99 protein-coding genes, 1 tRNA gene and 3 pseudogenes (1 of these 103 running past the window's edge) are annotated in these 115,343 nt (G+C 70.7%); 40 read left to right on the top strand and 63 right to left on the bottom strand.

Annotation, left to right across the window (positions count from 1 at the left end):
* On the bottom strand, window positions 1-786 hold the 5' portion of the coding sequence (locus tag AB0M26_RS01640) for a cytochrome P450 (RefSeq protein ID WP_365252727.1). The gene continues 507 nt to the left of window position 1, outside the view; 786 of the gene's 1,293 nt are visible here — the first part of the coding sequence; the start codon lies at window positions 784-786; the stop codon falls past the left edge of the window.
* Window positions 787-1,072: 286 nt separating this feature from the next.
* On the opposite strand from AB0M26_RS01640, the gene AB0M26_RS01635 reads away from it, so the two are divergent.
* Window positions 1,073-1,414: a chaplin gene (locus AB0M26_RS01635; RefSeq protein WP_365252725.1), complete on the top strand. Its 342-nt coding sequence runs from the start codon at window positions 1,073-1,075 to the stop codon at window positions 1,412-1,414.
* A 181-nt stretch (window positions 1,415-1,595) separates the two neighbouring features.
* On the opposite strand, the gene AB0M26_RS01630 is transcribed toward AB0M26_RS01635, so the two are convergent.
* The 4 genes from AB0M26_RS01630 to AB0M26_RS01615 all read right to left on the bottom strand — a co-directional run bounded on the left by AB0M26_RS01630 (window position 1,596) and on the right by AB0M26_RS01615 (window position 4,319).
* On the bottom strand, window positions 1,596-2,357 hold the full coding sequence (locus tag AB0M26_RS01630) for a lysoplasmalogenase (RefSeq protein ID WP_365252722.1): 762 nt from the start codon (window positions 2,355-2,357) through the stop codon (window positions 1,596-1,598).
* Between the two features lie 119 nt (window positions 2,358-2,476).
* Window positions 2,477-2,893, bottom strand: a complete 417-nt coding sequence (locus tag AB0M26_RS01625) for a DUF6479 family protein (protein ID WP_365252720.1) — start codon at window positions 2,891-2,893, stop codon at window positions 2,477-2,479.
* Between the two features lie 28 nt (window positions 2,894-2,921).
* Window positions 2,922-3,926, bottom strand: a complete 1,005-nt coding sequence (locus tag AB0M26_RS01620; RefSeq protein WP_365252717.1) for a nucleoside triphosphate pyrophosphohydrolase — start codon at window positions 3,924-3,926, stop codon at window positions 2,922-2,924.
* A gap of 21 nt (window positions 3,927-3,947) precedes the next feature.
* Complete coding sequence (locus tag AB0M26_RS01615; RefSeq protein WP_365252714.1) at window positions 3,948-4,319, bottom strand: helix-turn-helix domain-containing protein; 372 nt, start codon at window positions 4,317-4,319, stop codon at window positions 3,948-3,950.
* Window positions 4,320-4,490: 171 nt separating this feature from the next.
* Here AB0M26_RS01615 and AB0M26_RS01610 point away from each other — a divergent pair, with 171 nt between their 5' ends.
* Window positions 4,491-5,471, top strand: coding sequence for an NADP-dependent oxidoreductase (locus AB0M26_RS01610; protein WP_365252711.1), 981 nt, complete (start codon window positions 4,491-4,493; stop codon window positions 5,469-5,471).
* 173 nt (window positions 5,472-5,644) lie between these two features.
* On the opposite strand, the gene AB0M26_RS01605 is transcribed toward AB0M26_RS01610, so the two are convergent.
* From AB0M26_RS01605 to mfd, 3 genes are all read right to left on the bottom strand, one after another.
* A complete protein-coding gene (locus tag AB0M26_RS01605; protein ID WP_365253015.1) occupies window positions 5,645-6,286 on the bottom strand; it encodes a SurA N-terminal domain-containing protein in 642 nt (213 codons plus the stop codon).
* A gap of 165 nt (window positions 6,287-6,451) precedes the next feature.
* Window positions 6,452-7,120: an HNH endonuclease family protein gene (locus AB0M26_RS01600; protein WP_365253012.1), complete on the bottom strand. Its 669-nt coding sequence runs from the start codon at window positions 7,118-7,120 to the stop codon at window positions 6,452-6,454.
* A gap of 195 nt (window positions 7,121-7,315) precedes the next feature.
* Entirely contained in the window at window positions 7,316-11,029 is a 3,714-nt protein-coding gene (mfd, locus tag AB0M26_RS01595; RefSeq protein WP_365252708.1) for a transcription-repair coupling factor, read from the bottom strand.
* Between the two features lie 494 nt (window positions 11,030-11,523).
* On the opposite strand from mfd, the gene AB0M26_RS01590 reads away from it, so the two are divergent.
* Together AB0M26_RS01590 and AB0M26_RS01585 are read left to right on the top strand one after the other, a co-directional pair.
* On the top strand, window positions 11,524-12,639 hold the full coding sequence (locus AB0M26_RS01590; RefSeq protein ID WP_365252705.1) for a CapA family protein: 1,116 nt from the start codon (window positions 11,524-11,526) through the stop codon (window positions 12,637-12,639).
* Entirely contained in the window at window positions 12,639-13,010 is a 372-nt protein-coding gene (locus AB0M26_RS01585; RefSeq protein ID WP_365252702.1) for a hypothetical protein, read from the top strand. The genes AB0M26_RS01590 and AB0M26_RS01585 overlap by 1 nt, the downstream gene beginning before the upstream one ends.
* Here the strand turns inward: AB0M26_RS01585 and AB0M26_RS01580 are convergent.
* From AB0M26_RS01580 to AB0M26_RS01525, 12 genes and pseudogenes are all read right to left on the bottom strand, one after another.
* Window positions 12,953-13,252: a hypothetical protein gene (locus AB0M26_RS01580; protein ID WP_365252700.1), complete on the bottom strand. Its 300-nt coding sequence runs from the start codon at window positions 13,250-13,252 to the stop codon at window positions 12,953-12,955. The two genes, AB0M26_RS01585 and AB0M26_RS01580, sit on opposite strands and share 58 nt — an antisense overlap.
* A gap of 135 nt (window positions 13,253-13,387) precedes the next feature.
* Complete coding sequence (locus AB0M26_RS01575) at window positions 13,388-14,344, bottom strand: hypothetical protein (RefSeq protein WP_365252697.1); 957 nt, start codon at window positions 14,342-14,344, stop codon at window positions 13,388-13,390.
* A gap of 68 nt (window positions 14,345-14,412) precedes the next feature.
* The gene (locus tag AB0M26_RS01570) at window positions 14,413-15,066 is read right to left on the bottom strand and encodes a hypothetical protein (protein ID WP_365252694.1); all 654 of its coding nucleotides are present in this window, start codon (window positions 15,064-15,066) and stop codon (window positions 14,413-14,415) included.
* A 569-nt stretch (window positions 15,067-15,635) separates the two neighbouring features.
* Complete coding sequence (locus tag AB0M26_RS01565; protein ID WP_365252692.1) at window positions 15,636-17,018, bottom strand: hypothetical protein; 1,383 nt, start codon at window positions 17,016-17,018, stop codon at window positions 15,636-15,638.
* Window positions 17,019-17,041: 23 nt separating this feature from the next.
* A complete protein-coding gene (locus tag AB0M26_RS01560; protein WP_365252689.1) occupies window positions 17,042-17,506 on the bottom strand; it encodes a hypothetical protein in 465 nt (154 codons plus the stop codon).
* Between the two features lie 161 nt (window positions 17,507-17,667).
* Window positions 17,668-18,219, bottom strand: coding sequence for a hypothetical protein (locus AB0M26_RS01555; protein ID WP_365252686.1), 552 nt, complete (start codon window positions 18,217-18,219; stop codon window positions 17,668-17,670).
* 50 nt (window positions 18,220-18,269) lie between these two features.
* On the bottom strand, window positions 18,270-18,830 hold the full coding sequence (locus tag AB0M26_RS01550; RefSeq protein WP_365252683.1) for a putative T7SS-secreted protein: 561 nt from the start codon (window positions 18,828-18,830) through the stop codon (window positions 18,270-18,272).
* Window positions 18,827-19,126, bottom strand: a complete 300-nt coding sequence (locus tag AB0M26_RS01545; RefSeq protein ID WP_365252680.1) for a hypothetical protein — start codon at window positions 19,124-19,126, stop codon at window positions 18,827-18,829. The genes AB0M26_RS01550 and AB0M26_RS01545 overlap by 4 nt, the downstream gene beginning before the upstream one ends.
* Before the next feature lie 16 nt (window positions 19,127-19,142).
* Window positions 19,143-20,186, bottom strand: a pseudogene (locus tag AB0M26_RS01540) (hypothetical protein).
* Complete coding sequence (locus AB0M26_RS01535; protein WP_365252677.1) at window positions 20,174-20,680, bottom strand: hypothetical protein; 507 nt, start codon at window positions 20,678-20,680, stop codon at window positions 20,174-20,176. Before AB0M26_RS01535 ends, AB0M26_RS01540 begins: the two are co-directional and overlap by 13 nt.
* A 396-nt stretch (window positions 20,681-21,076) precedes the next feature.
* A complete protein-coding gene (locus tag AB0M26_RS01530) occupies window positions 21,077-23,650 on the bottom strand; it encodes an FtsX-like permease family protein (RefSeq protein WP_365252674.1) in 2,574 nt (857 codons plus the stop codon).
* Entirely contained in the window at window positions 23,647-24,435 is a 789-nt protein-coding gene (locus AB0M26_RS01525; protein ID WP_365252671.1) for an ABC transporter ATP-binding protein, read from the bottom strand. Before AB0M26_RS01525 ends, AB0M26_RS01530 begins: the two co-directional genes overlap by 4 nt.
* A 757-nt stretch (window positions 24,436-25,192) precedes the next feature.
* Here AB0M26_RS01525 and AB0M26_RS01520 point away from each other — a divergent pair.
* Window positions 25,193-26,758, top strand: coding sequence for an MDR family MFS transporter (locus AB0M26_RS01520; RefSeq protein ID WP_365253009.1), 1,566 nt, complete (start codon window positions 25,193-25,195; stop codon window positions 26,756-26,758).
* A 154-nt stretch (window positions 26,759-26,912) separates the two neighbouring features.
* Here the strand turns inward: AB0M26_RS01520 and AB0M26_RS01515 are convergent, their stop codons facing one another.
* Entirely contained in the window at window positions 26,913-27,872 is a 960-nt protein-coding gene (locus AB0M26_RS01515) for a cellulose-binding protein (RefSeq protein WP_365252668.1), read from the bottom strand.
* A gap of 165 nt (window positions 27,873-28,037) precedes the next feature.
* On the opposite strand from AB0M26_RS01515, the gene AB0M26_RS01510 reads away from it, so the two are divergent.
* Entirely contained in the window at window positions 28,038-29,459 is a 1,422-nt protein-coding gene (locus tag AB0M26_RS01510; protein ID WP_365252665.1) for a histidine kinase, read from the top strand.
* Window positions 29,460-29,787: 328 nt separating this feature from the next.
* Here the strand turns inward: AB0M26_RS01510 and AB0M26_RS01505 are convergent, their stop codons facing one another.
* Window positions 29,788-30,291, bottom strand: a complete 504-nt coding sequence (locus tag AB0M26_RS01505; protein ID WP_365252662.1) for an SUKH-3 domain-containing protein — start codon at window positions 30,289-30,291, stop codon at window positions 29,788-29,790.
* A gap of 1 nt (window position 30,292) precedes the next feature.
* Window positions 30,293-30,832, bottom strand: coding sequence for a YwqJ-related putative deaminase (locus tag AB0M26_RS01500; protein WP_365252659.1), 540 nt, complete (start codon window positions 30,830-30,832; stop codon window positions 30,293-30,295).
* A 149-nt stretch (window positions 30,833-30,981) separates the two neighbouring features.
* Between AB0M26_RS01500 and AB0M26_RS01495 the strand changes: the two genes are divergently transcribed.
* The 11 genes from AB0M26_RS01495 (at window position 30,982) to AB0M26_RS01445 (ending at window position 43,011) form a co-directional block, all read left to right on the top strand.
* Window positions 30,982-31,815: a hypothetical protein gene (locus AB0M26_RS01495; RefSeq protein WP_365252656.1), complete on the top strand. Its 834-nt coding sequence runs from the start codon at window positions 30,982-30,984 to the stop codon at window positions 31,813-31,815.
* 204 nt (window positions 31,816-32,019) lie between these two features.
* Window positions 32,020-32,994 (top strand): SMI1/KNR4 family protein, encoded by a 975-nt coding sequence (locus AB0M26_RS01490; RefSeq protein WP_365252653.1) that lies wholly within the window; start codon window positions 32,020-32,022, stop codon window positions 32,992-32,994.
* 6 nt (window positions 32,995-33,000) lie between these two features.
* A complete protein-coding gene (locus AB0M26_RS01485; protein WP_365252650.1) occupies window positions 33,001-36,024 on the top strand; it encodes an SUKH-4 family immunity protein in 3,024 nt (1,007 codons plus the stop codon).
* Between the two features lie 143 nt (window positions 36,025-36,167).
* The gene (locus AB0M26_RS01480) at window positions 36,168-37,013 is read left to right on the top strand and encodes a helix-turn-helix domain-containing protein (protein ID WP_365252647.1); all 846 of its coding nucleotides are present in this window, start codon (window positions 36,168-36,170) and stop codon (window positions 37,011-37,013) included.
* A 34-nt stretch (window positions 37,014-37,047) separates the two neighbouring features.
* Window positions 37,048-37,121 (top strand) — tRNA-Gln (locus AB0M26_RS01475).
* A gap of 121 nt (window positions 37,122-37,242) precedes the next feature.
* On the top strand, window positions 37,243-38,793 hold the full coding sequence (glmU, locus tag AB0M26_RS01470; RefSeq protein WP_365252644.1) for a bifunctional UDP-N-acetylglucosamine diphosphorylase/glucosamine-1-phosphate N-acetyltransferase GlmU: 1,551 nt from the start codon (window positions 37,243-37,245) through the stop codon (window positions 38,791-38,793).
* A 132-nt stretch (window positions 38,794-38,925) separates the two neighbouring features.
* Complete coding sequence (locus tag AB0M26_RS01465) at window positions 38,926-39,903, top strand: ribose-phosphate diphosphokinase (protein ID WP_365252642.1); 978 nt, start codon at window positions 38,926-38,928, stop codon at window positions 39,901-39,903.
* A gap of 245 nt (window positions 39,904-40,148) precedes the next feature.
* On the top strand, window positions 40,149-40,763 hold the full coding sequence (locus tag AB0M26_RS01460) for a 50S ribosomal protein L25/general stress protein Ctc (RefSeq protein ID WP_365252639.1): 615 nt from the start codon (window positions 40,149-40,151) through the stop codon (window positions 40,761-40,763).
* A gap of 258 nt (window positions 40,764-41,021) precedes the next feature.
* Window positions 41,022-41,612: an aminoacyl-tRNA hydrolase gene (gene pth, locus AB0M26_RS01455; RefSeq protein WP_365252636.1), complete on the top strand. Its 591-nt coding sequence runs from the start codon at window positions 41,022-41,024 to the stop codon at window positions 41,610-41,612.
* 70 nt (window positions 41,613-41,682) lie between these two features.
* Window positions 41,683-42,195 carry a hypothetical protein gene (locus AB0M26_RS01450; protein WP_365252634.1) on the top strand — a complete coding sequence of 171 codons (513 nt, stop codon included), beginning with the start codon at window positions 41,683-41,685 and terminating at the stop codon, window positions 42,193-42,195.
* A gap of 174 nt (window positions 42,196-42,369) precedes the next feature.
* Entirely contained in the window at window positions 42,370-43,011 is a 642-nt protein-coding gene (locus AB0M26_RS01445) for an LPXTG cell wall anchor domain-containing protein (RefSeq protein WP_365252631.1), read from the top strand.
* A 104-nt stretch (window positions 43,012-43,115) separates the two neighbouring features.
* Here AB0M26_RS01445 and ppc read toward each other — a convergent pair whose 3' ends face one another.
* Window positions 43,116-45,851: a phosphoenolpyruvate carboxylase gene (ppc, locus tag AB0M26_RS01440; protein ID WP_365252628.1), complete on the bottom strand. Its 2,736-nt coding sequence runs from the start codon at window positions 45,849-45,851 to the stop codon at window positions 43,116-43,118.
* Between the two features lie 189 nt (window positions 45,852-46,040).
* Between ppc and AB0M26_RS01435 the strand changes: the two genes are divergently transcribed.
* Window positions 46,041-47,039, top strand: coding sequence for a fatty acid desaturase (locus AB0M26_RS01435; protein ID WP_365252625.1), 999 nt, complete (start codon window positions 46,041-46,043; stop codon window positions 47,037-47,039).
* Between the two features lie 7 nt (window positions 47,040-47,046).
* Complete coding sequence (locus AB0M26_RS01430) at window positions 47,047-47,721, top strand: TetR/AcrR family transcriptional regulator (protein ID WP_365252623.1); 675 nt, start codon at window positions 47,047-47,049, stop codon at window positions 47,719-47,721.
* A gap of 18 nt (window positions 47,722-47,739) precedes the next feature.
* On the opposite strand, the gene AB0M26_RS01425 is transcribed toward AB0M26_RS01430, so the two are convergent.
* Together AB0M26_RS01425 and AB0M26_RS01420 are read right to left on the bottom strand one after the other, a co-directional pair.
* Window positions 47,740-47,913: a hypothetical protein gene (locus tag AB0M26_RS01425; RefSeq protein WP_365252620.1), complete on the bottom strand. Its 174-nt coding sequence runs from the start codon at window positions 47,911-47,913 to the stop codon at window positions 47,740-47,742.
* Window positions 47,913-48,809, bottom strand: coding sequence for a trans-aconitate 2-methyltransferase (locus AB0M26_RS01420; protein WP_365252617.1), 897 nt, complete (start codon window positions 48,807-48,809; stop codon window positions 47,913-47,915). The genes AB0M26_RS01425 and AB0M26_RS01420 overlap by 1 nt, the downstream gene beginning before the upstream one ends.
* A gap of 130 nt (window positions 48,810-48,939) precedes the next feature.
* Between AB0M26_RS01420 and AB0M26_RS01415 the strand changes: the two genes are divergently transcribed.
* Window positions 48,940-49,437 (top strand): MarR family transcriptional regulator, encoded by a 498-nt coding sequence (locus AB0M26_RS01415; protein ID WP_365252614.1) that lies wholly within the window; start codon window positions 48,940-48,942, stop codon window positions 49,435-49,437.
* On the opposite strand, the gene AB0M26_RS01410 is transcribed toward AB0M26_RS01415, so the two are convergent.
* From AB0M26_RS01410 to AB0M26_RS01395, 4 genes are all read right to left on the bottom strand, one after another.
* Window positions 49,396-50,181, bottom strand: a complete 786-nt coding sequence (locus AB0M26_RS01410) for a response regulator transcription factor (protein ID WP_365252612.1) — start codon at window positions 50,179-50,181, stop codon at window positions 49,396-49,398. The two genes, AB0M26_RS01415 and AB0M26_RS01410, sit on opposite strands and share 42 nt — an antisense overlap.
* Window positions 50,182-50,537: 356 nt before the next feature.
* Entirely contained in the window at window positions 50,538-51,737 is a 1,200-nt protein-coding gene (gene galK, locus AB0M26_RS01405; RefSeq protein WP_365252609.1) for a galactokinase, read from the bottom strand.
* The gene (gene galE / locus AB0M26_RS01400) at window positions 51,734-52,798 is read right to left on the bottom strand and encodes a UDP-glucose 4-epimerase GalE (protein ID WP_365252607.1); all 1,065 of its coding nucleotides are present in this window, start codon (window positions 52,796-52,798) and stop codon (window positions 51,734-51,736) included. The genes galK and galE overlap by 4 nt, the downstream gene beginning before the upstream one ends.
* The gene (locus AB0M26_RS01395; RefSeq protein ID WP_365252604.1) at window positions 52,795-53,886 is read right to left on the bottom strand and encodes a galactose-1-phosphate uridylyltransferase; all 1,092 of its coding nucleotides are present in this window, start codon (window positions 53,884-53,886) and stop codon (window positions 52,795-52,797) included. The genes galE and AB0M26_RS01395 overlap by 4 nt, the downstream gene beginning before the upstream one ends.
* A 189-nt stretch (window positions 53,887-54,075) precedes the next feature.
* Here AB0M26_RS01395 and AB0M26_RS01390 point away from each other — a divergent pair, with 189 nt between their 5' ends.
* The gene (locus tag AB0M26_RS01390; RefSeq protein ID WP_365252602.1) at window positions 54,076-55,749 is read left to right on the top strand and encodes a sodium:solute symporter family protein; all 1,674 of its coding nucleotides are present in this window, start codon (window positions 54,076-54,078) and stop codon (window positions 55,747-55,749) included.
* Between the two features lie 31 nt (window positions 55,750-55,780).
* A pseudogene (locus AB0M26_RS01385) lies at window positions 55,781-56,044 on the top strand (hypothetical protein); the annotation flags it as partial.
* Between the two features lie 324 nt (window positions 56,045-56,368).
* Here the strand turns inward: AB0M26_RS01385 and AB0M26_RS01380 are convergent.
* Both AB0M26_RS01380 and AB0M26_RS01375 read right to left on the bottom strand, forming a co-directional pair.
* Complete coding sequence (locus AB0M26_RS01380; protein ID WP_365252599.1) at window positions 56,369-57,106, bottom strand: LuxR C-terminal-related transcriptional regulator; 738 nt, start codon at window positions 57,104-57,106, stop codon at window positions 56,369-56,371.
* A gap of 319 nt (window positions 57,107-57,425) precedes the next feature.
* On the bottom strand, window positions 57,426-58,895 hold the full coding sequence (locus AB0M26_RS01375; protein ID WP_365252596.1) for a PQQ-binding-like beta-propeller repeat protein: 1,470 nt from the start codon (window positions 58,893-58,895) through the stop codon (window positions 57,426-57,428).
* A gap of 42 nt (window positions 58,896-58,937) precedes the next feature.
* Here AB0M26_RS01375 and AB0M26_RS01370 point away from each other — a divergent pair, with 42 nt between their 5' ends.
* Window positions 58,938-59,294 carry a hypothetical protein gene (locus AB0M26_RS01370; RefSeq protein ID WP_365252593.1) on the top strand — a complete coding sequence of 119 codons (357 nt, stop codon included), beginning with the start codon at window positions 58,938-58,940 and terminating at the stop codon, window positions 59,292-59,294.
* 335 nt (window positions 59,295-59,629) lie between these two features.
* Here the strand turns inward: AB0M26_RS01370 and AB0M26_RS01365 are convergent, their stop codons facing one another.
* From AB0M26_RS01365 to rsmI, 8 genes are all read right to left on the bottom strand, one after another.
* Window positions 59,630-61,459, bottom strand: coding sequence for an ABC-F family ATP-binding cassette domain-containing protein (locus AB0M26_RS01365; protein ID WP_365252590.1), 1,830 nt, complete (start codon window positions 61,457-61,459; stop codon window positions 59,630-59,632).
* A 134-nt stretch (window positions 61,460-61,593) separates the two neighbouring features.
* Complete coding sequence (locus AB0M26_RS01360; RefSeq protein WP_365252588.1) at window positions 61,594-63,012, bottom strand: acyltransferase; 1,419 nt, start codon at window positions 63,010-63,012, stop codon at window positions 61,594-61,596.
* Between the two features lie 573 nt (window positions 63,013-63,585).
* Entirely contained in the window at window positions 63,586-64,623 is a 1,038-nt protein-coding gene (locus tag AB0M26_RS01355) for a 4-(cytidine 5'-diphospho)-2-C-methyl-D-erythritol kinase (protein ID WP_365252585.1), read from the bottom strand.
* A complete protein-coding gene (gene rsmA, locus AB0M26_RS01350; RefSeq protein WP_365252582.1) occupies window positions 64,620-65,501 on the bottom strand; it encodes a 16S rRNA (adenine(1518)-N(6)/adenine(1519)-N(6))-dimethyltransferase RsmA in 882 nt (293 codons plus the stop codon). Before rsmA ends, AB0M26_RS01355 begins: the two co-directional genes overlap by 4 nt.
* Complete coding sequence (locus tag AB0M26_RS01345; RefSeq protein WP_365252579.1) at window positions 65,498-66,943, bottom strand: ubiquitin-like domain-containing protein; 1,446 nt, start codon at window positions 66,941-66,943, stop codon at window positions 65,498-65,500. The genes rsmA and AB0M26_RS01345 overlap by 4 nt, the downstream gene beginning before the upstream one ends.
* Before the next feature lie 189 nt (window positions 66,944-67,132).
* Complete coding sequence (locus AB0M26_RS01340) at window positions 67,133-68,101, bottom strand: TatD family hydrolase (RefSeq protein ID WP_365252576.1); 969 nt, start codon at window positions 68,099-68,101, stop codon at window positions 67,133-67,135.
* Between the two features lie 134 nt (window positions 68,102-68,235).
* A complete protein-coding gene (locus AB0M26_RS01335) occupies window positions 68,236-68,733 on the bottom strand; it encodes a hypothetical protein (RefSeq protein WP_365252573.1) in 498 nt (165 codons plus the stop codon).
* Window positions 68,734-69,148: 415 nt separating this feature from the next.
* Window positions 69,149-70,000 carry a 16S rRNA (cytidine(1402)-2'-O)-methyltransferase gene (rsmI, locus tag AB0M26_RS01330; protein WP_365252570.1) on the bottom strand — a complete coding sequence of 284 codons (852 nt, stop codon included), beginning with the start codon at window positions 69,998-70,000 and terminating at the stop codon, window positions 69,149-69,151.
* Between the two features lie 189 nt (window positions 70,001-70,189).
* Here rsmI and AB0M26_RS01325 point away from each other — a divergent pair, with 189 nt between their 5' ends.
* The gene (locus AB0M26_RS01325; protein WP_365253007.1) at window positions 70,190-71,914 is read left to right on the top strand and encodes a phospholipid carrier-dependent glycosyltransferase; all 1,725 of its coding nucleotides are present in this window, start codon (window positions 70,190-70,192) and stop codon (window positions 71,912-71,914) included.
* Between the two features lie 208 nt (window positions 71,915-72,122).
* Here the strand turns inward: AB0M26_RS01325 and AB0M26_RS01320 are convergent, their stop codons facing one another.
* Window positions 72,123-72,701 carry a hypothetical protein gene (locus AB0M26_RS01320; protein WP_365252567.1) on the bottom strand — a complete coding sequence of 193 codons (579 nt, stop codon included), beginning with the start codon at window positions 72,699-72,701 and terminating at the stop codon, window positions 72,123-72,125.
* Window positions 72,702-72,924: 223 nt separating this feature from the next.
* Here AB0M26_RS01320 and AB0M26_RS01315 point away from each other — a divergent pair, with 223 nt between their 5' ends.
* Both AB0M26_RS01315 and AB0M26_RS01310 read left to right on the top strand, forming a co-directional pair.
* Window positions 72,925-73,338: a hypothetical protein gene (locus AB0M26_RS01315; protein WP_365252561.1), complete on the top strand. Its 414-nt coding sequence runs from the start codon at window positions 72,925-72,927 to the stop codon at window positions 73,336-73,338.
* Between the two features lie 184 nt (window positions 73,339-73,522).
* Entirely contained in the window at window positions 73,523-74,422 is a 900-nt protein-coding gene (locus tag AB0M26_RS01310) for an FkbM family methyltransferase (protein ID WP_365253004.1), read from the top strand.
* 218 nt (window positions 74,423-74,640) lie between these two features.
* On the opposite strand, the gene AB0M26_RS01305 is transcribed toward AB0M26_RS01310, so the two are convergent.
* From AB0M26_RS01305 to AB0M26_RS01295, 3 genes are all read right to left on the bottom strand, one after another.
* Window positions 74,641-76,125: an FG-GAP-like repeat-containing protein gene (locus tag AB0M26_RS01305; protein ID WP_365252558.1), complete on the bottom strand. Its 1,485-nt coding sequence runs from the start codon at window positions 76,123-76,125 to the stop codon at window positions 74,641-74,643.
* A gap of 278 nt (window positions 76,126-76,403) precedes the next feature.
* Window positions 76,404-77,189, bottom strand: coding sequence for a glycosyltransferase (locus AB0M26_RS01300; RefSeq protein ID WP_365252555.1), 786 nt, complete (start codon window positions 77,187-77,189; stop codon window positions 76,404-76,406).
* Window positions 77,186-77,974, bottom strand: coding sequence for a GntR family transcriptional regulator (locus tag AB0M26_RS01295; protein ID WP_365252552.1), 789 nt, complete (start codon window positions 77,972-77,974; stop codon window positions 77,186-77,188). The genes AB0M26_RS01300 and AB0M26_RS01295 overlap by 4 nt, the downstream gene beginning before the upstream one ends.
* A 383-nt stretch (window positions 77,975-78,357) precedes the next feature.
* On the opposite strand from AB0M26_RS01295, the gene AB0M26_RS01290 reads away from it, so the two are divergent.
* The 6 genes from AB0M26_RS01290 (at window position 78,358) to AB0M26_RS01265 (ending at window position 84,523) form a co-directional block, all read left to right on the top strand.
* Entirely contained in the window at window positions 78,358-80,022 is a 1,665-nt protein-coding gene (locus AB0M26_RS01290; RefSeq protein ID WP_365252549.1) for a penicillin-binding transpeptidase domain-containing protein, read from the top strand.
* Between the two features lie 152 nt (window positions 80,023-80,174).
* Entirely contained in the window at window positions 80,175-80,693 is a 519-nt protein-coding gene (locus tag AB0M26_RS01285) for a YbaK/EbsC family protein (RefSeq protein WP_365252546.1), read from the top strand.
* A complete protein-coding gene (locus AB0M26_RS01280; RefSeq protein ID WP_365252543.1) occupies window positions 80,690-81,541 on the top strand; it encodes a DMT family transporter in 852 nt (283 codons plus the stop codon). The genes AB0M26_RS01285 and AB0M26_RS01280 overlap by 4 nt, the downstream gene beginning before the upstream one ends.
* Before the next feature lie 158 nt (window positions 81,542-81,699).
* Entirely contained in the window at window positions 81,700-82,944 is a 1,245-nt protein-coding gene (locus tag AB0M26_RS01275; RefSeq protein WP_365252541.1) for a hypothetical protein, read from the top strand.
* 216 nt (window positions 82,945-83,160) lie between these two features.
* The gene (locus AB0M26_RS01270; protein ID WP_365252538.1) at window positions 83,161-84,048 is read left to right on the top strand and encodes a hypothetical protein; all 888 of its coding nucleotides are present in this window, start codon (window positions 83,161-83,163) and stop codon (window positions 84,046-84,048) included.
* 178 nt (window positions 84,049-84,226) lie between these two features.
* A complete protein-coding gene (locus AB0M26_RS01265; protein ID WP_365252535.1) occupies window positions 84,227-84,523 on the top strand; it encodes a hypothetical protein in 297 nt (98 codons plus the stop codon).
* Between the two features lie 46 nt (window positions 84,524-84,569).
* On the opposite strand, the gene AB0M26_RS01260 is transcribed toward AB0M26_RS01265, so the two are convergent.
* Both AB0M26_RS01260 and AB0M26_RS01255 read right to left on the bottom strand, forming a co-directional pair.
* A complete protein-coding gene (locus AB0M26_RS01260) occupies window positions 84,570-86,126 on the bottom strand; it encodes an MFS transporter (RefSeq protein ID WP_365252533.1) in 1,557 nt (518 codons plus the stop codon).
* 357 nt (window positions 86,127-86,483) lie between these two features.
* Window positions 86,484-87,755, bottom strand: a complete 1,272-nt coding sequence (locus AB0M26_RS01255; protein WP_365252530.1) for a serine hydrolase domain-containing protein — start codon at window positions 87,753-87,755, stop codon at window positions 86,484-86,486.
* 191 nt (window positions 87,756-87,946) lie between these two features.
* On the opposite strand from AB0M26_RS01255, the gene AB0M26_RS01250 reads away from it, so the two are divergent.
* Window positions 87,947-89,254 (top strand): haloacid dehalogenase-like hydrolase, encoded by a 1,308-nt coding sequence (locus AB0M26_RS01250; RefSeq protein ID WP_365252527.1) that lies wholly within the window; start codon window positions 87,947-87,949, stop codon window positions 89,252-89,254.
* A 99-nt stretch (window positions 89,255-89,353) separates the two neighbouring features.
* On the opposite strand, the gene AB0M26_RS01245 is transcribed toward AB0M26_RS01250, so the two are convergent.
* From AB0M26_RS01245 to AB0M26_RS01225, 5 genes and pseudogenes are all read right to left on the bottom strand, one after another.
* On the bottom strand, window positions 89,354-90,154 hold the full coding sequence (locus tag AB0M26_RS01245) for an ABC transporter ATP-binding protein (protein WP_365252524.1): 801 nt from the start codon (window positions 90,152-90,154) through the stop codon (window positions 89,354-89,356).
* Complete coding sequence (gene cbiQ, locus AB0M26_RS01240; RefSeq protein WP_365252521.1) at window positions 90,142-90,903, bottom strand: cobalt ECF transporter T component CbiQ; 762 nt, start codon at window positions 90,901-90,903, stop codon at window positions 90,142-90,144. The genes AB0M26_RS01245 and cbiQ overlap by 13 nt, the downstream gene beginning before the upstream one ends.
* A gap of 3 nt (window positions 90,904-90,906) precedes the next feature.
* A pseudogene (locus AB0M26_RS01235) lies at window positions 90,907-92,093 on the bottom strand (energy-coupling factor ABC transporter permease).
* A gap of 301 nt (window positions 92,094-92,394) precedes the next feature.
* On the bottom strand, window positions 92,395-94,647 hold the full coding sequence (locus AB0M26_RS01230) for an MMPL family transporter (protein WP_365253001.1): 2,253 nt from the start codon (window positions 94,645-94,647) through the stop codon (window positions 92,395-92,397).
* 118 nt (window positions 94,648-94,765) lie between these two features.
* Window positions 94,766-95,362, bottom strand: coding sequence for a TetR/AcrR family transcriptional regulator (locus AB0M26_RS01225; RefSeq protein ID WP_365252518.1), 597 nt, complete (start codon window positions 95,360-95,362; stop codon window positions 94,766-94,768).
* Between the two features lie 147 nt (window positions 95,363-95,509).
* On the opposite strand from AB0M26_RS01225, the gene AB0M26_RS01220 reads away from it, so the two are divergent.
* Entirely contained in the window at window positions 95,510-98,833 is a 3,324-nt protein-coding gene (locus AB0M26_RS01220; RefSeq protein WP_365252515.1) for a S41 family peptidase, read from the top strand.
* A gap of 126 nt (window positions 98,834-98,959) precedes the next feature.
* On the opposite strand, the gene AB0M26_RS01215 is transcribed toward AB0M26_RS01220, so the two are convergent.
* From AB0M26_RS01215 to AB0M26_RS01200, 4 genes are all read right to left on the bottom strand, one after another.
* Window positions 98,960-99,265, bottom strand: a complete 306-nt coding sequence (locus tag AB0M26_RS01215) for a hypothetical protein (RefSeq protein ID WP_365252512.1) — start codon at window positions 99,263-99,265, stop codon at window positions 98,960-98,962.
* A 135-nt stretch (window positions 99,266-99,400) separates the two neighbouring features.
* Window positions 99,401-100,297, bottom strand: coding sequence for an SDR family oxidoreductase (locus tag AB0M26_RS01210; RefSeq protein WP_365252509.1), 897 nt, complete (start codon window positions 100,295-100,297; stop codon window positions 99,401-99,403).
* Window positions 100,294-101,277: an alpha/beta hydrolase gene (locus tag AB0M26_RS01205; protein ID WP_365252506.1), complete on the bottom strand. Its 984-nt coding sequence runs from the start codon at window positions 101,275-101,277 to the stop codon at window positions 100,294-100,296. Before AB0M26_RS01205 ends, AB0M26_RS01210 begins: the two co-directional genes overlap by 4 nt.
* Window positions 101,274-102,947, bottom strand: a complete 1,674-nt coding sequence (locus tag AB0M26_RS01200) for an NAD(P)/FAD-dependent oxidoreductase (RefSeq protein WP_365252503.1) — start codon at window positions 102,945-102,947, stop codon at window positions 101,274-101,276. Before AB0M26_RS01200 ends, AB0M26_RS01205 begins: the two co-directional genes overlap by 4 nt.
* Window positions 102,948-103,183: 236 nt before the next feature.
* Between AB0M26_RS01200 and AB0M26_RS01195 the strand changes: the two genes are divergently transcribed.
* Both AB0M26_RS01195 and AB0M26_RS01190 read left to right on the top strand, forming a co-directional pair.
* Window positions 103,184-103,963 (top strand): MerR family transcriptional regulator, encoded by a 780-nt coding sequence (locus tag AB0M26_RS01195; RefSeq protein WP_365252998.1) that lies wholly within the window; start codon window positions 103,184-103,186, stop codon window positions 103,961-103,963.
* Between the two features lie 180 nt (window positions 103,964-104,143).
* The gene (locus AB0M26_RS01190) at window positions 104,144-104,542 is read left to right on the top strand and encodes a nuclear transport factor 2 family protein (protein ID WP_365252500.1); all 399 of its coding nucleotides are present in this window, start codon (window positions 104,144-104,146) and stop codon (window positions 104,540-104,542) included.
* Between the two features lie 330 nt (window positions 104,543-104,872).
* Here AB0M26_RS01190 and AB0M26_RS01185 read toward each other — a convergent pair whose 3' ends face one another.
* The 4 genes from AB0M26_RS01185 to AB0M26_RS01170 form a co-directional block, all read right to left on the bottom strand.
* A complete protein-coding gene (locus tag AB0M26_RS01185; RefSeq protein ID WP_365252497.1) occupies window positions 104,873-105,706 on the bottom strand; it encodes a hypothetical protein in 834 nt (277 codons plus the stop codon).
* 76 nt (window positions 105,707-105,782) lie between these two features.
* On the bottom strand, window positions 105,783-106,700 hold the full coding sequence (locus AB0M26_RS01180; protein ID WP_365252495.1) for a hypothetical protein: 918 nt from the start codon (window positions 106,698-106,700) through the stop codon (window positions 105,783-105,785).
* Between the two features lie 133 nt (window positions 106,701-106,833).
* Window positions 106,834-108,102: a putative T7SS-secreted protein gene (locus AB0M26_RS01175; protein ID WP_365252492.1), complete on the bottom strand. Its 1,269-nt coding sequence runs from the start codon at window positions 108,100-108,102 to the stop codon at window positions 106,834-106,836.
* A gap of 1 nt (window position 108,103) precedes the next feature.
* Window positions 108,104-108,406 carry a hypothetical protein gene (locus AB0M26_RS01170; protein ID WP_365252491.1) on the bottom strand — a complete coding sequence of 101 codons (303 nt, stop codon included), beginning with the start codon at window positions 108,404-108,406 and terminating at the stop codon, window positions 108,104-108,106.
* 652 nt (window positions 108,407-109,058) lie between these two features.
* Between AB0M26_RS01170 and AB0M26_RS01165 the strand changes: the two genes are divergently transcribed.
* The gene (locus AB0M26_RS01165) at window positions 109,059-109,277 is read left to right on the top strand and encodes a DUF2277 domain-containing protein (RefSeq protein WP_365252488.1); all 219 of its coding nucleotides are present in this window, start codon (window positions 109,059-109,061) and stop codon (window positions 109,275-109,277) included.
* Window positions 109,278-109,511: 234 nt separating this feature from the next.
* On the opposite strand, the gene AB0M26_RS01160 is transcribed toward AB0M26_RS01165, so the two are convergent.
* On the bottom strand, window positions 109,512-110,018 hold the full coding sequence (locus AB0M26_RS01160) for a DUF309 domain-containing protein (protein WP_365252485.1): 507 nt from the start codon (window positions 110,016-110,018) through the stop codon (window positions 109,512-109,514).
* A 130-nt stretch (window positions 110,019-110,148) separates the two neighbouring features.
* On the bottom strand, window positions 110,149-110,973 hold the full coding sequence (locus AB0M26_RS01155; RefSeq protein ID WP_365252483.1) for an exodeoxyribonuclease III: 825 nt from the start codon (window positions 110,971-110,973) through the stop codon (window positions 110,149-110,151).
* A 107-nt stretch (window positions 110,974-111,080) separates the two neighbouring features.
* Between AB0M26_RS01155 and AB0M26_RS01150 the strand changes: the two genes are divergently transcribed.
* Window positions 111,081-111,557: a GNAT family N-acetyltransferase gene (locus tag AB0M26_RS01150; protein WP_365252480.1), complete on the top strand. Its 477-nt coding sequence runs from the start codon at window positions 111,081-111,083 to the stop codon at window positions 111,555-111,557.
* A gap of 192 nt (window positions 111,558-111,749) precedes the next feature.
* Here AB0M26_RS01150 and AB0M26_RS01145 read toward each other — a convergent pair whose 3' ends face one another.
* Window positions 111,750-113,183, bottom strand: coding sequence for an NAD(P)/FAD-dependent oxidoreductase (locus AB0M26_RS01145; RefSeq protein WP_365252477.1), 1,434 nt, complete (start codon window positions 113,181-113,183; stop codon window positions 111,750-111,752).
* A gap of 164 nt (window positions 113,184-113,347) precedes the next feature.
* Here AB0M26_RS01145 and trxA point away from each other — a divergent pair, with 164 nt between their 5' ends.
* Together trxA and AB0M26_RS01135 are read left to right on the top strand one after the other, a co-directional pair.
* Window positions 113,348-113,821, top strand: a complete 474-nt coding sequence (gene trxA / locus AB0M26_RS01140) for a thioredoxin (RefSeq protein ID WP_365252474.1) — start codon at window positions 113,348-113,350, stop codon at window positions 113,819-113,821.
* Window positions 113,822-114,438: 617 nt separating this feature from the next.
* Window positions 114,439-114,789 (top strand): DUF6059 family protein, encoded by a 351-nt coding sequence (locus tag AB0M26_RS01135; RefSeq protein WP_365252471.1) that lies wholly within the window; start codon window positions 114,439-114,441, stop codon window positions 114,787-114,789.
* 65 nt (window positions 114,790-114,854) lie between these two features.
* On the opposite strand, the gene AB0M26_RS01130 is transcribed toward AB0M26_RS01135, so the two are convergent.
* On the bottom strand, window positions 114,855-115,220 hold the full coding sequence (locus tag AB0M26_RS01130; protein WP_365252995.1) for a holo-ACP synthase: 366 nt from the start codon (window positions 115,218-115,220) through the stop codon (window positions 114,855-114,857).
* Between the last annotated feature and the right edge of the window lie 123 nt (window positions 115,221-115,343).

Here is a 115,343-nt window from a genome sequence, read left to right as displayed (position 1 = left end):
CGTCTCGAAACCGGCGAAGAGCAGGATGAACGCCATCGCCGCGGCCTCTCCCTCGGTGAGGTGCTCGCCGTGGTCGCTTGCTCGGATCAGGCCCGAGATGAGGTCGTCGCCGAGGTCGGCGCGCTTGCGGTGGATCAACTCGGCGAGGTACCAGCGCATTTTCTTCACCGAACGGGCCACCCCGCCGCGCGGACCTCCCCCGTGCCGGATCATCATCCCCGCCCAGTCGCGGAAGTCGTCCTGATCCTCCGCCGGGACGCCCAGCATGTCGCAGATCGCGTAGATGGGAAGCGGAAAAGCGAATTCATGAATGAGGTCGGCTTCACCCCGTTTCGCGAAGACATCGATGAGCCGGTCGGTCAACTCCTGGACCCGTGGGCCGAATTCGGCGACGCGGCGCGGTGTGAACGCCTTGGAGACGAGCCGCCGCAGACGGGTGTGGTCGGGCGGGTCGATGTTGAGCAGATGGGTCATCAGCTCTGCGCTGCGCTCGCCGGGAATGCCGACCTTGCCCTTGGCGTGCGCCGACCTGCCCGCTGTGCCCGCCGGCGCCTCGGTGGACGAACGCTCCTGATGGCGGGCGGGGTTCTTCGACAGCCGGGGGTCGGCCAGGGCCTGCTTGGCGTCCGCGTACCGGGTGACGAGCCATGCGCTCACCCCGCTGGGCAGCCGGGTCCAGTGCACCGGGGAGTGCTCGCGCAGCCAGGCGTACGCGGGGTAGGGGTCGGCAGCGAACTCCCAGGTGAAGAGGTCGGGCGAGGTCGGGGCGCGGTTCTCCTCGTGCACGTCACGACCGTATCCCGGCGCCCGCGGGCCGTATCCCGGCGCCCGGGCGGGCGGTCGGCGGGCCCGATGGTCCCCGGCGCCGGGCGGTCGGTCCGAGAGCCCGATGGCCCCCTCGCGAGGCGGTCGGTCCGTGGTCCCGATGGCCCCCGTCGCGAGGCGGTCGGCCCGCGGGCCCGATGGCCCCATTCGGCGTAACGGCGCGTGACCCGCCGCAGCCCCCGCGTTGTCGCGGATGCCAACTCCGCTACGGAGGTGGATGGTTCCTTCTGCAGAGGAGAGGCAGCAGATGTCACGGATGATCAGGACGATTGCGGTCACGGCCGCCGCGGGCGCCGTGGTGGCCGGTGGCGCCGGCACCGCCGCTGCCGACAGCGAGGCCAAGGGTCTGGCCGCCGGCTCCTCGGGCTACATCTCCGGCAACGTGCTCCAGATCCCGATCCACGCCCCGATCAACTTTTGCGGGAACACCATCGATGGCGACGGCGAACTCAACGCCACCTGGGGCCACACCTGCATCAACGCAGAGGTGCACGAGGCCAAGACGAAGCACCACAAGCACGGCAAGAAGCACGGCAAGAAGCACGAGAAGAAGCACCACAAGAAGTGGGACAAGAAGAAGCACCACTGACCAGAGACTCCGCGCAGGTGGTGAGCCACGGCTCGGCCCTCCCTCCCCGCCCACCACCTCCTGCACCGGAAACCGGTGGCCTCCCGCGACGACGCGGGAGGCCACCGGCCTGTTTGCGGTCCGGATTTACGAGCCGCCCTCCGCCGGGAGGCCCGGCCCGGAGCGCGGCGGTACGGCCGGGCTACGCCGTGACGGCGCGCCGCGAATCCGTGTGCTCCAGCCACCCCGACGTGATCAGGTACTGGCCGAGGAGGTAGCCCGCCATGACGAGGACCTCGTGGGCCTGCCGTGAGGGCAGCTCGTAACCCGCGGCCTGAAGGCCGATCAGCAGGTCCGACGCGAGGAAGCAACCGGCCCCCGCGGCGACCTTGCCTCCCACCCCGAGCGCGGCGGCGCCCATGACGGTCAGCGCGAGGCTGTACCCGGCGACGGGCAGACGGAGCCGCGCGTCCAATGAGGGGGCCAGCACCGCGTTGATCGCAGCCCAGCCGGCCAGGCAGCCGAGTGCCGGCAGCGGCTTCCTGACGACGCCCCGGAGCGCACCGAGCCGGGAGTAGCCGGCGGTGTAGCTGACCTGTGTGCCGAGGAAAGCCGCCATGCCGAGAAAGAAGGCGGATTCGTGCTTGTCGAAAAGGAGCGCGGTGTCGCCCGCCGCCGCAAAGGCGAGCCCGGCGACCAGCGCCTTGGGAACGGGTTCGGACGCGTCGTTGCGGCGGCGCAGTACGTGCCCCGCGAGCGCGGGCATCAGCAGAGGCTTCGCGGCCCTGCGCAGTCCGCGCGGATTGCGGGCCACGGCGGCCACGTCGGCGACTGCCAGCGCCCCGAACGCGGCGAGTGCGCCACGCCCGTGCCCATCCGGCCGTGCCAGCCGTGACACGGCTCCTCCTGCCGCTTCGAGCATGCGCTTCCTGCCGTATCCGCTGCGCTGTCCGGTGATCACCATGCCGGGCAGTCTTCCGAGGCCGGTGACGCCCCGTCAACGTCCGGGCACTGTGACGTCCCGCTCGCCCGCGGTTCCCGAGTAGTGCCCGGCTACCGCGTCCGGCGGGGCCCGGGGCGGCGTCAGCCCGTGCCATGGCCACTGCCTCCGCGGTCCCACCTGCGCCCTTCGGGCTCGCCTTCGTCCGCGGCCGACTCGGAGGGGGTGTTGTCGAACTCGTACGGCATGTGGCGCACCCCGTTGTGCGGGACGTCGTGAGGCCTGCGGCGCTCGTGGAAGTCCGTGCGCGGGCGCGCGAGGTCCTGGTGGCCCGGCCCGTGGTTGGTGGGCGGGGCCCCCGACTCGTGCTCCTCGTGCGTGCCCCACGCGCCGCCCCGCGGCTGCGGATCCTTGGGCGGAGCCGGCTCGCGGGAACGCACCCGCAGGCCGAGCATCACCGCTCCGACCAGCAGGATCACCACGACGACCCCGACGACCAGGGGCCCGATCCCGACGAGGTAGTCGCGCCGCGCGGCGAATTCCATGGTCAGCTCGAACATGGATCCCGGGTACCCGGGTCGAGGGAAGTCAGTCGGTTCCTTCGGCTGTACGGATGGCGTCGCGGTAGGCCCGGGCAGCGGCGCGCAGCGCGGACTCGGGGTCCGTGCCCTCGGCCTCGGACCGTACCGCGAGGGCGAGCAGTTGCTCGCCAACGTCTCCCCCGCCAGGCGACGCGGGCAGGCCGACCTCCAGGCCCGCCGTCCGCACGCGGGCGGCGAGCTTGGCGGCGAGCGCCAGCGCGGGCTGGCCCAGCGGGATGCCGTCGGTGACGGACTCGCGCTGTTTCTCGGTGGCCTTGGTGCGCAGCCAGTGCGCCTTCACGTCCTCCGAGGTCTGCGCCGTCTCGGTGCCGAAGACATGAGGGTGCCGGTGGATGAGCTTCTCGACGATGGTGGCCGCCACGTCGTCGATCGAGAACGGCTCGTCCGGGTCCTCCTCGGCGATACGGGCGTGGAAGACCACCTGCAGCAGCACGTCCCCCAGCTCCTCGCGCAGCTCGTGCCGGTCGCCGGCCTCGATGGCCTCGACGAGCTCGTACGCCTCCTCGATCCCGTACTTGGCCAGGCCCTCGTGGGTCTGGGTGCTGCTCCACGGGCAGGCGACGCGGATGGTGTCCATGACCTGGACGAGGTCCAGCAGGCGGGCGCCGGGCAGATCGTACGACGCGGGCAGCAGCTCCAGGTCCGGCATCCGCTCCCGGCCCGAACCGGCCAACCCGGCCAGCCCGTCGGTGAGTTGCGGATCGCTCTCGCCGGAGGGGATGACGACGACGGTGCGGCCGCCGACGCAGTCGTCGACCAGGTCGCGTGCGGACGGCGCCGCGTGCTCGATGGTCAGCCCGGCCTCGTGCAGATAGGGGAGCTGGGGGTGGTCCGGGTCGGCGCACACGATGCGGTCGGCGCCGCGCAGCATCTGCCATGCGGGCCAGGAGAGCAGGCCCGGGGCGACCCGGTGGCTGGTAGTGAGGAGGACGATGCGGCCGGCGGACTCCGCGGGTCCGCCGTCGCCGTTCACGGGTGGGCTTACGTTCACGGGTCGAACGTAACCCACCCGTCAGGCCCCCTGGAGCGACCTGATGTCGTCGATGTGGTCCTCGACCCAGCTCCGCACATGGCCGAGCGGTACGGCGACGCTGCGGCCGAGGTCCGTCAGCCCGTACTCGACGTGCAGGGGTACGGCGGGGTAGATCGTGCGGTCGACGAAGCCGTGGTCCTCCAGGCGGCGCAGGGTGCGCGTGAGCACCTTGGGGCTGATGCCCTGCAGCCGCCGCTGGAGCGCCCCGAACCGCTGCGGTCCGTCCTCCATCGCGCCGATGGCCAGCGCCGCCCACTTGTTGGCGAGCAGCTCGAGCACGAACCGGCAGGGGCACTGGTCGGCGTAGACGTCGTGGACCTCGTGCCGGCCCGTGGTGCAGTCGGTGGTCATGGCGGCTCCGCGCCTTTCGTTCCGCAGGTCTTGTCCTGAATCCTTCGAAGTGCTTTCCAAAAGATAGTAGACACCCTTGCGGGTAACTACGCCCATGAGGATACGTTCCTCGCCTACCGGCCGGACATTCCGTCCACGGCCGTCCACACCCCCTTGATCAGGAGATGCGTGATGAGCAACGCCCAGACGTCCCCGGCCATGCGCGCGGTCGTCCAGGACACCCTCGGCGGGCCGGAGGTCCTGCGTGTGGCCGAGGTGCCGCGGCCGGAGCCGCTGCCGACCGAAGTGCTGGTGCGCGTCCACGCCGCCGGGGTCAACCCGGTCGACTGGAAGACCCGGCAGGGCGGAGGGATGGCCGGGGTGCTGGGCGAGCCCCCGTACATCCTGGGCTGGGACGTCTCCGGTGTCGTCGAGCGCGTGGGCTTCGGCGTGCACACCCTGAAGGAGGGCGACGAGGTCTACGGGATGCCGTGGTTCCCGCGCCAGGCCGGGGCGTACGCGGAGTATGTGACCGCGCCCTCACGGCAGTTCGCCCGCAAGCCCGCCTCGCTCGGCCACCCCGAGGCCGCCGCCGTTCCGCTGGCGGCGCTCACGGCCTGGCAGGCGCTCACGGACACGGCCGGGCTGGAGAAGGGGCAGCGCGTGCTGATCCACGCGGCGGCGGGCGGCGTCGGCCACTTCGCCGTCCAGTTCGCCAAGCACCTGGGCGCTCATGTCATCGGGACGGCGCGCGAGGCCAAGCACGACTGGCTGCGCACGCTGGGCGCCGACGAACTGATCGACTACACCGCAGTCCGCTTCGAGGACGAGGTGGGCGACGTCGATGTCGTTCTCGACCTGATCGGCGACGGCCAGGACCGTACGAGCACCCGTTCGCTGGGGACGCTCCGGCCCGGCGGCATTCTCGTGGCCGTCCCCTCGGGCGTCGCGCCCGAGTTGGAGGAGGCGGCGGGGGCGCGGGGCGTACGGGCGAGCGCCTACCTCGTGGAGCCCGACGGCCCGGCGCTGGCGCGGATCGGTGAGCTGATCGACGCGGGCGCGGTGAGCGTGGAGGTCGAGGACGTGCTTCCGCTGGATCAGGCCGCCGAGGCCCACCGGCGCGGCGAGGAGGGCCGAACGCGGGGCAAGCTCGTGCTCGACGTCACATCCTGATCACCTGCTGATCGCCCTGCCTGCGGGCCGGGGCGTGTCCTGACCGGACGCGGCCCGGCCCCGGGGGCCTGAGCCCGGAGCCCGGCCGGCGGACGGAAGGACACGGGCACCGGGCCGGCGGCCGGGGTCCGGGGTCCGGGGTCCAGGGTCCAGGGCTCCGCGCCGCCCCGGCCTCAGGCCTGGCTCTTCTCCTTCGGCGCCGCCCGCAGCCAGGGTGTCTTCGCATCACCGAGCTGCACCTTCTTGCTGTCCCAGGCGCCGAAGCGCGGATTCACCTCGACCCCCAGCTCCCTGGAGGCCGCGCCCAACGCGGTCACGAGCTTCTGCACGCCCTGCGGGCTGTTGCGGTCGGCGCCGAGCGCCTGCGCGAGCTTGTCCATGGCCACCTGGTTGTGGATCGCCTCGTCGACCTGGCCGGGCGCGATGGCGTACTGCTGCAGCCACTGGGCGTTCAGCCGGTCCTCGCTGCCCGCCTGCTTCACCATCTCGGCCCGCGCCTTCTGCACGTCACCGCGGCTGACGGTCACTCCCGCGTCCTCGGCGGCCCGATTCAGCACCCGGTTGAAGATCATGCTTCCGAGGGTGGCGCGGGTGAGCTGACCGCTGTTCTGGATGAGCTGGGCGGGTTGGGCGGAGCCGCGCTGCGCCACCCGTACGTCCTCCACCTGCGCCTGGAGCTGGGAGAGGGTGATCCGCTCCCCGTCGACCACGGCCGCCGAGCCCGGGTGCGGGGCACTGCCGCAGGCGGCGAGCAGTGGCGACGCGGAGAGCAGGGCGACAGCGGAGACGGAGAGCGCGGTCCTGCGGCGGATCAGGCGGATCAAGTGAGCCTCCCGGCGGGGAACGTGCGGGCGTGCGACGGCTGTGGCGGTGGCCTGGCGGTGATCGACGAGCTTCGGCGTGCTGATCGATCGTAGGGAGTCCGCGTGGCCCGGGCCACTGATTCGGACAACGATTCGTACCCGACTTCGGATACGCGGTCATCTCGCGGTAAAGCGGGCAGGTGCCTCCGTAGGGGTGCCGCCGGTCGGCAGGCGCTGGTGCCGGCAGCCCGCCAGCACGCGCCGCATCGCGTCCCGCTCCGCCTTCGTCACCCACAGCCCGTACTTCTTCTTCACGGCGACCTGCCCGGCGACATAGGTGCAGCGGAACGCCTTGTTCGGCGGAAGCCAGGTCGCCGTGTCACCGTCGCCCTTGCTGCGGTTGGTGCTCGCGTCGACGGCGAGGAGGTTGAGCGGGTCGTTGGCGAACGCGATGCGCTTGCCCGGCTTCCACCGCCCCGCGCCCTTCTGCCAGGCGTCGGCCAGCGAGACGAGATGGTCGATGTCGACTTCGCTGGGCCCGCCCCGCTCGAACTCCACCCGCTTGCCGGTGTACGGGTCCGGGGCCAGCACACCGGAGGCCACCTCGCAGGCCGCGTCGGCGTGGGTCACCTCGCTCAGGTCCCGACCGAGGATGTCGTCGCGGGTCGGGCACCGGTTGCTGTCGGTGTCGGCCCACGGCGAGCCGAACCGTTCACGCGCGTAACCGGTCTTCGGCGCACGTCCCTTGACGGGCAACCGCTCGACGGCTTTCAGCGCCGGGCCTCCCTGCCCGAGCGGCGCCGGGCGTTCCACCCCCGGCCCCGGGCCCTTCTCGTCGTGCGGCATGCATCCGGTGCCGGCCAGGAGTCCGGCGAGCACGGTGACCAGAGCGGCGCGGGCGGGAAGCGAGGACCGTATCAAGGCGGTGTGTCCCGTCGGGGATCGGAAGAAGCCGTCCGGGCCCGCAGGGGCCCGGACGCATCGTAGGCCGGGGGCCCGGACGCATCGTAGGCCGGGGCCCGGCCGCCTCAATGCCCGCCCTCAGCCGAGGACCGTGGTCAGGAACTCCCCCGTCCACGCCAGCAGTTCGCGGCCGATCAGCGGCTTGCCGCCGATACGGGCCGTGCCCGGGCGCGGCACCAGTACCTGCTTCGTCGCCGGCTTGAGGATCGCGCGCGGATGGAGGCGCTTGAGGCGCAGCTCCTGCGACTCGCGCAACTCCACTGGCGAGAAGCGGATGTTGGAGCCCTGGAGGGTGATGTCGGAGACGCCGCAGGCGCGGGCGAGCAGGCGCAGTCCTGCCACCAGGAGCAGATTCTCCACGGGCTCCGGCAGTTTGCCGTACCGGTCGACCAACTCCTCCCGCACCGCTGTGATGTCGTCCTCGGAGCTCGCGGAGGCGATCGCGCGGTACGCCTGGAGGCGCAGCCGCTCACCCGGCGCGTAGTCGTGCGGCACGTGCGCGTCGACCGGCAGCTCGATCTTGACCTCCAGCGGAGGTTCCTCCTCGACGCCGCCCTCCAGACCGGCGCGGTAGTCGGCGACGGCTTCGCCCACCATCCGTACGTACAGGTCGAATCCGACGCCCGCGATGTGGCCGGACTGCTCGCCGCCGAGCAGATTGCCCGCGCCGCGGATCTCCAGGTCCTTCATCGCCACATACATGCCCGCGCCCATCTCGGTGTGCTGTGCGATGGTCGCCAGGCGCTCGTGGGCGGTCTCGGTCAGCGGCTTCTCCGGCGGGTAGAGGAAGTACGCGTAACCGCGCTCGCGGCCCCGGCCGACGCGGCCGCGGAGCTGGTGGAGCTGGGAGAGGCCGAAGTTGTCGCCGCGCTCGACGATGAGGGTGTTGGCATTCGAGATGTCGATGCCGGACTCGACGATGGTCGTGGAGACCAGAACGTCGAACTTCTTCTCCCAGAAGTCGACCACGACCTGCTCCAGCGAGGACTCCGACATCTGCCCGTGGGCCGTGGCGATCCGGGCCTCGGGCACGATCTCGCGCAGCCTGGCGGCGGCGCGGTCGATGGACTCGACGCGGTTGTGGATGTAGAAGACCTGGCCCTCGCGCAGGAGTTCACGGCGGACGGCCGCGCCGATCTGCTTCTCCTCGTACGGTCCGACGAAGGTCAGCACCGGGTGGCGCTCCTCGGGCGGGGTGGTGATCGTCGACATCTCGCGGATGCCGGTGACAGCCATCTCCAGCGTGCGGGGGATCGGGGTCGCGGACATGGTCAGCACGTCCACATTGGCGCGGAGCTTCTTGAGCTGCTCCTTGTGCTCCACCCCGAACCGCTGCTCCTCGTCGACGACGACCAGGCCCAGGTCCTTGAACTTGGTCTCGGACGCGAAGAGGCGGTGCGTGCCGATGACGACGTCCACCGAGCCCTCCCGCAGTCCGTCGAGGACCGCCTTCGCCTCGGCGTCGCTCTGGAACCGGGACAACGCCTTGACCACGACCGGGAATTGGGAGTAGCGCTCGGAGAACGTCGCGAAGTGCTGCTGCACCAGCAGGGTGGTCGGGACGAGGACGGCGACCTGCTTGCCGTCCTGGACCGCCTTGAATGCGGCGCGCACGGCGATCTCGGTCTTGCCGTAGCCGACGTCGCCGCAGATCAGCCGGTCCATCGGGACCGACTTCTCCATGTCCTCCTTGACCTCGGCGATGGTGGTGAGCTGGTCGGGCGTCTCGGCGTACGGGAACGCGTCCTCCAGCTCCCGCTGCCACGGGCTGTCCGCGCCGAAGGTGTGGCCGGGGGCGGCCATGCGCGCCGAGTAGAGCCTGATCAGATCGGCGGCGATCTCCTTGACGGCCTTCTTGGCGCGCGCCTTGGTCTTGGTCCAGTCGGCGCCTCCTAGGCGGTGCAGCGTCGGCGCCTCGCCTCCGGCGTACTTGGTGATCTGCTCGAGCTGGTCGGTCGGGATGTAGAGCCGGTCGCCCGGCTGGCCGCGTTTGGCCGGGGCGTACTCGACGACCAGGTACTCGCGGGTGGCGCCCTGGACGGTGCGCTGCACCATCTCGACGTACCGGCCTACACCGTGCTGTTCGTGGACGATGTAGTCGCCGGCGAGCAGGGTCAGCGGATCGATGGTCTTGCGGCGGCGCGCCGGCATGCGCGCCGCGTCCCGCCCGGCGGCCTTCTGACCGGACAGGTCGGTCTCGGTGAGGACGGCGAGCTTCAGGCCGTGGTCGACGAAGCCGAAGTCGATCGAGCCGCAGGCCACGTGGACGACGCCGGGGGTGATGGCGTCGAGATCCGCCTCCAGTCGGGCGGCGATGTCCTCACCGCCGAGCACCTCGACCGTACGGGCCGCCGGGCCGTGGCCCTCGGTGACGTAGACCGTGCGCCAACTGTCGGCCAGCCAGCCCTTGGTGTCGGCCAGGGCGCGGGCGGTGTCGCCGCGGTAGCTCTCGGGGGCACGCATACCGAGCCGGAGGACGTCGCCGTCGGTCTCCTCGAGCGCGCCGGACTCCTCCAGGTGCATGTCGGTGACGAACGGGCTGACCGTCCACCACATCATGCCGAGTTCGCGCGCCCGCTCCCGTACGTCCGCGATACCCCACAGGGACGCGGCGCCGACATCGATGGGCGCCTTTCCTCCCCCGGCCGACGCGGCCCAGGAGGCATGCAGGAACTCCTGGGAGGTCGCGACGAGATCGGCGGCGCGGGTGCGTACGCGCTCCGGGTCGCAGACCACGACCATGCTCCCCTCGGGGAGGACGTCGAGCAGCAGTTCCATGGAGTCGACGAGCACGGGCGCCAGGGACTCCATGCCCTCGACCGCGATGCCCTCCGCGATCTTCCCCAGCAGCTCGCCGAGTTCGGGGTGCTGCTCGGCCAGTGCGGCGGCCCGCTGCCGTACGTCCTCGGTGAGCAGCAGTTCGCGGCAGGGCGGTGCCCACAGGCCGTGCTCGGCGACTTCGAGGGAGCGCTGGTCGGCGACCTTGAAGTAGCGGATCTCCTCGATGTCGTCGCCCCAGAACTCGACGCGGAGCGGGTGCTCCTCAGTGGGCGGGAAGACATCGAGGATGCCGCCGCGCACGGCGAACTCGCCACGCTTCTCGACCAGTTCGACGCGGGAGTAGGCTGCGGCCGCCAGGGCGTCCACGACCTCCTCCAGGTCGGCGGTGCCGCCGGTGCGCAGCGCGACCGGCTCCAGATCGCCCAGGCCCTCGACCTGCGGCTGGAGCACGGAACGGATGGGTGCGACGACGACACTGACCGGGCCGGCGGACGGGTCGTCCGCGGAGGGGTGGGCGAGCCGGCGCAGCACGGCGAGGCGGCGGCCGACGGTGTCGGAGCGGGGGGAGAGCCGTTCGTGGGGCAGCGTCTCCCAGGACGGGTACTCGACGACGCTGTCCGGGGGCATAAGCGACCTCAGTGCGGCGGCGAGGTCCTCGGCCTCGCGGCCGGTGGCGGTCACGGCGAGGACGGCACGGCCGGCGCGGCCGCCGCGGCCGGTGACCGTCCGGCCGGTGACCGTCCGGGTGGAGGCGGTGACGGCGCCGGGGCCGTCGGTGCCCGTCCGGGCGGCTTCGGTACTGGTCACGGCGGCGCCGGTGCTCGTCACGGCGGCGCCGGTGACGGCATGCCCCGCTCCCTGTGCGCGGGCGAGGGCGGCGATGGCGAAGGGACGGGCGGCGGGCGGACCGACGAGGTCGACGTGGGGGCGGTTGCCGTCCGCCGCGGCCTTCACCGCTTCGGCGAGCGCGGGATCGTTGACGACGGCGTCGAGCAGACCGTGCAGGCTCATGAAGGCTGTTTCCGTCCCGGGTGATCACTTGAGGACAACGCGAATCGCCCGACACGTGCAACGGGCCGGGGTGGTCCAGCGTACGTCGCCCCGCCGACAACCGGCGGGGAGTCCCGGATGCGGGACGAGGAGGGCAGCGGAAGGCGGGAATCAACCGGTGGGGCGTGGGCCCCGCTGGAAGCGGTGCCGGGCGGCGCCGGGCGACTCCCAGGGCAAGCCGCCCACGACAGTCGACGGGCATCGACGGTGTGACGGGCGGACACACGTCGGCCACAACACGTAGATGGGCGGCAACGCGCGGCGACCCATAGACGGGCGGCCCACGCGAGCCGACCACAACACATGGACCGGCGCCCCCCTGCCGACCACAACACGTAGACGGGCGGACACCGACCGGCCACATCAAGTAACGGAGACAAGCCTGCGGGACGGCACATTCCGTCACCGCCATGAACCAGTACAAGACGGGCGGCGCCTCGTCCTAGCGTGGAAGCATGCGGGAAGACCCCGTGACGCTCTCCCTCTGCGGCGACGTGATGCTCGGCCGCGGCGTCGACGCCATCCTCCCGTGCCCTGGCGACCCCGGGCTCCGCGAACCGTACATCCGGGACGCGCGCGCCTATGTCGCTCTGGCGGAGGCGGCGAGCGGCCAGGTTCCGCATCCGGCGGACTTCGCCTGGCCGTGGGGCGAAGCCCTGCGGGTGCTCGACGAGACGGCACCGGACGTACGGGTGGTGAATCTCGAGACAAGCATCACGCAGAGTGATGACTTCGCTCCAGGAAAGGAGGTCCACTACCGTCTGAATCCCGCCAATCTGCCCTGTCTGGCAGCCGTCCGCCCGGACGTGTGCGTGCTGGCGAACAACCACGTCCTGGACTTCGGCGAGGCCGGGCTCGAGGAGACGCTCGACGCCCTGGCCGGGGCGGGGCTGCGGGCGGTCGGGGCCGGCCGGAACGCGGACGAGGCGGACCGCCCTGCCGTCGTCGACCTCGGCGGCGGCAGGCGCGTTCTGGTCTTCTCGTTCGGGATGCCGTCGAGCGGGATCCCCCGCCGCTGGGCGGCGACGGCGGACCGCCCGGGGGTCGGCTTCGTCCCCGGGCCCTCGTACGCGTGCGCGGCCGAAGTCACCGACCGCATACGGCAGATCAAGCGGCCGGGGGACGTCGTCGTCGTCTCGGTCCACTGGGGCCCCAACTGGGGCTACGACGTCTCGCGCGACGAGGTCGTCTTCGCGCACGCGCTGATCGACGGCGGCGTCGACATCGTGCACGGCCACTCCTCGCACCATCCACGCCCCGTGGAGCTCTACCGCGACAAGCTCGTCCTCTACGGCTGCGGCGACTTCATCGACGACTACGAGGGCATCACCGGCCACGAGGAGTTCCGCGACGACCTGCGGCTGCTCTGGTTCGTCACGGTCGACCCGGACAGCGGCCGGCTTACCGGCGCCCGGATCGTGCCCCTCCAGGCCCACCGGATGCGCCTCCGTCCGGCCGCGCGCCAGGACTGCGCCTGGCTGTGCGATCTCCTGGACAGGATGAGCGACGGCGCGGAGGTCCATGTGATCCCCGGGCCGGGCGGAGCCTCGATGGCCCTGGAGCGCGTGTGATGGCCGCGAGCGCGCGCGATCGACCGCGCGATCAACCGCACGCGCGCAGGAGTCCTGCGCCGCCCGCTGCTTCACCGGAGCGGCTGGTCCGTGCCGTGCTGGCCATCGGCGTCCGCGGCAGGCGCGTGCTGGAGGCCCTGCGGACGACACCGCGTACGCGCTTCGTGCCCACCGCCCACGCCGCCGCGGCGTACACCGACGCTCCGCTCCCGATCGGGCGTGGCCAGGTCACGACGCAGCCGTCACTGTCGGCGCTGATGATCGAAGGCCTCGAACTCACGGGGACCGAGCACGTCCTGGAGATCGGCACGGGCTACGGCTTCCAGACGGCGCTGCTCGCCCGTCCGGCGGGAGATGTCGTGACCCGGTAGCTGTCCTTGCTCTCCTTGACGATCTTCATGAGGTCTTCCGTCTGTTCACCGATCTGCTCGGCCCCGTACTTCCAGTCGTTCTGGAACTGCTCGCACGCCAGGTCGAGGTCATCGGTTCCGAGGCCGGTCACCGTCGCATCGTTCAGCGCCTTGCGCAGGCCTTTCATTGACTCCGTCGACTTCTTCAACAGCCTCATGAAGTGAGCGAGTTCGTCGCCGTCGACGGCCAATCGCTCCGCCACTGGTCCCTCACTATCGTCGTTTGCCACTCCGCCGGCCGACAGGGCCCCCAGAATTCACCGCCAGGCCCACAGCCCCCGCGCAATCACGTCCACGAGCCCCGGGGCGCCGGCGCCTGTAGGCGAACGCGGTGGGGGTCAGCGATTGATGACATGGATTTCGTTCACTACGCCGCGCGTGGTCTTGGAGGTGCCATCAGGGAGGTGACCGTGGGCTGCGTCAGCTCCCTCCCAGGAGATCACCCACGTCACCGCGGCGTGCATGGGGTACGGATCCCCCTGCGTCGCCCGCAGGTAGGTGATCCCGCACGGCGGGAACGTGTGGGCTTCGCCGCGCCTGTACGGGGTGCCGATGCTGCCATCATCGTTGATCTTGCACTCACCACTGGCGGGGTGCGTCTGAGCCTCATCAGTACCAGGATCCAGGTGAAGGCCTACCGGCCGAGCCGTCGTCTCCGCCCACAAACCCGTGCCTGGCAGCTCGGCACGGACCTTGGTCTCCTTGAACGTACCCCTGCCCAGCCAAATCCAGGTCGGAAGATTGACCGTCTGCCTCCCGTCCGGATTCATCGTGACATCGGCGCTCGGAAACCTGGTCTGGTCGTAGGCAAGCTGGGCGAGGGTCCCCGTGTCGATGGCTTGCGGTTCATTGGGAGCCTTGCCGTTGTCGACCCAGAACGCCGGCTTGTTGCAAGACCTCGCCCGCGGATCGTCCTTCATCTCGGGATTGGCGACACCGATCCACCACATCCCCCTGCCCTGCTTGCCGACGTTGAAATTCTTGTACGGCTCGCCGTTCTTGTAGCGGTCCTCCATCTCGCGATTGCCGGGAGCTTCAGCACCGGCGATCTTTGCGGCGGCTTCTGCTACGGACCACTGGGATTCATTGACCGACTTGAACTGCTTCGCGGTCCAGTACGGCTCATACCAGCACGGAGGCGAGGTCGAGTCGTAGTCCACCGAGGTGATCGCCCCGCCATCGGTCCGCTTCTCTCCGGCGACCTTGAATGTCACGCGAGAGGCAAACGATGACCCGTTGGACTGCCCACCCTGGTCGACGGCGCCCTTGTCCACGGGCACCTTCTCGGAAGCCATCGCTCCGTGGGCAGGGACAAGAGGCGCGCTCGCCGTGGCAACGCAGACAAGGAGTACTGTGCGACGCTTCACTGTATGCACTCCTTGGCAGGAACCGTGACTGCCACCTCGGACACCTTCCAGACGCCCTCGGCGTCCTTCTTCATCCCCATGTTGTAGAGAACAAGGTTCTCTTCGCTCTTGGGATCCGTCCTGTGCACCTTCTTGGTCTTCAGATCCTTGCTGAACAGCTTCGTCTGGTCTCGGCACGTGACCAGAGCGGCGGAATCCTTGCCGAAGACGGCGACTTGCCCCTTGAAGTACCGATCGGATCCCGTCGGTGCGAAACCACCCTCGATGTTCGACTTGATCTGCTCAACGGCGTACGACAGTCCTTGGCCGGTCGAGTAGAATGAGTAGGCCGGGTCCTTGAGGTTGTGATTCGCACTGGCACGCTTGAGCCCGCGGAAGAACTGTTCCGCATCCGCGAAGACCGCGTCGGAGGACGGCTTTCCTGTCCCGCTCCACTCGAAGGTCATGTCCAGCCCCGCGGGCAGTCCCGTTTCGGGGCGCTTGCCATCCGCAGGTGCGGACGCACTTGGAGTTCTGGAAGCCCTTGAGGTTTCGGCGTCGGCGATTCCGTCGTCCTCCGCCTTGCTCTCACCGTCACCGCATGCGGTCAACAGCGCGGCGGCCAGTGCGGCGAGCAACACTGCCGTGACGGGCAGGCTTCGGGCAGTCACAACTTCCCCTCCAATACGCGACACAGGGAGGCCAAACGCTACTGGAGCTCGCTGACAGCTCTGCGACCATGTCAACTCAATCCGTAACTATCGGGAGTGTTGCACCCGGTCCGGTCAGCCTGGTCCGGACGCGACCAGTGAAGCGACCATCCGCCGGCACCAAGTGACGAGCCCCCGGGGCCGCTCGGATCGAGCGGCCCCGGGGGCTGGGCTCATCATCGTGCGCGCCGCGCCGGCGGCGGCTCCGTCACCAGTCGTTGGGCCCGGGGGCGGCCGTTTGTCTCGTTCGGCAGTTCCAAGACCGGGGAACCCTTCGCTGGACCCCTGCTCTCGGGCTCGAGACTGTCAGCAGGCGTCTTCCTTGGCAGCAGCGGCCGTGCAGGCAAGGCAGACACAGCAAGAGCACCCCGGTACTACTCACTTCGAGCGGTACCGGGGTGCTCCGCATCGCTGCGATGGCCGCGGATTCCAGGCGGCGGGGTGCCGATGACGCAACAGGCCAATCCCGCGGATGGTTCGACAGTAAGGCCAGTCTGTTCTCCACACCGAAGCCGTATTCGCGCTTTCCCTCAGCCCAACACGCGAACTCCAGTCTGGGCAAGTTCTTCGAGGAAATTGCGAGGTTGCGGTGTGCGCATCTCTATCGCCTGCCCGGACTCCAGGAACAAGTCGACGGATCCTGTGAGCCAAGCAACTCCGGAAGGAATGAACGCTGCCCCCACCAGATCACTCAGGGGCAATTGCAAGTCGGAGCCGTCCACGCCACGCAGTTTGAGTGTCCCCCCGGTCAGGACAACTGCACCCGTACGGGAGGGACCTTGGTCCCAGCTATCTGCACTACCGAGGCTTTGACCATCCTGATTCAGTCCATACCTCACGGGCCGTACCGCAGGGGCGCCGTCAAACGCGGATGCGAGCCGTTCCGCCGCTTCGCGCATGGCCCGTCTTTCGCCTTGCCACCTCACGAAGACAACGGGCACGCCAAGGAAGCCGATGGCCAAAGCGATTGAGGCAATGACAACGAAGCCGCCTGCGATCCTCGGGCGAGCGGTGACATAAATGAGCGCCACCACAAGTGTAGGGGAGAGGAGCAGCGCGTAAAGGCCCGCGGGGTGGAGTCCTTGCGCCACAGTGGACGGAGACTGACCAGCCGATAGCTGAGTCCGCTGCTGCCACCGCCTGCGCTCCTTGCTGCGGATGACCTGCTCGGCAGCGGCCCATCGATACCTGGTTCGGTACTTGACGATCACGCTCCAGGCCAGGACGGCAGCCATGAGGAGACTCAGAACCCATCCCACTTTATTCGGTTCAGCACTGTCGTCACCAAAAACAATGATTGGTATGGCAATGGCAGCAATGATCACGAGAACCGCTGCGTTGAAGAAGCGGCTGTGCGGGTATCCGCGGGAGCCATAGCGGTTGGGAAATTCATGTGAACCTGCAGGGGACGATGCCGGCATACCTGCCTGCTGCCGGTCGTGTGCCAGCGCAAGACCTTCGGCGATGGCGCCCGGTGGCAGAGCCCGTGCTGGAGCGGACCGATCCACCTTGAACCAATCCCGGATGAGCTGCCAACGCTGGACCGCCCGCTCATGAGCGGAGCGCAGTACGAGCACCGGCAGCACGCCGAAAACAGCCAGCACGACGACAGTAAAAGCTGCGGCAGTGGCAATAGAGGTGGCATCAGCGGTAGCCGCAGTGATGGCATTGATCAATACCACCGGGACGACAAAAGCGCAGATCACCATCGCCGCCTGGCAGACCAGGAAGGCAAGGCCCCTGGCTCGTGACAAGTCCTCATCAACCAACGCGTCCAGGGCATCCTTCCGTTGCCTCAACAGGGTGGCTCGATCCGGGTAGGCATCGGCCGATTGAGGTCCGGTCGGAAGGGCCGCGCGTTGAAACCGGGAGGCTCCCCTGCTGGTGCTGGATGGCCCGCCGTTGGTGGTCATTTTTGATCCCTTTGGTCCCTTGTTCATTGCCCAACCTGAACGTCTACGAACACGGAACGACCAGCGATCGCCGCGACAAGCCCAGCCATCTCTCGGACCTGTTCAGGATTGAGGCTAGTGCCAATGACCAGGAGGCCCTGCACGCCGCCAACCGGACAGGCAAGCGCTCCCGCTAGGCCTATGCGGCAGTCATCGGATGTCTCATCGGTCGTGCCTTCCGGAACTCGGACCGGCGGTTGGGCCATGAATCCGAAGCCAAGACCCATATCGGTGACAAATGATTCGGTGTAAGCACCGACCTCGCTGTACTCCTTGCCGAACGTCTGCGCCATGAGCTCACCAAGGTCGAGTTCATCAGGGCTGCTCGGTACGTCTACAACCCCTGCATAGACCTGCCATGCCGCATGTGCGCCGGTGCTGGGAAGCGGTGCGGTAATCGTCCCGTACATCAGAACACCATCAGCGAAGAGCGCTCCGTGCAGCGCCATCAGTGCGCTTGTGAACTCTTCACGCCTGCCAAAGGCGGTGAATGGATATGTGAGATGAACCAATTCCGAGCAGCGCGCCCGTGTGGCCGCTATGTCAGTACCATCTTACATCAGATCGAACCAGTCCGAGGGTACGAACAGGCTAATCTCCCCGCGAGCGCTTAGCGCGCCCATGGCGCCACCGTCGGTTTGTCAGTCAGGGCGCCGAAGTCCCAATGCAACATCTTCCCCGCCGTCTCGATGCTGTCGTCCTTGCCTTCGGCCATCATGGCATGACCAGTCCATGTGGTGAAGTATTGAGCGGAACGCCAACCGAACTCAGTGTGACTCATTGAGTAGGACGCTCCCCGTGCGAGCTGAAAGTATCCCATGGGCAACTCCACGGCGGAACCGACGAATTGATCGACAGTACGCGTCGCCTGACCACTGGTACGGGCAGCAGAGAGAACTTCGTCGCCGAATCGAGCCCCGATCTTCCCAAGTCCAAAGCCCACGGCGTCCAAGATCACGTCCTTGGTCATCAGTGCTTTTGCGAAGCTTCCTGTGGTTCCCACCGCTGACAGGTAGTGGGCAGCAAGAGCAACTCCGCCGAGGATCAGTGAAGCCGCGCCCAGGAATTGAAGACCCGGGATGAGAGCGAGGAGTCCTGTGATGCCACTGAGGAGTCCCGCGACGTCCCCAATGAGCTTGAGGAACGGCGCAAGTTCCTTCAATGTCCCCATTGGATCAAGGGCTGCATCCTTGACTCCCTCAAGGGCGTCGCCTACCGCAGCTCCCAACTCGTCCCAGAATCCTGGCTCTTCTGGGGCGATATCAATCGCTTTCTGAAGACGAAGCGCCGCCTGCCGCCCCTCCTCCTCATAGGTAACGCGCAGAGCACGTGCTCGTTTGCGGACCTTTTCGACGGGATCGGCCCGTCCGGCTTCTCCCCGGTTTTCGTCGATCCTGGGTCCGCGTTAGCCGAACTCTTCCCCGAGTCAGTGGCTTGTTCCGCTTCAGAGGCCTCCTCTTCAAGTCTGAGCGCAATCTTTTGATGGGCCAGCATGTACTCGGCCCAATCACGGATGACATCCTTTGCTTGGTCGAAGGACTTGTATGCGTCATCGACCTTTGGACGGAAGTCATCAGCGAGCAGGGCTCGGAATGCCTCCGCCGCCTTACCTCTCCAGTCGCCTTTGTCCGCGCCCCTCAGAACCCGGCTGATCTCCCCCAAAGCGTCCGAGGTGGCACGGATTGTGGAGGCGGTTTTTTTGACGGTCTCGTAGTCCCCGGGGCACGGCACAAACCCAAGCACAGGAAATTTGTCAATGGTTGGGGCACTCACTTCTTCTTCGCCGCCTTCGACAACTCCGCGGCAAGGTTCTTGTCGAGATCCTTGAAGGCCTTCTCGATCTGGTCGAGAGCCTCCACTGATCCCTTGGAGAACTTGCGGAGCTGCCCTATACCGTAGGACCACTCGTCTCCGAAGCTATCCATGCGCCGTTCCAGTTCGGCCGCTCCCATGGCTTTGGTGTCTACTCGCTCTATGGCCCGGGCGGGCTTCTCGAGGGTTTCGCCGATATGCGCAAGATTTCGTCGGACGCGCTTGAGCATCGCCCCATCGATGTACAAGTCACTCATCAAAACTTCCTGGCGGTCAGCGGTTGATGGCCTGGATTTCCTGAACAGTCATGTCCTGGGTGGTCCCGAAGGACCCGTCGGGAAGGCCCCCGCCGCTACCACCCGTGCCATCCCAAGTGATCTTCCAGGTGATGATCGCCTTCAGTTGGTAGGGCGCGTCATCGGCAGAAGCCCTCAGATAGGTGAAGCCGCAGGGCGGGGTTCGGTCGGACGATCCCTTCGCATACGGAGTGCCGATACGTCCGTCCGAGCGGATGGGACATTCGCCCGAGGCCGGGTGTAGTCGAACATCCTCCGTGCCAGGCTCGAGCTTCAGCGACACCGGTTTGGCGGTGGTCGTCGCCTCGATTCCAAGAGCCGGTACGGATGCTGTCACGGAGACGGGCTTGAACTCCGCCCTGTCCAGCCACGCCCACGTCGGGAGGTTTACCCTCTGCTTCTGGGCCGGGGACAGCTCGATCGCGGTGTCGGGGACGCGGACACGGGCATAGGCAAGCTCGGCGAGGACCTTGGGTGTGACGGCGTTCTCGTACTCGGCCGGGGGCGGGTCGCCCTTGTCCACCCAGAAGAACGGCTTGTCGCAGTCGAGTGCACCGGGCGCCCCGGCGCCGCCCTCCGGCACATAACCGTCCCACCAATAGCCCTTGTCCGCCTTGTCGAGGTTGAAGTTCTTGTACGGCTCTCCGTCCTCGTAGCGCTTCTTCTGCTCAAGGTCCCACTGAGGGCCAGTGGACTCCAGAGCCCACTGGCTCTCTTGGTACTTCTTGAACTGCTGTGCCGTGTACTACGGCGCATACCAACAGGGCGGCTGGGACCAGGTGCCTGTTGGCGCGAGGGGACCAACGCTCGCCCCCTTGCCGTTGTCGGACTCGTCGAACCTCACGCCTCCGGCGAACGCGGATACGCCGTTGTCGACCGCTCCACCGCCCAACTCGACCCCGCCTCGCGTACCACCCTTTCCGCGCCCGCCAGCCGGTGCGGGTCCAGCGGAGAGCACGGTCAACACACAAGCGGACACGACGACGAACGCGGCTGCTTTCCGGCCGCCTAGGGCTGGCATTGGTCGGCACCTCGCTCCGAGACGACGTCGACTGTCTGCCACACACCGCTGCTGTTCTTCTTCAAGCGCGCGTTGTAGAGAACATAACTGTCCGCCGAGGTGGGAGTCTTGTCGACCTTCCCCGTCTTCCGGTCGCTGATGTTGGACTTGCTCTCGTCCGAGCAGTAGACGACCGAGACCGCACCGTCGTCCCGTGGAGTGATCCGCCAGTCCGAATAGCGAGTCGTACCGACCCAGCTTTGGCCCTTGTCCACGTATCCCTTGACGTAGTCCGACGACGTCACCAACGCCTTGTCCACGTTGTAGAAGGCCAGAGCACGAGACTTGAGACTGCCTTTGAAAATTGCCTCGTCGACGGAGTCGATGCCCTGTGTCAAGTCGGCGAGCACGGCGTCCTTCTTCGGGTCCCCGGTCTTGGTCCCCTCAAAGACATTGCGCCCCGAGCCCTTGGGAAACTCGATCTTCGGCCGCTCCGCGGAATTTGTGGAACTCACGCTCGGTGAGGCGGTCTTCTTACCCTCCGCTCCGCCCGCGCCGGCGATCTTCTCGTCTCTGGACTTGCTTTCGCCGCCGCACGCAGTGAGCAGCAGAGCCGCCGCCGCAGCACAGGCCGCTGCCGCTACTGGCAGACCCGGGCCATTGGTGTTCCCCTCTTCCGGTCCCTGGACATGGTGGCCAAACGCTACTGGACCCCTCTGACACAGCTGCGACGAGGTCAGCACAATCCGTAACTCTTGGGAGTGTTGCAGCCATCGCGGCCGCTTGGCTCAACCGCCCGGGCGAGCACCCGCAACCCGGCAACAGAAGCGACGCAGCAAGCCCCCGGGGCCGCTCGGATCGAGCGGCCCCGGGGGCTCATCATCGTGCGCGCCGCGCCGGTGGCGGCTCCGTCACTCCGTCGCGATCGCGTTCAGGACGTTCATCCGGCCCGCCCGGAACGCCGGGATCAGGGCTGCGAACAGGCCCACGAACGCCGAGGCGATGAAGACCGTGATGATCGTGGGCCAGGGGATGTCCAGAACCTCAAGGCCCTGGAGGGCCAGGAGCTTCTGGGCGCTGGCTCCCCAGCCCATGCCCAGGCCGAGGCCCAGGAGGGCTCCGAAGAGGGCGATGACCACGGATTCCAGGCGGATCATGCGGCGAAGCTGGCGGCGGGACAGGCCGATGGCACGCATCAGGCCGATCTCGCGGGTGCGTTCGACGACCGAGAGGGCGAGGGTGTTCACCACACCGAGCACCGCCACGACGATCGCCAGTGCCAGCAGGCCGTAGACAATATTGAGCAGTTGGCCGACCTGCTTCTTCAACCGCTCCTTGTAGTCGGTCTGGTCGCGCACCGTGTACTGCGGGTACTCCTTCATGGAGGCTTTGAGCGCGGTGTACGCGGCTTTCTCCTTGCCGGCCTCCGCCTTCGCGAACATGATCGTGTTCAGCGGCATCCGGTCCGCGGGCAGATGGCGGTCGGCGGTCGCGATGCTGGTGTAGTTCGCGCCCTTGTCGACGGAGGAGTCGTCGGACGTGATCGCCGCGACCTTCAGACGTGCCGTTTCACCGCCCTTGAACGCCACCTTCAACGTGTCGCCCACCTTGATGCCGTGCTTCTTGGCGTATGTGTCGCCGACGGACATGGCGTCCCTGCCGTAGGCGGCGGCCAGTTCGCCCGAGACGGTCTCCCGCCGCAGGTCCTGCGCATAGGTCGGGTCCGCCGCGACCAGGTCGGCGTCACCCCTCGCGCCGTCCGGGGTGGTGATCCGCGTCTCGATGTCCTTGTACTCGGTGACGTGGTCCACCGCGGCGGCGGTCCGCAGGGCCTTGGCGGCCTGCGGCTGGATCGGCTGGTTGGTGTCGGACTGGATGATGAAGTCCGCGCCGACGGACTTGTCGAGCTGCTCGGTTGCGGATGACACCATCGAGGAGCCGACCACGGAGAGGCCGGCGACCAGGGCGAGGCCGATCATCAGGGCCGCGCCGGTGGCGCCCGTACGGCGCGGGTTGCGCAGAGCGTTGCGCTCGGCCATCCGCCCCACGGGGCCGAACACCCGCAGCAGGACGGCGCTGATGACGCGGACCACGAGGCCGGCGAGCACCGGGCCGATGACGACGAAGCCGATGAGGGTGAGCACCACACCGAGGCCCAGGAGCATCGACCCCTCGGCCGCCTCGTCGGCCTGCGCCGCGGCCCAGAGGCCGGCCCCGCCGGTGGCCGTGAGCACCATGCCCAGGACGGCGCGGACCCTGCCGGTCTTCCGGTCGGCCGGGACGCCGACGTCGCGCAGTGCGGCCATCGGGGAGACCTTGCCGGCGCGCCGCGCGGGCAGATACGCCGCGAGGACGGTGACCACGATGCCGAGGGTCACGCCCACCACGGGGGTGGTCCACTTGATCGTCAGATCCGCCGTCGACAGGTGCATCCCGATGAAGCCCATGAGCCTCATCAGCCCGACCGCGAGGCCCACTCCCGCGCCGACGCCCAGCAACGAGCCGATGAAGCCCAGCAGCAGCGCCTCGATCAGCACCGAGCGGTTGACCTGGCGGCGGCCCGCCCCGATGGCGCGCATCAGGCCGATCTCGCGGGTGCGCTGGGCGACGAGCATCGAGAACGTGTTGATGATGAGGAAGATGCCGACGAGGAAGGCCACTCCGGCGAAGCCGAGCATCGCGTACTTCACCACGTCGAGGAAGCTCCCGATGCCCTCGCGGCTGGAGTCGGCGGCCTCCTCGGCGGTCTGCAGCTTGTACGCGCCGCCGAGTTCGGCCGCGACGTACGTCTTGAGCCGTTCGTCGGAGACCCCCGGGGCGGCGGTGACGGAGACCGAGGTGTAGACGTTCTCGGCGCCGAGCAGCTTGCGCTGCGCCGTCTTCGTGTCGAAGTAGACCACCGCGGCTCCGGGGTTGGTGACCTTGAAGGCCGCGATGCCGACGATTTTCGCCCGGAAGTCACCGGTGACGGCGATGGTGCGCAGTTCGTCGCCGAGCTCGAGCTTGTGCTTGTCAGCGGTGTCCGCGTCGACCATCACCTCGGTGGGCCCGCGCGGACGGTGTCCCTCCGCGATCTCCATGGAGCGCAGTTCGTTGCCGGTCCAGTTGGCGGCGATGGTCGGGGCGCCGGTGCTGGAGCCCATGTTCTTGTTGTCGGAGTCGACGACCGTCACGCTCATGCTGGTGACGGCGCCCTCGACCGACTTCACGCCCTTCGCCTTCTTCACCTCGGTGAGCGTCCGGGCCGGCAGCGACTCGGGACGGCCGGTCCGCGGCGTCTCACCGCCGCCCTTCTGGCGCTTGGGGCTCACGGTGACGTCGGCCGAGCTGCTGGCGAAGAGTTTGTCGAACGTGGTGTTCATGGTGTCCGAGAAGACCAGCGTGCCGCACACGAAGGCCACCGACAGCAGGACGGCGATGGCGGAGAGCGCCATCCGGCCCTTGTGCGCAAGGAAGTTGCGCAGCGAGGTTCTGACGACCGTCACGACACCCTCCCGCGGGCGTCGAAGTTCTTCATCCGGTCCAGCACCTGCTCGGCGGTCGGGCTGTACATCTCGTCCACGATCCGCCCGTCGGCCAGGTACAGCACGCGGTCCGCGTACGCGGCTGCGACCGGGTCGTGGGTGACGGTAACGATGGTCTGACCCAGCTTGTCCACCGAATGCCGAAGGAAGCCGAGGACCTCGGCGCCCGCGCGCGAGTCCAGGTTCCCGGTCGGCTCGTCACCGAAGATGATCTCGGGCCGGGAGGCGAGCGCCCGGGCAACGGCGACGCGTTGCTGCTGGCCGCCGGACAGTTCGGTCGGACGGTGCCTCAGCCGGTCCGCGAGTCCGACGGTCTCCACGACCCGGGCCAGCCACTCGCGCTCCGGCTTGCGGCCCGCTATGTCCATCGGCAGCGTGATGTTCTCCAGCGCGTTGAGCGTCGGCAGCAGGTTGAACGCCTGGAAGATGAAGCCGATACGGTCCCTGCGGAGCTGGGTGAGCTTCTTGTCCTTGAGCTTGGTGATCTCGGTGTCGTCGACGAAGATCTGGCCCGAGGTCACGGTGTCGAGACCGGCCAAGCAGTGCATGAGCGTGGACTTTCCGGAGCCCGACGGGCCCATGATCGCGGTGAACTGCCCCCGCGCGATGTCCACATCGACATGGTCGAGGGCGACGACGCGCGTCTCGCCCGACCCGTAGGCCTTCACGACCTGACGCGCCCGCGCGGCAACGGCCGTACGCCCTCCACCGCCCCCGGTCCTGGGAATGGTCACAGCCGAAGTCACGGTATCTCTCCTCAGTCGTCTGCGTAGTGCGTGAGGGACGTCGGTCCCCCATCCGGTATGAGCCCGAGTCTGCTGGCGGGTGGTGGTGCCGCGCACGGGTGCACGGCGCCGTCCCGGGAGGGGGTTTTCCCCACCCCCCACCGCGGGACTGGCGGAAAGCGACCCCCCTTCCCGCCGGCCCCGCGGTCCCCCTCGGGGCCCACGAGAAGGCTAGGGGCGGAAGGTTGCTCCCCTCCTCCTCCGGCAGGACGAACCCCGGCTGCCCTCAAGTACGGACCTCCCCCTAGGGGTCGTCCGCCTTCGGCCGAGCCGGGCGTACGGTCCGAGCCTGCGCCCTCACGCAACCGGAGGGTCAAGCCCGGCTCCACCCCTGTGCCGCCTCCGCCGAGGCCGGGGCAGCGGTTGTGGGTTCGGCAGGTCGGCACGGGGCGGGGCCCCTGTTTCCTCGGCGGGCTCCGCATGGAAGGGTGCGTCGTACACGGACCCGAGGGCGTGCGCGACCCGACCGTGTACGCGGGCCCGGAGGACGTACGCGATCCGGGGGCGTACGCGGCCCGAGGACGTGCGCGGCCCGAGGACGTACGTGGTGGGCGTACGCGGCCCGAACTGCGTACGCGGATTCGAGAGCTTCGCAGAGGAATCGAGGAGGGGCACGGTGAGCGGTACCGCGAGACGTACGGGCCACGGCGCGGCACCCGAAGCGGCATCCGTCCCCAGCGCACACAGGGGCCCCGTCGCCGCTGCCCTGATGCTCGGAATGGCGCTGGCCGCCCTCGACAGCACGATCGTGTCGACCGCCGTCCCGCAGATCGTCGGCGATCTCGGCGGCTTCTCCGTCTTCTCCTGGCTCTTCTCCGGCTACATGCTCGCCGTGACCGTCACCCTCCCCGTCTACGGCAAGCTGTCCGACACCTTCGGCCGCAAGCCCGTTCTCGTCTGCGGCGTCGTCCTCTTCCTCCTCGGCTCGCTGCTGTGCGCCGGCGCCTGGAGCATGGCCGGCCTCATCGCCTTCCGCGTCGTGCAGGGGCTCGGCGGAGGGGCGATCCAGGGAACGGTCCAGACGATCGCCGCCGACCTCTATCCGCTGAAGGACCGGCCCAAGATCCAGGCCAAGCTCTCCACGGTATGGGCCGTGTCCGCCGTGGCAGGGCCGGCCATCGGCGGCCTCCTGGTGGCGTACGCCGACTGGCGCTGGATCTTCCTCATCAACCTGCCGGTGGGCGCCGTCGCCCTCTGGCTGATCGGCCGTCACCTCCGCGAGACCGTACCGGCGAAACCGCCGCGGCCCGCACCGGACGGGGCGGGCAGGTGGAGCTCCCGCCTTGTGCCCCGCGTCGACTGGGCCGGGGCGCTGGCCGTCTTCGCCTGCGGCGGCCTGCTGCTGACGGCCCTGGTCCAGGGCGGCGTGGCCTGGCCCTGGTTGTCGGCGCCCTCGCTCGGCCTGTTCGCGGCCGGGGCGGTCTGCGCCGCCGCGACCGTCGTCATCGAACGGCGCGCAGCCGAACCGATCATCCCCGGTTGGGTGTGGAAGCGCCGCCCGATCGCCGCCGTCAACCTCGCCCTCGGCGCGCTCGGCCTGCTCATGGTCGCTCCGACCGTATTCCTGCCGACCTACGCCCAGTCCGTCCTCGGACTGGGCCCCACCGCCGCCGGGTTCGTGCTCACCGTCATGACCCTGAGCTGGCCGGTCTCAGCCGCGCTCAGCAGCCATGTCTACAACCGCGTCGGCTTCCGGCAGAGCGCGCTGCTCGGCATCGGCCTCGCCGCGCTGATCCTCCTGGCCTTCCCCCTGCTCCCGTATCCCGGAGAGCCGTGGATGCCCGCACTGATCATGCTGCTGCTCGGGGGCGCCCTCGGCATCTTCCAACTTCCGTTGATCGTGGGCGTGCAGTCGACGGTGGAGTGGGCCGAGCGCGGTACGGCCACGGCGTCCGTGCTCTTCAACCGGCAGATAGGGCAGAGCGTGGGCGCGGCGCTGTTCGGGGCGGTCGCCAACGCCACCCTCGCCGGGCGTCTGGCCGAGGCACCCGCCTCGATCCGGCCGGACCTGCCCGCCACCCTCGACTCCGTCTCGCACGCCCTCGAACACCCCGGGGCGCTCTCGGACACCGCCGCGGACTATCTGCGACGGGCGGTCGACGCGGCCGTGGACCACGTGTACGTGGGGGCCGCGGCCGCCGCGGGGCTCGCCTTCCTGGTCCTGCTGCTCCTGGCCCCGCGCCGCTTCCCCGTCCTGCCCGACAACTCGTCGGGCCCGGGACACGGGGACTCCGGTGCGGGCACCGGCAGCGGCACCAACGCGGGCGGCGGCGGGGGCTCGTAGCACTTCGGCGACGACTCGGCCCTGGTTGGCTCGTTCCTCGGCTCAATCCTCCGCCGGTCCTCGGCCCAGATTCTCCGCCAGTCCTCCGCCGGTCCTCGGCTCAGACCTCCGCCAGTCCGCCGGTCCCCCGCCCAGCCTTCCACCGGTCCTCGGCTCAATCCTCCGCGCTCGCCGACGGGCCCGGCACCGATCCGGTCTCGGCCGCCTCCCCCGTACTACCCCTGCTCCCGTCCGGCACCCGGGCCGAGAGCGCCGCCAGGCTCCCCCGCACATGCTCCAGATGCCTCCGGACCTCCTCACGCCGCTCCGCGTGCTGCCGCAGCACCTCGTCGGTCTCCTCGGCGACCCGTTCCTCCCACGAGCGCGCCCGCGCCAGGAGGTCCGCGGCCTGCGCTTCCGCCGCCTCCTGCCCGTACCGCGCCGCCTGGTCGACCTCCGCGAACCGCCGCTGCGCCTGAGCAAGACCGGCCTCCGCGCGCTCCACCAGTTCCTCGACACGGGCGTCGAACCCGGCCTCCTGCTCGGCCAGTTCGCGCCCCGTCTCGTCCCAGCCTGCCGCCTGCTCCTTCTCCTGGTCGGCGAGGAGGTCGACGCACCTCTGCTGCATCTCCTTCAGGGCCGCGACCGCCTCTGTCCGCAGCTCCTTGGCGTCGCGCCGCGCGGTCGCCCGCATCTCGTCGGCGACCTGCTGGGCCACGACCCGGCACCGGTCGGCCCACGCCTCCGCCTCCTCCCGCACCCGGGTCGCCGTACCGCGCACGTCCTCCCGTACGGCCCTGGCGAACGCGTCCGCCTCCTCACGCACCTCGTGCGCCGCCGCCTCCGCCGCGTCCCGCAGGTCCACCGCCTCCGACTCGGCGATGGACAGCAGTTCCTGTGCCCGGGTGCCCAGCCCCTCGTACGTCTGCGGCGGCATCGAGGCAGCCTGCTCCCGCAGTTGGCGGGCCTTCTCCTCCATCTCCTTGACGAGGACGGTGAGGCGCGCCGCGCGCTCCCAGGTCTCGTCGCGGGACGCCGCCAGCCCGCCGACGAGGCGGTCGACCTGCTCGGGCCGGTAGCCACGCTCGCGGCCCCGGACCGTGGTGAAGCCCTGCGGTGACACAGACGCACTCATCCTGAAGCCCCTTTTATCCGTCATGGTGGTCTTGCCGTGTTCTGCGGCGCACATCTTTCTGGATGAGAGCGAATACCGCATAACGCGACACTCCGCACGCCACCGCGCCAAGAGGTGGGGAAACCCAGCGGATAATGCGCGCGCGCCGCCCGTACGCTGGTCGGTATGACCAAAACGGGGGCAGTGAGGGAGGCCGGGGCGCGAGGGGCGCCGACCGGCCCGTGGTGGTGGGCACGACGGCGCAGCATGGCGCTCGACGTCGTCCTCGCCGTCATATCCGCGATCGAGTGCGCGGTCGAGGGGGTCCCCTTCGCCGGCGAAGCGCAGGTACCGGTGTCCGCGGGGGTGGCGCTCGGCGTGGTGGCCGGGTCGGCCCTCGTCCTTCGGCGTCGCTGGCCGATAGCCGTCGTGCTGGTGTCGATCGCGGTCACCCCGGCCGAAATGGGCTTCCTGCTCGGCGTCGTCGGCCTCTACACCCTCGCCGCGTCCGACGTGCCGCGCCGCATCACCGTCATCCTGGCCGGAATGTCCATGACCGGGACGCTGCTGATCACCTTCATCAGCTTCCACCAGGACATGCGGAACGACGGCTACGGCCCGCCGGTCTGGGTCTCCACCCTCGTCTCCGTCCTCATGGCCATCGGCCTGACCGCGCCGTCCCTGCTGCTCGGCCTGTACGCGGGCGCGCGCCGGCGCCTGGTGGAGAGCCTGCGCGAACGGGCCGACGGCCTCGAGCGCGAACTCTCCCTCCTCGCCGAACGCGCCGAGGAGCGCGCGGAGTGGGCCCGCAACGAGGAGCGAACCCGTATCGCCCGCGAGATGCACGACGTGGTCGCCCACCGCGTATCCCTCATGGTCGTCCACGCCGCCGCCCTGCAGGCCGTGGCCCAGAAGGACCCGGAGCGCGCCGTGCGCAACGCCGCCCTCGTCGGCGACATGGGGCGGCAGGCGCTCAACGAACTGCGCGAAATGCTCGGCGTCCTGCGCACCGAGGACCGGCTCGCCGCACCGGCGCGACTCGCGGAGTTCGCCACGTGGCGCGGGGGCCCCGAGGCGGACGGGAACGGCGCAGCGGCCGTGGCCGACGGCGGCACGGGGACGCGGGCCGTTTCCCGGGGGGCCGGTTCCGGGGCGACGGCGCGGTCCGTCACGGCGGCAGCGCAGGAGACGGACGGTCCGTCCCTCAGCGAGCTGGAGGCCCTCATCGGGCAGTCACGGGCGGCGGGCATGACGGTCGAACTGTCCGTCGAGGGCGATCGGCGCACGTACACCGCCCGGGTCGAGCGGACCGCCTACCGCGTCGTCCAGGAAGCGCTCACCAACGTCCACAAGCACGCCGCGGGGGCCAAGGCGCGGGTGCGGCTCGCGCACCGGGAAGCCGAGGTGGCGGTCCAGGTGGAGAACGGGCCCCCGGCCGAAGACGTGGCAGGCGCCTGCCTCCCCAGCGGCGGCAACGGGCTGGTCGGCATGCGGGAGCGGGTCACGGCCCTGGGCGGGGGATTCGTGTTCGGTCCGACCGACGCGGGTGGCTTCCGCGTATCGGCGGTCCTCCCGGACCGCGCGCCGGAGGCGCTGCGACCCGTCTGACGCGACGCGCCTCCACGGCCTCGCGGCGCGTACGCGCACCGGGCACGGCGGAGAATCGGGAGGCACCGCGGAGCCCGCACACGCTGCACGTACGCCGTACGTGCAGCGGAAACCATCCGTGCCGACGGACGCCGCACGGACCATGACGCCCGCAACTGCCCACGGACGCCGACGGCGGCACGAAACCGTAGGCCACGGAACCCGTACCCAGCGCGGAACCAGTACTCCCCGCGGACCCCCTACGTGTACGTGCCGCGAACCCCGTGCTTCCCGCGGAACCCGAACGTGCCGCCCCTGCTCTCCGGCACCCGCGCACGGCGGCCGCCCGTCAGGCGCCCGTCGAGAGACGGGCCGGGCGCGTGCCCGTGATCAGCGTCGCGAGCGCCTCGTCGACGTCCCGGCCCAGAAACCAGTCCCCGGTGTGGTCGATGCTGTAGACGCGGCCCTCGGAATCGATCGCCAGCACCGCGCCCGCGCCACCGGTCTCGGCGCCCAGCGGACACACCTCAGCCTCCAGCGCGCGTCCGAGATCGATGAGCGTACGGGCCATGTGCAGCCCCCGCATCGGATCCACCACCAGCGGCGTGGGCGCGATGTGCCGGCCCGGCCCCGGCCCCGCGACATGCAGGCCGCCGAACTCCGCCCACGCCTCGACGGCGGCCGGGAAGACCGTGTGTTCGTGCCCCGCGGGCGAGGCGTGCGCGCGCAGCGCGTCAGCCCAGATCTCCGCCTGCCGGATGTCCCAGCGGCCCGGCTGCCACCCCGCCTCGCGCAGCGCCGCATCGACGGCGACGGGAAATCGCGTGGCGGCGGTCCGGTCGAAAGCGCGCATATCAGCCCCCGGCAGTCGCCGGATCGACCGCGCGCACCCCGAAGTGGGCCAGCAGCGGCGAGCAGGAACGGCAGGGCGGGGCGTACGCACCGTGCTGCGGATCACCGTCCTCGCGGATGTGCCGCGCCGTGAGCTTCGCCTGCTTCAGCGCCCGTCGCGCCTCCCCTTGCGTGAGCGGCTTGCGCGAAGCCCACTTGCTGCGTGCCCCCTCCGCCGCCGAGAGAAAACGCGACAGCAGCACGGCCTCCGGACACCGGCCCGTGAAGCGCTCCCGCCGGTCGTTGCCGAGCATGTCCAGAAAGTCCTGCACCAGCGGATGCAGTGCGGGCGGCCGGTCACCCTTGCCGGCCGTCGCCGTCAGCGTCTCGCCGCGCACGGACAACGCGGCGGCCACCGTCGGCAGGATCCCGTCACGGCGGTGGCGGAGCACGGGCGGGCCACCGGCGCCATCCGTGACGCTCCAGCTCAGCCGGGGATCGCCCGGCCGTTGCGCTGCTGCGCCGGACGCTTCAGCGGCGCCGATCTCTGGTGCGGCGTTCATGATGGTGCGCTTCCCTCCCGTGCAATCCCCCGAGTTGCGGGGACAGCCTGCCAAATCTGCTGGCAGATGGGGAAGTCGCGGATGCCCGCCAGCGCGCCGATCCTACGGGGGGGTTGCGGGCGGTGCACCGAGGCGGGAGGGTGCGGGACATGCGTACCCGGCCATCCGCCCCTACCCGTACCCGCCGTGACCGCCGTGACCGCGCCCGCAGGCAGTCCGCCCTCGTCTGCCTCCTCGCCGTACCCGTCCTCGCGTTGTCCGCGGTGGCGTGCACCGGCGACGGCGGGGACCGGGCCTCGGAAGACCGGCCCGCGGCCGGGGACGGCAAGGACACCGAGGGTTCCGGCAGGTCCCAGAACAGCAATACGGAAGAGGAAAAGGGCGTACGTCCCCTGACGAAAGCGGAATTGACATCCGCACTGCTGACCAAGAGCGACGTCTCCGGCTACGAGGTGGAGCACACCCGATCCGGCGGCCTCACCCCGGAGAACCCCACCGAAATCGACCGCAAGGAATGCCGCGCCATCGCCGACACCATCGCGTCGAAGCCCTCGCACCGGCGCACCGCGAGCGTCAACGCCACCCTCGCCAAAGGCGCGTTCGGCGGAAGCGGCACCTTCCAGGCGTTGCAGCTCTCCTCCTGGGCGGACGGAGAAGCCCGGGCGTGGCTCGGTGAGCTGAGGAAGGCGACCGGCGTCTGCGCCTCGTTCACAGGCACCCGAAAAGGCGGCGGCACAACCGAGTTCACCGTCGGCGACGCCGAAGGAGCCGACGCGGGGGACGAATCCGTCACCTTCTCCCTGAGGGAGAAGGACAGCGGAGACGGAAAGAACGGCGACGGAGCCCTCATCGTCACCGTCGTCCGCAGCGGCGCCAACACCGCCACCTACCTCTCCCTCCCCATGGCGGGGAAAGCCGACCCGGTCGAGGAGGGCGTCGCCGCCGAGCAGCACGAGAAACTGAAAGCCGCGGCCGACGGCTGAACCCGCCCCGGCGCAACGACCGGTCGTCATGCGCAACGACCGTCGTCATGCGCAACGACCGGTCGCCATGCGGAACGGGCCGCCCTACGAGTCGGGCCGCGGTACCGGACCCCGTACCGGACCGGCCCCACCGGGAAGAGACCCCCAACAGCGCCACCGCATAGGCTGTGCGCCAACAGTCGGACGCAGCAGGGGGCAACAGCCATGACGACAGGTCGGCTCGGGCATGCCGCGCCACCGAACTCGGCCTACGCCGGGCAGGTCGTGAACTTCCCGGATCCGGTCCGGGCCGCCCGCCACCCCAGAGGCGTACGGGTGGACGGCCACGGACTGCCCGACTTCTCCGCCTACGCACGGGCCGCGGCGGAAATCGCAGAACCGCCCGAGGGGTTCGGCGTCGACGAACTGCGCCTGACGGACTACGTGTCGGCCAACGCCGCCCTGCACGCCACCGGACACGAGCTGTGGACCAGTCTCCCGCCCGTCGCCACCCCGCACGGCTGGACGTGGCACCACGTCCCCGGCACCCGCCGCGTCGAACTCGTACCCGTCGACGTCAAAGCACTCCTGCGGCACCACGGCGGCCTCGCGACCGCGGCCGTCGACCAGAACAAGCGCGGCACCCGGCCCCTCCAGGAGACCCGGCCCGTGCACTTCGGCCTCCCCAGCAAGAACCTCTCGGTCACCGAGGACCAGGTCCTGGGCGTCGAGGAGGACCTCGGCTACCGGCTGCCCGGTGCTTACCGCGCCTTCCTCAAGGCGGCGGGCGGCTGCGCCCCGGTCGGCGTCGCCCTCGACGCCGAACTCGGACTCCTGGTCGACCAGCCGTTCTTCACGGTGCGCGACGAGGCCGCCGTCAACGACCTCGTCTACATCAACAAGTGCCTGCGCGACCACTTCACCAAGGACTTCCTGGGCGTCGCCTTCGTCCAGGGCGGCGTCCTCGCCGTGAAGGTGCGGGGACAGGCACCCGGATCGGTCTGGTTCTGCGCGTACGACGACGCACGCGACCGCGACGGCACCACCGTCCAGGAGCGGGCCGAGCAGTTGCTGCTGCCGTGCGGCGACGACTTCGACGACTTCCTGCAGCGCCTGGCGGGCAACCCGCCGGAGCTGGAGACCGTGGCGAACCTGATGGTGGACGGCGGCTTCGCGCAGGCCGTCCCGATGGAGGGGTGAGGCGCGATGGTGACCTTCGCGCAGGCACAGGAGCGCGCGGAGCGCTGGGTCAACGGCGACGTCCCGGCGTACCAGCACCGTGACGTACAGGTCCGGGAGTTCGACCTGGGCTTCGTCGCCTGGGCCGAGGACCACGAGGACCGGCCCACGTCCGACGGCGGCCGCGCCCGGCTGGTCATAGCCCGCGACAGCGGCGAGGCGACGCTGTGGCCCGGACTCCCGGTGGGCGAGATCATCCGCCGGTACGAGGAGGAGTACGGCGCCCGGGCCGACGGCGCCGCAGCCGGGGCGGGCGACGCGCCGCCCCAGCGGATCGATCTGGAGGCCACCTCGTTCCTGCTGACCCCACCGGAGTGGCTGCAAGAGGCGGCGGACCAGATAGGCATCCCGAACCGGCGGACGGGGGCGGCGACGGAAGCGGGCCCGGCACGCAGCGGCTCGCCGGTGGCGGACGGCTCGGCCGGTACGGGCGGTACGGGCGGTACGGGTACGGGGGGCCCGACGGGCATGGGGAGTCCGACGGGTACGGGAGGACCGCTGGATACGAGCGGCCCGGCCGGTACGAGCGGCGCCGGTCCGGCCGGTTCCGCCTCCTCTTCGGGAACACCGGACACCGGGGCCTCCGGGGCAGCCGCCTCCGGTGCGGGACCGGCGGGCCCGGCCCCCGCGACCGGTGCGCCCGCCACCGGTGCGCCCGGCGCCGGTGCGCCCGGCGCCGGAGCTTCCTGGCCCGACGCGAGCGCACAGAGCGGCGGACCGGCCCCGGCGTCGTACGAGCCCACCGCCGGGACGCCTGCCTCCGTGCCCGGCCCTCGGGTGCCCTCCGGCGGCACACCGTGGGCGGACGCCAACACCCCCGGCGATGACGACGATCGCTCCGTGGACCTCCCCGCCACCGTCTTCGCACCGCCGCTGGTCGGCGACGACGAGGACACGCCGCAGCCAGGCCTACCAGCGGACGCCAAGACGGAACTGATGTCCGGCGGCAGCCAGTTGCCCCGTACGACGGTCGCGCCCGCCGTCGACGAACCGGGAGAGCCAGGGCCGGGGGCTCCGGGAACCGCTGCGCCCGGAGCCGGTGTTCGCGGGGCCCCCCCGCAGCCGCCACTCCCGCCGAACGCACCGAACGCACCGAACGCACCGGGAGCAGTCGGCCCGCACGCACCCGGCGCACCGCCTTCGCCCGGCGCACCCGGCCCGAGCGCAGGCGACATCGCCGACGCCGCCACCGCCAAGGCACCCCGCAACCCGGGCCGCGGAGGCCCGGGCACTCCCCCGCCCCCCGGCGCGCCCGGCACCCCCGGCGCCGGTACGCCCCCCGCCTCCGGCCCCGGAGCACCGGGCGCCCCGGCCGGCGGCTACATCCCGACCCAGCTCGTCTCAGCCCTGCCGCCCGACTCCGCCCCGGGCGGACCCGGGGCGCCCGGCACACCCGATGCCCCCGCCGCCCCGGGCGACAGCGGACCGGCCGCACCCGGCGGTCCGGGCGGCCCAGGCGGAGTCCACGCCGCGGCAACGATGCTGGCCGACTCTTCCGGCTCCGGACTGCCCGGCGCACCCGGAACACCCCCACCACCAGGCCCTCCTGGCACACCGGGAACACCTCCGCCACCGGGACCACCGGGCACACCCGGAGCAGGCGCCCCCAACCCGCCCGGCCCACCCGGCGCACCAGCCGGGCCCCAGCCCCCCGGACCACCCGGCGGCCCAGGCGGAGTCCACGCCGCGGCAACGATGCTGGCCGACTCCTCCGGCTCCGGATTCGCCGGCACCCCCGGCACCAGCGGTCCGTCCGGCCCCCAACCATCCGGCGCACCCGGCGCCCCGGGACAGCCCGGCACACCCCCCGGCCCACCCGGCGGGGTCCACGCCGCCGCCACCATGCTCGCCGGCGGCCCCGGCGCACCGCCCGCACCCGGCCCCGTAACCCCCGGTCCCGGCATGCCGCCGGGCGCACAACCCCCCGGCCCACCCGGAACGCCCCCCGGCACCCAACCGCCCGGCGCCCCCGCCACGTACGGCTACCCCCAGCAGCCCACCGGCCTGCCAATGGTGGGCCCCGGCTACATGGCCGTGCTCCGCTACCGCGCACAGGACGGCTCCGAACAGCAGCTCATCCGCCGCTCCGCACCGGGCACCCCCCACCCGGAGTGGCAGATCCTCCACGAGCTGCGCGCCATGGGCGTACCGCCCCAGCAAGTCCTGGAGCTGCACACCGAGCTGGAGTCCTGCGACCTGCCCGGCGGCTACTGCGCCCGCATGATCCGCGAGACCTGGCCGCAGGTGCGCATCAGCAACACAGCCCCGTACGGCCGCGACCACACCACACGCCAACAGGGCGTACGGCATCTCATCGAGCACCAGGGAGAGCTCCACCAGGTCGCGGACGGGCCGGCGCGCCCGGCACCGAACCGCGTCCCGCTGCCGCACCCCCAACAGGTGCAGCCCGCACCGCCGGTACCGCCGCAGGGCCTCGCGCACGAGCTGATGCAGTCGTTCGGCCCACAGGCCGTCTTCCGCTTCGACCAGCGGGCCGTATCACGGCAGGGCGTGCCCGAGGTGGTCGCCCAGACACTGGTGTGGGCGGGCCTGCCGGTGGAGATCGGCCCCTTCTTCTGGGCGCAGGCCCAGCCGGGCCGCCCCGTGCCGACACTTGCCGAGCTCGCCGCGGAGCGCGGGGTCCAGCCCGCCCCGGACGCGGGCTCCTACCTCGTCATGGGCAACGACTTCGGCCGCCAGCTCTGCATCCAGTACGGCACGGCGAACATCGTCGCCGTCCCGGTCGAGGCAGGCCCGGGCGGCGGGGCCGCGACACCGCAGTTCGTCAATACCGGCCTGCCGGAGTTCGTCCGCTGCCTCGCACTCCTGGGCCGCATGTGGCGCCTGCGCTACGGGCTCACCCCGGAACAGGCGGGCCGCTGGACCGTCGACTTCCAGGCCCAGCTCGCCTCCCTCGACCCCGCCGCGCTCTCCACCCCGGAGACCTGGTGGGCGGTGCTCCTCGAGCAGATGTGGGACGGCCTGCTCTAGCCGATGCCCGCAGCACTGTGCCCGGCCCCGCACGTGGGGCCGGGCACAGTGTCGTTCCCAGGCGAATACACAACCCCCACTCGAACTGATGAACCGACCAAGCTTTCGGGACATTCGGGCTTCCGCGAAGAAAACATGGGCGCATGGTTCAAGCGAAGCCGGAAATGAAGGCACGCGCCCGAGAACTGCGGCGCGAAGGGAAGACATACGACGAGATCGTGGCCGAGTTGGGGGTGTCCAAGAGCTCGGTGTCGTTGTGGGTGAGGGATCTTCCGAAGCCTGTTTCGCCTCCGGCATGGACGCAGCGGACGAACCCCAAGGATGCGACCCGGCTGAAAGCCCTCGAACTGCGGTCACAAGGGATGACATACGACGAGATCCAGGCGGAGCTGAATGTCTCCAAAACTTCGATCTCCGCGTGGGTACAAGATCTCCCCCAGCCCGAGCCACGCTGGACGAAGATCGAGAAGATGCAACGCCTGGAGATGGCGCATAGGGCGTTTCGCAAGGACCGGGACGAGGAGCGCCGACGGCTTACCTGCGAGGCGGCGAGCCAGGTGGGCGAGATCAACAACCGCGAGCTTCTTCTGCTCGGCGCCGCTCTGTACTGGGCCGAAGGGTCGAAGGACAAGGCCTACGCGCGGCGAGAAAGTCTTACCTTCATCAACAGCGACCCTCGCATGATCCAAGTCTACGTACGTTGGCTGGAACTCCTGGGAGTCGACCGTCACCGAATGCGTTGCAGTCTCCACATCCACGATTCCGCGGACCTCGGCGAGGCCACCCGCTTCTGGTCGCATCTCACCGGCGTCCCCGCCCACGACTTCCTGAAGCCCAGCATTAGGCGCGACAACCCCGGCACGAACCGTCTCAACCGAGGAGCCACCTACCGCGGTTGCCTGCGCATCTACGTCCGGAACAGTGCTCGGCTCTACCGGCAGGTCGAAGGTTGGTGGCACGGCATCTCCGCCTGGGCAGTGGGCCCGTGACCGACGGCCAGTCGGGTATGGTCTGACGCGTCGGTCCCCCGTGGTGTAACCCGGCAGCACACCAAGTTTTGGTCTTGGCAGGTCAAGGTTCGAATCCTTGCGGGGGAGCTCACATAGCCTTGACACAGGACGCGGGTCCTGACCGTGCGGTCAGGACCCGCCTCGTTTCCGGTGCAAAACACCCCGGTATCCTGCGAGTGTCCACCACCCGAAGCCGAAGGGCACACCCGTGAGCGCCAACCGCCCGGCAGCCGTCGTCGTCCTCGCAGCGGGTGAGGGCACCCGTATGAAGTCGGCGACCCCCAAGGTCCTGCACAGCATCTGCGGCCGGTCCCTTGTCGGCCACGTCGTCTCCGCCGCGCGCGAGCTCGGCCCCGATGAACTCGTCGTGGTGGTCGGGCACGCCCGCGAGCAGGTCACCGCCCATCTCACCGCGATCGACCCGGGCGTGCGTACCGCCGTGCAGCATGAGCAGAACGGCACGGGTCACGCCGTGCGGATGGCGCTGGAGGAGTTGGCGAAGGCCGATGAGGCGGGGCCGCTCGACGGGACCGTGGTCGTCGTCTGCGGTGACACCCCGCTGCTGACCGGCGAGACGCTGCGCCGGCTCTCGGCCGTCCACAGTGCCGACGGCAATTCCGTCACCGTTCTGACCGCCGTGGTCCCGGACTCCACCGGTTACGGCCGTATCGTGCGCGATCCCGAGGGCGGCGCCGTCACGGCGATCGTCGAGCACAGGGACGCCTCCGAGGCGCAGCGGGCGATCACGGAGATCAATTCCGGGGTGTTCGCGTTCGACGGGCGGCTGCTGGCGGATGCGCTGGGGAAGGTGCGGACGGACAACAGCCAGGGTGAGGAGTACCTCACGGATGTGCTCGGGATTCTGCGGGAGTCGGGGCACCGGGTGGGTGCGGCGGTGGCCGGGGATCACCGGGAGATCCTGGGGATCAACAACCGGGTGCAGCTCGCGGAGGCGCGGCGGTTGCTGAACGGGCGTTTGCTGGACGCGGCGATGCTGGGTGGTGTGACGGTGGTGGATCCGGCGTCGACGTGGGTGGATGTGTCGGTGACGTTCGAGCAGGACACGGTGGTGCACCCGGGGACGCAGTTGCACGGTGTGACGCATCTGGCGTCGGGTGCTGAGGTGGGTCCGAACAGCACGCTGACGGACACGCGGGTCGGTGAGGGTGCTCGGGTGAGTTTCACGGTGGCGGAGGGCGCGGAGGTCGGGGCGGGTGCGAGTGCGGGGCCGTACGCGTATCTGCGCCCGGGAACGAAGCTCGGCCGCCGGTCCAAAGCCGGCACGTATGTGGAGATGAAGAACGCGGACATCGGTGAATGCACGAAGGTGCCGCATCTGTCGTATGTGGGTGATGCGACGATCGGTGATCACACCAATATCGGTGCGGCGAGTGTGTTCGTGAACTACGACGGTGTGGCGAAACACCATTCGACGATCGGGTCCCATTGCCGGACCGGCTCGGACAACATGTTCGTGGCGCCGGTGACCGTGGGGGACGGTGCGTATACGGCGGCTGGTTCGGTCATCACCAGGGATGTGCCGCCGGGTTCGCTGGCGGTTGCGCGGGGTCAACAGCGGAACATCGAGGGCTGGGTCGCGCGCAAGCGTCCGGGAAGTGCGGCCGCTCAGGCGGCGGAAGCAGCCCGTGAGGCGTCGGCCCGTGGGGCGTCCGCTGGTGAGGCGTCGGCCCATAAGGCGTCCGCTGACGAGGCGTCTGCGCGCGAGACATCGGCCCGTGAGGCGTCGGACGGCGAGTGAGAGGCGAGCCGTGAGGCGAGCGACGAGGAGGGTGCCTGCGGTGAGCGGGCGTTCTCGTACGGGGCGTACCGTGAAAGAGTCAGGTGCGTCCACCCATTCCCCACCCAATTCAGCTGGCAAGGAGACTGTGCTGTGACCGGGATCAAGACGACCGGCGAGAAGAAGTTGATGCTCTTCTCCGGCCGCGCCCACCCCGAGCTGGCGGAGGAGGTCGCGCATCAGCTGGGTGTGGGCCTGGTCCCGACGAAGGTGTTCGACTTCGCGAACGGCGAGATCTACGTCCGTTTCCAGGAGTCGGCGCGTGGCGCGGACTGTTTCCTGATGCAGAGCCACACGGCTCCCATCAATAAATGGATCATGGAACAGCTCATCATGATCGATGCGCTGAAGCGGGCTTCGGCGCGGAGTATCACGGTGATTCTGCCGTTCTTCGGCTATGCCCGGCAGGACAAGAAGCACCGTGGTCGTGAGCCGATTTCGGCGCGGCTGATCGCGGATCTTCTGAAGTCGGCGGGTGCGGACCGGATTCTCACGGTGGATCTGCACACGGACCAGATCCAGGGCTTCTTCGACGGGCCGGTGGACCATCTGTTCGCGTTGCCGCTGCTGGCGGACTACGTGGGCTCCAGGGTGGACAGCGACAAGTTGACGGTGGTGTCGCCGGACGCGGGCCGTGTGCGGGTGGCGGACCGGTGGTGCGACCGGCTGGCGGCGCCGCTGGCGATCGTCCACAAGCGGCGGGACAAGGACGTTGCGAACCAGGTGACTGTGCACGAGGTCGTCGGTGATGTGGAGGGCCGGGTGTGTGTCCTGGTCGACGACATGATCGACACGGGTGGCACGATCTGTGCGGCCGCGGATGCGCTGTTCGCCAACGGTGCGGAGGACGTGATCGTGGCGGCGACGCATGGCGTGCTGTCGGGTCCGGCCGGGGACCGGTTGAAGAATTCGAAGGTGAGCGAGTTCATCTTCACGAACACGCTGCCGACGCCGGGTGAGCAGGAGCTCGACAAGATCACGGTGTTGTCGATGGCGCCGACGATTGCGCGGGCGGTGCGTGAGGTGTTCGAGGACGGTTCGGTGACGAGCCTCTTCGACGAGCAGGCGTGACGGAGGCGTCACGTTCCGTATGCCACTTTCCAAGTGCCGGACGTCGGTGATCTTCCGCGTGGGCGCGGGGTGTTGCTGATCGATTTCTGAGACGGCCTCCCCGCCGGGTAGACTCATGGAGTTGCTCGGCGAGGGAGGCCGTACGTGTATCGTGCGGCGCTCCGTAATCGGCGCGCTCTTCGTAGCAGGTCTGTCGTGGGCCGGGTAACGGCCGTCGTATATCTGCTTTCTACGAGGAGTGCAGCATGGCTGAGGTCAAGATCTCCAGTGAGCTCCGCAAGGAGTTCGGCAAGGGCGCTGCCCGCCGCATCCGCCGTGACAACAAGGTTCCGGCTGTCATCTACGGTCACGGGGACGACCCGATTCACGTGACGCTGCCGGGTCACGATCTGTTTCTCGCGCTGAAGACCCCGAATGTGCTCATCGGCCTCGACATGGACGGCCGCAAGGAGCTGGTGATTCCGAAGGCCGTGCAGCGCGACCCGCTGAAGGGTTTCGTCGAGCACGTCGACCTGCTGCTGGTGAAGCGTGGCGAGAAGGTCAACGTCGAGGTGCCGATCCACACCCAGGGTGACCTGGCGCCTGGCGGCAACCTGCTGGAGCACGTGCTGAACGCGCTGCCGGTCGAGGCCGAGGCGACGCACATCCCGGAGGCCGTGTCGGTCTCCATCGAGGGCCTGGAGGCCGGTGCCTCGGTTCTGGCGAAGGACATCTCCCTGCCGAACGGCACCTCGCTGGCGGTCGAGGAGGACACGGTCGTCCTGCAGGTGGTTGCGGCGCAGGCCGAGGAGCCGACGGCCGGGGAAGAGGAGGCCGAGGTGGGCGAGGCCCCGGTCGCCGAGGCGCCTTCCGAGGGCTGAGCCGGGGTTCTTCCGGGGACGTGGGCCGGGGTCGGCTCGCCCCGGGGAGCGGCCGGAGAGGGGAACCGCGGCTTGGTGTCGTTCGGTTCATCCGGTCCGGCCGGTGCAACCGTCCGGTGCATTCCCGGCCGTGCTGTCCGTCGTGGCGGCCGGCCGGGGGTGTCCGGAGGTGCTTGTCGTCCGACCGCTGTCTCGCGCCGTGGTGTGCGGGGCGGCGGTTCGGGCGTTGTGCGGCTGGTCCGTTGAGGAGACACGCAGATGAGCGATGTGGACAGCCCGTGGCTGATCGTGGGTCTGGGCAACCCGGGTCCGGAGTACGCGGCGAACCGCCACAACGTGGGGTTCATGGTGGTCGATCTGATCGCGGACCGGATGGGCGGCCGTTTCAAGGCGCACAAGTCGCGTGCGCAGGTGGTCGAGGGGCGTTTGGGCATGCCCGGCATGTCGAGCCGCCGGGTGGTGATCGCAAAGCCCATGTCGTTCATGAACCTGTCGGGGGGGCCGGTCAATGCGCTGCGGGACTTCTACAAGGTGCCGGTCGGCAACATCGTTGCGATTCATGACGAGTTGGATATCGATTACGGGGCGCTGCGCCTGAAGAGGGGTGGTGGCGACAACGGGCACAACGGGCTCAAGTCGATGACGAAGGCGATGGGTCCGGACTATCACCGTGCGCGCTTCGGGATCGGGCGGCCGCCGGGCCGTATGGATGTGGCGGCATTCGTCCTGAAGGATTTCTCCTCGGTGGAGCGCAAGGAGCTGGACTATTTCGTGGATCGCGCGGCGGACGCGGTGGAAACCTTGATCGTTGACGGCCTGGAGCGGGCGCAAGGCACGTATAACTCCTAACGGGACAGCCCATCCCAAGGCGATTGCGAAAGGTTGACCGGGGGCTTCCGGATGGCCAAGGATCGCCGCCATGGGCGAAACCATGCGCATTCGACGGAGTCCTGTCCGCCGTGCCGGCGAGAGCGCCTTCGGCTTGCTGCTGGTCGGCAGGAATGTGCTGTTGCTCGGTGTGGTGTTGCTGCTGCTGGCGGCCGGGGTGTGGTCGTCGTGGAATACGGCGCAGCACGTGATGCTGACGAAGGGCCGCGAGCGGGGGACGGTGACGATTGCCCGGTGCGACGCGGAGAGGTGCACAGGGTCGTTCGCCCCGGCGGATGATGCGGGGACCGAGCGGCCCAGGGTGTCGATCGACAAGTCGGTGACGCACAGGACCGGTGAGCGACTGCTGGTTGCGGTGAAACCCGGCACGAACGAGGTCGTACGGACGGGTTGGGCCGGGGTCCTGTACGCCTGGGTTCCGCTCGCGGGTGCGTTTCTCCTGGCGGCTCTGGTGATGGCGGGCGGCCTGCGGATGCGGCGTACGGCGTGGGCGATCGCTCTGCTGGGGCTGGCTCAACTGGGTGTGACATTTGTGCTGTTGTGAGCGTCCCGGTGCCGGGCGGACGGCCTGTGGTGGCCGGATCGTTACCGGGATCTATGTGATACATGGGGCAGCACGGCATCGATGGGACATCATCCTTCTTGACCAGCGGTGAGAGGTGGCCGGAAGCTGAGCCGCCACCCCCAACTTGTTCTGGCTCAAGAAGTTGGTATACCCATGCGCACCTTCCCCTCCGCGTGTGCCGTGACCGTGGCCGTGGCAGCTTCCCAGTTGCTCGGCTCGCCCGCGTACGCGACTCCTCCCGGTGACAACGGGACCGTGAAGATTCACGATGCGAGGACCGGCGAGGAACTTCGCCGGAACGAACCGCACGTCTGCACCTTCTACCTGGATGCCTTCGGATTCGACGGCGGCCAGCACGTGGACTGGAAAATCGTCGAGATGCCGCCGACCGGCACGAAGGGCACGGAGGCGAAGTCGGGTTCTCTGGCCCTGGACGGTGAGGGGCACGGCCGCAGCGCCGACCTGTCCCTGCCGGACGGCCACTACAAGCTGGTCTGGAAGTTCGATGGTGAGCACGGCCGTGCGAAGCACAAGGTGTTCTGGACGGATTGCGGGGACGAGAACCCCGAGCCGGGCGGCGGGCCGGGCGGGGAACCGTCCGGGAAGCCCGGCGACAAGCCGTCCTCAGAACCCTCGTCCGAGCCGGCCGCTCCCGCTCCTTCCCCCTCGTCGAACGGCGGCGGGGACCTGGCCGAGACGGGCGCGTCGGTGACGGGTATGTCCGTCGCCGCGGCGCTGCTGCTCGCCGCCGGTGGTGTGCTGGCACTGCGCCGCAGGGCTCGCGGCCGCGGCTGACCGGGACCGTATGTCTGCTGCCCCGCGCCCTACGTCTGCTGCCCCGCGCCGTATGGCGCGGGGCAGCGGTCTTTCGGGAGCAGGAGCTTGTGATTCCGGGTGCCTCAGCCGGTGTTGCGCAGGCCGGCCGCGACACCGTTGACGGTGAGCAGCAGGGCGCGGGCGAGCAGCGGGTCGGGCGCCTCACCTCGGGCCGCGGCCTTCCTCTGCCGGTCGAGGAGGGCGACCTGGAGGTAGGAGATGGGGTCGAGGTAGGCGTCGCGCACGCGGAAGGTCTGCTGGAGCACCGGGTTCTGGTCGAGGAGTTCGTGTTCGCCGGTGATGCGCAGGACTTCCTGGACGGTGAGTTCGTGCTCGGCCTCGATCGTGGCGAAGACATGCCGCAGGTCGTCGGGCACGAGGGTGTCGACGTAGTGGCGTGCGATCCGCAGGTCCGTCTTGGTCAGCGTCATCTCGACGTTGGACAGGAAGTTGCGGAAGAAGTGCCACTGCTGGTGCATCTCTTCGATGACCGGGCCGAGTCCGGCCTCGCGTGCGGCCTTCAGGCCGGAGCCGACACCGAACCAGCCGGGGACGATCTGCCGCGACTGGGTCCAGCCGAAGACCCACGGGATGGCGCGCAGTCCGTCGAGGCCGGCGCCGGAGTCGGGGCGCCGTGAGGGCCGGGAGCCGAGGTGGAGTTCGGCGAGCTGGTCGACGGGCGTGGACGCGAAGAAGTACGCGGGCAGGTCGGGGTCCTCGACGAGCCCGCGGTACACGCTGTGGGCGGCGTCGGAGACGGTGTCCATGGCCGCGTCCCAGCGGGCCAGCGCCTCGTCGGTCTGGCGCGGTGCGACGTGCAGCGCGGAGGCCTGGAGGGTCGCGGCGACGGTGAGTTCGAGGTTCTCCCGGGCGAGGGACGGCACGAGGTACTTGTCGGAGATGACCTCGCCCTGCTCGGTGACCTTGATCTCGCCTTCGAGGGTGCCGTACGGCTGGGCGAGGATCGCGTCGTGGGTGGGGCCGCCGCCGCGCCCGACGGTGCCGCCGCGGCCGTGGAACAGCCGCAGCCGTACGCCGTAGCGGTGGGCGACGTCGCGCAGCCGTCGCTGGGCGCGGTGGATCTCCCACTGGGAGGTGGTGATGCCGCCGAACTTGGAGGAGTCGGAGTAGCCGAGCATGACCTCCTGGACGTCGCCGCGGAGCGCGACCAGTCGGCGGTAGGAGGGGTCGGCGAGCATCTCGTCGAGGATGACGTCGGCGGCACGCAGCTCGTCGGTGGTCTCCAGCAGCGGGACGATGCCGATCTTGGCCCAGCCGGCGTGAAGGTCGATGAGTCCGGCCTCGCGGGCGAGGACTGCGGCGGCGAAGACGTCGTCGGCGCCCTGGCACATGGAGATGATGTAGGACTCGATGACCTCGGGCCCGAAGCGCCGCATGGCCTTGCTGATGGTGGCGAAGACGCCGAGGGTCTTCTCGCCGGCGGCGTCGAGGGGCGCCGGAGTGGGGGCGAGCGGGCGGCGGGAGCGCAGCTCCTTGGCGAGGAGCTTGGTGCGGTAGTCCCGGGGCATGTCGGCGTAGCGCCAGGACTCCTCGCCGAGGCGGTCGAAGAGCTGACCGAGGGCGTGGTGGTGGGCGTCGGCGTGCTCGCGGACGTCCAGGGTCGCGAGTTGGAGGCCGAACGCGGCCAGGGTGCGGATGGTGCGGTCCAGGCGGCCGTCGGCGAAGAGGCCGCCGCGGTGGGCGCGCAGCGATTCCTGGATGAGGGTGAGGTCGCTGAGCAGTTGGGCGGTGCCGAGGTAGTCGCGGCCGGGCTCGTGGGGGGTGCCCTTGGCGAGCCGCTCTCGGGTGTTGACGAGCTTCTGCCGGACGCAGGTTGCCTTGAGGCGGTACGGCTCCTCCGCGTTGAGGCGCTTGTAGCGGGGGCTGATTTCGGGAAGCCGCTCGAGGTCGGTCCGGAGCGAGGTCAGCAGTTCCTCGGTGGCTCCGGCGTAGCGGATGGAGTTGGAGAGGAGTCCGCGGAGCCCGTCGACCGCTTCGAGGGCGTCGGTGATGCCGTGCTCGTGCTGGAGGATCAGGACGTCCCAGGTCACGTCGGGGGTGACGTTGGGGTTGCCGTCGCGGTCGCCGCCGATCCAGGTGCCGAAGGTGAGGGGGCGGGTGCCGGGCGGAAGCTCGATGCCGACGCGTTCGAGCTCGGCGGCGAGGTCCTCGAGGACGTCGCCGACGGCGCCGAGGTGCAGCTCGTCGAGGTAGTAGATGGCGTTGCGGGCCTCGTCGGCGGGCTCGGGGCGGGCGACGCGCAGTTCGTCGGTCTGCCAGATGAGGTCGATGTTCTCGGCGAGGCGCAGGTCGGCGCGGCGGCGGTCGCCGTCCTCGACGGATGTGTCGAGGAGGGCCGCGATGCGGCGCAGCTTGTTGAGGACGCTGCGGCGGGCTGCCTCGGTGGGGTGGGCGGTGAAGACGGGGCGAACGCCGAGGTGCTCCACGGTGCGGCGCAGGTGCTCGGGGTCGGCGTCCTTGAGCCGGTCGGCGGTGCGGGCGAGGAGTCCGCCCTCGGCGGCGCGGCGCTCGCGCAGTTCCTTGCCGCGGTGGACCTGCTCGGTGATGTTGGCGAGATGGAAGTACGTGGAGAAGGCGCGGACGAGCTTGGCGGCGGTCTCCAGGTCGGTGTCGCGGAGAAGGGCGGCGGCGGCGTCACCGTCCGTACGGGTGAGTGCACGGACGCGTTCGACGAGCTCGAGGAGTTCGGGTCCTTCCTGGCGTACGAGCGTCTCGCCCAGCAGGTCGCCGAGGCGGCGGATGTCGGCGCGCAGACTTGCGTTGTCCGAGGTCTCGGGGGTGATGTCGGCACTGCTCACTGGTGCGGCTCCTTGCGGGGGATTGCACGATGGGCGGGGTGCGGACCGCGCTGTCCGACGCCACCAGGATAGGTCGCGGTCACCACGCCGTTATCCACCGCCTCTTGCCCGGACACTGAGCCCTGCCATACTTACGATGCCGTAGGTTACGGAACCGTAGCCAAGTCCAGTCCGATGAGGGACGCCCGTATGACCACAAGCCCGGATGTGATCGAAGACGCCCCCAAGGCGACCGACACCCCGCTTCCCTCCGCCACCCTGGGCGGGGACAACAAGAGGTCGATCGAGCAGATCACACTGCTGCTGTTCATCACCGTTCCCTTCGTGGCGCTGGTCGCGGCGGTGCCGCTGGCCTGGGGCTGGGGGGTGAGCTGGCTGGACCTGGGGCTGATGGTGTTCATGTACTACCTGGGCTGCCACGGCATCACCGTCGGTTTCCACCGTTACTTCACGCATGGTTCGTTCAAGGCGAAGCGCCCGCTGCGGATCGCGCTGGCGATCGCCGGTTCGCTGGCGGTGGAGGGTCCGCTGGTGCGCTGGGTGGCCGATCACCGCAAGCACCACAAGTTCTCGGACGCCGAGGGCGACCCGCACTCGCCGTGGCGGTTCGGCGAGACCGTTCCGGCGCTGATGAAGGGCCTGTGGTGGGCGCACATCGGCTGGATGTTCGACGAGGAGCAGACGCCGCAGCACAAGTACGCGCCGGATCTGATCAAGGACGACGCCGTACGGAACGTCTCACGGCAGTTCGTGCTGTGGACGGTGCTCTCGCTGCTGTTCCCGGCCCTGGTGGGCGGTCTGGTGACGTGGTCGTGGCAGGGCGCCGTGACGGCGTTCTTCTGGGGTTCGCTGGTCCGGGTTGCGCTGCTCCATCACGTCACGTGGTCGATCAACTCCATCTGCCACGCGGTCGGCAAGCGGCCGTTCAAGTCGCGCGACCGCTCGGGCAACGTGTGGTGGCTGGCCGTTCTGTCCTGCGGTGAGTCCTGGCACAACCTGCACCACGCCGACCCGACGTGCGCGCGGCACGGCGTGATGAAGGGGCAGCTCGACTCCAGCGCCCGGATCATCCGCTGGTTCGAGCGGCTGGGGTGGGCGTACGACGTCCGGTGGCCGGACGCGGCGCGGATCGACGCCAAGCGCGCACCGCGAATCTCGGATGAGAGCGATGCCGCCAAGGCGGCATGATTGACGGGTGGCGATCGACAACAGCAGCGAGAAGACCCGGCCCTCATCGTCCGGCACCCGGCGTCAGCGCCGGGTGCGGATGAGCGGCAAGGAACGCCGGGAGCAGCTGCTGGACATCGGCCGGACCCTGTTCGCCGCGAAGGGCTTCGAGGGCACGTCGGTGGAGGAGATCGCGGCCAAGGCCGGGGTCTCGAAGCCGGTGGTGTACGAGCACTTCGGCGGCAAGGAGGGGCTGTACGCGGTGGTCGTCGACCGCGAGATGCGCCGGCTGCTGGACATGGTGACGGGGGCGCTCACCGCGGGGCATCCGCGGGAGCTGCTGGAGCAGGCGGCCTTCGCGCTGCTGGACTACATCGAGTCGTACACGGACGGGTTCCGCATCCTGGTGCGGGACTCCCCCGTGGCGCAGTCGACGGGCACCTTCGCCTCGCTGATCAGTGACATCGCCACGCAGGTCGAGGACATCCTGGGCCTGGAGTTCAAGGCCCGCGGGTTCGAGCCGAAGCTGGCGCCGCTGTACGCGCAGGCGCTGGTGGGGATGGTGGCGCTGACCGGCCAGTGGTGGCTGGAGTCACGGAAGCCGAAGAAGGCGGAGGTGGCGGCGCACCTGGTGAATCTGGCGTGGCACGGCCTGGACGGCCTGGAGCCCAAGCCCCGGCTGATAGGTCACCGCCGGAACTAGGGCCCCAGGCCGGGCCCTCTATCCGGCGGGTCGCCCGGGGGCCGGTTCCGGCACGGTCGCCGGTCCGGTGACGGCTTCCGGGGCGGCGGCCTCCTCCAGGAATTCCAGGCCGTTGCCAACCGGATCCCGCCTTGAGACCTCCTCGCTCCCGGCCGGGGCGGTCGGCCGCAGATGATCGATGGCGGTGAGCATCAGTCCGCCATCAGCCCGGCGCAGTTCCCGTACTTCCTCGCGACGGCGAAGATCCTCCGGAACGGGAAGACGGTGCCGTACGGTCCCGGCGGATATGCCTTGCGCAGCAGATCGCGGTACTGGGCGAGGAACTCCTCGATGGCCGGCTCGTCCCCGGCGAGAGCGGTCAGAACCGGCCGCAGCGCGGTGCCCTTGACCCAGTCGAGGACGGGGTCCTCGCCTTCCAGGAGCTGGATGTACGTGGTCTCCCAGGCGTCGGTCTCACAGCCGAGGTCGGTGAGCCGGGTCAGGTATTCCCAGGGCTCCAGGATGTGGACGAAGCGCCGCCCCTGGCCGGCGAGCCGTTCGCGCCACTGCGGGGTGTCGCACAGCTCCCCGAGCAGGGCATGACTGGGGGAGACGAAGTTGCCGGGGACCTGGAAGGCGAAGATGCCGCCGGGTGCGAGCGCGTCGATCCAGGCAGCGAAGGACTCGGCGTGCCGGGGCACCCACTGGAGTGCGGCGTTGGAGACGATCAGGTCGTAGGTCTCGTCGGGCGCCCATGCGGCGGCGTCGGCGTAGCGGAAGTCGAGGCTGCCGCCGCCCGGGGTGGGCCCTTCGAGCGCCGCGGCCTCGGCGAGCATCTCGGGAGAGTTGTCGAACCCGGTGATCCGTGCGTCGGGCCAGCGGTCGGCGAGCAGCGCGGTGACGTTGCCGGGCCCGCAGCCGAGGTCGGCGATACGGGCCGCGCGCCCTTCGACCTCCGGTTCGCGGCCCGGGACGGACCCGGTGCCGTCGCCTGCGGGCGCGTCCCCCGTGGGGAGCCCGGGTATCCGGGCGAGGAGGTCGAGGAAGGGGCGGGTGCGGTGTCCGGCGTGGCGGAGATACTGCTGCGGGTCCCATGTGGGAGCGGGCATTGATGGTTCCCCTTGCTGGTACAGCGGGAAGCGGAATTGCTTCCTCGAGCCGACGATCCCCCCTACGTTGACGGGAACGTCTCTTGACGTCAAGAGACTTCACGTCGACAGACCTACTACACTGATCGCCATGGAGGACGAGGTCGATCGGCTGGTCGCTGCGTGGCGCCGGGAGCGCCCTGACCTCGACGTGGAGCCGCTCGAAGTGCTCAGCCGCGTCAGCCGGCTCGCGCGTCACCTGGACCGGGCCCGTCGGCTCGCCTTCACCGAGCACGGTCTGGAGTCCTGGGAGTTCGACGTGCTGACCTCCCTGCGCCGGGCCGGAGACCCCTACCAGCTCTCGCCGGGACAGTTGCTGACTCAGACTCTGGTCACCTCCGGGACGATGACCAACCGCATCGACCGGCTCGCCAAGAAGGGCCTCGTCGAGCGGCTGCCCGATCCCAGTGACCGCCGTGGTGTTCTGGTCCGGCTCACCGCCGAGGGGCGCGACCGCGCCGACCAGGCCCTGGCCGGTCTGCTGGAGCAGGAGCGGGCCCTTCTGGCCGAGCTGTCACGCGGCCAGCGCGCCGAACTCGCGGGATTGCTACGCCAGCTGACCGCCCCTTTCGACAACGTCCCCGGCTAGGTCCGCGGGGCCCACGCCCGCTCTTCGAGCCAGGGCGACCGCGGCGAGCGTGGAGTGCACGCCGAGCTTGCCCAGCACGTTCTGCATATGCGTACGGACGGTGTGCGGGGACAGATAGAGCCGTTCGGCGACGGCCTTGCGGCCCAGGCCGGCCACCATGCAGCACAGCACCTCGCGCTCGCGCGGGGTCAGCGACTCCACCAGACGCTCGCTCTCGGTGCGGTGCTTGCGGGCCGCCGTCAGCTCCCGCAGTACGCCCGTCAGCAGCGCGGGCGGCAGATGCGTTTCATCACGCAGCACTCCGCGCACCACCACCAGCAGCCGGGACAGCGAGCAGTCCTTGGCCACCCAGCCGGAGGCCCCGGCCTGAAGAGCGGCTGCCGCACGGCGCGGGTCGTCGCGCTCGGCGAGCACGACCGTCCGCACACCGGGCTGGACCGAACGGGCCCTGGCCACCAGGGAGATGCCGTCCCCCGTGCCGTTCACGGCCGGCTGCCCGGGCAGTGAGCCGGCAGCCACGCCTCCGGCGCGCGCAACCGCTGCGTCACCTCCGCCCAGATCGGCGTCGGCCAGCAGGACATCGAAGCGGCGCCCCTCGGAGGCCGACCGCTCCAGGGAGCGCAGCGCCGCGGGCGCGCTCCCGGCGGCCGCCACGTCCACATCCTGCTCGGCCGCGAGCGCGGCCGCCAACGATTCGGCGAAGATGCGGTGGTCATCCACCACCAGGACCCGGATACGTGTCACGAACGACCCCCAAGTGTCGGGGAACGGGCAGTTGGGGTACGGCGCCTGGACGGGAAGGGACACATCCGCGCACGGCCGCCGCCGCGCTGTGACCGCAATCCACCCCGGGCGCCGTACCCGACTGTCTCGCCCCCTGAATCAGCACCGGCCCCCACCGGTGCTGTGCATCAGCGTACGGGCGCGCCGGGGCGGGGGAAGCGGATTGGGAAAAGTGTTTGCCCAGGTCGTGCAGGCCGTACCACATGTGTCATTAGAGGACACAAGTCGACAAAGAACGCAAGTAGTTCACCGCTTGACGGTATGTCAGGCCCGGGACTTCCTGCGTTCGCCACGGGCGCCGGCCGCCGCCGGATGTCTCAGGCGAGGCGTCGCGCCCCCGCGGAGGGCACCACGGTGAACACCCGCGGCGCCCGGTACCCGGCCGCGGCGAATCCATCCGTCACCGCCTTGGTCACCGCCTCCGTCTCGACCTCCTCGACCAGCGCGATCGCGGAGCCGCCGAAGCCGCCGCCCGTCATCCGGGCCCCGAGCGCGCCCGCCGCGTTCGCCGACGCGACCGCCAGGTCGAGTTCGGCGCAGGAGATTTCGAAGTCGTCACGCAGCGAGGCGTGTCCGGCAGTCAGAACCGGACCGATGGAGCGGGTCTCCCCGCGGACCAGCAGACCGAGGACCTGCTCCACGCGCGCGTTCTCGGTCACCACGTGCCGGACACGGCGGCGTACGACCGGGTCGTCCAGGACGGCGAGCGCCTCGTCCAACCGCTCCGGCGCAATGTCGCGCAGGGCGGGCACCTGCAACGCACGAGCGCCCTCTTCGCACGCCGCCCGGCGGCGCGCATAGGCGCCCTCGCCGAGTTCGTGATGGACGCGGGTGTCGACGACCAGCAGGCGCAGCCCATCGGCCGCGAGGTCCAACGGGACCTGACGCTGGGCGAGATCGCGGGTGTCCAGGTGCAACGCATGGCCCTCGGTGCAGCAGGCCGAGGCGGTCTGGTCCATGATCCCGCAGGGGACGCCCGCGTAGACGTTCTCCGCGCGCTGGCCGAGCCGGGCGAGCTGCCACCGCGGTACGTCGAGACCGAAGAGGTCGTTGCAGGCCAGCGCCGTGACGATCTCCAGGGCGGCCGAGGACGACAGACCGGCACCGGTCGGGACGGTCGACGCGATGTGGACGTCGGCTCCCGTCACCGCGTGCCCCGCGTCGAGCAGCGCCCGCACCACACCGGCCGGGTAGGCGGCCCATCCCCCACCGCTCAAGCCCCCGCCGCCCGGGCCTCTGCCGCCCGGCCCCACGCCTCCCGGCTCCAGCGCCTCTGGACGCAGTTCGACGACACCGCCCGCCACGTCCCCCGAGTGCAGCCGCAGCACGCCATCCGTGCGGCGGGCGACCGCGGCGAGCGCGGTGTGCGGCAGCGCGAGCGGCATCACGAAACCGTCGTTGTAGTCGGTGTGTTCACCGATCAGGTTGACCCGGCCGGGAGCCGCCCACACGCCTTCGGGCCGCGCGCCGTACAGCTCCCGGAACACCCCGGCGACTTCCGCGGCCCGGTGCGTCACGCCGTGATGTTCCGGGTCTGCGCGAAGGCCCACGCGTCGGCGACGATGCCCGCGAGATCAGCGCGGCTCGGACGCCAGCCCAGGCGCGTACGGGCCCGCTCCGCGGAGGCGACGAGCACGGCCGGGTCGCCGCCGCGGCGGGGCGCCGCGATCTCCGGGATCGGATGCCCTGTGACGGTGCGGACGGTCTCGATGACATCGCGGACCGAGAAGCCGTTGCCGTTGCCGAGGTTGCAGATCAGATGCTCGCCGGGGTCGACCCTGCGGTGTGCTGGTGGTACCCCCGGCCGGAGGCTGGGGGCGCCACCGTGGAGAGTTGACGGGGCGGCCGCCGCGTCCAGGGCGAGGAGATGGGCCTCGGCGAGATCGGCCACGTGGATGTAGTCGCGGATGCAGGTGCCGTCGGGGGTCGGGTAGTCCTCACCGAAGACGGAGATCGCCTCGCGCCGGCCCTGGGCGACCTGCAGGACGAGCGGGATGAGGTGGGACTCGGGATCGTGGCGCTCGCCGTACGTGGTGCCTTCACCGGACGCGTACGCCCCGGCGACATTGAAGTAGCGCAGGGAGACTGCGGCCAGACCGTGGGCCGCGCACTCGCCGCCGATCATGTGGTCGACGGCGAGCTTGGAGGCGCCGTACGGATTGGTGGGCGCGGTGACGGCATCCTCGACGATGGGGACCTCGTCCGGCTCGCCGTAGGTGGCGGCGGTCGAGGAGAAGACCAGGGTGCGCACCTCCGCGGCCCGCATGGCGGCCAGCAGCTCCGTCGTCCCGCCGACGTTGTTCCGCCAGTATTTCTCGGGGTTCACCACGGACTCGCCGACCTGCGAGAAGGCGGCGAAGTGCAGCACGCCGTCGTAGGAGCGGTCCAGCCACTTGGCCGCGTCCTGGATGCGCCCCTCGATGAAGTCGGCGCCCACCGGGACACCTTCGCGGTGTCCCGTCGAGAGGTCGTCCAGCACGGTCACCGCGTGCCCCGCCTCGAGCAGATGCGCCGCGACCACGCTGCCCACGTAGCCCGCCCCACCGGTGACCAGGTACTTCTTCCGCTCGTCAGTCACTCGCTCGTTACCTCTCGCAGTCGCTCGGCCGCGGCCTCCGGCGGCACATCATTGATGAACACATTCATGCCGGATTCGGAACCCGCGAGAAACTTCAGCTTGCCGGAAGTGCGGCGAATGGTGAAAAGCTCGAGGTGGAGCGCGAAATCGCCGCGGTTGTCCGCGCTCAGCGGCGCCTGGTGCCAGCCGGAGATGTACGGCGTGGGCGACTCCACCGGGTCGCTCTCCCCGCCGCCTCCCGCACCGTTTCCCCCACCCCTCCCATCGAAGATCCGGTCGAAGCGCCTCAAGAGTTCCAGATAGAGCTGTGGGAACTCTGTGCGCGCCGCGTCGCCGAGCGCGGGCAGGTCCGGGACGCGGCGGTTGGGGTAGAGGTGCACCTCGTACGGCCAGCGGGCGGCGTTCGGCACGAAGGCCGTCCAGTGCTCACCGGCCAGTACGATGCGCCTCCCGTCGGCGCGCTCCTCGTCCAGGACGTCGTCGAAGAGATTGCGCCCGCCGGTTCGCTCCGCGTGCTCGGCGGTCGTGCGGAGCATCCGCTCGGTGCGCGGGGTGACGAACGGATAGGCGTAGATCTGCCCGTGCGGGTGGGTCAGGGTGACGCCGATCTCCTCGCCGCGGTTCTCGAAGCAGAACACCTGCTCCACGCCCGGGTGTTGGGCCAGTTCGGCGGTGCGGTCGGTGAGCGTGTCGAGGACGAGTGCGGCCTGCTCCTCGGTCAGATCCGCGAACGAGGCGTCGTGGTCGGAGGTGAAGCAGACCACCTCGCAGCGTCCGGCGCCACCGGTCAGCGAGGGGAAGCGGTTCTCGAAGACCACCACGTCGTAGTCGTCGGCGGGGATCTCGGTGCGCCGCCCGCCGCGGGAGGGGCAGAGCGGGCACGCGTCGGCCGGCGGGTGGTACGTGCGGTCCTGGCGGTGCGAGGCGACGATCACCGACTCGCCCAGCAGCCGGTCGGTGCGGATCTCGGATGCGGTGCGCACAGGGGGGAGCGGGCGCCCGTCCCTCGCGTCCCGTGCGGCGTCGTCGGAGAGGTCGTAATAGAGCAGTTCGCGCCCGTCCGCGAGACGGGTCGATGTCTTCTTCACCCTGGCGCTCCTCGCCACTAGCATCATCCCGCAAACAGAAACGCACACAAGAAACCACAACTCAACAGAGCCGTCAATCGCGTGCCGCCTCCTGGACAACTGCCCATAAAAGGAACAAGTTCGGGGGCGTTACGTCGGTATTGCGGCGCCTGCCGCGAAATGCGCCCCCGGACCCGGAGAGAGTGATCCATGCACGAGCTGGCAGCAGAACGACTCCGACTCCCCACCAACGCACTCGATTACGCGATTCTGATCCTCTACTTCGCCGTCGTGCTCGGCGTCGGGCTCGCGGCCCGCCGCAGCGTCAGAACCAGCCTCGACTTCTTCCTCTCCGGACGGTCGCTCCCCGCCTGGATCACCGGCCTGGCGTTCATCGCCGCAAACCTGGGTGCCCTGGAGATCCTGGGCATGGCCGCGAACGGCGCGCAGTACGGCGTCTATACCGTGCACTGGTACTGGGTGGGGGCCATCCCGGCCATGGTCTTCCTCGGCCTGGTGATGATGCCCTTCTATTACGGCTCCAAGGTTCGGTCCGTCCCCGAATTCCTGCTGCACCGCTACGGGCCGCCCTCGCACCTGCTCAGCTCGATCATCTTCTCCGTGGCGTCGATCCTCATCGCGGGCGTCAACCTCTACGCGATGGCGATCGTGATCGAGGCGCTGATCGGCTGGCCGCAGTGGGTGGCCATCGTCGTCTCCGGGCTCTTCGTCCTCGTCTACATCACCCTGGGCGGTCTCTCCTCGGCGATCTACAACGAGGTGCTGCAGTTCTTCGTCATCCTCGCCGCGCTCATCCCGCTCACCATCGTCGGCCTCGCACGCGTCGGAGGCTTCGGCGGGCTCAAGGACTCACTGATCGACTCGCACGGCGACGACTTCGTCTCCGCATGGGACGGTACGGGCATCGGCTCGCCCAACCCGCTCGGCGCCAACTGGCTCACCATCGTGCTCGGTCTCGGCTTCTGCCTGAGCTTCGGCTACTGGACGACCAACTTCGCCGAGGTGCAGCGCGCGCTGTCCGCCAAGAACCTCTCCGCCGCGCAGCGCACCCCGCTCATCGCCGCCTTCCCCAAGATCTTCATCCCGCTCATCGTCGTGGTCCCCGGCCTGGTCGCGCTGGTGATGGAGCCGTCCATCGGGAAGGAGGGCAGCGGCCTGGAGTACAACGACGCAGTGCCGGTGCTCATGCGCGACCTGCTGCCGAACGGCGTGCTGGGCGTCGCCATCACCGGCCTGCTGGCGGCGTTCATGGCGGGCATGGCGGCGAACGTCTCGGCCTTCAACACGGTGTTCACCAACGACATCTGGTCCGCGTACCTCAGAAGGGGCCGAGAGGACAGGCACTATCTGCTGGTGGGCCGCATCGTGACGGCGATCGGGGTGCTCGGCGGCATGGGGACCGCGTTCATCGCCTCTACGTTCAGCAACATCATGAACTATCTGCAGACGCTGTTCTCCTTCTTCAACGTCCCCCTGTTCTGCGTCTTCATCATCGGCATGTTCTGGAGGCGGGCCACGTCCGCGGCCGGTTTCTGGGGACTCCTCACCGGCACCGTCGCCGCGATGATCAATTACTTCTGGTTCTACAAGGAGGACGTCATCTCCATCCCCAGCGACCAGGGCGCCAACTTCGTCTCCGCGATCGTGGCGTTCGTGGTGGGCGGCGTGGTGATGGTCGCGGTCTCCTTCTTCACCAGGCCGAAGCCCCTGGAGTCGCTGGCGGGTCTGGTGTACGGCACCACCTCGCCCGGCATGGCAGAGCCGCCCGCCCTGGGCGACGAGGCGTGGTACCGCAAGCCGGCCCTGCTCGGCTGGGGAGCGATCATCCTGGCAGCCGCGTGCTACATCCCGTTCTCCCTGTGAACGCCCGTCCCCGACCCGACCGGAGAGCAGCATGAGCGACGAGTACAGGTACCAGCGAGAGGTCGAGGAACTCGAGGAGCGGTCCACGACGGCGGCCCGGCTCTTCGACGTCCGGCGCGTCATCGGCGGGCTGTTCGTGATCTACGGGATCACGGTCACGATCGCCGGGATCACCGCCTCCGAAGCGGACATCGACAAGGCACAGGACATCAACATCAACCTCTGGACCGGGCTGGCCATGCTCGTGCTCGGCCTGCTCTTCCTGCTGTGGCTGAGGCTCCGGCCCGTGCCACCGGTGCAGGCGGCTCCGGAGGCCGACGTGCCACCGCCCGGCGGCGCGGAGCCGGGCGGTACGCAACCACCGGGCGGCCCCGGCACGGGCGGTCCCGGCACGGGCGGTCCCGGCACGGGCGGCTCCGGCGCGGGCGGTCCCGGCGCGGGCGGTCCCGGCGCGGGCGGTCCCGGCACGGGCGGCTCCGGCCACGCGGGACAGCGGCCGCGGCGCTGACGCGTATCGGCGGCGGACCGTTCGGTCACGAGCGCCGTAAGGTCGCAGGCGCCACAAAGCCACGGCGCCGCACGGCCACGAGCGCCGCACGGCCACAGGCGACCGTAACGGTCATCCGCCGCCCAACTCGCCTGCCCCGCGCCCCGTACGGGCCCCCGGCACCTCGGGTAGCGCGGGCGGGCACGCCGTGTGCGCCCGGTCCAGCAGTCCGGTGCGGGCCGCCAGCGCCGCCGCCTCCAGCCGCGACCCCACGCCCAGCTTCATCAGCACACGCTGCACATGCGTGCGCGCCGTGCTCGGCGCGATGCACATCCCGGCGGCGATCAGCCGTGTGTCCTCGCCCTCCGCGACCCGTACGAGCACTTCGGCCTCACGCGGGGTCAGCATCTGGAGCAGGCGGGCGGCCTCGTCGTCGGGCTGGGCGGCCGGATTGAGCAGTTCGGCGAACGCGCCCTGGAGCAGCTGGGGGGCGACGGCCGCGTCCCCTGCCCTGGCCTTCATCATGGCCCGTTCGACACCTTCGATGCGCTCGTCGTGGCGCACGTACCCCGACGCTCCGGCGGCGAAGGCCGCGGCGATCCCGCGGGGGCTGGGCACCGGTCCGAGCACGACCACGGCCACCTGTGGCCGCTCGCGCTTGATGCGCACCACGGGGTCGAACGCCCCGGACTGTGCGGGTGCCGCCGTGCCCAGGAGGCACACCTCGGGCGCCCGGCCGATGACGAGTTCTGCGGCCCCGGAGCACGGCGCCGTCGCGGCGAGGACGCGGTGCCCGCGCAGCTTCAGCGCGGAGGCGAGCGCCTCGGCGAGAAGACGGTGGTCGTCGACGACCATCAGCCGTACGCCCATCGGCCTCCCCAATCCCCCGATGCCCCGGGCCTCGTGTTCACCGGAAGCTACACGCTCGCTCCGCGTCGTGTGCCCGATACCGGCGAGGAGCCTCGACGTAGGCGGAAATTCCCCGCCATTCGCGCCCAGTTCAGGCACGAGGCCCTGCACGCGGGGGTGCGCGCAGGGCCTCTGCGGTCGCGGCGGAGCCAGGTGCGCCCGCTCGCCGCGCCGCGCAAGCGGGCGGGCCCGGGCAAGTGTGCGCGGGCGGGCCCGGGCAAGTGTGCGCGGGCGGGCCCGAGCACCTGTGCACGGGCGGGCGCGGCCGGGCGCCGAGGCGCTACTCGGCGCCGAAGACGATCGCCAGGTACTCCTTCTCGCCCGCCAGCGGCGCGCGGTCGGTGACGTAGTGCTGACCCATGTACAGCTTGCCGCCCCTGTACACCACGTCCATGTTGAACTCGGGACGGAAGGAGCTCTCCGTGCGCGCGGTGGAATTGTCGTTCTTCATCAGCACGCTCTCCTTCAGCGACGTCCCGTCGATGCTGACGATCTGCCCGCCCTTGTCGTAAGTCGGGTACTTGTACGCGATGATGTCGCCGCCCTCCATGCGGAGCGGCACCATCACGCGCTGTTCCCCCGCATCGGCCTTGCCCTTGGACTTTCCGCCGTCGAGGCTGAAGGCGACGATCTCGTTGGTCCGCCCGTACTCGGCCTGGCCCTGGTGCTCCTTGGTGGGCAGGTAGAGCGTGTCCTTGGTGACGGCGAGCAGCTTGCAGTCCTCGACATCGGTCGAACCGCACTCGGGGGTGTACTGCCCCTGCTGTGTCGCGATCTTGCCGCGCAGCTTGCCCGCCTTCCTGCTGTCGTCGACCGCGAGGAAGTCCGAGACGCCGCTTCCGGTGTCGTCACTGGCGTCGATGGCGATGACCAGGGGGTCGGTCGAGGCGATGTGCACGTACTCGATGCCGCCGGGGACCTTGAACACGGACTTCGGGGCGCCACTGGCCGGGTTGAGCGTCTGGACCTCGAGCGTCGGCTTGGAGTAGTCGCCGCAGCGGCGTACGGCCACCAGCTTGCTGCCGCCGGCGTAACCGTCGTCCTGGCACTCGTCGTTGGCCGACGGCTTCCAGAGCTGCTTGCCGCCGTCGAGCTTCCAGGCGGCGCCGCCGCCTGTGCCGCCCGCGGCGACGGTGCCCCCGCCGACGGTCACCTCGTCGAAGCGGACCTTGTCGTCGCCGTCGGAGACGTTCTTCTGCCAGAGCTTCTTGCCGGAGTTGATGTCGATTGCCGCCACTTCGGTGCAGCCCTGGTGCGGCTTGTCCTTGGTGGCCTTGGCTCCCTGGAAGAGGACCGCGGTCCTGCCGTCCTCGGTCGTCCGGCGCGAGGCCCAGCAGATCGAGCCATCGAGCGGGATCTCCCACTTCTTCTTGCCGCCGGTCACGTCGTATCCGACGATCTTGTCGACGTCGCCCTTGGCGAAGACGCTGTCCGTCACCCACAAGCCCTCGGCCGTCACCTGGTCGCTGACTTCGGGCCGCGGGATCTTCGTGATCAGCTCGGCGTCGATGGTCCCGCCCTTGGGGCCGCCGTCCGATCCGCCGCTGCTCCCGCCCGAACCGCTGCCGCCCGAGGAGTTCTTGGCCTCGTCCTTCTTGCCGTCGTCGTCACCGCTGGTGGCGAACCACACGCCGCCGACGATCAGCAGCAGGGCCGCGACGGCCGCGCCCACGATGAGCGCCACGCGCTGCTTGGACTGGCCGCCCCCGGGAGGGGTGGCGCCCGGGTACGGGCCCTGCGGCGGATACATGCCGTACTGCTGCTGTCCGAACTGCTGCGGTCCGTACGGACCTTGACCGTACGGCTGCTGGCCGTACGGTTGCCCGTACTGCTGCGGCTGCCCGGCCTGCGGCTGACCCGGGTAGCCGTACGACGGCTGAGGGCTTTGCGGCGGCTGCCCGGTGGCCGGCGGAGTCTGCGGCTGCCCGGTGGCCGGCGGAGTCTGCGGCTGCCCGGTGGCGGGCGGGGTTTGCGGCGGCCGGCCTGGTGGCGGAGGCGCCTGCGGTGGCTGGCCGGGGGGCGGAGGTGTCTGCGGATAGCCGTACGAGGGCTGGCCCTGCGGCGGCTGCTGCGGGTATCCGTAGGCAGGGTCCTGCGGCGCACCGAACCCACCCTGCGGCGGCTGGTTCGGCGGCTGGGGCGGCTGTGACATCAGCGGTCCTCTTCGCGCGGGGTGCATGTCCCGACCGGCCTCCCCCGCGCTCCCGGGGGGCGTCGAAATCCCGCCGGGATGGAGCGAATCGGGCATGCTCTCCCGCAAGGCAACGGCACTCGAGCGGGAGTTCTTTGTATCACCCGGCACTGTCACGCCGAGCGACGAGTACCGGGTCCATCGGACAGTCGAGACCGGTCCGTGACGGCTCCGTTGCACAGCCCGGCCCAAGCCGTGAGCGGGACCTCGGCACGCGCCCCCAACAACCCCCCGGGCACCAGGAGTTGGGCCCGGTGCGTGCCCAACGGATTTGCGGGCCGCCGGAACTCGGCTCAGACCTCGTCCGCCAGCTCCAGCCAGCGCATCTCCAGCTCCTCCCGCTCCGCCGACAGCTCCCGCAGCTCCGCGTCCAGCTTCGCCACCCGCTCGAAATCGGTGGCGTCCTCGGCGATCCGGTCGTGCAGGGTCGCCTCCTGGCCCCCGATACGATCCAGCCGGCGCTCGATGCGCTGGAGTTCCTTCCTGGCGGCCCGCTGGTCTGCCGCCGACTTCTGCAGCCCCTGCGGCTTCTGCTGCTGCTTCTTCTCGGGCGCCGCTTCCGCGAGGACCCTGGCCGCGGACTCCTCCTCCATGCGGTGGCGCCGCTCCAGATACTCATCCACACCGCGGGGCAGCATCCGCAGCCGAGCGTCGCCGAGCAGCGCGAACACCCGGTCCGTGGTGCGCTCGATGAAGTACCGGTCGTGACTGATGACGAGCAGCGAACCCGGCCAGCCGTCGAGGATGTCCTCGAGCTGGGTGAGGGTCTCGATGTCGAGGTCGTTCGTCGGCTCGTCGAGGAAGAGGACGTTGGGCTCGTCCATCAGCAGGCGCAGGATCTGCAGTCGCCGCCGCTCGCCGCCGGAGAGGTCGCCGACCGGCGTCCACTGCTTCTCCTTGCCGAAGCCGAACTTCTCGCAGAGCTGGGAGGCGGTCATCTCCCGGCCCTTGCCGAGGTCGACCCGCTGCCGGACGTCCTCCACGGCCTCCAGCACCCGCCGCTCCGGCGGCAGTTCGGCCACCTCCTGCGACAGACAGGCCAGCCGTACGGTCCTGCCCACGACGACCCGGCCGGCCGCGGGCTGGGCCTCACCCTCCGTGCACGCCGCCTCCGCCATCGCCCGCAACAGCGACGTCTTGCCCGCACCGTTCACGCCGACGAGGCCGATGCGGTCGCCGGGGCCGAGCTGCCATGTCAGGTGCCGCAGCAGCACCTTGGGACCGGCCTGGACCGTCACGTCCTCCAGGTCGAAGACGGTCTTGCCGAGCCGGGTGCCCGCGAAGCGCATCAACTCCGCGCTGTCCCGCGGCGGCGGCACGTCCGCGATCAGCTCGTTGGCCGCCTCGATACGGAACCGGGGCTTGCTCGTACGGGCCGGGGCGCCGCGCCGCAGCCAGGCCAGCTCCTTGCGCACCAGGTTCTGCCGCTTGGCCTCCTCGGAGGCGGCGATGCGCTCCCGCTCGGCGCGTGCGAAGACGTAGTCGGAGTAGCCGCCCTCGTATTCGTGGACGGTGCCGCGCTGCACGTCCCACATGCGGGTGCAGACCTGGTCGAGGAACCAGCGGTCGTGGGTGACGACCACCAGCGCCGAGCGCCGCGCCCGCAGGTGGGAGGCCAGCCAGGCGATGCCTTCGACGTCGAGGTGGTTGGTGGGCTCGTCGAGCACGATCACGTCCTGCTCCGCGATCAGCAGCCGGGCGAGTGCGATACGGCGGCGCTCGCCGCCGGACAGCGGGCCGATGACCGTGTCCAGGCCGTCGGTGAAGCCGGGCAGGTCGAGGCCGCCGAAGAGCCCGGTGAGGATGTCGCGGATCCGTGCGTCGCCCGCCCACTCGTGGTCGGCGAGGTCCCCGATCACCTCATGGCGGATGGTGGCGGCGGGGTCGAGCGAGTCGTGCTGGGTGAGGACGCCCAGCCGCAGCCCTCCGGAGTGCGTGACCCGGCCGGTGTCGGGAGTCTCCAGTTTGGCCAGGACGCGGATGAGGGTCGTCTTGCCGTCGCCGTTGCGACCGACGACGCCGATCCGGTCGCCCTCGTTGACGCCGAGCGAGACACCGTCGAGGAGGGCCCGGGTGCCGTACACCTTGCCCACGGCCTCGGCATTGACCAGATTGACGGCCATTTCACTCCTGCTCCTGCGCCCGCTGCCGGCGCTGCGGCTGATCGGCCTTCCAGGGTAGTCGCCGAGTCGGACGAAGCCCCGGTCCCCCCTGCCGGGCGATCACGGTGGGCGCCGGCCAGGACCGGTACCGGGTGTCAGTGCCCCGGCGCCCGGCGGCCGGCGGTCTCCACGAGAAGCCAGCCGAGCACGGCCATCGCGACCGCCGCGGGGGCCGTGATGTGTATGGCGACCAGCAGCGCCGTACGGCCGTCCAGCAGCCCGCCGAAGCCGACCATGGACAGGCCGAGAACACCGAAGAGGCAGAGCGTGACACCGACCGCGGCTGCCGGGCCCGTCGCGCGCCGGGTCACCGCGCCGGCGGTGCGCGGGCCGCTCGTGACGGGTGCGGTCCGCGGCCTTGGGGCGGCGGCCCGTTCGAAGCGGCGGAACGCAACGACCAGCAGCGCAGTGAGCGCGGCAGCGGCGGCGGTACGGACCGGGGCCTGCGCCCACCAAGCGGACGTCGCGGGCGCCGGGAGGGGCCCGTCGAGCGCGAACAGCAGCCCGTAGACACCGAGCATGGCGGTGAGGTGCCAGAGGAACGCGGTCATCGCCACACCGTTCGCGGCGACCACACCGCGCCAGACGCGCGGCCGCGCGAGAAGGCGGGCGCCGGGTGCGCGGAGCATCTCGACCGCTCCGGTCAGCCACAGGGCGTGGCAGAGCAGGGCGAGCGTGGGCGGCGCCATGTTGCTGACTTCCTCCCCGGGCATGCCCACCATGCTGAGCGGGTACGGGCCGAGGGCCACCAGCGCCGCCGCGCCCGCGAGGCCGCCCATCGCGAGGACCGCGGGCACCCGCAGCCCCGCCGCGGAGAGCCGGCCGTCGGCGCGGAGGAAGCCGAGCTGGTGGACGGCGAGCCAGACGAACGCGAAGTTGAGGAACTCCACGTACGGCACACCGAGTCCGAACCGCATCAGGTCCACGACCGCGGCCATCCCTGCGAGGGCGCCGAACGCGCTCCAGCCGTACCGCTCGTGGAGGCGCAGCAGGGGCGGGGTGAACGCCACCATGGCGAGGTAGATCCCGATGAACCACAGCGGCTGTGCGACGAGCCGCGCGGCGACGTCGGTCAGCGGGCCGTCCCCGCCGAGGAGTTGTACGGCGAGCGCGCCTGCCGCCCATACGGCGATGAAGACCATGGTGGGGCGCAGCAGCCGCTGCAGGCGGGCGCGGAGGAAGGCGGGGTAGAGCGCGGTACGCCCGGCCGCTCCTCCGTCCCCGGCCCCGCTTCCCGCGCGCTTGCGCAGGGAACGGTAGGACAGCGCGTGCGAGAAGCCGCCCACGAAGAAGAACACCGGCATGACCTGGAGCAGCCAGGTGACCGGCTGAAGCCGGGGCTCGGCGGCGAGCAGATTGCCCACCTGCGCGCAGCCGTCACCGTCCGCGGTGACGGCGGCCATCAGCCAGTGCCCGAGTACGACGGTGCCGAGGGAGGCCACCCGCAGAAGGTCGATGTACCGGTCACGGTGCGCGGGGGTGGCGGCGGCGAGTCGACTGACGCTGGTCTTCATGCGGCCAACCTGCCGGGGATCGGCGCGATGCGGCCATGGCGCCCGGTACTCATTTCTCCCCGGGCGGGCATGGGTACGCGTACCCAGTCCGTGGAGACGGTGGACCGCCGCCTCGGGGCCCGGAGCGGCCGAGGGACTCGCGTCACGAGCCGAGTCGGATTCCGCCCGGCGCCGCCATCCGGACGGACCGCCGCTACGACGCCCCGATACGGGATCCCGCACCGGCACCGGCCCTCTCCGCGGGTCATCTCCCGCTCGCCCGCGCCGGATCGAGCGGGCGGCGAGAGCGCGCCGCCGGCACGGCAGTGGAATTCGGCGACGCGGCGGCATTCGGCGCCACGGGCACGCCCTGTGGCCAACGGTGCCGCGGGCACGCCCCGTGGCCAACGGTGCCGCGGGCACGCCCCGTGGCGAACCGTGCCGCCGCCGCTCACGACAGGCCCGCAACCGCCCATGACCGCTGGGCCGTTGGTCGGCTCGCCCGCCCCATCGCGGGCCCTCGTCGCACGACGGCCCCGCACCCCGGAGCGCCGACCGGCCGTCGGCCCCGCACCCCGGAGCGCCGACCGGCCGTCACACCATCGTTGCCCCGGGCGCCGGGCTCGCGGCCGGGATCGCGTTGCGGCACGTGCCCGAGGCGCGGAGCGCCTCCGACAGGGCCTTCGCCGCCGCGGCGTCCCTGGCCAGGAACGCGCACGTCGGGCCGGAGCCCGAGACGACCGACGCCAGCGCGCCCGCTTTCGCCCCGGCCTCCAGCGTCTCCGCGAGTGCAGGCCGCAGCGAAATCGCCGCCGCCTGCAGGTCGTTGCTCGATCCTCCTCCGGACGCCGTCCGGGTGGAGGCCCGTTCGGCGAAGCCGGGGCGCATGCCCCCGGCCATCATCGCGGACGCCAGCGCCACGACGTCACCCTCGGCGAGGGCGTCCAGCAGCGCCGGTGACGGCTCCGGGTCCGGTACGTGCTCGACGCTCGCACCGCCCGTGCCCCCCGCGCCCGACCGCTCCGCATGTGCGCCCGACCGCTCCGCGTACGCAGCCTCCCGCAGCCGGTCGCACTCCCGGTACACCGCCGGCGTCGACAGTCCGCCGTCCGCCACCGCGAAAACCCAGTGGAAGGTCCCGCCGACGTCCAGCGGGGTGAGCCGTTCGCCGCGCCCGCGACCCAGCGCCGCCCCGCCCAGCAGGCTGAACGGCACGTCGCTGCCCAACTCGGCGCAGATGGCAAGGAGTTCCTCACGTGAGGCGCCCGTCCCCCACAGCGCGTCGCAGGCCACAAGCGCGCCCGCGCCGTCCGCGCTGCCGCCCGCCATGCCACCCGCGACGGGGATGGCCTTGGTGATGTGGAGGTGGACGTCGGGGGCGATCCCGTAACGAGCGCCCAGGAGTTCGGCGGCGCGCGCGGCCAGGTTCGTACGGTCGGCCGGGACCCGGTCCGCGTCCGGGCCCTCGACCGTGATCCGCAGGGTGTCGGACGGCGTCGCGGTGACGCGGTCGTGAAGGCCGACGGCCAGGAACACATTGGCGAGGTCGTGGAAGCCGTCGGGCCGCAATCCGCCCACGGCGAGTTGGACGTTGACCTTGGCGGGGACACTGACGGTGACGGAGCGCGTCACAACGCGGCTCCCTTCTTCTCCGCGATGCGGGCGAACTCCTCGACGGTGAGCGACTCCCCGCGCGCCTGCGGCGAGACCCCTGCGGCCACCAGCGCGGCCTCGGCCTTCGCCGCCGAGCCCGCCCATCCGGCGAGCGCCGCGCGCAGGGTCTTGCGCCGCTGGGCGAAGGCGGCGTCGACGACGGCGAACACCTCGTTCCGCGAGGCGGTGGTCTTCAGCGGCTCCGGGCGGCGCACGAGGGAGACGAGCCCGGAGTCGACGTTGGGCGCGGGCCAGAAGACGTTGCGTCCGATGGCCCCGGCGCGCTTCACCTCCGCGTACCACGCGGCCTTGACCGACGGCACGCCGTACACCTTGGAACCGGGTGCCGCCGCGAGCCGGTCGGCCACCTCCGCCTGGACCATGACGAGGGTCCGCTCGATGGTCGGGAAGGTCGCCAGCATGTGCAGCAGGACGGGGACGGCCACGTTGTACGGCAGGTTGGCCACGAGCGCGGTCGGCACGGGCCCGGGCAGCGCGGTGACGTGCAGCGCATCGGAGTGCAGCAGGGCGAAGCGGTCGGCGCGCTCCGGCAGCCGGGCCGCGACCGTGGCGGGCAGTGCGGCGGCGAGCACGTCGTCGATCTCGACGGCCGTCACATGGTCGGCGGCCTCCAGAAGGGCCAGGGTCAGCGACCCGAGCCCGGGCCCGACCTCGATGACCACGTCGTCCGGCCGTACGTCCGCGGTGCGCACGATGCGGCGCACGGTGTTGGCGTCGATGACGAAGTTCTGGCCGCGCTGCTTGGTCGGGCGTACCCCGAGGGCGGCGGCCAGTTCGCGGATGTCGGTGGGGCCCAGAAGGGGACCGTGCTCGTGGTGGAGGGGGCTGGTGCTCACTGGTGAAGCTTACGGCCGCAGTGCGGCCACGGACTGGCCCCCTTCTGCACGTACAGCTTCTTGGCCCGGTAGGTCTGCTCGGTGGCCGGTGCGTCCTGCGGGCGGCCGCGGCCGCCGAGCCGCTGCCAGGTGTCGGTGTCGAACTGGTACAGCCCCCCGTACGTGCCCGATGCGTCCACCGCGTTCGGCCGTCCGCCCGACTCGCAGTGCGCCATAGCCGACCAGTTCAATCCATCCGCGCCGCGGACCGAGCGCGGAAGCGGCTTGGTGCCCACGTGGATCACTTGGGTGCGCGGCCGCCGCACCACCTCGGACCGCAGTCTGCGCGGCTTCTGCTCGACGCCGTTGACCGTGCGCATCGCGTAGGTGACGCGCCGGGCGCCCTGCCGCCCCTGCTGGACGACGACCTCGTTGCCCTGCGAGAGGGACGCATCGAGGTAGCTGACCGTGCGGAACCGAATCGGCTCCTCCCGCACCTCTTTGGTGCCGGTGATCCGCAGGACCGAGATCGTCTGGCCGTCGTACGGGAAGCTGTGCGGCGCGACGGACGTGGTGTCCTGGCCGCGCAGCACGATGCCCGCCTGCTCGACGGCCTCCCGGACGGTGGCGGCGTTCGTACGGATCCTGTGCGCGCGCCCGTCGGCGAGGAGGGTCACCGTGCGCTCCGTCCACACCTTCAGGTCGAGGCCTCGGCGGGCGATCGAGGAGCTGCGGGAGGCCGAGAGGTCGGCACCCTCGGCGCGCACGCCGATCTGGTGCAGCGCGCTCTCGACGGTGCCGGCGGTGGTCCACACTCGGCGGTCGGTGCCGTCGAGGGTGAGGGCGACGGGGCGCCCGTAGCGGACGACGACCTCGTCGCCGGTGGCAAGGGCCTCTTCCGGCGCGGGAGAGACAAGGTCGTGCGGACCGACCTCCACGCCCTCGTCCTCCAGCAGTTCCTGGACGTCGCCCGCGAAGGTGTGGAGGGTGCGGTCGGTGCCGTCGACGGTCAGGCGGACGGACTTGTCCTGGGCGACGAAGGCGGCGGTGCCACCCGCGAGGAAGGCCACGACGAGCGCCTGCGGGACGAGACGGCGCAGCGCATCGGGCCGTTCGGCTGCCCGGCGGTGCTGGGCGGCGCGGCGTGCGGCCGCCCGGCCGCCACCGGAGGGGACGGGGGCTGTGGCCGGGGCGGCGAGCGGATACTGGCGCGGCACCCGGCCTGGTTCGTACGTGCGGTTGAGCCCCGGTGATTCCCCCGTCTCGTACGAGCTGGCGTACCCCGGTGCTTCCCCCGTCTCGTAGGGGCGGTTGAACCGGGGCGACTCCCCCGCCTCGTAGGGGCGGTTGAACCGCGGCGTCTCCCGCATCTCGTACGGGCGGTCGAACTCCCGCACATCCTCGGCGCGGCTTCGCCGGGCGGTGCCGCGGACGGCGCGGTGGCTGCCCTGGGACCTGCTCACGACGCTCCCTCCCCCAGTTGCCCGCTGGGTCGGCGCATCCGCAGCGGTGGCTGAGGAAGTGCACCCGGTTCCGGTGATCGGGCCCGGGACTGTACCGAAGGGACCGTCACTCTCCAAAATGGAGCGACCGCGCACAGTGACACAACGGTTGTGGGCGACCCCGGGTTTCACCCGCGGGGGCCGGGGCGGTCAGTAGCCGAACGCGCGTGCCGTATTGGCCGCGACCGCCTCTGCGAGCGTGTCCTCGCCGACGCCCTTCACCTCGGCCATGGCGCGCAGGGTGTACGGGATCAGATACGGGGCGTTGGGCCGTCCGCGGTAGGGCGCGGGCGTGAGGAAGGGCGCGTCCGTCTCCACCAGGACCAGGTCGAGCGGGGCGGCGGCGAGCGCGTCGCGCAGCGTCCGGGCGTTCTTGAAGGTGATGTTTCCGGCGAAGGACATCAGATAGCCGCGCTCGGCGCAGGTCTTGGCCATCTCGGCGTCGCCCGAGTAGCAGTGGAAGACGACGGTTTCGGGCGCGCCCTCCTCCTCCAGGACGCGGAGCACATCGGCGTGCGCGTCCCGGTCGTGGATGACGAGGGCCTTGCCGTGACGCTTGGCGATCTCGATGTGGCGGCGGAAGGACAGCTCTTGGGCGGCGACGCCGTCGGGCCCGGTGCGGAAGTAGTCCAGACCGGTCTCGCCGACGCCCTTCACCTGGGGCAGCGCGGCGAGGGAGTCGATCTCGGCGAGCGCGGCGTCGAGGGCGTCCTGCCCGCCGGGTTCGCGCGCCCCCCGGCGGGACCGTCCTCCCCCAGCCCCGGGGGGCTGGGAGGCGCCCCCAGGGTCGCCGAGGACGATGCGGGGCGCCTCGTTGGGGTGCAGCGCCACGGTGGCGTGGACGGTCTCGTACGCGGCGGCCGTCTCCGCCGCCCAACGGGACCCGGCCACGTCGCAGCCGACCTGGACCAGCGTCGTGACGCCGACGGACATGGCTGCGGCGACGGCTTCCTCGACGGTGGGCTCCTGCATGTCGAGGTGGGTGTGGGAGTCGGCCACCGGGATCCGCAGGGGCTCGGGCAGCGGCGGGGGCGAGGCGGACCTGCCGTCCCTGCCGCTCCCGGCGTTCCCGCCCGGGGTCTCACCCTTGCCGCTGCCGTTCTGCGCCGTTGCCGCCATGGCGGCGATCCTATGCGGGCGGTCGGTGCGTCCCGGACCCGCCCGCAGGGCTGAGGGTCATGAGCCCGGGGTGCTCACGCACGGCGGGCTCACCTCTCACGACGCCGTGCGATGCGCACAACGCCCCGCGATGCTCACGACGCCTTGCGATGGAAGCGGTGGAACAGATCGGAGAGATGACGCCGGCGGCCGTTCCCGGCCTCGCCCCCGCCTCCCGCGCCGGCGGGCCCCTCCCCGCCCGTCGTCTCCCCGCTGCGGGTCGTGACGGGCGGCTCCATCGGCGCGCCGGCGGCCGGCGCCTTCGAGCCGAGCAGCGGCCCGGCGATGCCCTGCTCGGCCAGCCCCGCCGCTGCCAGCGGGATCTGGCCGGACCGCATGATGCGCACCACGTGTCCGTCGCAGTTCCGGCAGGTGGGGCGGGTCAGCGGAGACGGCACGCGGCGGCCGTTCGCGTGGTAGGTGACGTGGGCGCGCCCCTGGGCGTCCACGTGGTGATGGATCTCGTACTCCTGCTCCCAACCGTGGCCGCACCGCATACAGGCGAAGGAGTACGCCTCGCGCGCGTGGGGCTCGCCGGATGTGCTGCGGGCTGTCGGGAAGACACCGTTCGAGGTGTCCGCGATATCACTCATGCCAGCTCCTCTTGTCCCTTGGACAAGCCCTCCGGGACCGGAACGTCCCAGGTTCAGTGGACGCCCATATCCGCGGGAACGCAGCAGCCCCTGCCACCTATTGGCCCAGATTTGGGGAGTTGGTTGTGGAGAAACCCTTCTGCAGGGGCCTGAGCTTTGCCTTCTCAGATTATCCCTTTACCTTGCGCCGGGCCCCTGAGGTCCGGCAACGCTCCGCCGGGCCCCGTCGGCAGCCGCCCACATCCCGTACGCGCGCCCGTGCTCCCCGTCCGCGCGACCGCGCCGGAGCCGCGCACCCGCCGCCGGCGAGCCGTGCGCACCCGCGCCCGTCCGACCGCGTCCGCCGCACGCGCCCCGACGAGCCCGCTGCGCGCCGCAGCGCCGCCCGCGGCACACAAGCCCCGGCGGCACCCCGTCACGCCTTCTTCGCCGCCACCACCGCGTCGAAGACCTGTCGCTTCGGCAGCCCCGCATCGGCGGCCACGGCCGCGATCGCCTCCTTGCGGTGCTCTCCCGCTTCCTCCCGTACCGCCACGCGCCTGGCCAGTTCCGCGGGGTCCAGCTCCTCGGGCTCCGGCGCCGGCGCGCCCTCCACGACGACCGTGATCTCACCGCGTACACCCTCGGCCGCCCACGCGGCCAGATCCTTCAGTGGCCCGCGCCTGACCTCCTCGTACGTCTTGGTCAGCTCGCGGCACACGGCGGCGCGGCGCCCGGCGCCGAACACCTCGGCCATCGCGGCGAGGGTGTCGTCGAGCCGGTGCGGCGCCTCGAAGTAGACGAGCGTGCGGCGCTCGCCCGCGACCTCGCGGAGGCGGCTCGTCCGCTCCCCCGACTTGCGCGGCAGGAAGCCCTCGAAGCAGAAGCGGTCGACCGGCAGCCCGGACAGGGCGAGGGCGGTGAGGACCGCGGAGGGCCCCGGTACGGCGGTGACCGTGATGTCGCGGTCGACGGCGGCGGCCACCAGCCGGTAGCCGGGATCGGACACGGACGGCATCCCGGCGTCGGTGACCAGTAGCACCCGGGCCCCGCCCTCCAGCGCCTCGACCAGTTCCGGCGTCCGCGCGGACTCGTTGCCCTCGAAGTACGAGACGACACGGCCTTTGGGCTGCACACCGAGCGCCTGCGCGAGGCGGCGCAGCCGCCGCGTGTCCTCGGCCGCCACCACATCGGCGGTCTCCAGCTCGGCGGCGAGCCGGGGCGGGGCGTCCGCGACGTCGCCGATGGGGGTCCCTGCGAGTACGAGCGTTCCAGTCACGCCTGCCATCCTCCCAGGCCCCGGCTCCGGGACGGGCGGCCGGCGCCTTCTGGGCGGCGCACCCGGCCGCCCGCGCCCGTACCGGGTCAACCCGTGCGAGGGGTGCCCGCACCCGCCGCGGGGCGGGAGGCACACGCGCCCGGCCGGGTTCCCTACGATGGCGCGGTGACCAGTGACACCGCGACAGGAGCACGACCCGTGGCCGGCGAACAGCACGGCGGCGAGGCGGCGGAACGCGCAGCCGCACCGACCGCATGGCAGCTGCGGCTTCGCCGCTTCGGGCACGTGGACCGGCCGCGGACGCCGCTGCGGGAGAGGCTCGTGCCCCCCTATCCGGCCCCCGCCACCCGGCCCTGGGCCATGCTCGGCCTCGGCCCGCGCGCCGCGGACCGGCTGGCCCGATGGTCCGCCTGGGGCGGTCCCGTGCTCGTCGCCGTCGTCGCGGGCCTGCTCCGGTTCTGGCACCTCGGCAGCCCCCGGGCGGTGATATTCGACGAGACGTACTACGCGAAGGACGCCTGGTCGCTGCTCCGGTACGGATACGAGGGGACCTGGCCGAAGAATGCCAACGATCTGATCCTGGGCGACCCCCAGAAGATCCCGCTCAGCCCCGAGCACAGCTATGTCGTCCACCCGCCCGTCGGGAAGTGGACGATCGCGCTCGGCGAGCAGCTCTTCGGTCTCACCCCCTTCGGGTGGCGCTTCATTGCGGCGGTGCTCGGCACGCTCTCCGTGCTGATGCTCTGCCGGATCGGTCGGCGGCTGCTCCGCTCCACCGCGCTGGGCTGCCTGGCCGGTGCCCTGCTGGCGGTCGACGGCCTGCACTTCGTGATGAGCCGCACGGCGCTGCTCGATCTGGTGCTCATGTTCTGGGTGCTGGCCGCCTTCGGCTGCCTGCTCGTCGACCGGGACAGGACACGGGCGAAACTGGCCGCCGCCCTGCCGAAGGACGCGAGCGACACCGATGTGCTCCCCGACCCCGACGTCGGGGACCGGCTGCGGCTGGGGCTGCGTCCGTGGCGGCTGGCCGCGGGCCTCTGCCTGGGCCTGGCGATCGCCACGAAGTGGAACGGCCTCTACATCCTGGCGGCGTTCGGCATCCTCACCGTCCTGTGGGACGCCGCCGCACGCCGTACGGCCGGGGCCCGGCGCCCGCACCGCGCGATGCTGAAGCGGGACGCCCTGCCCGCCTTCCTGTCGACGCTGCCGGTCGCCATCGCGACGTACATCGCCTCCTGGACCGGCTGGTTCGCCACCCGGGGCGGCTACTTCCGCGACTGGGCGTCGACCCCGCCCCACCAGGGCGGCCTCTGGAGCTGGCTGCCCGGCGGACTGCGCAGCCTGTGGCACTACCAGGCCGAGGTCTACGACTTCCACGTCAAGCTGACCTCGCCGCACACCTACCAGTCCAACCCCTGGAGCTGGCTGGTCCTCGGCCGCCCTGTTTCGTACTTCTACGAGTCCCCGCGCGCGGGTCAGGACGGCTGCCCGGTGGACACGGCCGACAAGTGCGCCCGTGAGGTCCTGGCGATCGGCACTCCGCTGCTGTGGTGGGCGGCGTGCTTCGCGGTGCTGTACGTGCTCTACCGCTGGGCGTTTCGCAGGGACTGGCGCGCGGGGGCGATCCTCTGCGGCATCGCGGCGGGCTGGCTGCCCTGGTTCATGTACCAGGAGCGCACGATCTTCCTCTTCTACGCCGTGGTGTTCGTGCCGTTCCTGTGCCTGGCCCTGGCGATGATGCTGGGTGCGATGCTCGGGCCACGGGGATCGAGCGAACGCCGCCGGGCCATGGGCGCGGTCGGCGCCGGGGTTCTGGTCCTGCTCATCGTCTGGAACTTCATCTACTTCTGGCCGATCTACACGGGCCAGGCGATCCCGCTCGATTCGTGGCGGGATCGCATGTGGCTCGACACCTGGGTCTAGCAGCAACGACGGCGGGCGCGGCACCGGTTGGTGCCGTGCCCGCCGTGCCCGTTGCCGGTCGTTGTCGTTCGCTGCCAGGTGTCGTGGGCCTCCCCAGGACGGCCCACGGACGGCCCACGGACGGCCCAGCCGGGGTGCTGCCGACCACAGCGACCGTCGGCAAGTCCTCTACAAGGTCGCTGCCTACTGCCGACCACACCGACCCGGGTCATTGGGGCTGGGCGGCGTCATTCGCTGTGCCGCTCCCCGCGGGAGGCAGGAGCAGATCGCGCTCCGGGTGCTTCTCCCCCTTGACGCTGCCCTGAACGCCCAGATCCACCCGGGCGGCCTCGTGGAAATCGTTGATCTCGCGGAACACGGCACGGTTGCGCTCACGCCACTTCTCCAGCGTCCCGTCGACCTTGCGCGTGGCCTGCCAGTCGACCTCGATCGCCGCAGCGTTCAGCTCATGGGCGGCCTCGATGACGTCGTCCCCGCCGAGCAGCATGATGCGCTCGAAGGCGCGCCCACGATGCCTGGCGGCCTCGGCGAGCTCGGCCGTCATTTCCTGTTCGCCCGTGTCGCTCCGGCGCAGGCCCTCCACGTGTTCGTAGAGCTGCACGGCCAGGAAGATCGAGGCCCGTACCGCGTCCACGTAGCCCTCGTAGGCGGCGAGCTTCCTGTCGTCCCATCGCGTCAGGAGCTCGTAGCGGTTCCGGTTCTGCTCCATCGCGTAGTTCGTGAGATGGGTGGTCAACGCACCCAGCAGCACCGCTGCAATCGTGACGAACTGCTCAAGGGCCCCCACCTATTTCCCCCAGACGCGGCAGTCTTGCAGATGTCCGAAGATCTTAGGAGGCGCGGCCCGGGCACGGTGGACGTACTGCCACAACTCCGTTGAACGTATAGATAACTGATGGGTCGTCAGATACCTTTGCCCTTCCCAACCGGACACCGCCTCACGAAGGGTCAGCGTGATGGAGACGCCTCCCCAGAGCCCGGAACCGTCAGGCACCCCACGGTGGGTGGCGATGTTCTACAGGCCCTCGTCGAAGTCCTGGCACGTAGCGGCGGAGTCCGCTCACCGATCCCCCGTCCAGTACGCGCTGGGCGAGATGTCCCGGACCACGCGGGCCCGCGGGGAGAAGGCGGCCACCGAACTCTGGGGCCCCGAGAACGGTTCCTGGAAGCGCTTCGCCGCCTCGGCCCCCGAACCGCCCAAGACAGCGCCCGAGCCGGAGCCAGACAAGCCGCGCGGCCACGCCAGGCACGTGGAACGGATGGCGGACCGCCGCCAACAGGCCCTGATGGCCGGCCTCAGCAAGGCGGGCATCTACGATCTGGCCCCGGAGGACACGGCAGCCATTCAGGCCCTGGTCGACACGCTGGACGAGGCCTCGGTACGCAGAGTCGCTCACTGGCTCGCCGCCGCCGGCAATACGTAGGGGCCACGCGCTCCCCGTCCCGAGCGCAACCCCGCCGCCCTCCCCGCAACCCGGCCGAAGCCAGTACCGGCGGCCTCATCCCCCCGGCCCGGCGCGCCCTCCACGCACCGGCTGTAATGTCGACGCGTACTGGATCACGTCGGCCTGCAGGGAGGGGATCGTGGCGTCCAGGACGGCGGAGGTCATGGTCACGCTGTGCCGTTCCTACGTGCGGGGCTGCCGGTGGCACGTGGGGAAGCGGTTCCTGGTGAGCCGGGGTCTGAACGCGGTGCTGCGTGATCGGCCCCGGCGTCGCGCCGTTCCTGCTCGGTTCGGCGCCACGTTCGCCGTCGACACCCGAGACCTCATCCAGCGGTACCTGTACCTCTTCGGGGTGTGGGAGCCGCACATGACGCACTGGCTTCGGCATCGTCTCCGCCCCGGTGACACGTTCGTCGATGTCGGGGCGAACATCGGGTACTTCAGCCTGCTGGCCTCGACCCTCGTGGGAGACGGCGGCCGTGTCGTGGCCATCGAGGCATCGCCGTCCTTCCACGACCGGCTTCTCGTGAACGCACGGCTCAACGCCCGCGCCAACATCCGCACCGTCAACACCGCTGTGTCGGACCGGCAGCAGCCGCTCACGTTCGTCCTCGCGAGCTCCACGAACATGGGGGCCAACAGCGTCGTGCCGTACGAGGGGCCGGCCGAGTCCACCTTCGAGATCGAGGCCCGTACGCTTCCGGACCTCCTCACCGCCGCAGAGATCGCCGACGCACGAGTGATCAAGGTTGATGTGGAGGGCGCGGAGGGCGGCGTCGTCCGCGGTCTGGAGCCCATGCTCGATCGCCTCCGTCCCGACGCGGAGATCACGGTCGAGGTCACCCCGGACCGCATGGCTCAACTGGGCGACTCCGTCGACGAGCTGATGGAGACCATGCGTGCGCACGGTTTCCACGCCTACCGCCTCGCCAACGACTACAGCCCGGAGAGCTACGTCGCCGCCCAGCTCCGCCCTCCCCTGGTGCCGGTCCGTCTGCGAGGGCCGGTCACCGAGGAGAGCGACCTCATCTTCTCCAGGGTCGACGCAGAGACCCTGCCCTGAAGAGGTTCGGCTCCCGGAGTCGAGAGCCGGGCCCGCGGCGGTCGGCCGCCGCTGCAATCGATACCGGTGTGTGCTCGCACGGCTGATCCCGTGTCACTGCACACACCGGATATCAACCGTCGCACGTCCGGCTCGCCGGCCCGCCCGCCGCAGCGGCTCGCCCCGCACGCGTACGCGCTGGAGGCCTGGCGTGCCCGGCCCGTTGGGCGGGCGGCCGGTCAGCGCAGGGCGGCACCGAAGTGGGCGTCCGCGTAGGGCGCGGAGACGGTCTTGGGGCCGAAGGCGTAGGCGGACGTGGCGGTGAGACCCGTCTTCGTACCGCGCAGGACCCAGGCCGCGCCGTTCTCGCCGTTCTCGGGCGGGGAGCCTGCGGCGAGGTCGGCATGGCCGTTGCCGTCCACGTCGAGGAGTGCCGTGCTCTCGCCGAACCGGTCGTTCTTCTCCGCCACTCCGGGCACACCGGAGGTGTTCTGGTGGAAGGTCTGCGCTCCGGTACCGGTGACACCGGAGGCGCTGCCCCGGAGCAGCGCGATCGAACCGGCGTCGGACGTGCTGCCGACGTCCTCCCCCGGAATGCCGAGCGCGATGTCGGCACAGCCGTCGCCCGTGACGTCGCCGACGGAGACCGAGGCGCCGAGTTGGTCCCCGTCCTCCTCGGCTCCGGGGAAACCGGCCAGGTCCTGGTCGAAGGTCTGCACGTTCTCGTCGGACAGGCCGGAGGACGAGCCCCACGCGACCCGCACCTTGTCGTTCCAGCCGTCGGTGCCCACCACCACGTCGTCGAACCCGTCGCCGTTCACATCGCCCACGCCGGTGCCGGTGTCCTCGCCCGCGGTGTCTCCGGGCGCCCGGTCCTCGGTGAAGCCCGAACCGCCGCCGTAGAGCACGCGATTGCCCCAGGTACCGTCGCCCGTGTACGCCCACTGGACGATGTCGTCCTTGCCGTCGCCGTTGATGTCGCCGACGTGGCCGGACTTGACAGGACCGGTGATCGAATCGGGACCGTCCTCGCAGCCGCCGCCGGTGGCGCAGGACGCGTCGTCCTCCTCCCAGCCCCACCACTCGGACTTGTCCAGGATGTTGAGGACCGCGGCCGGCTTCCCGGCACGGGATACGGGGCCCTTCCACAGGGTGGCGGGGGCGCCCTCGGGGTCGTCGCCGCCGACGGACTGCTCGGAGAACAGGGCGAGGTCCGGGGTGTGGTCGCCGTCGAAGTCACCGATCTGCGGCACGGCACCGTACTTGGCGATGTTCGTGCCACCGGTGAGGCCGGAGGCGGAGCCCCACAGGATGACGGAGCCCGCTTCGGCGCCGGCGATCACGAGGTCGCTGTAACCGTCGCCGTCCAGGTCGCCCTTGGTGAAGCTCGCGCCGAATTGCTGGTCGGCGGTGGCGGAGCCGGGGATGCCGCTGGTGGAGCGGCTGATGATCTTCTTGCGGGAGGCGGAGAGCCCGTCGGCCGAGCCGTACATGACGGCCACGTAACCCGCCCTGCTCTTGCCCGAGACCTTGGCGTCCGGTGCGCCGACGACCAGGTCCGCGTAACCGTCGCCATTGAAGTCGTCCTGGGCGTCCGCCGACCCGGTGGCGGCCTGGGCACCCCCGCTGAGGGCCCAGACACCGGCTCCTCCGGCGAGCAGCGCCGCCGCTGCGAGAGACGCGGTCAGCCGCGCGGAACGAGTTCTGCGTCGTGCTCGGGACATGCGTGAGGCCCTTCGAATCGTCCGGTGCGGCGCGGAGTGCACCGCGTTCGTGAAGTGCGACTCGAAAGGGGCGTTACCAGTTGTACGTCCGGATGTGAGGGATTGGTGACCATGGACCGGCCGCGCCCACCGCAAGGCGCCCCCAGCGCGATCGCCGCCGGTACGCAACGGAAGACGGAAAACCTGAGCCACAACTGAGCCACAACTCCGGATCGACGGCCGTCGGCCCGCTTTCGACAGCTTTCGACGCTGTCGGCGGCTTCTGCGCAACAGGGTGATCAGCGGGAGCCGACGCCCCCGCCGTCGCCGGACCGCCACACGAGGCCTGCGGCAGCCCGCGCCCTCGCCTCCACGACAGCCATGCGGGCATCCCGCTCCCCGGCGTCCGTGTGGCTGGCCTGACTTGTGGCCTGGCCCGGCCACTTGCGGTACAGGAGCCCGTACTCGCGGGTGAACCAGCCCCGGCCGACGGCGTTCAGCGCCAGCAGCAGGCCCGTGTCCTCCGAGGCCGGCAGTGCCATCCAGCCGCCCAGCGCGAGCAGCAGGTCGCGGCGGACGATGAGCGTGGCCGGGTGGACCTGCGCCCGGAATCCATGGGCCCGCCAGTGCTCCAGCACGGCCCCGCGCTCGATGGGCCCGCCCTCCGGGTCCTGGTCGAAGCCGGCCGTGGAGCCGTCGGGAAGCAGGTCGAGAACCCGTGAGGTCGCCCAGGCGATATCGCCGTCCGCCTCGAGGACGGCCAGGTCGCGGGCCAGGGCGCCGGACATCAACTGGTCGTCGGCGTCCAGGACTTTCACGTACCGGCCGTCCGCGTGGGCAAGAGCCATCGTGCGCGCGACGCCCGGGCCTCCGGGGCGCCCCTGGCGGAAAGTCACTCGGGGATCGTCCGGGACGTGGGGAGCGACCTCGCCGGTCGTACCGTCCTCCTGAATGACCCAGTGCCACTCCCACCCCTCCGGCAGCTGCTGCTCGCGCAGCGACGCGTACGCCTCCGGCAGGAAGCGGGCGGACGGCGCGTGGACCGGGGTGACGACGCTGATGCGACGACGGGACACGGGATTCACCACCTTTCCAGGTGCGTGGTGAAGTGCATCTCCGTACGGTCGCCCGGGAGGAGGACATCGGAGATTTCCACGGCGCGGTCATCCGTGTCGTACATGGTCTTCCTCAGCTCGATCACGGCCGTTCCCGGTGGCAGTCCCAGCTCTTCGGCCTCGTCCGGCGTCGGCGGCCGCGCCGTGATGCGCTCCTCGACGCGGTCCAGTTCGATGCCGACCGTGTAGAGCTGGTTCTGCGTGCCTCCCGGCCACGGCTCGTTCCTCTCGTCCAGGAGTTCGGGGTTCGCCGCCACCATGGCGCGCACGAGGTACGACGTCACCATGCTGAACGGCGCGCTCTCGGCGCGGTAGCGGGTGCGGAAGGTGCGCTCCAGCAGCGTGGTGCCCTCCGGCACGTCGAAGGCGCGCGCGATCTCCGGGCCCGCCGGGATGTCGCGGTACACGGCGTTGAACACGAGGTCGTCGAGCTCGAGGCCGGTGTCGTGCTCCGTGGAACCGGTTTTCGCCCGCTGCTCCAGGGGCTGTCGCGCGCGGTCCTTCTCCCACTGGTGACGCTGGTTGGCGCGCCGTACGGGTGTGCGCGGGCGGCGGACGAAGTTCCCCCGGCCGTGCTGCTTCTCGATGAGACCTTCGGCCTGCAGCAGGCGCAGTGCGTCACGGACCGTCGGCACGCTCCTGCGGTACCGCTCGGCGAGCTTCGTCTCGGGAGGCAACCGGTCACCAGGCCCCAGCCGTCCGGCGCGGATCGACTCCCGCAGGTCGCCCGCGATCCGCTCGTACGCTTTCGCCACCGCGCCCTCCCACCGCCCCCGGAGTCCTGTCGACCCGACGACGGCAGCATAACGAGTCCTTAAGAGGTCTTGACGAGTGGGGTGCGCCTCGGCACTCCTGCACGTCCGTGCCACCAGGGGCACGGGTGTGGACGCGATTCCGCCGACGCACCGGATGTCGACCGGCACCACAAGGCCTTCATCCGGAATTGCCCCCTTTTGCACAGGCCGGACGATCCCCTGGACAGGCCGGGCCCCCATCGAGTCGTGGCGGGACCGCATAAGGCTCGAGACCTGGGTGTGATGTCGCCCTGATGACGTAGAGTTCGCCGCGCCAGGACTCCTTAATCAACTGATTAAGGAGTCCGGTATCCGAGGGACACGGGAACTGTGGGGGTTCTGTCATGCGCAGTGGCGCGAAGGCCGCCGTCATCGGCGGTGTGTTCGCCGCAATGGTGGGGGCCGCTGGATTCGGGGCGTATGCCCTGATGGGGGGCGACGATTCCTCCGGCGGTCCGCTGGACCTCAGCGCCGTCGGGGACAAGCCGTCCATCAGGACCGGCCCGCCGAGCGCGGCCGAAGTGCGCACCACGGCACGGGAGTTCCTCGACGCATGGCAGAGCGGCAACGCCTCCGGGGCCGCCGCACTCACCGACAGCCGCGGCGCCGCGAAGGCCGCGCTGACCGACTACCGCAAGGGCGCGCACATCGAGCGGGTCGCGCTGGAGCCCGGCGCGGCCACCGGCCGCACCGTGCCCTTCGACGTCAGCGCGGTGATCTCGCACAGCGGGAAGAAGGCCACTTGGGCATACGAGTCCCGGCTCACCGTGACCCGCCAGAAGACCACGGGCCGGGCGGTCGTCGACTGGCGGCCCGCCGTCGTCCACCCGAAACTGCGCGAGGGCGACACCCTCAGGACCGGCGAGGCCGACGCCCCGCCCATCAAGGCCGTCGACCGCGACGGCGCCGAGCTGACGGAGAAGGAGCACCCGGCACTGCACAGCGTGCTCGCCGCCCTGCGCGAGCGCTACGGCGACAAGGCCGGCGGCAAGGCCGGCGTCGAGCTGTGGATCGCGCGCGCGAAGGAGAACGGGTCCGGTGCGGCCGACAGCGGGAAGCGCCCCGACGAGACCCTGAAGGTGCTCTCCAAGGGCACGCCCGGCACGCTCCGTACGACCCTCGACTCGGGCCTGCAGTCGGCGGCCGAGCAGGCCGTGCGCAAGTACAGCAAGGCGGCGATGGTGGCTCTCAAGGCGAGCACCGGCGAGATCCTCGCCGTGGCCAACTCGCCCGCGTCGGGGTTCAACTCCGCGTTCCAGGGCTCGTACGCCCCGGGCTCGACCATGAAGGTCATCACCTCCTCGCTGCTGCTGGAGAAGGGCCTTGCGGGCTACGACAAGCCGCACCCCTGTCCCAAGTACGAGAGGTACGGGGGATGGAAGTTCCAGAATGACGACAAGTTCCAGATCAAGAACGGGACCTTCGCGCAGAGCTTCGCCCGCTCCTGCAACACCGCCTTCATCACGCAGGCCAAGAAGCTCCACGACGGCGACCTCACCAAGCAGGCGCGGGAGGTCTTCGGCATCGGCCTCGACTGGCAGACCGGAGTGCCGACGTTCGACGGCTCGGTGCCGGTGCAGAGCCAGGCGCAGATGGCGGCCTCCCTCATCGGGCAGGGCGGCGTCCGGATGAACCCGCTGAACATGGCGTCGGTCGCCGCCACCGTGCGTACCGGCAGCTTCCACCAGCCGTTCATCGTCGCGCCCTCGGTCGACGACCGGCAGGTGGCCAAGGCCTCCCGCGCGCTCTCGCCGTCCGCGGCGGACCAGCTCCGTGCCCTGATGCGGCTCACGGCGACAGCGGGCACGGCTGCCGAGGCCATGGCCGGGATGAGCGGGGACATCGGCGCGAAGACGGGCTCGGCCGAGGTGGACGGCCAGAAGGAGGCGAACGGCTGGTTCACGGCGTACCGCGGTGACCTGGCCGCCTCGGCGGTCGTGCCCGGCGGCGGCCACGGCGGCTCGTCGGCCGGGCCGCTGGTGGCGCAGCTTCTGCGGCTGGGCGGCTGACCCGCCGCGGCCGCACGCACCTGCGCAGGCGGGCGCGGGAGTTCCCCCGCGCCCGCCGTCGCGTCCTGCCGTCGTCCGGCCGTGCGGTCGTCCGGCCGTGCGGTCGGAATCACACTCGCGTGGCTCATGCACGGACCGCTAGCGTCGGAGCCATGGCCACACCCCCTGACCCCCTTCACGGCGCGGCCCACCCCCAATTCGCGGCAGCGCTGCGCGAGCTGGGCCTCGACGTCGAGGTGCGGCGCTTCCCCGACGCGACCCGTACGGCCGTGGACGCGGCCGCGGCGGTCGGCTGCGAGCTGAACCAGATCGTCAAGTCCCTGATCTTCGAGGCGGACGGGCAGCCGGTGCTGGTGCTGATGGACGGCGCGTCCCGGGTGGACACCGAACGCGTACGGGCCGTGCTCGGCGCCTCCGGGGTCCGCCGCGCGGACGCCGGGCTCGTACGGGAGACGACGGGCTACGCGATCGGCGGCGTACCGCCCTTCGGACACCGGACCCGTACGCGCGTACTCGTCGACCGCGGGCTGCTCGGCCACGAGGTGGTGTGGGCCGCGGCGGGCACCCCGTACACCGTCTTCCCGATCGGCCCGGAGGCCCTGGTGCGCCACGCGGGCGGGGCCCTCGCCGACGTGCGCGAGCGCCCCGCCGTGCGCGAGCGCCCGGCGTGACGCCGGTCGTCGCGGCGGCCGTGCTGCTGGCCGCGATCACCCACGCGAGCTGGAACGCCCTGGCCCACCACATCAAGGACCAGTTGGTCGCCTTCACGCTGATCGGCACGGCTGCCGGAGTGTGCGGTCTGGCCGTGGCGGCGTTCGTACCGCTCCCGAGGGCCGGTGCCTGGCCGTGGCTGCTGGCCTCCGTCGTACTGCACGTCGCCTACCAGACGCTGCTCATGCGGTCGTTCATGCTGGGCGACTTCGGCCAGATGTACCCGATCGCGCGGGGCACGGCACCGCTGGTCGTCACGGTCCTCGCCGCCGCCTTCATCGGCGAGGTACCGGACGGATGGGCGTCGGCGGGGGTGGCCGTCGCCTCGGCGGGCCTGGTCGGCGTCGCCCTGTGGGGCATCCGAGGACGCGATACGCGCCCGCACTGGCCGGCGCTGACGGCGGCCCTCGCCACAGGTCTGGCCATCGCCTCGTACACAGTGTTGGACGGCATCGGCGTCCGCTCCTCCGGCACGGCGCTCGGCTACACCGCGTGCCTCGTGGCCCTCCAGGGCCTGGTCATCCCGGCGTACGCGCTGGCCACCCGGGGCACCCAACTCCTCGTGCAACTGCGCCCGGCGGCCGCGCGCGGCCTGCTGGGCGGCGTCATGTCGCTGTCCGCGTACAGCCTGGTCCTATGGGCCCAGACGCGCGCGGCGCTCGCGCCGATAGCCGCGCTCCGCGAGTCGTCGATCATCGTGGGCGCGGCGATCGGGGCGATCTTCTTCAAGGAGCGCTTCGGCGGACCGAGGATCGCCGCGGCGGGTCTGATGGTCCTGGGCATCGGTCTGATGCTGCGCGCCGGTTGAACCGCCCGGTTCCGCGACGATGCGGTACGAGCGCGTCAACTCCGCTTCTGGCGACGGGGCGGCACTAGGCCGTCCGGGGGTACCTCGGGCTCTCACCATGTCCGGTCGGACGCGGGGGCCGTTGGGCAGTAGTGTCCGCCGCCAACCGACCAGGAGGAATGATGCGAGGACGTAAGGTCACAACGGCCACGTCAGTGGTGGCCATGGCCTTGGGCGGGCTGGCGAGCCTCGGTTCGACGACGGCTTTCGCGGACGGTCCCAGCGCCAATGCCCGGGGCGGTTCGGCCACCGCGGGCCAAGTGTTCCAGCAGAGCACGGCTCAGGAGAGCAAGCAGAACAACAACTGCTCGCAGCCGAACGCCTTGGACGAGGTGTTCAGTCTCTCGGGCAGCAGGCTCGACGGCGAGTGCAGGACCGGCAACGGCTCCTTCAACTACGGGAGCGTCGTCAAGAAGGGTGCCGCCGATGTCAACGGCGGCTCGGCAACCACGGGTCTGGTGCAGCAGAACGCGGCTCAGCGGGGCGGCCAGAACAACCACTGCGGCCAGGCCAATCTGACGGATCTCACCGTCACCGGAGGCCGGCACGCGGTGCGCTGCGCCGACTGGGACGACTCGTTCAACCGCTTCACGCGGTACGAGGGTGGCGGAGTGGAGACCAACGGCGGCTCCGGAGGAGTCGCCGACGCGGTGGAGCAGAACACGGCCCAGGAAGGCCGGCAGAACACCAGTTGCGCCGACTTCAACGCGACCGTCATCGATGTCAGCGGGGGTCGGCTGGAGGGCTTCTGCGGCAACAAGGACCGCTCCTTCAACGAGAACGCCGTCGTCAAGGGAGGTGGCGCCCGGGTCAACGGTGGGAGCGCTTCTGCGGGCCTGAACCAGCAGAACGTGGGCCAGGAGGGCCGGCAGAACGCCAACTGCGCCAACGCCAACTCCACCAGCATCACTCTCTCCGGGGGCCGTCTGGAGGGACGATGCAAGCACGTCGACGGCTCGCTCAACCGCAAGACCTTCGTCAAGGGCAAGGGCGCCGAGGTCGACGGCGGCTCGTCCGCGATGTCCGCGGCCGAGCAGAACGTCGCGCAGGAAGGCCGGCAGAACAGCCACTGCGCCAACGCCAACGCCACCAACCTGACCGTGACGGGCGTCAGCGGCAAGGTCCACTGCACGGCGGTGGACCGCTCCGGAAGCGTGGGCACCGCGGAGTTCAGCGGCGGCGCAGAGGCGAGCGGGAGCTCCTCGGCGATGGACCTCTTTCAGCAGAACCTTGCGCAGGAAGGGCGGCAGAACCTCGACTGCGCCAACGCCAACAACGCCACGATCACCCTCTCCAGCTCTCGTGACACGACAAAGTGCGTCGCCGTCGACAACTCGAAGAAGCTCGGCTGGTTCCACAAGTGAGGTGACGGGGTCACCCGTGTGTGGTGACCCCGCCACCTGTCTCCACCCGAATGAGCGGCCGGAGACAGTGCATTGACCTAAATACGTTACCTTCCCGGCGAATCGGGAGTTATGAATCACGGTGGCCGCGTTGCAGACGGGATGCGGACCGGGTTCGAAGTGATGACAGGAGACACCACGATGGGGCAGGGACGGCACGCGTCACCAAAGGCGACCATGCTGCAAATCCGCCGGGTGGCCGCGGCTGTGCTCACCACCGGGGCCCTGGTCTCGGTCGGCGGCGGCCACGCCTTCGCCGATGTCCTGGACGGCAGCCCGTTCAGCGGCCAGAAGAACCTGGACCAGGACGGCGAGCAGAACCTCAACTGCGGCAACTCGGCCCGGCTGATCACCATCAACTTGGCCGAGACCAGGAACATCCCGAAGAACTGCGTCGACAAGGACGGCCACACGCGGCGCCACACCGGCCACTTCGGCGGTGCGACGGCCATCGGCGGCACCACGGTGGGCCCCCAGGTCAACACGGCCCAGTCCGGCAAGCAGAACCTCAACTGCGGCAACTCGGCCGACGTGATCACGATCAATGTCGCGGGCACCATCAACAAGGACACCAGGTGTGTGGCCGTCGACCCGGGCAAGAAGCGCGGCCACAAGGGGCACAAGGACCACAAGGGCTACAAGGACCACAAGGGCTACAAGGGACACAAGGGGTATGGCGGCCACGGTGACCACGCCGCCGGCGCCAAGGCGCTGGGCGGGACCTCGACGGGTCAGCAGGTGAACACCGCCCAGACGGGTAAGCAGAACCTCCGCTGCGGCAATGCCTCCGACACGCTCACGGTCAACGTCCTGGCCACCATCCGCAAGCACACCACGTGCGTCGCGGCCGACCACTCCAAGAAGAAGGGCTCCGCGACCACCTACCGCGGCCGGGCCTCGGCCGACGCGGGACAGGTCGTCGGGCCCGAGTCCAACACCGCGCAGAACGGCCGGCAGAACCAGTCCTGTGGTGACCCCGGGACCGGAATCGACGTCCCGCTCGGCCAGATCAAGCGCGAGACCCAGTGCGGGACCTACGACCGCTCTTTCACCAAGGGCCACTGAGCCTCGGCTCGACCAGCCACAGCACATCAACCAGCCGCGCCGGTGACCACCGTCACCGGCGCGGCCGCGTTCCCGGCGCCGGGCGCGGGCCGCTCGCGAGGCGGAAGTGGCGGACCGGTCCTACGGTGGTCACAGAAGCGCCTTTGCGCGCACGGCTGACGCCTCGGAGGAGGCCGTGATGGAAGATCACTTCGTCTGGATTACCACGCGCCGCATCAAGCCGGGGATGCTGGATGACTTCGAGCGGGCATGGCGGCCCGCCCCCTACCCCGAGGGACTGCGGCACGCGTACGCCTACTGGTCGGAGGACGGGCTGGAGATCATCGGAGTCTCCTTCTGGGACTCCCGGGAGTCGTGCGACGCATGGCGGTCCTCCGAAGGAGAGGCGCGGCGGCGCGAGGCGATGGCTCCGTACGTACTGGAGGAGCGGGAGTCGTTCTACCGAGGCCGCGAACTCGCCATCCCCGTACGCTGATTCGCGGGACCCCGCTATCCGCACCGGCTCGACAGCGGACCGGCTCCTACGGCCCGGGCCTCCGCCTGCCGCGGCGCGGCACATGGAAGACGCCCAGCGCGAGCAGTACGCCCAGGAACAGCAACCCGGCCGCCGCGATCAGGGTGGTGTTCAGCGCCGTGGAGAAGGCGGCGTCGGCCGCGTCGTGGACCTTACGGCGTTCGGCGGGCGGGAGGCGGGCCAGCAGTGCCTGGCCCTTCTCCGCCTCGGTGAGGACGGTGTCGAGCTTGTTCTCCTCGTCGGCGGTGAAGTGCTCCGCCGGATCGGCGAGCCGGGCATTCCGCTCGTCCCACTCCACGGCCGTGAACAGGGCGCTCATCAGGGCGAGTCCCATGGTCGCGCCGATCTGGCGGGCCTCGATCTGCAGGCTCGCGGCCACACCGCGCGCGGAGGCGGGCAGTGCGCCCAGGCTCAGCGCGCCGGCCGACGGATAGACCAGGGGCACGGCGAGACCGAGCAGGAAGAGCGCGGGCACGAGCAGGGCCCCGTGGCGGTGGTCCACCCCCACGGCGAGCCACAGCAGCGCGACAGTCAGCAGCGTCATGCCGCCGAGGACGAGGTGGTGGCCGGCGCCGCGGTCGGTCAGCCGTCCGACGACCGGCCCGAGCAGGACGGAGCCCACGCTCGTGGGGAGCATCAACAGGCCCGTCTCGATGGTGCCGAGGTCGAGGACCTGCTGCAGGTACAGCGTCACATACACGGTGACCACGATGACCGCGCACTGGGCGAAGGCGAGGGCGGTCAGGGGTACGGAGACCCCGGAGCGGACCAGCGGCCGCAGATCGAGGAGCGGATCGGTGGCCCGCCGCTCGGCTCGGGCGAAGGCCACGAGCAGCAGGAGGCCCGCGGCCAGTGGCGCCAGGGTCTGGCGATTGGTGAAGCCCCAGTCCGACGAGCGCTCGAAGGCGAAGACCAGCAGGGTGAGGCCGCCCGCGATGAACAGGCATCCCCGCACGTCCATCGAGGCACCGGGGGCGCGCGGCGACTCGGCGATATGACGGCTCCCAGCCAGGAAGACGTAGACCGTGACGGGCACGAAGGCGACGAAGAGCCAGCGCCAGCTCGCGAAGTGCACCAGGATCGCGACGGACGGCGGCACGACGACCGAGACGCCCGTGGTGACCGCGGACAGCACACCGATCGCCCAGCCTCGCCGGTGCCCGGGCAGGGCGCTGGTGAGGTTGGCGAGGGCCAAGGGTACGGCGAGAGCGACGCCCACACCCTGGATGCCACGACCCGCCACCAGCAGCACTTCGTCGGGGGCGATGGCGCACACCACCGACCCGGCGCCGAAGCAGAGGATGCCCGCCAGGAAGACGCGGCGGCGCCCGAGCACGTCGCCCAGCCTCCCGCTGACCACGGCCAGCGCGCAGAGCGGGAGCAAGGCGGCCACGATCACCCAGTGCAGGGCCGAACTGCTGATGCCGAGGTCCCGCTGGATGACGGGGAGGGCGACGCTGATGCTCGTCAGGCTGGAGAAGAGCAGGGCGCTGGCCGTGATGGTGGCCGCCATCACCGTGCGCTGCCCCGAGGTCAGTGCGCCCGGGTCTCTCACACCTGCCACCCCTTCGGCGTCCGGTCGAGGACCGCGCCCCCGCGGGCCACGGTCCGCTACCCACCCCTATGTCCCGCGCCGGGGCGGCGGTGACACCCGCCCGCCGCCGCCCGGGTGACGTACGGGCGCGGCGGCGTCCGTGCCCGCCCGCCGTGTCGGAGCCGGGTCTCCGGGACGGGGGTCGCCCCGAGGGGCGTGGCGCAGGCCGTCGGGGACCAGTTCCCGTCGGACCCGTCTGCGCCCCCTTCCCGCTTCCCGTGCCGCGCCCTGCCGCCGGAGGCAGCGCGCCACTCGCGCCGCACGCCACTCGCGCCAAGGGGCGCGCCGGGAGGCGGCCATCGGCCGGCGAGGGCACGTACGGCCCGGTCAACGCCCCCGCGCCGTCAGGCAGTCGTGGACGGACCGGACCAGGGCCTGGGCACGGGGGTCCGCAGTGACGTTCTTCTGCATGCCGTTCGTGATGTAGGCGAAGGCCGTGCCCGATTCCGGATCGGCGAAGGCCAGGGAGCCCCCGCGCCCCGGGTGGCCGAACGAGCCCGGGGACAGCAGCGGACAGGCCGGGCCGTGGAGCATGTAGCCCAGCCCGAAACGGGTGTTGGCGACGAGGACGCGGTCGGGGCCCGCGGACTCCTCGGTCCGCGCGAGGGTGAGGGTCGCGGGGGCGAAGAGACTGCGGCGGGTGCCGGGAACCGGGCCGGTAAGCGCGGCGTAGAACCGGGCCAGGGAGCGAGCCGTGGCGACACCGTTGGACGCGGGGAGTTCCGCGGCGCGGTAGGCCGGGTCGTTCTCGTCCGGGAGCGGGTCGATGGCGCCGAACGCGCGGCGCGTGAGGGAGGACGGATCGCGATAGGCGTCGGCGACCGTCCGCTTGGGCCGGACGCGCAGGCCCGCGGAGGCGGGTCGCGGCGGCGCCTCGATGTCGGCCAGGCGTCCGGTCCGTGCCTGCTCGCGCTCGGGAAGCCCGATCCAGAGGTCGAGCCCGAGCGGCCCCGCGATCTCCTCGGCGACCCAGCGGCCGATGCTGCGCCCGGTGACCCGGCTGACGAGTTCGCCGAGCAGCCAGCTGTAGGTCTGTGCGTGGTAGCCGTGTGCGGTGCCCGGCTCCCACGCCGGTGCCTGCGCTGCCACGGCCTCCGGTCCCGAGACGGCGTCCGCGGCCCGTGCCGGGGAGAGCGGGGTGTCGAGCACGGGCACGCCGGCGCGGTGGGAGAGCAGATGCCGTACGAGGACACGGTCCTTGCCCGCCGCCTTGAACTCGGGCCAGTACGTGCGTACCGGTGCGTCCAGGTCGAGGCGGCCGCGCTGGTGGAGCATCAGGGGGACGGCGGCGGCAATGCCCTTGGTGGCTGACCGTACGACCTGGGCGGTGTGTTCGCTCCAGGGTTCCGGTGCCGGGCCGGTGCGGATCCCGGTACCGGCAGCGGAGGCGGCGCCGGAGGATACGGCGCCGGCGTCGGCCGAACCCGCCCACAGGTCGACGACCTTGCGCCCGTCCGCGTACACGGCGACGGCCGCGCCGCGGTCCCCCCGCTGCTCGAAGTTGCGGACGAACGCGTCCCGGACCGGCTCGAAGCCGTCGGCCACCCTGCCCTGGACGTCCACCACGGGTTCGTTCTCCCACCTGAAATTTCGTTGCATCGACAACCTCCCATAGTGCCTGGGAGCGATCGCAACAGCGCACGCGGGGTGAACCGGCCCTCCGGCGTCCGTCCGCGCCGACCCGTGCGGGCCGGCCGGACCGACCGCCTGTAGGGTCCGTGATCGGCGCCGGAGCGGCCCCGTGCCCGTGCCCCGGCGTACATGTCCACCCCCCACGGCCAGGAGGTCATATGTTGCGCAGACAGGCCCTCACAACGGGGTTGACGGGGTTGACCGGTTTGGCGGGGCTGGCGGTCGCCTGCGCCGTCGCGCTCACCGCGGCCCCCGCCGCCACCGCGAAGAGCACCCCGGGTGACTCCCGTACCGACTGCCCGCGCCTGAGCACGACTCCGAAGTGGTACGGCGACAACCGCGAACAGCTCCAGCGCATGATCGACGAGCAGGGCCCCTGTGCCGGCGACCACGACGGACAGCGGCCGGTGGCGGCGTTCGACTGGGACAACACCGTCGTCAAGAACGACGTCTCCGACGCGACGCTCGCCTGGATGCTGAAGCACGACAAGATCCTTCAGCCGCGGAGCTGGAAGTCCACCAACAAGTGGCTGACCGACGACGCGCATCGCGCCCTCACCCGCGCCTGCGGCACATCCGTCCCCGCCGGGCGCCCGCTGCCGACCTCCACCGACACCGGCTGCACCGACGAGATCCTCGACGTCTATCTCGACGAGGAGACCTCGGACGGCAAGGCGGCGTTCGCCGGTGAGTGGAACCATCGGCGCACCGTCCCCGGATACGTCTGGCTCACCCAGCTCTTCGCCGGTCACAGTCCCGCCGCCCTGACCGCCTTCGCGCGCGAGGCGCGTACGCAGGCCCTCGCCGCGCCGGTCGGGTCCGAGCAGAAGGTCGGCACGCACACCATGGCCGGGTACGTCCGCTACTACGACCAACAGCGCGATCTCATCGGGACGTTGCAGAAGGCCGGATTCGACGTCTGGATCGTCTCGGCCTCCGCGGAGCCGATCGTCCGGGCCTGGGCCCCGGGTGCCGGGATCGCCGGTGATCGCCTGATCGGGGTGCGGAATGTCGTCGAGGACGGCCGTCTCACCCATGGTGTCCAGGGCTGCGGCGACGTGAAGGACGACACCGGCGGCGAGGTGCTGACCTACATGGACGGCAAGCGCTGCTGGCTCAACAAGGTCGTCTACGGCGTCAAGGGCGCCGAGGCGTTCCGGCTCCAGGACCCGGAGCACCGCATCGCGTTCGGTGCGGGCGACGCCGAGACCGATGTGACCTTCGTCGACGACGCCACCGCAGGGCACCTGGCCGTCAACCGGAACAAGACCGAGCTGATGTGCCGGGCGTACGACAACGCGGACGGGCGCTGGCTGGTCAACCCGATGTTCATCGAGCCCAAACCGCGGCAGAAGACGCCCTATCCGTGCGCGACCGAGGGCTACATGAACAGCGACGGTGTCGCGGGCCCGATGCGCCGCGCCGACGGGTCGGTCGTCCCCGACCAGAAGGACCGGGTCGCCTGACCCCGTGATCGGCAGACGACCCCGTGAGCGGCGCATGCTGCCGTGAAGCAGCGGGGCGTGCGGCGTGCGCCCGGGACCGGGCCGGCTCCGGACCCGAGCTCACGCCGTCGGTGCCGTGACCGACCGCGGGTCGAAGCCGAACGGCAGCTCCAGGCGGTGGCTGCGCATCAACTCCTCGTCGCACAGCAGGTCCTGCGTGCACCCGTCCGCGGCGATCGCCCCGCCGCTGAGCACCACCGACCGCGGGCACAGCTCCAGCGCGTACGGCAGGTCGTGGGTCACCATCAGCACCGTGACGTCCAACGACCGCAGGATGTCGGCCAGTTCGCGTCGAGAGGCCGGATCGAGGTTGGACGACGGCTCGTCCAGGACGAGGATCTCGGGCTCCATGGCGAGCACGGTGGCGACCGCCACCCTCCGGCGCTGCCCGAAGGAGAGGTGGTGCGGCGGTCGGTCGGCGAAGTCCTCCATACCGACGCGTTGCAGCGCGGTGACGACGCGGGCCCGGAGCTCCGGCCCGCGCAGCCCTGCCGCGCCCGGCCCGAACGCGACGTCCTCGCGGACGGTCGGCATGAACAACTGGTCGTCGGGGTCCTGGAAGACGATGCCGACGCGGCGGCGGATCTCGGCGAGATTCCGCCGCTCCACCGGCAGCCCGGCGACGCACACCGTGCCCGTGCCGCCGACCAGGATGCCATTGAGGTGCAGAACGAGCGTGGTCTTGCCGGCGCCGTTGGGACCGAGCAGCGCGACACGTTCGCCGCGCGCAACGGTCAGATCGACGCCGAAGAGTGCCTGGTGGCCGTCGGGATAGGCGTAGGCGAGACCGGAGACCTCCAGGGAGGGGGCACCGGCAGCGCCTGGGATACGGCCGGAGAGGTGAGCTGTCACAGGGTCCATCCCATCAGGCAGACCGCGAGGGCCGCGCCGGGCAGGACTGCGGCGTACGACCATTGGGCCCGGGTGGCGCTCACCTCGTCGATCACCGGCATCGCGCCGGAGTACCCGCGGCTGACCATCGCCAAGTGCACGCGCTCCCCCCGCTCGTAACTCCGGATGAACAGCGCCCCGGCCGACTTGGCCAGCACGCCCCAGTGGCGCACCCCGCGCGCCTCGAAGCCGCGCGAGGCCCGTGCGATGCGCATCCGGCGCATCTCGTCACCGATCACATCGCCGTAGCGGATCATGAAGGAGGCGATCTGGACGAGCAGCGGGGGCATCCTCAACCGCTGGAGCCCGAGCAGCAGTTCGCGCAGTTCGGTGGTGGCGGACAGCAGCACCGAGGCGGCGACGCCGAGCGTGCCCTTGGCGAGGATGTTCCAGGCGCCCCACAGCCCCGACGCGCTGAGGGAGAGGCCCGCCACCTCGATGTGCGGGCCACCCGCGACGAACGGCATCAGCACGGCAAAGGCCACGAACGGCACCTCGATGAGCATCCGCCGCAGCAGAAATCCCGGCGGGACACGGGCGGTTGCGGCCACGGCGGCGAGCAGCAGCGCGTAGGCACCGAAGGCCCACACCGCCTCCCGGGGGGTGGACACCACGGCCAGGACGAAGCACAGAACCGCCGCGAGCTTGCAGTGCGCGGGAAGCCGGTGCACGGGCGAGCGACCGTGCCGGTAGAGCCTGTGCGCGTGCCCGGCTCCCAACGCTCAGCCCTCCCCGGACGCCGGGGAGTCCGTGGCCGAACGGCGGCGGATCACCCAGAACACGCCCGTGCCGACGGCCAGCGTCGCACCCACGCCGATCACGCCCGCGAGGCCCCCGGAGAGGCGGGCGTCGTCGACGTCCTTGGTCCGGTAGTCGGCGAGCGGGGAGTCCTTGGCCGCGTGGTCCTCGGCCTTCTTGTCGATGCCGTGGTCGGCGGCGACCTTCTCGAGGCCGTCGGGGCTGGCGGAGGCGTAGTAGCTGGCGACACCCGCGAGGAAGAGCGCCGCGAGGACGCCCACGATCCAGAAGCGCCGGACGCCGCGGGTGCCCCGGCCGGGCGCGGGGGTGGTGCCGGTGGTGTCGGTGCCGGTGGCCATCAGAGGTTCCGCTCCTCGATCTGCTGGGTGCCCGGGCGGCCCGCGCCCGGCTTCCGGTCGGCGGCGACGGGCTCGGCCGTCCTCGGTCCCGCGACGGGCTCGGCCGGAACCGCCGCCGGTGCCGTGTGCAGCGCGAGCGGCCGGGCGAGCCCCCGCGCGCCGTACACGAGATCGGGACGTACGGCGATGACCGCGCCCACCGTGAGCGCGGTGATCGCCGCCTCGCCGACACCGATGAGGGTGTGGACGCCGACCATGGCGGTGAAGACCGTCCCGATGGGCACATCGGTGGTGCCGCCGACGGCGTAGAGGCCGGTGAAGGCCATCGCGGCCGCCGGTACGGAGACCAGGGCGGCGACGCAGGACGCGGCGGTGACGGAGCCGCGGCTCGGCGGCAGGACCTTCACCAGCCCGCGGAAGAGCCCGTAGGCGACGACGACCGTCACCACGCCCATGACGGTGATGTTGGTGCCCAGGGCGGTGAGCCCGCCGTCCGCGAACAGCACCCCTTGCATGAGCAGGACCACGGAGACGCAGAGGACGCCGGTGTACGGGCCGACGAGTATCGCGGCGAGCGCTCCGCCCAGCAGATGCCCGCTGGTGGCGGCACCGACAGGGAAGTTGAGCATCTGCACGGCGAAGATGAACGCTGCGATGAGACCGGCGAGCGGCGCCGTGCGCTCGCCCCCGAGCCCGTCGGGGGAGCTCAGCTCGCGCCGGGCGCCGCGGAGGCTGACGCCGACCGCTGCCGCGGCGACGACCCCCGTGACCACCGACACCGGGGCGTTGATGAATCCGTCAGGGACATGCATGGCGGCTCTCCGCTCCTGGGATCCGTGGGGTCTGCTGCGTCGGTGGGTTCGCTTGCGTCCGCGCTGCGCGTGTGGGGAGGGGCAGCGTTCGGTCGACCGTTTCCGGTCATCCGCTCGATGATAATCCGCTAGCTGCGAACACTTTGCAAGAGCGGGTACACCGCGAAAGCGAGCGCGGCCCGCAGCGTGCGCCCCCGCGTCCGGTCACCCCATGGGTGGCGGCCGGGCCGTGCGGCCGAATCCTGCGGCCGTGCCCGCCCGCCCTTGAGAGGCGAGCGGGCACGGAACACGGCAAGGGCGGTCAGACGCGGCTGAGTTCCGAGTACGGGGTGTCCCCGGCCGCGGCCGGGCCGTCCGCCGTCTCCACGGCGGTCCGCTTCTGCAGCCCCTCCCCCTCGACGTCGACGTTCGGCAGCACCTTGTCCATCCAGCGCGGCAGCCACCACGCGGCCCCGCCCAGCAGGGCGAGCACCGCGGGAACGATCGCCATCCGCACCACGAACGCGTCGAAGGCGACGGCGACGGCCAGGCCGAAGCCGATCATCTTGACCATCGACTCGGAGGAGCCGATGAATCCGGCGAACACGCTGATCATGATGACGGCGGCCGCGGTGACGACCCGGGCGCCGTGTCGGAAGCCGGTGACGACGGCCTCGCCCGGCCGCTCGCCGTGGACGTACGCCTCGCGCATCCGGGTCACCAGGAAGACCTCGTAGTCCATGGCGAGACCGAAGACGACACCCACCATGAAGATCGGCACCATGCTCATCACCGGCCCGGTCTGCTCGACTCCGAAGACGTCCGCGAGCCAGCCCCACTGGAAGACCGCGACCACCGCGCCGAGTGCGGCGACGACGGACAACAGGAAGCCGAGAGCCGCCTTCAGCGGCACCAGCACGGAACGGAAGACCACCATCAGCAGCAGGAAGGCGAGTCCGACGACGAGCGCGAGGTAGGGCACGAGTGCGTCGTTGAGCTTCTTCGAGACGTCGATGTTCATCGCGGTCGTGCCGGTCACGAGAGTGTCCGCGCCGGTGTCCGCCTTCAGGTCGTCCGCCGTGCTCCGGATGTCCGCGACGAGATCCTCGGTGTCCAGGCTGCTCGGCCCGGACTCCGGAATCACCGTCAGCATGGCGGTGTTGCCGAACCTGTTGAAGGTGGCCGGGGTGACCGCGGCGACCCCGTCCAGACGGGCTACGGTCTTCACCACGCGCTGGGTGGCCGCCTTCGGGTCGTCGCTGTCCGCCGTGTCCACGGCCAGCATGAGCGGCCCGTTGAAGCCGGGGCCGAAGGACGTGGCCAGGGTGTCGTACGCCTTGCGCTGGGTGGTGTCGGCCGGCTTCGCCCCGTCGTCGGGCAGGCCGAGCTCCAGCGAGCTGACGGGCAGGGCGACAGCGCCGAGTCCGATGACACCGGCCAGCAGCACCATGACCGGCCGCCGCAGAACGAAGCGGGCCCAGCGGGTGCCCATGTTGGGCTTGTCCTCGGCGGCCTCCGCCGCCTGCTTCCCGTCCTTGCGCGCCGCGGACAGCTGCTTGCGGGTCTTGCGGCGCAGGACTCGGCCGCGCGCGGCGCCGAGCAGCGCGGGAATCATCGTGAGCGCGATGAGGACGGCGATGGCGACGGTGCCGGCGGCGGCCAGGCCCATCTTCGTGAGCAGCGGGATGTTGACGACCGACAGGCCGACGAGGGCGATGACGACGGTGAGTCCGGCGAAGACGACCGCGGAACCCGCCGTGCCCACGGCGCGTCCCGCGGCCTCCTCGGGCGTATTGCCCTCGATCAGTTCGGCGCGGTAGCGGGAGACGATGAAGAGCGCGTAGTCGATGCCGACGGCGAGCCCGATCATCGTCGCCAGCGTGGCGGTGGTGCTGGACAGGTCGAGGGCGCTGCTGAGCGCGGTGATCGAGGAGACCCCGATGCCAACCCCGATCAGCGCGGTGAGCAGCGGCATTCCAGCGGCGACGAGCGAGCCGAAGGTGATGACGAGGACGACCGCGGAGACCGCGATGCCGATGACCTCGCTCGCCCCTGTCTCGGGTATGGACTCCAGGGCGTCACCGCCGATCTCGACCGTCAGGCCCTCCTTCTCCCCGTGCTTCGCCGCGTCCTTGAGTTCCTCGCGCGTGGGCTCCTCGAGTTCGAACGCCGAGACGTCGTACGAGACTTGGGTGAAGGCGGTCGTACGGTCCTTGCTGACGGCCCTGGACTCGTACGGGTCGGTGACGTGACCGACCTGCGCGCCCTTCCCAAGTTCCGCGACGACCTGAAGAACCGCCGACCGGTTGGCCGGGTCGGTCATCGTCTCGCCCTTCGGGGCCTTGAAGACCACACGCGCGGTCGCGCCGTCGACGTTACTGCCGGGAAAGCGCTCGTCGAGCAGGTCGAACGCCTTCTGGGCCTCAGTGCCGGGAATCGAGAAGGAGTTGGAGGTGGCGGCGGGCGCACTGGCCGCGCCGGCTCCGACAGCGGCCAGCAGCGCCACCCATATGAGGATCACGAAGTGGCGCCGGCGGAAGGCGAACCGGCCCAATTTGTAGAGGAATGTGGCCATGACGAGATGCGCTCCCGTGAGGTCGAGGGTCGACAAGGGCGTGCGGTACCGACCCGGCGACGAGAGCGGGCGCGCCGGAGCGGGGACCTGTATGCGGTTGTGCGGGGAGATCCGGGGGTCAGACGCCGAGGACGGGGAAGATCACGGCGTGGACGAAGCGGGTGAGGTACTCCTTGTCGGCGGGCCGGTCCCAGATCAGCTCACGGGAGATGAAAGCGCCGATCAGCAACTGCGGGATCCACTCCAGGGCGGGCAGGTCGGCCGCGATCTCGCCGCGGTCGACCGCACGCTGGAGCATGGCGTTGATCTCGGCGATCTCCGGCTCGATCATCAACTCGCGCAGCGCCGTGTGGAGATCCTCGTTCTGGTAGACGGCGTGGGCGAGTCCGCGCAGCAGCGCGGTGTCCTTCTCCATCTGGGCGTCGTCGGAGGAGTTCAGCAGTATCTGCACGTCGCCGCGCAGGCTGCCGGTGTCGAGGTCGGCGGGTGAGACCGGCTGGTTGTGCCGCAGGGCGCGGGCGACCAGTTCGGGCTTGCTGTTCCACTGGCGGTAGAGGGTCGCCTTGCTGGAGCGGGTCCTGGCCGCGATGGCGTCCATGGTCAGCGCGTCGTAGCCGAGCTCCCGCAGGAGGTCGAGCACCGCGTCGTACAGCTCGGCCTCCCGTTCGGGGGTGAGCCGGGTGCGGCGCGTCCGGGGGCGTGGCTCCGTCTGCATCGCGGGCACCTCCCTCGGGCGCTATCGACACGAAACCGTTTCGTACAAAACGAGAGTAGGCCCCCGTCCGATCGAAACGCAAACGTTTCGATGTGTGGTCCGCGCCACGAGTTGCCGCCCCCCGGACCCGGCGCGGACATTGGAGACGTGAGCGACCGCGCGTATCTCCGGTTCCCCCACCTGCACGAGGACCTGGTCTGCTTCGCCGCCGAGGACGACCTGTGGGTGGCCCCGATCGCCGCGCCGGGCGAACGCGCGCAGCGGGCCTGGCGCGTGACGGTCGACCGCACCCGGATCGGCCACCCTCGCTTCTCCCCCGACGGAAGCCGGATCGCGTACACGACGTGGCGCAGCCTCGACCCCGAGATCCATCTGGCCCCGACGGAAGGCGGCCCCGCCCGCCGTCTCACCTACTGGGGCAGCACCGACACCCGCGTCTGCGGCTGGAGTCCCGACGAGCACATCCTGGCAGTCGCCTCGCACGGCCAGCCCTTCTCGTACTTCTCCTGGGGCTACAAGGTGCCCACCGACGGCAGCCCCGGTGGCCGCCTCCCCTGGGGGCCGATCTCCGACATCGCGATCGCCGACGTCGGCGGGGAGCATCTGACCCTGCTGCTCACGGGCAAGCCGCCGCACGAGCCCGCCTCCTGGAAGCGCTACCGGGGCGGAGCTACCGGGCGGCTGTATCTGCAGTGCGAGCGGCTGCTGCCGGGCATCCGGGGGCACCTGGACTGCCCGATGTTCGTCGGCGACCGCATCGCCTTCCTCTCCGACCACGAGGGGATCGGCAATCTCTACTCCTGTGCGCACGACGGCTCCGATCTGCGCCGTCACACCGACCATGAGGAGTTCTACGCACGCCACGCCTCGACCGACGGATCGCGCGTGGTCTACCAGTGCGCGGGCGACCTGTGGCTGGCCGAGGACTTCTCGCCCGGCGGTGCGCCACGGCGGCTCGAAGTGCGGCTCGGCGGGCCGCGCGCCGGGCGGCGCACGTACCAGGTCCCGGCCGCCTCGCACATCGACTCCCTCGCCGTCGACTCCACGGGGCGGGCGAGCGCGGTCTGCGTCCGCGGCAGCCTGTACTGGCTCACCCACCGCGACGGCCCCGCCCGGACGATCACCGACACCCCGGGCGTACGGATCCGCCTCCCGCGCATGCTCGGCCCCTCCGGGCGGATCGCGTACATCACGGATGCGGAGGGCGAGGACGCGATCGAAATCGCGGACCTGCCACGGGCCGGGAGCGGACGCGAACCGCGCCGGATCGCCGCGGGCGAGCTCGGCCGGGTGCACGAGCTGGCCGCGTCACCGGACGGCGGGCGGCTCGCGGTCGCGGCCCACGACGGGCGGCTGCTGATCGTCGACGCGGCCGAGGACGTCGGGAGTTCAGAGGCGGCGGCCGAGGACGTCGGGAGTTCAGAGAGGGACGGGCGTACGGTCGGACGGAATGCGGGTGCGGTGGCCGAGTTGGCACGCTCCGGCAACGGGCCGGTGCGCAACCTCGCCTTCTCCCCCGACTCGGAGTGGATCACCTGGTCCCATCCGGGCATCGGGCGCACGCTGCGGCAGATCAGGATGGCCCGCCTCGCCGACCGCGACATCACCGACGTGACGGACGGTCGGTTCGAGGACGAGCAGCCGGTGTTCACCCGCGACGGCCACTATCTCGCGTTCCTCTCCTGGCGCGGCTTCGACCCCGTCTACGACGTGCACACGGGCGACCTGTCCTTCCCGCTTGGCTGCCGCCCCTACCTCGTACCGCTGTCCTCCACGACCCCCTCGCCCTTCGCGCTCTCCCCCGAAGGCAGGCCCGCCGCCGGGGGACTGGACCCCGGCGCCTCGGCCTGGGGCAACGGAACCGTGACAGTGGAAGCCGAAGGGCTGGCGAGCCGGGTGACGCCGTTCCCTGTCGCAGCGTCCAAGTACTCCTCGCTCCAGCCGGTCGCGGGCGGGGGCCTGGTCTGGCTGCGCTGGCCGATCTCCGGCGCGCTGGGCGAGACCTTCGCCAACCCCGCCGACACCACGGGCAAGCCGACCCTGGAGCACTTCGACCTCGCCCGGGCTCGCCGCACCGAACTCGTCACCCACCTCGACTGGTTCGCCCTCAGCGGCGACGGCACCCGACTCGTGCTGGACGACGACGAAGAGCTGCGTGCGGTGCCGGCGATCGAGCCGGGCGACAGCGACTCCACTGTCCACCTCGATCTGCGCCGCATCCAGCACCAGGTGGACCCGGCGGCGGAGTGGCGGCAGGCATATGCGGAGACCGGGCGGATCGTCCGCGCGTACTTCTGGGACCCGGGGATGTGCGGGGTGGACTGGGACGCGGTGCTCGACCAGTACCGGCCGCTGGTCGAACGGGTCGCGTCCCCGGGGGAGTTCGCCGATTTGCTGCGGGAGGTGATGGGTGAGCTGGGCACCTCCCACGCGTACGTCAGCCCCGCACGCCGCAGCGAAGGACCGGCGCACTACCAGCGTCCGATCGGTCTGCTCGGCGCCAACCTCGCCCGTACGGCGGAGGGCGGGTGGGCCGTGACGCGCATCCTGCCCGGCGAGTCCTCCGACTCCCGTGCGCGTTCGCCGCTCGCGGGCTCCGGCATCCGGGAAGGCTCGGTCCTCACGCATGTGGACGGGCGGCCCGTGGATCCGGTGGCGGGGCCGTATCCGCTGCTGACCGCGGCGGGCGGGACGACCGTCGAGCTGACCTTCCTGCCCCCCGGGGGCGAGGGCCCGCCCCGGCGCATCGCCGTCCAACCGCTCATCGACGAGCGGACGTTGCGCTACCAGGACTGGGTGAACAAGCGGCGCGAGGTCGTACGCGAGACCAGCGGCGGCCGGTGCGGCTATCTGCACATCCCCGACATGGGCGGCTCGGGCTGGGCGCAGTTCAACCGCGATCTGCGGAAGGAAATGGCGTACGACGCGCTCATCGTGGACGTCCGCGGCAATGCGGGCGGCAACATCAGCGAGCTGGTGATCGAGAAGCTCACCCGCCACGTGCTGGGCTGGGACCTGACGCGCAACGCGCAGCCGGTGTCGTACACCTCGCACGCCCCGCACGGTCCGATCGTCGCGCTCGCGGACGAAATGACCTCGTCCGACGGCGACATGATCACCGCGGCCATCGAACTCCTGGGCCTGGGGCCGGTGGTGGGCCTTCGGACGTGGGGCGGGGTGGTCGGCATGACGGGGCGGCACCGGCTCGGCGACGGCACGGTCATCACGGTCCCGATGAACGCCGCGTGGTTCGAGCAGTACGGGTGGGGCGTGGAGAACCACGGTGTGGAGCCGGACGTCGAGGTGGACCGCACCCCGCTCGACTGGGCCGAGGGGCGCCACCGGCAGCTCGACGACGCCGTGGAGCTCGCCCTGGAGCTGCTGAAGCAGCACCCCGCAAAGAGCCCTCCGGACTATTCGGACGTGCCGGACCTGCACCGGCCCAAACTGCCGCCGCGCAACGGGAACTGAGGGGTGACGGTGAACTGAGACGTGACGGAGCGCACCCGCGAGAACGGGGCGCACCCCGTGGGGTGCGCCCCGTTCGGCGAAGGCCGGGGAAGCCGTGCGCACGGCGCGCCTGCCCCCTTCCCCGCGTCAGCGGTAGGACTCGCCCTGCATGTCGTCGAAGGAGTCCTGACGGCCCTGCTCGCGACCTTCCTCGGAAGAGCGCTCGCGCTGCTTGTCCTGCGGCCGCTGCTGGCCACCACGCTGGGGCTGCTGTCCACCACGCTGCGGCTGCTGGCCGCCACGCTGCGGCTGGGAGCCACGCTGGGGCTGCGAACCGCGCTGCGGGTTCTGGCGCTCGCGCTCGGACTTCTCGCCCTGGTCGCCGCCCTGCTTGTTCTGCTTCGCGCGCTCCATGCGCTGCGCCTTGTCGTGGAACTGGTCCTTGATGGCCATCGATGTCACTCCTCGCTGGGTGAGGGGGCTTGAGCCCCGGACAAGCCTGACATGGGGGGACACTCTTCGCATTTCTAAACCCAAAACCCACTACGGAGAGCGACAAAGCCCAGCTCAGCACCCGTGTACGCAGCGCTATCCAGTGCGCTCGGCGCGTGTCTTCTCGTCCGCCGCGCCGCCCGCGCCCACCAGTCCGCCGCGCATGCCCCGGTTTTCGGCGAGCCGCGGTTCGATCCGGCGCATCTCGCGCTGCCCGACGGTTCCGACGATGCCCGGCACGTAGCCACGGATCGCCTGCATGCCGCGCAGCCACCACTGCCCGTAGACATGCGCGGAGCGGCGCTCGATGCCGTCGACGATCCGGTCGACGGCAGGGCCCAGCGGGTAAGTGCGGTTGGCCGGCCAGGGCAGCCGCTGGCGCAGCTCGCGCATCACGTCATCCTCGTCGGCCCCGCGCACCATGTCGGTGTCGGTCCAACTCAGATACGCCACGCCGACCTTGACCCCCTTGTGCCCCAACTCGCCGCGCAGGCAGTGGGCGTATGCCTCGACGCCCGCCTTGGACGCGCAGTAGGCCGACATCATCGGCGCCGGGGTGATCGCGGCGAGCGAGGCGATCTGCAGCAGATAGCCGCGGCTCTCCAGCAGCGCGGGTACGAAGGCGCGGGCCGTGGCGGCGCTGCCGAGCAGGTTGACCTCGACGACCCGGTTCCAGGACCGTGCGTCGGAGTCGGGGAACGGACCGCCCGTCGCCACACCGGCGTTGGCCACGACGATGTCCGTCCGCCCGAAGCGTTCACGGACCTCCGCCGCGACACGCTCCATCGCCTCGGTGTCGGTGACGTCGGCGTGCCAGTACATGGACTCGGTCGGCAACCGGTCCGAGACCCGCCTCAGTTCGTCCGGCTCCAGGCCGACCAGCGCGATCTTCACGCCGCGCGCGCCGAGTTTGCGGGCCAGCAGCTCGCCCACGCCGCGCGCCGCACCGGTCACCACCGCGACCCTTCCCTCCAGGGGTGTGCGGGGACTCATGACGTCTCCTCCTTGACCTTGGCAGCGGTCCGTTCGTTGTGTTCGTCCCGTTCGGCGGCGGGCGGTTCACCGGCGGCCAGGTGATCGCGGACGAGTTCGCGGATCACGGCTACGACGGCTTCCGGCTGCTCGACCGGGGTCATGTGGCCGCGCCCGGCGAGCTCGGTGAATCCGGCGCAGTCGGGCAGGGCGGCCACGATCCGCCGGGCCTGCACGATCGGGGTGAGCCGGTCGGCCGTGCCCGCGATGACGGCGGTCGGCACCGTCAGCCGTTCCAGGTTCGCCCCGAGGTCCAGTTCCCCGAGTACACGGGCCCAGGCGGCACGTACGCGGCGCGGGCAGGCGTGCACGATGCGGGCGCACGCCGTGATCATCTCGGGGGTCGCGCCGTCGCCCATCGTGACGTACTTGAGGAGCCGCCGGGCCGGTGGGGTGACCGGGCCGAGCGGCAGGCTCGACCCGAGCAGCGCACGGTGCAGCCGGATGCGCATCCGCTCGTTGCGCAGCGGCACCACCCGCGAGTCGGCCAGCAGCCGCGAACTGCCCGTGCTGCACAGCAGGACGGCGGCGGCGTGCGCGCGGAACGCGGCCCGCTCCGCGGCGGCCATGAGGGCCATCGCGCCCATGGAGTGCCCGGCGAGCACGGCGCGTTCGCCCGGCTCGAGCACGGTGCCGAGCACCGCTTCGAGGTCCTCGGCCAGGACACCGGTGGTGTAGCCGGCGGGTGAGGCCGCGGGACTGCGGCCGTGGCCGCGCTGGTCGTAGGCGATCACCCGGAATCCGGTGGACAGTTCGCGGGCGACCGGGGCCCAGAAGGCGGTCGAGCAGGTCCAGCCGTGGGCGAGGACGACCGCGGGCGCGCCCTCGGGCCCGTACATCTCGACGTGCAGTCGGGCACCGTCGGCCGAGACGGCGGTCAGCTCGCGCACCGCCACGGGTGGATCGTACGGGCCCGGGGCACGGTGCAGCAGACGGCTCATCGGGCGTCCTCCGCGGCGGCGACGAGCGAGCCTTCCTCCGTGGCCCCGCACCCCTCGGCGACGGCGGACGCCTCCGCCGGTGCGGGGACGCCGCCCGGGCGCAGTACGGAGTACTCGGCGAGGTCCACCTGCTGGGTGACGCGGCGGAACTCGGCCGTGGTGCCGGGCCAGACGGTGGTGTTGCGGCCGTTCGCGTCGAGGTACCAGCTGTCGCAGCCGCCGGTGTTCCACACGGTCCGCTTCATGCGCTCCTGGATGTGCCGGTTCCAGGCGCGGACGGCCGAGGGGCGGGCGTCGAGCGCCACCGTGCCGCCCAGGATGTCGAGTTGGCGAAGGTAGTCGGTCATGTAGGAGAGCTGGGACTCGATGATGAGGATCATCGAACTGTTCCCGAGGCCGGTGTTGGGGCCGATGATGGTCATGAAGTTGGGGAAGCCGGACGCGCTCGCACCGCGCAGCGCCTCCATCCCGTCCTTCCACGCCTCCGCCAGCGTCCTGCCCCCGACACCGGTGACCCGCTCGGCGATCGGCATGTCCGTGACGCGGAAGCCGGTGCCGAAGACGATCGCGTCGGCCTCGGTCTCGGTCCCGTCGGCGGCGACGAGCGTCGAGCCGCGGACCTCCTTCAGACCGGCGTCGACCAGCCCCACATTCGGCTGCGCGAGGGCCGGGTAGTAGTCGTTCGACAGGAGGATCCGCTTGCAGCCGATGCGGTAGTCGGGCGTCAGCCGCGCGCGCATGGCCGGATCCTTGATGGCCTTGCGCATATGGGACTTGGCCATGGCCTGGATGAACCCGAGCTGCTTCGGACGCTTGGTAAATGCGCTCACCTGGAGTTCGCGGATGCCCCAGAGCAGGGCGCGGCGCACGGCCCGGGTGGCGGGCAGGACGCTGTGCAGACGGCGTTCGAGCGCGCTGATCCTGCGGTCCATACGCGGCAGCACCCAGGGCGCGGTGCGCTGGAACAGCGTGAGGCGGTCGACGACCGGCTGGATCGAGGGCACGATCTGGATGGCCGACGCGCCCGTACCGATCATGGCGACGCGCTTGCCGCGCAGGTCGTAGTCGTGGTCCCAGCGCGAGGAGTGGAAGACCTTGCCCGGGAAGGAGTCCAGGCCGGGGATGTCGGGGATCTTCGGGTCGGAGAGCGGCCCTGTGGCGGACACGACGACGTCCGCGGTGAGCCTGCCGGTCACGGTCTCGATCTCCCAGAGCAGCTCGGCCTCGTCCCAACGGAGGCTCAGCACCTCGGAGTTGAAGCGGATGTGCGGGCGCAGGCCGAAGGTGTCGGTGACCCGCTCCAGATACGCGCGGATGTGCGGCTGCCCGGAGAAGTTCCGGGGCCACTCGGGATTGGGTGCGAAGGAGAACGAGTACAGATGCGAGGGGACGTCGCACGCGCAGCCGGGATAGGTGTTGTCCCGCCAGGTGCCACCCACCGCATCGGCGCGCTCCAGGACGGTGAAGTCGGTCAGCCCCGCGCGGCGGAGCCGCACGGCTGCGCCCAGGCCGCCGAAGCCCGACCCGATCACCGCCACCCGTACGTGGTCCCGTCCGCTGACCCCTCTGTTGTCCCGTCCGCTGACCCCTCCGCTGTCCCGTCCGCTGACCCCTCCGTGGTCACGGCCCTGCGCCCGTCCGCTGCCCTGGTCGTGGTTCCGCCCGGCCATGCCGCTGCCTCCCAGCCCCTGAACGACAGTGCCAGCAATCACTGGCAACGTTCGGGAGACTAGAGCAGGTCGATACCGATGGGTAGAGGTCTCGCACCGGTAGTTGGCGCCGGGAAGGGCACGGCGGTTACCGCGGGTTGCACCTGGGGTGCGTGTCAGTCCGGGTACCGACATAGGCTGCTGCCGTGGCAAAGGACGAGGAAGCAGCGGAAGCGGCCGAGGCGGCACGCGGTGCTGTGGCACCGGACGCGGCCGAGGCGGCGGGCGGTCCGGCGGCTCCGGACGCGGACCTCCGCGAATACCGCGCCGAGGAGCTGGCCGGGAAGGCCGGGATCACCGTCCGCACCCTGCGCTTCTACCGCGAGCGCAAACTGCTTCCCGAGCCGCGCCGCGAGGGCCGTATCGCCTGGTACAACGACCACCATCTGGCACGGCTGCGGACGATTGCCGCGCTGCTCGACCGGGGGCACACCCTCGGCGGCATCGCCGAACTCATCGCCGCCTTCGAGGCCGGGCGGGACGTCGGCGAACTGCTGGGCCTGGAGGGCGAAACGCCCACGCGCTGGTCCGAGGAGACCCCGGTCCGCCTCACCCCCGAGGAACTCGCCGACTACTTCGCCGACGACGTCACGGCGGAGAATCTCGCGGCCTCCCTCGCGCTGGGCTACGTGGCGGTGGACGGAGACGAGGTCGTCCACGTCAGCCGCCGTCTCCTGGACGCGTCGAGCGCGCTGGTGGCCCAAGGCGTGCCGCTGGCCTCGGTCCTCGCCGCCGCACGCGAGGTCCGGGTCCACGCCGACGAACTCGCCGAGCTCTTCACCCGCCTCATCCGCACCCACGTCCTGCCCACCACGCCGGACGTCGCAGCGGTCGTCGAAAACCTCCGGCCCCTCGCGAAGGGGGTCATCGACGCGGAGCTGTCCATGGCGATGGACCGCCGGATCCGCACCGAACTGAGCCGCACCGAACTGAGCCGCACCGAACTGAGCAGTCTGCCGAAGGAGCCCACGGAATAGGCGACCGGCCAGTAACTTGGGTACGGGACTCGGCAGTCGACGACCGCCGAGCGCCTGCACCGGTAACACCTGGCGCGCCCGCTGGAATGTCCCGGCACGGAGACACGGGGAGGCATGGGCATGCGGAACCGGACAACGGGAGAGAGGCGGAACCGGACAACGGGAGAGACGAGGCCGACCGTGGAGAGCTTTGCCGGACTCACCGAGGCCGACGCACGCGCGTTCACCTCGCGGTGGCTGCCCGCCTGGACGGGCAACGACCCCGAGCGGCTCGCCGACTTCTACGCGGACGACGCCGTGTACTGCGACCCCCAGGTCCCGCAGGGCGTGCGCGGCCGGGAGGAGATCCTCGCCTACTTCCGGCGTCTGCTGGCCCGCTACCCGGACTGGGTCTGGACGAACACCGCCGTCCGGCCCCTCCGCGGCGGCTTCCTCAACTACTGGCACGCGGAGATCCCGGTCGGCGGCACCGTCGTGGCCTGCGACGGGGTCTGCACGGTGACGCTCGAGGACGGACTGATCACGAGGAACGAGGTGTTCTTCGACCGCTCGCCGCTGCTGGCGGCGATGACGTCCTGACACAGAACCGGGGGGCCGGCGCCACCTGCTCGCGGTCCGCTGCGCGGATTGCGACGGCAGTGCCGGCCGGGGTTTCGCGACAGGGACTGCAGTGGCGGGCCTGGGTTCCGCGACGGGGGCTGCGGCCGGGACGGGGGTTCGCGACCGGCGGTGCGTGACGGGGTCTCGCGACCGGGGGGCTGCGGCCGGGACGAGTTCCGCGGCCGGGGGCGCGTGCCACGGTTTCCCGACGGGGGCTGCGGCCGGGATTCGCCGCCGGGTTCCGCGGCCGGGACAGGTTCCGCGGCCGGGGTTCGACAGGGGCGGCAGCAGGCACGGGTTGTTGCCATGTCACCGGACCGGTGACGGTGGGCGCAGTCCCTTGCTGATCACGGCCGTTCCCGCGTCCTCGTCCACGATCTCGATCTCCGGCTCCTCGAAGGACACCGTCCGGAGGACCGTCGTCATGATGTCGCAGAACTCGGCCCAGTAGTCCGTGGATGCGGTGTAAAGCGTGAAGACTGCGGTGAACGGGCCCGTAGGGAAGGGAATATGGACCTGGATCTGCCCGGTGAGGAGCTTCGTCGCCTCGCCGGTCGCCGTCATTTCCGGATTGAGTCGGTACTCGGTCAGCGTGACGCACGAGACCGCGGGCCCACACGGCAGGTCGAGCCAGCGGGCGTCGTTGTGCGGGTCGCCTGAGAGTATTGCGAGGATGCCCTGGGCGGCAATGTCGGTGTCCTTCGAGGCCTGGTCCGTCGGGACGGCCGCCACGGTGAAGGCGCACTGGACAACGCCACGGGAGCCTTCATGTCCGGCTTCGGGCTGCGTTGTCGATCCCGCTGTGCCGCCCTCGGCTGCGGCGCCTTCCGCCGCGCCGTCCGTCGCCGCGTCGTCCTCCTCCGCCGTGGAGAAGAGACCCATCGCGGAGTAGGAGACCCCAGTCTCTGCCATGAGCTCGGCTATCGCGGCGTAGTGGGGCGCGGCGGGCTCCCAGATGCTCTCGTCACCGCGGGAGTAGAGCCCGCGTACGAAGTCCTGGGACCGCTCGGCGCGTTGCTCGGCAGTGGCGGAGAGCGGAAGGGCGTAAAAACCGTCAGGGACGACGAACCAAATGGGCGGGGGCTCAAGCGCGTCGGCGGCGACATGCGGAAGGGGGCGGGCGGGATCAGAGGAGGTTGTCATGGGGCTGGGGCCGTCCTTGGCAGGTTCAGAGCGCGGGGTGCCGCCCGTGGGATTCCAGGGGGCGGGCAGTGAGGCTTCAGCCAGTGAAGTCTTCAGGGTGGTACGCCAACAGGTCGCGTTCCGTGCCGTCGGCGTCCATGACCGTGTACAGGTCGGAAGCCCCGAAGAACGAGTCGATCATGCTGGGCGCAACCAACGCGATCCGGTAACACCCGCAAGTGTTCCGAGTGATGATCGGAGGTCCGGCGTCCGGTGCCTGAGCTGCCGCGAAGGCGCGGGCGGTGTGCTGGTGTGCCGCTGTGAGCGATTCCAAAGGAATCACGTCGAGGGGACCGACGAGGTACTCGGTGAGCCTGGGCCGCCACTGGGCGCGAAGCCTGCACCACGAGCGGTCCATAAAGACGATCTTCACGTCCCGCCCGTCTTTGAAGTCCCTTGGCTCAACCGTGCCGATGGCGGATCGCGGTGCCTCCCAAAGGACCTCGTCCCTGATCATCGTCCGGTCTTTCGTGTGGACGGGAAGCCCCACGATCACCAAGCGGCGGTCGGTGACGATCGCGTGGGTGGTGTACTTTTTCTCGTCCGTTCGGCCGGGATCCAGTTGCCAGGGCAAGGTGCGGGCGATGGTTCCGGGGGCAGCCCACATGACGGGAAAGTCCTCGATCTCGTCGAGCCGGTCGTGGGAGGTGTCCGAGCCCGCACCCGAGCTGTCACCGCCGCCGACGCTGCCTCCCTGTGAGGTGAGGACTCCCATCACGACGGCCCCCAGAGCCATGAGCCCGCCCTTGCCGAGGTTGCGCGCTGCCGCGTTCCCGCCGGCGCGAGCTGTGTAGACCGGGCCCTCGGGCCAGCCCACTAGTTCGCCCTGAATGTCGCGGCGTTCGGCGTCGCGGAACCAGCGCATGCCCTTGACGGTCATGGCGGCGCCAGTGGCGAACGTGACGGGAGTGCGGGCAAGGAGGATCTCGCCCGGTGCGGGCTGCCAGATGTCCATATCCGTATGCATCTTCCTACGTGGCGGCGCTGGGCCTGGGACGTGCGGCGGCCTGAGGGGAGCCTCGGGACGGGGCCCAGAACCCTGGACCGCTGTGTCCTAGGCGCTCAATCTGTCACTTCCAACGGGACACTCAGTGGGCCGATGCCGACTTCTCGAGCTGTTCTCCGGGGAAGAGGGCCTCTCCCACGTGCTGGTGGATGCTCGTGATCTTAGGAAAGATCTTGACTCCGGCGTCGATCGCGATACCGGCTCCCAGTGGGTTGATGTTCACCTTCGGGATGAGGTTGAGTCCCTTGGAGCCGAGCCACTGGCCTTCGTGGTACCCGGCGTTGGCGAGACCTCCCATGCGGGACGCAAGGCCACTGCTCGCATGCGCGACCTCGTAGACGTCGTCGGACATGCCGCCGATCTTCACCAGGCCGGCCTTGCCGATGCCGCCCGCGAGGCCGGACGAGCCCTTTCCGAAGGACATCAGGATGCGTGCGTTGCCGAGCCTGGTCGCCCCGAACCCCTTGCCGAGGTTGGAGGCCGTGGTCGCCGCCTTGGCGGCACCGACCACCTTGATGCCCTTGCTGAACATGCCGATGCCCGGCATGAGGCCCACAGCGTCGAGCCCCATCTGCATCCAGCTCACGTCGGCACCCCCGGCTTTGGCGATGCCGTGCGCCACTAGCGCGAGCCCGCTCGCGATGAGGGCGGCGGTTCCGAAGATTGCCGCGAGGGGCGGGAACGGGAGCGTGATGATCGCCAGCATGCCCAGGACCGCTGTCAGGTCGCTCAGCAGGTCGCCGATCAGCTTGATCATGTCGGCGTGGTCCTGGATCCACTTGCTGGTGGCGTCCCAGGCCTCCGCGACACCGTTGGTGAGTTTGTCCCAGAAGCCGGGCTCGTCAGGGGCGATATCGCCCGCCTTGTCGAGCTCCTTGCTGATCCGTCCCGCAGCCCGGTTGTAGCGCTCCTCAAGGTCATGGACCTTGTTCGTGATCTCGTCTACGGCCCCGGACGTCTTGCCGAGATCTTCGCTGCCCTTGCCCTTGGCTTTCTCCTCGGCCTTATCCCCGGCTTCGAGCTTCTCCCCGGCAGACTTCTCGAGACGGTCGGCCTCGTCCTGGAACTCCTCGAGCTCGCGGGCCCACTTGCGCAGGGCGCGCGCTGCCTTGTCGAAGGACTGGTGGCTCTTGCGTATGAGGGGGGTGACGTCATTGCCGATGTACTCGCTGAAGGCGACCGCGGCCTTTCCCTTCCAGGCGCCGGTCTCGATCCGCTCCAAATCCTTTACAGCAACACCAAGTTCGTGTGCCAGCCCACTGAGCTTCTTGGCGAGGTCCCGGGTGTCCTCCGCATCGCCAGGGGTTGGGTCCCAGCCAATGTGCGGAAAGGCAGGGCGCTTTCCGGCCACGTCACTTGCCCTTCTTCTTCGGAGCCTTGAGGGCCTCGGCGAGGTCGTGGTCGAGCTTCCCGAACTCGTGGCCTATCTGGTTGATCATCTTGACGGCGCCGCCGGTGTGCTTGCCGAGCTGCTTGATGCCGTAGCCCCATTCGCCGCTGAACTCGTGAACGTCCTCAACGAGCTTGTCGGCGCCGACGACCGAGCCGTCGACGGCCTTGAGCGTACGGCGGGCCGCGTCCATGCGGTCGCTGACCGAGGAGAAAGTCTTCTTGAGATCTTCGAAGATCGTTCCTTCAAGACGGAGGTCGCTCATGTTGTCCGGATCCCCTGTGCAGTCGATGGTCTGAAGCCCGCGTTCGCCCTCACGGCTCTCGGCGTGAACTTTCGGTGAAACGTCACACTGAGTGCGGTCGCTGGGGCAACGCCGCAGCCGCGGGCAAGAACGGCGGTTCACTCGTAACTCCCGGTGGTGGGGCGGGGGTTGTCCCAGTTAGATCGACGCTATCGGTGCTGCGCGCGGTTTCACCAACGCCAACTCGCCCATGGAGAGGAGAAAGAGAGCCCCCCGGCGAGTGCACTGGGCCCAGATGCCCGAGATGGCTCCATGCTGCACAGCGGTCCCGGATGGTGTCTGCGGCTATCCTCTCACCGCTGGCGCTCCGCACCCGATGCTCGTGGCTGCTCGTCCCTTCCGCCAGAAAGCGTGGTGCGCTCCCCTGGCTACCGCGTGTCGCTGCGCCGGCGACACAGTGCTTGCGGCAAGTGACCGGGGTTCCGGACGTGGTCCTGGCACGCTGGGCAGGGCACAGTGGTGAACATGACCAAGCAGTGCAACACGAAGATCAGGACCGAAGAGATGCGCCCCGGCAGCGGTGCTTCTCGGCGAACGCATCAGCCCGAAAGTGACAGAATAGTGAGTGCAGGTCGAGCGCAACGCCCCCTGACCTGGGAAAAGGGCTAGCCCTATGTGCCGCAGCATCAAGACTCTCCGCCCGCCCCAGATGGACGACGTCGGCGACGACGACATCAGAGCCGCAGCCCTGCAGTACGTCCGCAAGGTCTCCGGCTTCCACCATCCGGCCGCGCACAACCGCGAGGTCTTCGACCAGGCGGTCGCCTCGGTGGCCGACGCGACGCGCCAACTCCTGGACGACCTGATCGTCCGCGGGTCCGCCTCCCGGTAGAGCGCGAAGACCTGAGCGACCGCGTGACCCGGCCGGACCGAGCGACGTACGACCCAGTGCCCCGCGCGAGACCCCGGGTGCCCGTACGGTCAGCGGCCTGAGCGCCGCACCGGACGCCGACGCGGGGCGCCCGGCCCCCGGAGGCCCTCGCATCCGGACCGACAGCACGGGCCACACGTCAGTGGCCCGTCCATCCCACGTCCGTCCCGCCTCATGCCCTGTGTCAGGCCGGTGTCAGTGGCGCAAGCACAAGCGCGGCAGGTCGAGCGTCGCCGCGGTTGCGGACGCGCCCTCCGCGATGGCGTCCGCCGCCCCGCGGGCCCAGGCCGCGAGACCGCCGGCGTCGATGCCGTACGGGCGCTCGGGCCCGTACGGCTCGATGGCCTCGGCGGCGCGGCGCAGCAGCGACTCCGAGCCGCGGGCGTTGCCGCGCGCGGCGTGGGTCACGCCAACGGCGAGCTGTGCCAGGCCCTTCCACAACGCCCGTTCACCGGGCTCGGACGTCGACTTCCAGGCGTCCTCGAACACCTCGTGCGCGTGGAATGGCATGCCGTCGTCCAGTAGTTCCTGAGCCTCTGCGAGCGTCTGCCCCGGGCTGCGCACGACGCCTTCCGGCTGGCGCTCGACGCCGTCCTCGCCGTAGGGCAGCGGGCGCCCCAAGCCGTCACGCGGCCTGGCGTTGCGGGCGCGCCCGCCCTCGTCGCGATCGCGGTCCCGGCCCGCTGATCCGATCTCGCTCACGGCTCCATGGTGCCTGGTCCGCGCCGGAAGGCTCCCGCCCGCCCCCGTATCGCGCCCGCTCACGCCTGCGTCGAGGGGCGCGGGGGCCGCGCGGTGCTCGGCCCCCGAGCCGCCGCCGTGGTCACGGGACTCAGTGCCCCGTCCGGTACGTCACGGTCACCGGCGCATGGTCCGACCAGCGCCGGTCGTAGCTCGGCGTCCGCTCCACCACGGCCTTCACCGCGCGCTCGGCGAGACCGCGGGTCGCCACGTGGTAGTCGATGCGCCAGCCGCTGTCGTTGTCGAAGGCCTTCCCGCGGTACGACCACCAGGTGTACGGGCCCACCGCGTCCGGGTGGAGCTGCCGCACTACGTCCGCGTACTCCGCCTCCTCGAAAACCCGGGTCAGCCAGTCCCGTTCCTCCGGCAGGAAACCGGAGTTCTTCACGTTGCCCTTCCAGTTCTTCAGGTCGGCCTCGCGGTGGGCGATGTTCCAGTCGCCGCACACCAGCACCTCGCGGCCGCCCCCGTAACCTCCGGCACGGGAGGTGCCCCCAGCCGCCGCCCGCTCGCGCAGCTCCTTGAGATACGGCAGGAACTCGCTCATGAAGCGTTCCTTCTCCTCCTGCCGCTCGGTGCCGACCTCGCCCGAGGGAAGGTAGAGACTCGCCACCGTCACGCCCGGCAGGTCGATCTCGGCGTACCGTCCGCTGCCGTCGAACTCCGAGGAGCCGAAGCCGATCTGCACCCGTTCCGGCTCGCGCCGCGTGTACAGCGACACTCCCGCCCGGCCCTTGGCGGCGGCCGGGGCGTGCAGCACGTGCCAGCCCTCGGGTTGCCGCACGGCCTCCGGAAGCAGGCCGGGCTCGGCCCGGACCTCCTGCAGGCAGACCACATCGGCGGAGGTGCCCGCCAGCCACTCCACGAAGCCCTTCCTGGCGGCGGCGCGGAGCCCGTTCACGTTCACGCTTGTCACACAGAGCACCACGGCACCTTACGGGAGCGGGTGCTCTGCCCGGCTCGGGGCGTCCACACTCCGGTACCCGCTCCGCCTCCCGCCCTCGCCTCCCTACGATGGCGGTCATGCAGATCCGTGCCGTGCGCTTCGACCATCCCGACGCCCTGAAGCTGAACGACCAGGTGCAGCTCGAATACGCGGAGCGCTACGGCGACGGCGACATGACGCCCCTCGACCCGGCCCAGTTCGACCCGCCCCACGGGCTCTATCTCGTCGCGTACGACGGCACGGAGGCGGTCGCGTCCGGCGGCTGGCGCGCCCAGGAGGCGAACGGGGAGGGCTACGCGGACGGCGACGCCGAGATCAAACGCATGTACGTCGTGCCGGACGCACGCGGCCGGGGCCTGGCCCGCCGGATCCTGGCCGCTCTGGAGGACAGCGCGCAGTCGGCGGGCCGAGTCCGCATGGTGCTGGAGACCGGCACCAAGCAGCCGGAGGCCATCGCGCTCTACACCTCGTCCGGCTATGCCCCGGCGGAGAAGTTCGGCTGCTACCGCGAGTACGAGAGCAGTCGCTGCTACGCCAAGCCGCTCACCCACTGACCGGAACCGGAACGGACCGGAACGGCCCTGAACGGACCGGAACTGCACGCGCGAACAGGGGCCGGAACCGCACCCGCGAACCGCGGGCCGGAACCGCACCCGCGAGCCACAGGTCATCGCCTTGCCCGGACACGGGCGAACGGCCGCAGGGGCACGACGAGCAGATTCGGGGCCCGGCGAGGCCGGCAGCCGTCAGCTCCGGTAGGCCTCCAGGAGCCAGAGCCAGACCTCGCTCATCGTCGGGTACGCCGGGACCGCGTGCAGCAGCCGCTCGACCGGCACCTCGCCGGCCACCGCCACGGTCGCCGACTGCAGCAGCTCGCCCACCCCGTGTCCGACGAAGGTGACCCCGATCAGATGGCCACGGTCGAGGTCCACGATCATCCGGGCCCTTCCGCGGTAGCCGTCGGCGAACAGCGATGCTCCGGCCACCTGCCCCAGGTCGTAGTCGACGACCTTCGTCCTGCGGCCCTGGCGCTCGGCCTCGGCCGCCGTCAGTCCGACCGCCGCGACCTCCGGCAGGCTGAACACCACTTGGGGAACGGCCGACGAGTCCGCCGTCGCCACGTGCGCGCCCCAGGGCCCGGTCTCCAGCTTCTCCGCGCCCCGCGCGCGGGCGCCGATCACGCCGCCCGCGATACGCGCCTGGTACTTCCCCTGGTGGGTCAGGAGCGCGCGGTGGTTGGCGTCGCCCACCGCGTACAGCCAGCCGTCGTCCATCGCCGTCACCCGGCAGGTGTCGTCGACCTCCAGCCAGCTCCCCGGCTCCAGACCGATCGTCTCCAGGCCGATGTCGGCGGTGCGCGGCGCGCGGCCGGTCGCGAAGAGGATCTCGTCTGCGACCACCTCACCGCCGTCGTCGAGCTTCACGGTGACCGGACCGCCCGGCGCCTCACGCCGTACGGACGTCGCCGACACCCCGATACGGAGGTCCGCGCCCGCCTCCCGCAGCGCCTCGGCCACGAGCTCCCCCGCGAACGGCTCCATCCGGGGCATCAGCCCCTCGCCCCGGACGAGCAGCGTCACACGCGAGCCCAGCGTCTGGTACACGGTGGCCATCTCCACACCGACGACACCGCCGCCCACGACGGCGAGGCGCCGTGGGACCTCGTGCGCGCTGGTGGCGTCCCGGCTGGTCCAGGGATCGGCCTCCGCGACACCCGGCAGGTTCGGCACCAGGGCCCTGCTGCCGGTGCAGACGGCGACGGCATGGCGCGCGGTCAGCGTCCGGGTGGTCCCGTCGGTGGTGTCGACGGCGACTTCGCGCGGCCCCGTGAAGCGCCCGTGACCTCGTACGAGGTCGACGTCGACCGAGCCGAGCCAGTCGGCCTGCGAGTCGTCCTTCCAGTGGTGGGTGAATCCGTCACGGCGGGCGAACACGGCAGCCGCGTCGAGACTGCCGTCCACGGCCTGGCTCGCACCCGCGACCGCCCGGGCCCCGGCGAGCGCGGCGGCCGGGCGGAGCAGCGCCTTGCTGGGCATGCAGGCCCAGTAGGAGCACTCGCCCCCGATCAGCTCGCTCTCCACGATCACGGTGCGCAGACCGGCCTCCGCCGTACGTCCCGCGAGCGTCTCGCCGACCGGCCCTGCGCCGAGCACGATCACGTCGTACGCGTCCTCCTGCATGGGGATCCGCCTCTCGGCTCAAGAAAGATGACCATGGTCGCTCCTGCCATCCTTCCGCCGCTCGGGGAACTCGGCCACATGAATCTCTGGAATACGGACAGGCTCCCCCCTGTTGCCCCGAGCGGACAGCCCGCCGACGACATTCGGAAGCAGGTAGAGAGCACATGAGTACGGTCGAGCTGACCAAGGAAAACTTCGACGAGGTCGTCTCCGAGAACGACTTCCTCCTCATCGACTTCTGGGCATCCTGGTGCGGCCCGTGCCGTCAGTTCGCGCCGGTTTACGAGGAGGCCGCGGAGCGCCACTCGGATCTGGTTTTCGGCAAGGTCGACACCGAGGCGCAGCCGGAGTTGGCAGCAGCGTTCGACATCCGGTCGATCCCGACCTTGATGATCGTCCGGGAGAACGTGGCGGTATTCGCCCAGCCCGGCGCGCTGCCCCAGGCGGCCCTCGAAGACGTCATCGGCCAGGCACGCGCTCTGGACATGGCGCAGGTCCACAAGTCCGTTGCCGAGCAGCAGGCCGCGCAGGCTCAGGGGCAGGGGCAGGATGCCCCCTCCTCGGCCGGTGAGGCTCCGGGGTCGGGCGCATCGGGATCCGGCGCACAGGGTCCGGGCGCTCCGGACGCCTCTGCCTGAGGCCCCCGGCGGGTTCGCGAGTCCGGTTCGCGAGTCCGGTCCCTACGCCGGTGCGCCTGTACGCCTCCGGGTCCAGATCCAGGTCCAGGTCCCGGAACGGCCGGGACGCGAACGTACACCTTCCGGGTCCGGGGACTGCCGTACGCGGACGTACGCCTCGGGGCCCGGGAACTGCCGTACGCGGACGTACGCCTCGAGTTGTCCCGAACCGGCCGGACGCGAACGTACACCTCCGGGTCCGGGGACTGCCGGGACGCGAACGTACGCCTCCGGGCCCGGGGACTGCCGGGACGCGAACGTACGCCTCCGGGCATCCCAAACGGCCGGACGCGGAACGAGCGAAGCGGCGGGTGGAACACTGCGCCACGGGGGAAGACACTGCGCTCCGCCCGCCGCCGAGGGGGCGCGCCAGGCCGTGGGCGCGCCCCCCGTCATGCACTGTGCCCCTGCGGACTCGAGAGACGCTGGTCAGCCGCTGGAACGCTGGCGGGACTCCGGTTCTCGTCCTCCACTCTCCTTCGAGGGGGCCTTCCTAGCCTCATCGCCGGGCCCGGTGGACACCGTCCGGGCCCCGAGGGCGGATACCGCCCCGAGGACCGGCGAAGGGGATGCAGGGCGTGTGGCGTTCACAGGACTGGCTGCGGCGGGCGGGAAGTCAACTGTCGGTGGGGTTGGTCGCGTTGGGTCAGTGCCTGGGCGCGTACGTCCCTGCCGAGTGCTACGGCTTCCAGCTCGCGACGAGGTCCTCGGGGAGCACGGCCGCCGGAGGCTGGGCTGCCGGAAGCACGGCGGCGGGGAGGACGGCGGCGGGGAGGACAGCACGGACTGCGCGCGGTGACGGTGGGCCGCCGCCCGGTCATCCCGAGCGCCTGGTCCCCACCTGGGCGCTGGTCGGGCCCGAGCGGGCAGCGTGGCGGCGGCTGGAGGAGTTGTGGGAGCGCGACACCCCGCGGGACGGCGGGCGCTGAGAACTCCGCAGGTGCAGTTGGTCCTTGAGCGCTGCGCACGGGTGCCGGCTCGCCCGCGCGAGGGATCAGGCCGCCGCGATCACGACGGCCGAGGCCACGTCCGCGTCGTGGGTGAGTGACAGATGCCATGAGGTGACGCCGTGTCGGGCGGCAGCGGCCGCGACGGTGCCGCGGACGTGAAGGGTGGGGCGGCCCCCCGGGCCCGTGCGGATCTCCGAGTCGTGCCAGCGGAGCCCGGCGGGCGCGCCAAGCGCCTTGGCAAGCGCCTCCTTGGCCGCGAACCGCGCCGCCAGGGACGCCGCACCACGCGGCGCACCCGACGGGAGCGCCCGTTCCTCGTGGGTGAACAGCCGGTCGGCAAGGCCCGGATGGCGCTCCAGGGCGAGACCGAACCGGGCGATCGCCGCCACGTCGATACCCACGCCCACAATCTGTGGTGGGGGCGAGGGATGCGGAGGGGTGACGAGCGGGTATGGCAGGAGCCAGGTCAGCCACCTGCCGATCCCCGTCAGAAAACCACCGTGCCGAGCCGCTGCGCCCATGTCTTCGCTTCG

Origin of the sequence: Streptomyces sp. NPDC051776 (assembly GCF_040681345.1) — a bacterium.
GTDB lineage: Bacteria > Actinomycetota > Actinomycetes > Streptomycetales > Streptomycetaceae > Streptomyces.
Note: the sequence above shows the minus strand (reverse complement) of the source record. Positions and strands in the feature narration are given on the sequence as shown.

Coding starts and splice junctions, on each gene's coding strand:
- AB0M26_RS01245 (WP_365252524.1), bottom strand. CDS start 90,154: ATGGACCCTGTGACAGCTCACCTCTCCGGCCGTATCCCAGGCGCTGCC.
- AB0M26_RS01170 (WP_365252491.1), bottom strand. CDS start 108,406: ATGAGCGACCTCCGTCTTGAAGGAACGATCTTCGAAGATCTCAAGAAG.
- AB0M26_RS01375 (WP_365252596.1), bottom strand. CDS start 58,895: ATGTATCCGCCGCAGGGCCCGTACCCGGGCGCCACCCCTCCCGGGGGC.
- AB0M26_RS01495 (WP_365252656.1), top strand. CDS start 30,982: ATGCGTACCCGGCCATCCGCCCCTACCCGTACCCGCCGTGACCGCCGT.
- AB0M26_RS01575 (WP_365252697.1), bottom strand. CDS start 14,344: ATGGCTTCCGAGAAGGTGCCCGTGGACAAGGGCGCCGTCGACCAGGGT.
- AB0M26_RS01285 (WP_365252546.1), top strand. CDS start 80,175: ATGGCCACACCCCCTGACCCCCTTCACGGCGCGGCCCACCCCCAATTC.
- AB0M26_RS01250 (WP_365252527.1), top strand. CDS start 87,947: ATGTTGCGCAGACAGGCCCTCACAACGGGGTTGACGGGGTTGACCGGT.
- AB0M26_RS01415 (WP_365252614.1), top strand. CDS start 48,940: ATGGAGGACGAGGTCGATCGGCTGGTCGCTGCGTGGCGCCGGGAGCGC.
- AB0M26_RS01635 (WP_365252725.1), top strand. CDS start 1,073: ATGTCACGGATGATCAGGACGATTGCGGTCACGGCCGCCGCGGGCGCC.
- AB0M26_RS01270 (WP_365252538.1), top strand. CDS start 83,161: ATGCTGCAAATCCGCCGGGTGGCCGCGGCTGTGCTCACCACCGGGGCC.
- AB0M26_RS01445 (WP_365252631.1), top strand. CDS start 42,370: ATGCGCACCTTCCCCTCCGCGTGTGCCGTGACCGTGGCCGTGGCAGCT.
- AB0M26_RS01515 (WP_365252668.1), bottom strand. CDS start 27,872: ATGAGTGCGTCTGTGTCACCGCAGGGCTTCACCACGGTCCGGGGCCGC.
- AB0M26_RS01565 (WP_365252692.1), bottom strand. CDS start 17,018: ATGACCACCAACGGCGGGCCATCCAGCACCAGCAGGGGAGCCTCCCGG.
- AB0M26_RS01485 (WP_365252650.1), top strand. CDS start 33,001: ATGGTGACCTTCGCGCAGGCACAGGAGCGCGCGGAGCGCTGGGTCAAC.
- AB0M26_RS01500 (WP_365252659.1), bottom strand. CDS start 30,832: ATGAACGCCGCACCAGAGATCGGCGCCGCTGAAGCGTCCGGCGCAGCA.
- AB0M26_RS01365 (WP_365252590.1), bottom strand. CDS start 61,459: ATGGCCGTCAATCTGGTCAATGCCGAGGCCGTGGGCAAGGTGTACGGC.
- AB0M26_RS01480 (WP_365252647.1), top strand. CDS start 36,168: ATGGTTCAAGCGAAGCCGGAAATGAAGGCACGCGCCCGAGAACTGCGG.
- AB0M26_RS01630 (WP_365252722.1), bottom strand. CDS start 2,357: ATGGTGATCACCGGACAGCGCAGCGGATACGGCAGGAAGCGCATGCTC.
- AB0M26_RS01625 (WP_365252720.1), bottom strand. CDS start 2,893: ATGTTCGAGCTGACCATGGAATTCGCCGCGCGGCGCGACTACCTCGTC.
- AB0M26_RS01545 (WP_365252680.1), bottom strand. CDS start 19,126: ATGAGTGACTTGTACATCGATGGGGCGATGCTCAAGCGCGTCCGACGA.
- AB0M26_RS01450 (WP_365252634.1), top strand. CDS start 41,683: ATGGGCGAAACCATGCGCATTCGACGGAGTCCTGTCCGCCGTGCCGGC.
- AB0M26_RS01520 (WP_365253009.1), top strand. CDS start 25,193: ATGGCGCTGGCCGCCCTCGACAGCACGATCGTGTCGACCGCCGTCCCG.
- AB0M26_RS01215 (WP_365252512.1), bottom strand. CDS start 99,265: ATGGCCATCAAGGACCAGTTCCACGACAAGGCGCAGCGCATGGAGCGC.
- AB0M26_RS01610 (WP_365252711.1), top strand. CDS start 4,491: ATGAGCAACGCCCAGACGTCCCCGGCCATGCGCGCGGTCGTCCAGGAC.
- AB0M26_RS01165 (WP_365252488.1), top strand. CDS start 109,059: ATGTGCCGCAGCATCAAGACTCTCCGCCCGCCCCAGATGGACGACGTC.
- AB0M26_RS01460 (WP_365252639.1), top strand. CDS start 40,149: ATGGCTGAGGTCAAGATCTCCAGTGAGCTCCGCAAGGAGTTCGGCAAG.
- AB0M26_RS01200 (WP_365252503.1), bottom strand. CDS start 102,947: ATGGCCGGGCGGAACCACGACCAGGGCAGCGGACGGGCGCAGGGCCGT.
- AB0M26_RS01205 (WP_365252506.1), bottom strand. CDS start 101,277: ATGAGCCGTCTGCTGCACCGTGCCCCGGGCCCGTACGATCCACCCGTG.
- AB0M26_RS01380 (WP_365252599.1), bottom strand. CDS start 57,106: ATGGGCGTACGGCTGATGGTCGTCGACGACCACCGTCTTCTCGCCGAG.
- AB0M26_RS01505 (WP_365252662.1), bottom strand. CDS start 30,291: ATGCGCGCTTTCGACCGGACCGCCGCCACGCGATTTCCCGTCGCCGTC.
- AB0M26_RS01560 (WP_365252689.1), bottom strand. CDS start 17,506: ATGGCGCTGCACGGAGCGCTCTTCGCTGATGGTGTTCTGATGTACGGG.
- rsmI (WP_365252570.1), bottom strand. CDS start 70,000: ATGGCAGGCGTGACTGGAACGCTCGTACTCGCAGGGACCCCCATCGGC.
- pth (WP_365252636.1), top strand. CDS start 41,022: ATGAGCGATGTGGACAGCCCGTGGCTGATCGTGGGTCTGGGCAACCCG.
- AB0M26_RS01265 (WP_365252535.1), top strand. CDS start 84,227: ATGGAAGATCACTTCGTCTGGATTACCACGCGCCGCATCAAGCCGGGG.
- AB0M26_RS01510 (WP_365252665.1), top strand. CDS start 28,038: ATGACCAAAACGGGGGCAGTGAGGGAGGCCGGGGCGCGAGGGGCGCCG.
- AB0M26_RS01255 (WP_365252530.1), bottom strand. CDS start 87,755: ATGCAACGAAATTTCAGGTGGGAGAACGAACCCGTGGTGGACGTCCAG.
- AB0M26_RS01390 (WP_365252602.1), top strand. CDS start 54,076: ATGCACGAGCTGGCAGCAGAACGACTCCGACTCCCCACCAACGCACTC.
- AB0M26_RS01615 (WP_365252714.1), bottom strand. CDS start 4,319: ATGACCACCGACTGCACCACGGGCCGGCACGAGGTCCACGACGTCTAC.
- AB0M26_RS01210 (WP_365252509.1), bottom strand. CDS start 100,297: ATGAGTCCCCGCACACCCCTGGAGGGAAGGGTCGCGGTGGTGACCGGT.
- AB0M26_RS01425 (WP_365252620.1), bottom strand. CDS start 47,913: ATGCTCACCGCCATCGATCATCTGCGGCCGACCGCCCCGGCCGGGAGC.
- AB0M26_RS01315 (WP_365252561.1), top strand. CDS start 72,925: ATGTTCTACAGGCCCTCGTCGAAGTCCTGGCACGTAGCGGCGGAGTCC.
- AB0M26_RS01600 (WP_365253012.1), bottom strand. CDS start 7,120: ATGCCGCACGACGAGAAGGGCCCGGGGCCGGGGGTGGAACGCCCGGCG.
- AB0M26_RS01305 (WP_365252558.1), bottom strand. CDS start 76,125: ATGTCCCGAGCACGACGCAGAACTCGTTCCGCGCGGCTGACCGCGTCT.
- AB0M26_RS01145 (WP_365252477.1), bottom strand. CDS start 113,183: ATGCAGGAGGACGCGTACGACGTGATCGTGCTCGGCGCAGGGCCGGTC.
- AB0M26_RS01310 (WP_365253004.1), top strand. CDS start 73,523: ATGGTCACGCTGTGCCGTTCCTACGTGCGGGGCTGCCGGTGGCACGTG.
- AB0M26_RS01230 (WP_365253001.1), bottom strand. CDS start 94,647: ATGGCCACATTCCTCTACAAATTGGGCCGGTTCGCCTTCCGCCGGCGC.
- AB0M26_RS01435 (WP_365252625.1), top strand. CDS start 46,041: ATGACCACAAGCCCGGATGTGATCGAAGACGCCCCCAAGGCGACCGAC.
- AB0M26_RS01340 (WP_365252576.1), bottom strand. CDS start 68,101: ATGGCGGCAACGGCGCAGAACGGCAGCGGCAAGGGTGAGACCCCGGGC.
- AB0M26_RS01590 (WP_365252705.1), top strand. CDS start 11,524: ATGCGGGAAGACCCCGTGACGCTCTCCCTCTGCGGCGACGTGATGCTC.
- mfd (WP_365252708.1), bottom strand. CDS start 11,029: ATGAGCCTGCACGGTCTGCTCGACGCCGTCGTCAACGATCCCGCGCTC.
- AB0M26_RS01180 (WP_365252495.1), bottom strand. CDS start 106,700: ATGGACATCTGGCAGCCCGCACCGGGCGAGATCCTCCTTGCCCGCACT.
- AB0M26_RS01185 (WP_365252497.1), bottom strand. CDS start 105,706: ATGACAACCTCCTCTGATCCCGCCCGCCCCCTTCCGCATGTCGCCGCC.
- AB0M26_RS01420 (WP_365252617.1), bottom strand. CDS start 48,809: ATGCCCGCTCCCACATGGGACCCGCAGCAGTATCTCCGCCACGCCGGA.
- AB0M26_RS01585 (WP_365252702.1), top strand. CDS start 12,639: ATGGCCGCGAGCGCGCGCGATCGACCGCGCGATCAACCGCACGCGCGC.
- trxA (WP_365252474.1), top strand. CDS start 113,348: ATGAGTACGGTCGAGCTGACCAAGGAAAACTTCGACGAGGTCGTCTCC.
- AB0M26_RS01490 (WP_365252653.1), top strand. CDS start 32,020: ATGACGACAGGTCGGCTCGGGCATGCCGCGCCACCGAACTCGGCCTAC.
- AB0M26_RS01275 (WP_365252541.1), top strand. CDS start 81,700: ATGATGCGAGGACGTAAGGTCACAACGGCCACGTCAGTGGTGGCCATG.
- AB0M26_RS01150 (WP_365252480.1), top strand. CDS start 111,081: ATGCAGATCCGTGCCGTGCGCTTCGACCATCCCGACGCCCTGAAGCTG.
- AB0M26_RS01290 (WP_365252549.1), top strand. CDS start 78,358: ATGCGCAGTGGCGCGAAGGCCGCCGTCATCGGCGGTGTGTTCGCCGCA.
- AB0M26_RS01335 (WP_365252573.1), bottom strand. CDS start 68,733: ATGAGTGATATCGCGGACACCTCGAACGGTGTCTTCCCGACAGCCCGC.
- AB0M26_RS01360 (WP_365252588.1), bottom strand. CDS start 63,012: ATGAAGACCAGCGTCAGTCGACTCGCCGCCGCCACCCCCGCGCACCGT.
- AB0M26_RS01225 (WP_365252518.1), bottom strand. CDS start 95,362: ATGCAGACGGAGCCACGCCCCCGGACGCGCCGCACCCGGCTCACCCCC.